General features: G+C 64.2%; 71 protein-coding genes (2 of these 71 running past the window's edge). 54 read left to right on the top strand and 17 right to left on the bottom strand.

What is annotated here, in order from left to right:
* The 6 genes from OH764_RS10525 to fhuB form a co-directional block, all read left to right on the top strand.
* On the top strand, window positions 1–238 hold the final stretch of the coding sequence (locus tag OH764_RS10525; protein WP_498846750.1) for a condensation domain-containing protein. Its footprint begins 3476 nt before the window's first position; the window shows 238 of its 3714 coding nt (coding positions 3477–3714); its start codon lies off the left edge, out of view; it ends in the stop codon at window positions 236–238.
* A gap of 91 nt (window positions 239–329) precedes the next feature.
* The gene (locus OH764_RS10520; protein WP_498846749.1) at window positions 330–17093 is read left to right on the top strand and encodes a non-ribosomal peptide synthetase; all 16764 of its coding nucleotides are present in this window, start codon (window positions 330–332) and stop codon (window positions 17091–17093) included.
* 65 nt (window positions 17094–17158) lie between these two features.
* The gene (locus tag OH764_RS10515) at window positions 17159–22855 is read left to right on the top strand and encodes an amino acid adenylation domain-containing protein (protein ID WP_498846748.1); all 5697 of its coding nucleotides are present in this window, start codon (window positions 17159–17161) and stop codon (window positions 22853–22855) included.
* A gap of 205 nt (window positions 22856–23060) precedes the next feature.
* Complete coding sequence (locus OH764_RS10510) at window positions 23061–25253, top strand: TonB-dependent siderophore receptor (protein ID WP_498846747.1); 2193 nt, start codon at window positions 23061–23063, stop codon at window positions 25251–25253.
* 46 nt (window positions 25254–25299) lie between these two features.
* On the top strand, window positions 25300–26259 hold the full coding sequence (locus OH764_RS10505; protein WP_498846746.1) for a TroA family protein: 960 nt from the start codon (window positions 25300–25302) through the stop codon (window positions 26257–26259).
* Window positions 26256–28247: an iron ABC transporter permease gene (fhuB, locus tag OH764_RS10500; RefSeq protein WP_498846745.1), complete on the top strand. Its 1992-nt coding sequence runs from the start codon at window positions 26256–26258 to the stop codon at window positions 28245–28247. Before OH764_RS10505 ends, fhuB begins: the two co-directional genes overlap by 4 nt.
* A gap of 117 nt (window positions 28248–28364) precedes the next feature.
* On the opposite strand, the gene OH764_RS10495 is transcribed toward fhuB, so the two are convergent.
* Complete coding sequence (locus OH764_RS10495) at window positions 28365–30458, bottom strand: TonB-dependent siderophore receptor (protein WP_498848803.1); 2094 nt, start codon at window positions 30456–30458, stop codon at window positions 28365–28367.
* A 342-nt stretch (window positions 30459–30800) separates the two neighbouring features.
* Here OH764_RS10495 and OH764_RS10490 point away from each other — a divergent pair, with 342 nt between their 5' ends.
* The 6 genes from OH764_RS10490 (at window position 30801) to OH764_RS10465 (ending at window position 37844) form a co-directional block, all read left to right on the top strand.
* On the top strand, window positions 30801–32081 hold the full coding sequence (locus tag OH764_RS10490) for an MFS transporter (RefSeq protein ID WP_498846744.1): 1281 nt from the start codon (window positions 30801–30803) through the stop codon (window positions 32079–32081).
* 120 nt (window positions 32082–32201) lie between these two features.
* Window positions 32202–32846, top strand: coding sequence for a pyridoxamine 5'-phosphate oxidase family protein (locus tag OH764_RS10485; protein WP_498846743.1), 645 nt, complete (start codon window positions 32202–32204; stop codon window positions 32844–32846).
* Between the two features lie 77 nt (window positions 32847–32923).
* Window positions 32924–33841 carry a LysR family transcriptional regulator gene (locus OH764_RS10480; RefSeq protein WP_498846742.1) on the top strand — a complete coding sequence of 306 codons (918 nt, stop codon included), beginning with the start codon at window positions 32924–32926 and terminating at the stop codon, window positions 33839–33841.
* 163 nt (window positions 33842–34004) lie between these two features.
* Entirely contained in the window at window positions 34005–35306 is a 1302-nt protein-coding gene (locus OH764_RS10475) for an MFS transporter (protein WP_498846741.1), read from the top strand.
* A 79-nt stretch (window positions 35307–35385) separates the two neighbouring features.
* Window positions 35386–36633: a metal-dependent hydrolase family protein gene (locus OH764_RS10470; protein ID WP_498846740.1), complete on the top strand. Its 1248-nt coding sequence runs from the start codon at window positions 35386–35388 to the stop codon at window positions 36631–36633.
* Between the two features lie 122 nt (window positions 36634–36755).
* Window positions 36756–37844 (top strand): asparaginase, encoded by a 1089-nt coding sequence (locus OH764_RS10465; RefSeq protein ID WP_498846739.1) that lies wholly within the window; start codon window positions 36756–36758, stop codon window positions 37842–37844.
* A gap of 39 nt (window positions 37845–37883) precedes the next feature.
* On the opposite strand, the gene OH764_RS10460 is transcribed toward OH764_RS10465, so the two are convergent.
* Complete coding sequence (locus tag OH764_RS10460) at window positions 37884–38858, bottom strand: chemotaxis protein CheV (protein ID WP_498846738.1); 975 nt, start codon at window positions 38856–38858, stop codon at window positions 37884–37886.
* Window positions 38859–39171: 313 nt separating this feature from the next.
* Here OH764_RS10460 and OH764_RS10455 point away from each other — a divergent pair, with 313 nt between their 5' ends.
* From OH764_RS10455 to OH764_RS10445, 3 genes are all read left to right on the top strand, one after another.
* Window positions 39172–39732: a DUF4142 domain-containing protein gene (locus OH764_RS10455; protein ID WP_498846737.1), complete on the top strand. Its 561-nt coding sequence runs from the start codon at window positions 39172–39174 to the stop codon at window positions 39730–39732.
* Window positions 39733–39798: 66 nt separating this feature from the next.
* The gene (locus OH764_RS10450) at window positions 39799–41523 is read left to right on the top strand and encodes a tetratricopeptide repeat protein (protein WP_498846736.1); all 1725 of its coding nucleotides are present in this window, start codon (window positions 39799–39801) and stop codon (window positions 41521–41523) included.
* Window positions 41524–41563: 40 nt separating this feature from the next.
* The gene (locus OH764_RS10445) at window positions 41564–42589 is read left to right on the top strand and encodes an aldo/keto reductase (protein WP_498846735.1); all 1026 of its coding nucleotides are present in this window, start codon (window positions 41564–41566) and stop codon (window positions 42587–42589) included.
* Window positions 42590–42724: 135 nt separating this feature from the next.
* Here OH764_RS10445 and OH764_RS10440 read toward each other — a convergent pair whose 3' ends face one another.
* Entirely contained in the window at window positions 42725–43468 is a 744-nt protein-coding gene (locus OH764_RS10440) for an SDR family oxidoreductase (RefSeq protein ID WP_498846734.1), read from the bottom strand.
* A gap of 115 nt (window positions 43469–43583) precedes the next feature.
* Here OH764_RS10440 and OH764_RS10435 point away from each other — a divergent pair, with 115 nt between their 5' ends.
* From OH764_RS10435 to rfbC, 15 genes are all read left to right on the top strand, one after another.
* A complete protein-coding gene (locus OH764_RS10435; RefSeq protein WP_498846733.1) occupies window positions 43584–44480 on the top strand; it encodes a LysR family transcriptional regulator in 897 nt (298 codons plus the stop codon).
* Window positions 44481–44557: 77 nt separating this feature from the next.
* Window positions 44558–44875, top strand: coding sequence for a single-stranded DNA-binding protein (locus OH764_RS10430; RefSeq protein ID WP_498846732.1), 318 nt, complete (start codon window positions 44558–44560; stop codon window positions 44873–44875).
* A 223-nt stretch (window positions 44876–45098) separates the two neighbouring features.
* Window positions 45099–51014 carry an excinuclease ABC subunit UvrA gene (uvrA, locus tag OH764_RS10425; protein WP_498848802.1) on the top strand — a complete coding sequence of 1972 codons (5916 nt, stop codon included), beginning with the start codon at window positions 45099–45101 and terminating at the stop codon, window positions 51012–51014.
* Between the two features lie 1056 nt (window positions 51015–52070).
* Entirely contained in the window at window positions 52071–54773 is a 2703-nt protein-coding gene (locus OH764_RS10420) for a TonB-dependent receptor plug domain-containing protein (RefSeq protein WP_498846731.1), read from the top strand.
* Window positions 54774–54885: 112 nt separating this feature from the next.
* Window positions 54886–55497 carry a MotA/TolQ/ExbB proton channel family protein gene (locus OH764_RS10415; RefSeq protein ID WP_020069917.1) on the top strand — a complete coding sequence of 204 codons (612 nt, stop codon included), beginning with the start codon at window positions 54886–54888 and terminating at the stop codon, window positions 55495–55497.
* Window positions 55498–55522: 25 nt separating this feature from the next.
* Window positions 55523–55942: an ExbD/TolR family protein gene (locus OH764_RS10410; RefSeq protein WP_006051605.1), complete on the top strand. Its 420-nt coding sequence runs from the start codon at window positions 55523–55525 to the stop codon at window positions 55940–55942.
* The gene (locus tag OH764_RS10405) at window positions 55939–56709 is read left to right on the top strand and encodes an energy transducer TonB (RefSeq protein ID WP_498846730.1); all 771 of its coding nucleotides are present in this window, start codon (window positions 55939–55941) and stop codon (window positions 56707–56709) included. The genes OH764_RS10410 and OH764_RS10405 overlap by 4 nt, the downstream gene beginning before the upstream one ends.
* Before the next feature lie 116 nt (window positions 56710–56825).
* Entirely contained in the window at window positions 56826–58745 is a 1920-nt protein-coding gene (locus OH764_RS10400) for an extracellular solute-binding protein (RefSeq protein ID WP_498846729.1), read from the top strand.
* Between the two features lie 17 nt (window positions 58746–58762).
* Window positions 58763–59815 carry a microcin C ABC transporter permease YejB gene (locus tag OH764_RS10395; RefSeq protein ID WP_498846728.1) on the top strand — a complete coding sequence of 351 codons (1053 nt, stop codon included), beginning with the start codon at window positions 58763–58765 and terminating at the stop codon, window positions 59813–59815.
* A complete protein-coding gene (locus OH764_RS10390) occupies window positions 59769–60884 on the top strand; it encodes an ABC transporter permease (RefSeq protein WP_498846727.1) in 1116 nt (371 codons plus the stop codon). The genes OH764_RS10395 and OH764_RS10390 overlap by 47 nt, the downstream gene beginning before the upstream one ends.
* Window positions 60881–62539 carry an ABC transporter ATP-binding protein gene (locus tag OH764_RS10385; RefSeq protein ID WP_498846726.1) on the top strand — a complete coding sequence of 553 codons (1659 nt, stop codon included), beginning with the start codon at window positions 60881–60883 and terminating at the stop codon, window positions 62537–62539. The genes OH764_RS10390 and OH764_RS10385 overlap by 4 nt, the downstream gene beginning before the upstream one ends.
* Window positions 62532–63968, top strand: a complete 1437-nt coding sequence (locus OH764_RS10380; protein WP_498846725.1) for a TldD/PmbA family protein — start codon at window positions 62532–62534, stop codon at window positions 63966–63968. Before OH764_RS10385 ends, OH764_RS10380 begins: the two co-directional genes overlap by 8 nt.
* Complete coding sequence (locus OH764_RS10375; protein ID WP_498846724.1) at window positions 63968–65329, top strand: metallopeptidase TldD-related protein; 1362 nt, start codon at window positions 63968–63970, stop codon at window positions 65327–65329. Before OH764_RS10380 ends, OH764_RS10375 begins: the two co-directional genes overlap by 1 nt.
* Before the next feature lie 710 nt (window positions 65330–66039).
* Complete coding sequence (locus OH764_RS10370) at window positions 66040–67035, top strand: GlxA family transcriptional regulator (RefSeq protein ID WP_027804932.1); 996 nt, start codon at window positions 66040–66042, stop codon at window positions 67033–67035.
* Window positions 67036–67137: 102 nt separating this feature from the next.
* Window positions 67138–67689, top strand: a complete 552-nt coding sequence (gene rfbC / locus OH764_RS10365) for a dTDP-4-dehydrorhamnose 3,5-epimerase family protein (RefSeq protein WP_498846723.1) — start codon at window positions 67138–67140, stop codon at window positions 67687–67689.
* A gap of 70 nt (window positions 67690–67759) precedes the next feature.
* Here the strand turns inward: rfbC and OH764_RS10360 are convergent, their stop codons facing one another.
* Complete coding sequence (locus OH764_RS10360) at window positions 67760–68650, bottom strand: EamA family transporter (RefSeq protein ID WP_498846722.1); 891 nt, start codon at window positions 68648–68650, stop codon at window positions 67760–67762.
* Between the two features lie 77 nt (window positions 68651–68727).
* Between OH764_RS10360 and OH764_RS10355 the strand changes: the two genes are divergently transcribed.
* Complete coding sequence (locus tag OH764_RS10355; RefSeq protein WP_498846721.1) at window positions 68728–69651, top strand: LysR family transcription regulator; 924 nt, start codon at window positions 68728–68730, stop codon at window positions 69649–69651.
* Window positions 69652–69852: 201 nt separating this feature from the next.
* Here the strand turns inward: OH764_RS10355 and OH764_RS10350 are convergent, their stop codons facing one another.
* Window positions 69853–70014 (bottom strand): DUF1328 domain-containing protein, encoded by a 162-nt coding sequence (locus tag OH764_RS10350; protein WP_006051149.1) that lies wholly within the window; start codon window positions 70012–70014, stop codon window positions 69853–69855.
* Window positions 70015–71129: 1115 nt separating this feature from the next.
* Here OH764_RS10350 and OH764_RS10345 point away from each other — a divergent pair.
* The 8 genes from OH764_RS10345 (at window position 71130) to OH764_RS10310 (ending at window position 85051) form a co-directional block, all read left to right on the top strand.
* Window positions 71130–74069: a sugar ABC transporter gene (locus tag OH764_RS10345; RefSeq protein ID WP_498846720.1), complete on the top strand. Its 2940-nt coding sequence runs from the start codon at window positions 71130–71132 to the stop codon at window positions 74067–74069.
* A gap of 37 nt (window positions 74070–74106) precedes the next feature.
* Window positions 74107–77985 (top strand): tetratricopeptide repeat protein, encoded by a 3879-nt coding sequence (locus tag OH764_RS10340; protein ID WP_498848801.1) that lies wholly within the window; start codon window positions 74107–74109, stop codon window positions 77983–77985.
* Between the two features lie 76 nt (window positions 77986–78061).
* The gene (locus OH764_RS10335; RefSeq protein ID WP_498846719.1) at window positions 78062–78613 is read left to right on the top strand and encodes a penicillin-binding protein activator LpoB; all 552 of its coding nucleotides are present in this window, start codon (window positions 78062–78064) and stop codon (window positions 78611–78613) included.
* Between the two features lie 59 nt (window positions 78614–78672).
* Window positions 78673–80076 carry a PelD GGDEF domain-containing protein gene (locus OH764_RS10330; protein WP_498846718.1) on the top strand — a complete coding sequence of 468 codons (1404 nt, stop codon included), beginning with the start codon at window positions 78673–78675 and terminating at the stop codon, window positions 80074–80076.
* Complete coding sequence (locus OH764_RS10325) at window positions 80069–81127, top strand: hypothetical protein (RefSeq protein WP_498846717.1); 1059 nt, start codon at window positions 80069–80071, stop codon at window positions 81125–81127. The genes OH764_RS10330 and OH764_RS10325 overlap by 8 nt, the downstream gene beginning before the upstream one ends.
* Window positions 81124–82761: a GT4 family glycosyltransferase PelF gene (pelF, locus tag OH764_RS10320; protein ID WP_498846716.1), complete on the top strand. Its 1638-nt coding sequence runs from the start codon at window positions 81124–81126 to the stop codon at window positions 82759–82761. The genes OH764_RS10325 and pelF overlap by 4 nt, the downstream gene beginning before the upstream one ends.
* A complete protein-coding gene (gene pelG, locus OH764_RS10315) occupies window positions 82761–84152 on the top strand; it encodes a pellicle/biofilm biosynthesis Wzx-like polysaccharide transporter PelG (RefSeq protein ID WP_498846715.1) in 1392 nt (463 codons plus the stop codon). Before pelF ends, pelG begins: the two co-directional genes overlap by 1 nt.
* A complete protein-coding gene (locus OH764_RS10310) occupies window positions 84149–85051 on the top strand; it encodes an endo alpha-1,4 polygalactosaminidase (protein WP_498846714.1) in 903 nt (300 codons plus the stop codon). Before pelG ends, OH764_RS10310 begins: the two co-directional genes overlap by 4 nt.
* A gap of 20 nt (window positions 85052–85071) precedes the next feature.
* Here the strand turns inward: OH764_RS10310 and OH764_RS10305 are convergent, their stop codons facing one another.
* Window positions 85072–85692: a LysE/ArgO family amino acid transporter gene (locus tag OH764_RS10305; RefSeq protein WP_498846713.1), complete on the bottom strand. Its 621-nt coding sequence runs from the start codon at window positions 85690–85692 to the stop codon at window positions 85072–85074.
* A 97-nt stretch (window positions 85693–85789) separates the two neighbouring features.
* Between OH764_RS10305 and OH764_RS10300 the strand changes: the two genes are divergently transcribed.
* Window positions 85790–86683 (top strand): LysR family transcriptional regulator ArgP, encoded by an 894-nt coding sequence (locus tag OH764_RS10300; RefSeq protein WP_498846712.1) that lies wholly within the window; start codon window positions 85790–85792, stop codon window positions 86681–86683.
* Between the two features lie 110 nt (window positions 86684–86793).
* Here OH764_RS10300 and OH764_RS10295 read toward each other — a convergent pair whose 3' ends face one another.
* Together OH764_RS10295 and OH764_RS10290 are read right to left on the bottom strand one after the other, a co-directional pair.
* Window positions 86794–88050, bottom strand: a complete 1257-nt coding sequence (locus OH764_RS10295) for an MFS transporter (protein WP_020069893.1) — start codon at window positions 88048–88050, stop codon at window positions 86794–86796.
* Complete coding sequence (locus OH764_RS10290) at window positions 88047–89030, bottom strand: PRC-barrel domain-containing protein (protein ID WP_498846711.1); 984 nt, start codon at window positions 89028–89030, stop codon at window positions 88047–88049. The genes OH764_RS10295 and OH764_RS10290 overlap by 4 nt, the downstream gene beginning before the upstream one ends.
* Before the next feature lie 465 nt (window positions 89031–89495).
* On the opposite strand from OH764_RS10290, the gene OH764_RS10285 reads away from it, so the two are divergent.
* From OH764_RS10285 to OH764_RS10275, 3 genes are all read left to right on the top strand, one after another.
* On the top strand, window positions 89496–90878 hold the full coding sequence (locus OH764_RS10285) for an NCS2 family permease (protein WP_498846710.1): 1383 nt from the start codon (window positions 89496–89498) through the stop codon (window positions 90876–90878).
* A 248-nt stretch (window positions 90879–91126) separates the two neighbouring features.
* A complete protein-coding gene (locus OH764_RS10280) occupies window positions 91127–91552 on the top strand; it encodes an ArsR/SmtB family transcription factor (RefSeq protein WP_498846709.1) in 426 nt (141 codons plus the stop codon).
* A 91-nt stretch (window positions 91553–91643) separates the two neighbouring features.
* Window positions 91644–92417: a DUF899 domain-containing protein gene (locus OH764_RS10275; protein ID WP_498846708.1), complete on the top strand. Its 774-nt coding sequence runs from the start codon at window positions 91644–91646 to the stop codon at window positions 92415–92417.
* Window positions 92418–92452: 35 nt separating this feature from the next.
* On the opposite strand, the gene OH764_RS10270 is transcribed toward OH764_RS10275, so the two are convergent.
* On the bottom strand, window positions 92453–92635 hold the full coding sequence (locus tag OH764_RS10270; RefSeq protein WP_027777354.1) for a hypothetical protein: 183 nt from the start codon (window positions 92633–92635) through the stop codon (window positions 92453–92455).
* A gap of 129 nt (window positions 92636–92764) precedes the next feature.
* Window positions 92765–93676: an NAD-dependent epimerase/dehydratase family protein gene (locus OH764_RS10265; RefSeq protein ID WP_110405226.1), complete on the bottom strand. Its 912-nt coding sequence runs from the start codon at window positions 93674–93676 to the stop codon at window positions 92765–92767.
* A 105-nt stretch (window positions 93677–93781) separates the two neighbouring features.
* Here OH764_RS10265 and OH764_RS10260 point away from each other — a divergent pair, with 105 nt between their 5' ends.
* The 8 genes from OH764_RS10260 (at window position 93782) to hutG (ending at window position 103422) form a co-directional block, all read left to right on the top strand.
* Window positions 93782–94714 (top strand): LysR substrate-binding domain-containing protein, encoded by a 933-nt coding sequence (locus OH764_RS10260; protein WP_498846707.1) that lies wholly within the window; start codon window positions 93782–93784, stop codon window positions 94712–94714.
* Between the two features lie 343 nt (window positions 94715–95057).
* Entirely contained in the window at window positions 95058–96581 is a 1524-nt protein-coding gene (gene hutH, locus OH764_RS10255; protein WP_498846706.1) for a histidine ammonia-lyase, read from the top strand.
* A gap of 103 nt (window positions 96582–96684) precedes the next feature.
* Window positions 96685–97380: a GntR family transcriptional regulator gene (gene hutC / locus OH764_RS10250; RefSeq protein WP_498846705.1), complete on the top strand. Its 696-nt coding sequence runs from the start codon at window positions 96685–96687 to the stop codon at window positions 97378–97380.
* 64 nt (window positions 97381–97444) lie between these two features.
* On the top strand, window positions 97445–99133 hold the full coding sequence (hutU, locus tag OH764_RS10245) for a urocanate hydratase (protein ID WP_214878916.1): 1689 nt from the start codon (window positions 97445–97447) through the stop codon (window positions 99131–99133).
* Between the two features lie 2 nt (window positions 99134–99135).
* Window positions 99136–99816 carry a HutD/Ves family protein gene (locus tag OH764_RS10240; RefSeq protein ID WP_498846704.1) on the top strand — a complete coding sequence of 227 codons (681 nt, stop codon included), beginning with the start codon at window positions 99136–99138 and terminating at the stop codon, window positions 99814–99816.
* 84 nt (window positions 99817–99900) lie between these two features.
* On the top strand, window positions 99901–101130 hold the full coding sequence (gene hutI / locus OH764_RS10235; protein WP_498846703.1) for an imidazolonepropionase: 1230 nt from the start codon (window positions 99901–99903) through the stop codon (window positions 101128–101130).
* A 15-nt stretch (window positions 101131–101145) separates the two neighbouring features.
* Window positions 101146–102543 (top strand): formimidoylglutamate deiminase, encoded by a 1398-nt coding sequence (locus OH764_RS10230; RefSeq protein WP_498846702.1) that lies wholly within the window; start codon window positions 101146–101148, stop codon window positions 102541–102543.
* A gap of 66 nt (window positions 102544–102609) precedes the next feature.
* Window positions 102610–103422 (top strand): N-formylglutamate amidohydrolase, encoded by an 813-nt coding sequence (hutG, locus tag OH764_RS10225; protein ID WP_498846701.1) that lies wholly within the window; start codon window positions 102610–102612, stop codon window positions 103420–103422.
* A gap of 324 nt (window positions 103423–103746) precedes the next feature.
* Here the strand turns inward: hutG and OH764_RS10220 are convergent, their stop codons facing one another.
* A complete protein-coding gene (locus tag OH764_RS10220) occupies window positions 103747–103887 on the bottom strand; it encodes a hypothetical protein (protein ID WP_164862233.1) in 141 nt (46 codons plus the stop codon).
* Between the two features lie 330 nt (window positions 103888–104217).
* On the opposite strand from OH764_RS10220, the gene OH764_RS10215 reads away from it, so the two are divergent.
* Both OH764_RS10215 and OH764_RS10210 read left to right on the top strand, forming a co-directional pair.
* Entirely contained in the window at window positions 104218–104883 is a 666-nt protein-coding gene (locus OH764_RS10215; RefSeq protein ID WP_498846700.1) for a hypothetical protein, read from the top strand.
* A gap of 31 nt (window positions 104884–104914) precedes the next feature.
* Window positions 104915–106834 (top strand): DUF3857 domain-containing transglutaminase family protein, encoded by a 1920-nt coding sequence (locus OH764_RS10210; RefSeq protein ID WP_498846699.1) that lies wholly within the window; start codon window positions 104915–104917, stop codon window positions 106832–106834.
* Between the two features lie 8 nt (window positions 106835–106842).
* Here OH764_RS10210 and OH764_RS10205 read toward each other — a convergent pair whose 3' ends face one another.
* The 5 genes from OH764_RS10205 to glgC form a co-directional block, all read right to left on the bottom strand.
* A complete protein-coding gene (locus OH764_RS10205; RefSeq protein ID WP_498846698.1) occupies window positions 106843–107994 on the bottom strand; it encodes a branched-chain amino acid ABC transporter substrate-binding protein in 1152 nt (383 codons plus the stop codon).
* Window positions 107995–108400: 406 nt separating this feature from the next.
* Window positions 108401–108862: a hypothetical protein gene (locus tag OH764_RS10200; RefSeq protein WP_020069875.1), complete on the bottom strand. Its 462-nt coding sequence runs from the start codon at window positions 108860–108862 to the stop codon at window positions 108401–108403.
* Between the two features lie 156 nt (window positions 108863–109018).
* The gene (gene pdxY, locus OH764_RS10195) at window positions 109019–109885 is read right to left on the bottom strand and encodes a pyridoxal kinase PdxY (protein WP_128585725.1); all 867 of its coding nucleotides are present in this window, start codon (window positions 109883–109885) and stop codon (window positions 109019–109021) included.
* A gap of 262 nt (window positions 109886–110147) precedes the next feature.
* The gene (glgA, locus tag OH764_RS10190) at window positions 110148–111608 is read right to left on the bottom strand and encodes a glycogen synthase (protein WP_498846697.1); all 1461 of its coding nucleotides are present in this window, start codon (window positions 111606–111608) and stop codon (window positions 110148–110150) included.
* Between the two features lie 103 nt (window positions 111609–111711).
* Window positions 111712–112977, bottom strand: a complete 1266-nt coding sequence (gene glgC, locus OH764_RS10185) for a glucose-1-phosphate adenylyltransferase (protein WP_498846696.1) — start codon at window positions 112975–112977, stop codon at window positions 111712–111714.
* A gap of 633 nt (window positions 112978–113610) precedes the next feature.
* Here glgC and OH764_RS10180 point away from each other — a divergent pair.
* A complete protein-coding gene (locus tag OH764_RS10180) occupies window positions 113611–114747 on the top strand; it encodes an alpha/beta fold hydrolase (protein WP_498846695.1) in 1137 nt (378 codons plus the stop codon).
* 100 nt (window positions 114748–114847) lie between these two features.
* On the opposite strand, the gene OH764_RS10175 is transcribed toward OH764_RS10180, so the two are convergent.
* Window positions 114848–115343, bottom strand: the end of a protein-coding gene (locus tag OH764_RS10175; protein ID WP_498846694.1) for an LLM class flavin-dependent oxidoreductase. The gene runs 500 nt beyond the window's last position; 496 of the gene's 996 nt are visible here — the last part of the coding sequence; its start codon lies off the right edge, out of view; it ends in the stop codon at window positions 114848–114850.

The raw sequence follows: 115343 nt of genomic DNA, 5'->3' as shown, positions 1-115343 counted from the left end.
CGCGCGGTTCGAAATCGCGCTCGACGTGTTTCGCGAGGGTGCGCGCGGACTGCGCTGCGTTTTCGCGTACGCCGCCGAGCTTTATGACGACGCCTTTATCGCGCAGCTCGCGCGGCACTACGTCGGTCTGCTCGAACAGATCGCCGACACGCCAGAGCGCGCGATCGGCGAATTCAATCTCGACGACGATGAAGCGGTCGACGGCATTGCGCCAGTCGCTGGGGCGTACTCGCTTTGAGTATGCGGCCGCCGTCCTGACATCGCATCGACGCATCGAGCCCGCGCTTGCCCGCGCGGGTGCAAGACACCTGGATCACACCACGGACACCATGCAAGCTATCTCTTTCGACACCGATTTTTTGCCCGCCCGCGTCGCGCGGTTTGCCATCGAACGGCCGGATGCCGTGGCGCTTGTCGACAGCACGGGACCGCTGGTCTGGCGTGATCTGTGGCAGTGGTCCGGCAGGCTCGCCGCTGCACTCGTCGCTGAAGGTGTGCGGCCCGGCGATTGCGTGGTGGTCGCTTTGCCGCGCTGCACGGCGTTCGTTGCAGCGATTGTCGCGGTGTGGCGGGTGCGCGCATGCTATGTGCCGCTCGACCCGGCGCTTCCGCAAGCGCGGCTGCGCTGGCAGGCCGAGGACTGCGGCGCGCGCGTGGTGATGACGGGCGCTGCGCTGGCAAGTGGGGCCTCGGATGCGGTGGTGGAAGCGGTCGCATCTGATGCAAGCAATGCAGTCCATGCGGCCAACGCAACCAACGCCGCAATCAGAACCGACGGCCTGAGCTGGCTGCCCGAGGGCGCGACGACGCTCGACCCGCATGCGTTCCGCGTTCCCGGCGACGCTGCGGCCAACGCGCTCGACACAACTAACGCATCAAGGAGCGAAACCTTTCACCACGCGATGTCTAGTGCATCGAGCCACGACAGCATCCTCATCTGGCCCGCGTACGTGATCTACACCTCGGGCTCGACCGGCCGGCCGAAGGGCGTCGTGCTCAGCCATGCGGCGCTTGCCGCCTATTTGCAGGGCGTCTCCGAACGGCTGCCCGAAGGTATTGCAAGCGCCGCATATCTGTCGACCACCGCCGCCGATCTTGGCCACACGTCGTTATTTGGCGCGCTGTGGCACGGCTGGACTCTGCATCTGATCGACGCCGACGTCGCCGCCGATCCGGACGCCTTTGCCGCTTACATGCACACGCATTCGATCGACCTGCTCAAGATCGTGCCGAGCCATCTCGACGCGCTGTTGCAAGCGCAATCGGCGGAATGGGTGCCGCCGCGCCGCTGTCTCGTGCTGGGCGGCGAGCCGGCGCCGACGCGTCTGGCCGAGCGGGTCGCGACGTTGCGGCCCGAATGCCAGTTGATCAACCACTACGGACCGACCGAGACCGCGGTCGGCGTACTCACGCGCGCGGGCGCGCAAAGTCGCGCAGGGACGCTGCCGCTCGGCAAGCCGCTTGCGCACGTGAAAGCTCGCATCGTGGATGCCGACGGTAACGCGGTGCCCAAAAGTGCAGCCGGTGAACTGTGCATCGGGGGCGCGAGCGTGGCGCACGGCTATCTGAACAGGCCGTCGCTGACGGCGGAACGCTTCGTACCCGATCCCGATGGCAACGGCGCGCGCCTCTACCGGACGGGCGATAGAAGCCGCCGCCTGCCGGACGGCGAATATGCGTTTCTCGGCCGGCTCGACGACCAGGTGAAGATCCGCGGTTTTCGCGTCGAGCCGGAAGAGGTCGCCGCACGCCTGCGCGATGAGCACGGCGTGCGCGACGCAGTGGTGATTGCCTACGCGGATAGCGACGACGTCGCGCCTCGCCTCGTCGCGTACCTGAGTGCCACAGAACCGCTCGACGTCGACGCGATCCGCGGCCGTCTCGCCGCGGAACTACCGGACTACATGGTGCCGTCGTCGCTTCAGGTGCTGGCCGCGTTGCCGCTGACCCCGAACGGCAAGATCGACCGTGCTGCGTTGCCGGTGCCACTGCACGAAAACACGTCGGGCACCACGCGTGTCGAGCCGCGCAATGACGCGGAACGCACGCTCATCGGAATCTGGAAGCTGGTGCTCAAGCGCGATGACATTGGCGTAACGGACAACTACTTCGAAATCGGCGGGGATTCGATTCTCAGCCTGCAGATCATTGCCAAGGCGCGCGGCGCGGGACTCAAGGTCACGCCGAAGCAGATGTTCGACCACCCGACGATCGAGGCCGCGGCGCGCGTCGCCGTCCCAATGACGGTGGCTTCCGAACATGGGAGCGCTGGACAGAGGGGCGCCGGGACGAAGCAGCGGGCAAGCGCAGGCTCGACTGAACGGGCAAGCACGACGACACACATCAAGACAGGCGAGTGGACCCGCGCCGACGACAGCACGAGTCAGGCAACGGCACATGCCGCCGCAACACCGCCGCACACCACGCAGCCCGCCGACGACGATCGCTGGTTCGCCGAAGCCGGTGTTTCGCGCGACGCCGTCGAGGCAGTCTATCCGGCCACGCCGATGCAGCAGGGTCTGTTATTTCACGGCATGCTCGATGGCGAGCCAGGCATGTACGTATCGCAATTGCGTCTCACGATCGACGGGTTGAAGATCGACACCTTGCGCGCGGCGTGGGACGCTGTCATCGCCCGCCACCCGGTTTTGCGCACGCGCTTCGTGTGGCCGGCCGGGGGCGAGCCGTTGCAGATAGTCGAGCGGCGCGTGCGCATGCCGTTGGAATTGCATCCACGTAATGCGCTAGTTGCGCCTGCTGCGATCGCCGCGCTCACTGCGGCGGCATCGACGCAAGAGCAGTACGACGCCTCATACGAAACCGCACGCCGGGCGATTGCCGCGCGCGGTTTCGAGCCGGACGTCGCGCCGCTGATGCGCGTCGATGTCTTCGAGCGCTCCGACGGCGCGCACGATCTGCTGTGGACTCACCATCACGCGTTGACCGACGGCTGGAGCACCGCGCAGGTGGTTAGCGAAGTCGCGCGCGCGTATGCGGCGCTCGACGCGGGCGGCGTCCCCGACACGTCGCCGGCGGCGCCTTACGCCGATTACGTCCACTGGCTGCGCCGCCAACCCGATGCGGCTCCGTTCTGGCGCGCACGGCTCGCGACCCGCGATGAACCGGCGCGCGTAGCCGATGCGCTCGGCGGTGCTTTGCAGGCGTCGTCTGAGAAGAGCGCCGATGGCGTAGCGGCACAAGCGCTGATCCGCGAGCTCGACGGCCCGTCTCACGCGCGGCTGACGCGCGCCGCGCGGCACGCACAAGTCACGCTGAATACGCTTGTCCAGGCAGCGTGGGCGCTCGCCCTCGCACGTTTCTCCGGGCGCACGCAAGTGACGTTCGGCATGACGGTGTCTGGCCGCCCGGTCGATCTGCCGAATGCGCAATCGATTGTCGGTCTGTTCATCAACAGCTTGCCGTTGTGGGTCGATGTGAAATCCGACGCGACGGTGCGCTCCTGGCTCGCCGCGCTGCAGCGGCAAAACGCGGAGTTGCGCGACGTCGAGCACACGCCGCTCGCGAGCTTGCAGCAGTGGGCGAACTCGAACGTCGATGCGCTGTTCGATAGCCTGATCGTCTTCGAAAATTATCCGCTCGACGACGCGCTCGACGCGCTTGGCGACGTGCCGCGCATACGCGCCGTCGACGCACACAACCGCAGTCATTTTCCGCTGATGCTCGTCGTCGCGCCGCGTCATGTGGGAGGCGGCGACGCGCTGAGACTGGAGTGGCACAGGCATGCCGACAGCGTGTCCGAGGATGGGGTTGCCCGCATCGCGGAGTATTTCGAGCGGATGCTGGGCTGCCTCGCGAACGCGCTCGTTGAAGGCGACGACCCGCACGCGCGGCTGCGCGATCTGCTAACCGACGACGCTCCATGCGCAACGCCGCCACGTCTGCCATCCACGTTCGCCTACGAGCCGGTGACGGCACGGATCGCTGCGCAGGCGCGTGCGCGGCCCGCCGCGGTCGCGCTGGTCGATGGCGACGAGCACGTGACGTATGCGCAACTCGATGTGTGGTCGCGCGCGATCGCGCATGAGTTGCGACGTCTCGGCGCGACAGCGGAAGTGCGCGTGGGCGTCGCAATGCAGCGCAGCGCAGCGCTGGTTGCGTCGCTGCTCGGCGTGCTGCGCGCGGGCGCCGCGTATGTGCCGCTCGATCCGTCATACCCGGCCGGGCGCCTCGCGCATATCGTCGACGACGCTCAGCTTCGGCTGATCGTGACCGATGCGTCGAGCCTCGCGCAGCATGCGTCGCTGTTCGGCTCGCGGCCCACCGTGGATGCGGTCGCGCTGCGCGATGCGGCGCCTGCCGATGCCACCAGCGATGACACGGGCGATACCGGCGCGTACCCGCATCCGCAACAGCTTGCCTACGTGATCTATACGTCGGGCTCGACTGGCGTACCGAAGGGCGTGGGCATCACGCATGAGAACGTCGCGCGTCTGTTCGATGCAACGCAGTCGCGCTTTGCATTCGACGCACAGGACGTGTGGACGCTGTTCCATTCCTACGCATTCGACTTTTCCGTGTGGGAGATTTTCGGGGCGCTCGTGCATGGCGCGCGGCTCGTGATCGTGCCGCACTGGAGCGCACGCGAACCCGCGGCATTTCATGCGCTTTTGCGCAAGGAACGGGTAACGGTGCTGAACCAGACGCCGTCGGCCTTCGTGCAACTGATCCAGGCCGATGACGGCAACTCGCTCGACTCGCTGCGCGCGGTGATTTTTGGCGGCGAGCGTCTCGAGCCGTCCTCGCTGGCGCGATGGGCGGAGGGCGCGCGGCGCAAAGGCACCTTGCCGGCGCTCGTGAACATGTACGGGATCACGGAAACGACCGTGCACGTGACGTACCGGACACTGGACGAAGCGGCGCTGCGCGACGGGCGCAGCGTGATCGGCGCGCCGCTCGATGACCTCACGCTGCACGTGCTCGACGCGGATCTGAACCGTGTGCCGGTGGGGGCGGTGGGCGAAGTATATGTGGGCGGCGCGGGCTTGGCGCGCGGCTATCTGGGACGTGCCGCGCTGAGCGCGCAACGCTTCGTGCCGGATCCGTATGGTGCGCCGGGTGCGCGTCTGTACCGCTCGGGCGACCTCGCGCGGCGGCTGCCTGATGGCGACCTCGAGTATCTGGGCCGTAACGACGATCAGGTGAAGCTACGCGGCTTCCGTATTGAACTGGGTGAGATCCAGACGGCGCTGCGGGCGCATCCGGAGGTGCGGGATGTGGCGGTGCTGGTGTCGGGAGGCGGCAATGACAACGACAACCGGCGTCTGATTGCCTATGTGGTGCCGCGCGGCGGACCCGATACAGGCGATGCGGGACGCTGGCAGACGTGGCTCGCCGCGCGTCTGCCGGCGCACATGGTGCCGTCGTCGTATGTGGAGCTTGAGCGCTTTCCGTTGACGCCGAATGGCAAGCTTGATCGCAGTGCATTGCCTGCGCCGGAGGCGGCCACTTCGAGCCGCGCGACTTATGTCGCACTGCGCGGCGAAACACAGACAAAGCTTGCCGCGATCTGGCAACAGGTACTCGGCATGGAGCGCATCGGCGCACACGACGATTTCTTCCTGCTTGGCGGCCATTCATTGCTGGCAGTGCGTGTCCTGTCGGCAGTGCGTAAAGAATTTGGCGACGCGCCCGGGCTGCGCGCAGTGTTCGAACATCCGCGTCTGGAAAACTTTGCGACGCTGCTAAGCGCCGCGCAATCCGCCGGAGCCCACGACGGCGCGCTGACGTCGGCGTCCGGCGTTGCGGCTGCTGCTGACGGTGATGCTGCTGCTGCGCTCTCCGTCACCGCCGCCGACATCGCCCGTCAAGTAGATGTCACCGCGCCAATGCCGCTTTCACCGTCGCAGCAAAGCTTGTGGTTCCTGTGGAAGCTCGATCCTCAGAGCGTGGCATATCACGTGAACGGTGCGCTCCGCTTCGACGGCCAGCTCGACGTCGATGCGCTGCGTGCAGCGTTCGTCTCGCTGGGCAAGCGGCATCCCGCACTGCGGATGCGTTTCGCCGAGATGGAGGGCGTTCCATGCCAGCGCATCGACGGTGCATGCCGCAGCGAGATCTGCTTGCTCGATTTGCCGAACACGCACACGCACAACAAGATCAACGACACCAGCGAGGAAGCGCTGGCCGCGTGTCTCGCCGCGCTCGTTCGCACGCCGTTCGATCTGAGCGCCGAGCCGCCGGTGCGCGCGACGCTTGTGCGCATGGCCGATGACTGTCACGTGCTGCATCTGGTGCTGCATCACATCGTCAGCGACGACTGGTCGCTCGGTCTCCTGTTCGCCGATTTCTCGCGCCTGTATCGCGACTACTGCGCAGCGGGTCCTGCTGGGTCCGTGACATCTGTCGCGTCTATCGCCGACGATGAGAACATCGCCGTCACATCGGCCGCCGCTTATCGCGAACTGATATCGGCGCGCGCGGCTCGACTGACGCCCGAGCGCGAGTTGCAACAACTCGAATGGTGGCGTGCAGCGCTCACGAACGACGGCGAGTCTCCCGCGACGCTTGCGCTGCCATACGATCGAACGCGCTCCGGCTCGCGCTGCGCGCCCGGCGCGCGTCATCGCGTGCGCGTGCCCGCCGGCACAGCGCATGCGTTGCGCGCGCTCGCAAGCGCACGTCGCGCGACGCTCTTCATGACGCTTCTCGCCGCAGTCGATGCGCTGCTTTACCGATACTCGGGCCAGTCCGACATTCGCCTCGGCGTGCCGCTCGCAGGCCGCGATCTGGCGGGAGCCGCGGACGTCGCCGGCTTCTTCGTCAACACTGTCGTGATTCGCACCGCGCCGCGTGGCGAAACGCGCGCGGCGCAACTCATCGACGATGTGCGTGAGCGGCTGCTCGGCGCTTACGCGAATCAGGACGTGCCGTTTGCGAGCGTCGTCAAGGCGGTGCAACCGGAGCGCGACCTGGCGCAGACACCGCTCTTTCAGGTGCTCGTCAATCAGCAACAGCGCCATGATCTCGCCGCATCGTTCGGCGAGGGACTGCGCGTGACGGTGCAGGAAGTCGACAACGGCGAGGCGCAATTCGATCTGATGCTCAATATCGCCGAGGCCGCCGACGGCGCGATCGACCTGACGTTCACGTACGCGACTGACGTCTTCGACGCGTCCACTATCGAACGGTTAGCGCGTAATTTCACGGGCTTGCTCGAACAGTGGAGCGCGGCGCCGGATGCACGGATTGCATCGTTCGAACTGCCTGAACTCGGTGACCAACCGCCGCCACGTCTGCCATCCACATTCACCTACGAGCCGGTGACGGCACGGATCGCTGCGCAGGCGCGTGCGCGGCCCGCCGCGGTCGCGCTGGTCGATGGCGACGAGCACGTGACGTATGCGCAACTCGATGTGTGGTCGCGCGCGATCGCGCATGAGTTGCGACGTCTCGGCGCGACAGCGGAAGTGCGCGTGGGCGTCGCAATGCAGCGCAGCGCAGCGCTGGTTGCGTCGCTGCTCGGCGTGCTGCGCGCGGGCGCCGCGTATGTGCCGCTCGATCCGTCATACCCGGCCGGGCGCCTCGCGCATATCGTCGACGACGCTCAGCTTCGGCTGATCGTGACCGATGCGTCGAGCCTCGCGCAGCATGCGTCGCTGTTCGGCTCGCGGCCCACCGTGGATGCGGTCGCGCTGCGCGATGCGGCGCCTGCCGATGCCACCAGCGATGACACGGGCGATACCGGCGCGTACCCGCATCCGCAACAGCTTGCCTACGTGATCTATACGTCGGGCTCGACTGGCGTACCGAAGGGCGTGGGCATCACGCATGAGAACGTCGCGCGTCTGTTCGATGCAACGCAGTCGCGCTTTGCATTCGACGCACAGGACGTGTGGACGCTGTTCCATTCCTACGCATTCGACTTTTCCGTGTGGGAGATTTTCGGGGCGCTCGTGCATGGCGCGCGGCTCGTGATCGTGCCGCACTGGAGCGCACGCGAACCCGCGGCGTTCCATGCGCTTTTGCGCAAGGAACAGGTGACGGTGCTGAACCAGACGCCGTCCGCCTTCGTGCAACTGATCCAGGCCGATGACGGCAACACGCTCGACTCGCTGCGCGCGGTGATTTTTGGCGGCGAGCGTCTTGAGCCGTCCTCGCTGGCGCGATGGGCGGAGGGCGCGCGGCGCAAAGGCACATTGCCGGCGCTCGTGAACATGTACGGGATCACGGAAACGACCGTGCACGTGACGCACCGGACACTGGACGAAGCGGCGCTGCGCGACGGGCGCAGCGTGATCGGCGCGCCGCTCGATGACCTCACGCTGCACGTGCTCGACGCGGATCTGAACCGCGTGCCGGTGGGGGCGGTGGGCGAACTGTATGTGGGCGGCGCGGGTCTTGCGCGCGGCTATCTGGGACGTGCCGCGCTGAGCGCGCAACGCTTCGTGCCGGATCCGTATGGTGCGCCGGGTGCGCGTCTGTACCGCTCGGGCGACCTCGCGCGGCGGCTGCCTGATGGCGACCTCGAGTATCTGGGCCGTAACGACGATCAGGTGAAGCTACGCGGCTTCCGTATTGAACTGGGTGAGATCCAGACGGCGCTGCGGGCGCATCCGGAGGTGCGGGATGTGGCGGTGCTGGTGTCGGGAGGCGGCAATGACAACGACAACCGGCGTCTGATTGCCTATGTGGTGCCGCGCGGCGGACCCGATACAGGCGATGCGGGACGCTGGCAGACGTGGCTCGCCGCGCGTCTGCCGGCGCACATGGTGCCGTCGTCGTATGTGGAGTTTGAGCGCTTTCCGTTGACGCCGAATGGCAAGCTCGATCGCCGTGCATTGCCTGCGCCGGAGACGGTGGCGAACGCGAAGCAGAGCGTCGCCGCATCGACGCCCGCCGAGGCCGCCTTGCTTGCCGTCTGGCGTGCCGTGTTGCGGCGCGACGATATCGGCGTGACCGACAATTTCTTCGTGACAGGCGGCGACTCGATCCTGAGCCTGCAAATCGTGGCAAAAGCGCGCGATGCCGGCATGCACGTGACACCGCGCATGGTTTTCGAAGCGCCGACCGTGCAACAGCTTGCGCGTGCGGCAGGACCTGTGCCGGCATCGGCATCCGCATCCGCATCCGCATCCGCATCCGCATCCGCATCGCTCGCGGGCGTCGAACTATCGGCTGGAAGCAGCGCGTCGGCGTCGTCCGATCTGTGGCGTGCGCTCGGCATCACGCCTGAGCACGTCGAGGACGTCTATCCGGCGACGCCGTTGCAAAGCGGTCTGCTTTATCACACGCTCGCGGAGTCGCAACAGGGCGCGTATCTCAACCAGATGCGCGCGACATTGGCGGGCACGCTCGACGTCGCCGCAATGCACGCAGCGTGGCAGGCCGCGCTCGAGCGTCATGCGATTTTGCGCACGGGTTTCGCTTGGCAGCACGGCGGCTCGGTGATGCAGATTGTCCATCGCAGCATCGCGTTGCCGTTCGAAACGCACGACTGGTCCGCCGCACCCGATTACGACGCGCGCCTGGCCGACTGGCGGGCACGCGATCTCGCCGATGGCATCGCGCCAGACCACGCGCCGCTCATGCGCATCGCGCTCTTCATTCGCGACGCGCGCACCGCAGACCTCGTGTGGACGCATCATCATCTTCTGCTCGACGGCTGGAGCGTTTCGCTGTTGTTCTCGGAGATCTTGCGCGACTATCGAATGCGCACGAGCGGCGCTGCCGCGACGTTCGAACAGGCGCCGCCGTATCGCGGGTACGTCGAGTGGATTCGTGAAGCGGCCGACGATCCTGCAACCGAGGCGTGGTGGCGCGCATGGGCCGCGCGCGCCGACGATCCGGCGACGCTTACCGCCAGTCTCAGCGAGCCACGCGCAGCAGAACCGGGTGCCCATGCGCGGCGCCGCGCGCTGGACGAAGCGCTCGTCGCGCGTTTGCATGCAACGGCGCGTCGCCACGAAATCACGCTCAATACGCTGATGCAAGGCGCGTGGGCGGTGCTGCTCGCGCGCTATGGACATCGGCGACAGGTTTCATACGGCACTACGTTGTCGGGACGGCCGGCGCATCTGCCGGGCGTCGAACGCATGTTGGGGCTTTTCATCAATACGCTGCCGGTGCAGGTCGACGTCGACGCAAGCGCGGACCTCGGCGCATGGCTGCACAAGCTGCAAGGCGAGCTGATGGAGCTGCGCCACTACGAGCACACGCCGCTCGCGCGCGTGCAGCAGTGGAGCGGACGTAGCGGCGACGCGCTGTTTGACAGCATAGTCGTGTTCGAGAACTATCCCGTCGATGCCGCGCGCGATGGCGACGCGAGCCTGAAAGTGGAGTCGATCGATTCTGTCGATCCGACGCATTACCCGCTCGCGCTGGCGATCATTCCCCGCGGAAAGACGCTTTCGCTCGAATGGGCGTGGAACGGCGAGCGGATCGATCGCGAGACCGTCGATCGAATTGCATTGCAGTACGAAGCAATTCTGACGCAGATGGCCGACGACGTCGCGCAACGCGTTGGATCGTTGACGCTGCCTGGGCGGTATGAAGCAGCGCCGTTGCAGCGTTATGCGTTCGAGTCGCTGGGGATGGCGCTCGCGGCGCAGGCGAAGCGCTCGCCGGATGCGGTTGCGCTGCGCTGCGAGGACGAATCGCTCAGCTATGCGGAACTGGACGCGTGGTCGGCGGCGCTGGCTGCGGAGCTCGTCGCGCGAGGCGTTGGCGCCGAGCGGCGCGTGGGGCTGTGCGTGGCGCGGGGCCCGGCGCTGATTGCGGCGCTGCTTGGGATCATCCGCTCGGGTGGGGCGTTCGTGCCGCTCGATCCTGGGTATCCACCGGCACGCCTTGCGCAGATGATCGACGACGCGGGCATCGTGGAAGTGGTGGCCGATAGCGCTAGCGCGAAGCAGGTGGCGGCGGTGCTGGCGGGGTGTGAGGTGGTTGAGGTGGGGGGCGCCGTCTTGGCCACTCAGCACGATGCCGCCTCAAGCGCGGAAACAGTGACAGCAGCAGCACCTCACTTCCTCGACGCCTCCCTTCATCCCGACCAGCTCGCCTACGTGCTCTATACATCGGGCTCGACCGGCCGGCCCAAGGGCGTGGGCGTGAGCCACGGCGCGCTGTGGACGCACCTGCAGGATTTCCTCGCGACCTACGGCATCGACGGCAAGGATACGGTGCTGCACTCGTCGACGATCAACTTCGACGTCGCGCTGCACGAGACGTTACCGGCGCTGCTGCGCGGCGCGACAGTGGAAATGCGCGGCGCGCAGCCGTGGGATCTGCAAAGCCTGAGCGAGCGGCTGGTGAAGCGGCGCGTGACGTTCGCGCGGATTCCCACCGCGCTGTGGCAGCAGTGGCAGCGTCATGCGCCGCCGCGCGCGCAGCTCGCGCTACGCCAGGTGACGGTGGGCGGCGAGGCGCTGCCGGGCGACGCGCTCGCGCGCTGGCGCGAGGGGCCGCTCGCGGATATCCGGCTGGACAACCTGTACGGTCCGACCGAGACGACGGTGGCAGCGCTGTACCGCCGCACCGGAGCCGACGACGCACGGCAGGTGACGGTGCCGATCGGGCATCCGTATCCGGGGCGTACGGCGCGGGTGTTCGACGCGTTCGGCGATGAAGCGCCGGTGGGCGGGCTCGGCGAGCTGTGCATCGGCGGACCGACGGTGGCGCGCGGCTACCCGGGAAGGGCGGCGCTGACGGCCGAGCGGTTCGTGCCGGACCCGTACGGGGAGCCGGGGGCGCGCCTCTATCGCAGCGGCGACCTGTGCCGGCTGCGCGCGGACGGCACGGTGGAGTTCCTCGGGCGGCTGGACCAGCAGGTGAAGCTGCGCGGGCAGCGCATCGAACTGGGCGAGATCGAGGCGGTGCTGCGCCAGTGCGAGGGCGTGCGCGAAGCCGCGGTGATCGTGGTGGGCGAGGCGCAGAAGCAGCGGCTCGCGGCGTACGTGGCGGGGCCGTCCGACGCAGCGGCCTTGCAGTCGCTCGACGCGCAGCGTCTGCAGCGCGAACTGGAGCAGAAGCTGCCCGGCTACATGGTGCCGTCGTCGATAACGGTGCTCGCACGGCTGCCGTGGATGCCCAACGGCAAGCTCGACCGGGCGTCGCTGCCCGCGCCGCAGGCGGGGGAGATCGAACGGGTGGCGCCGTCGAACGAGGTCGAAGCGGCGCTGCTGTCGATCTGGGCGGCCGTGCTCGGGCGCGATGATCTCGGCGTGACGGACAACTTCTTCGAAGCGGGTGGCGACTCGATCCAGAGCCTGCAGATCATCGCGCGGGCACGCGAGGCGGGCTGGCGGCTGACGCCGCGGCAGGTGTTCGAGCATCCGACGGTCGCGGGTCTCGCGCAACGCGCGCAGCGGCTGGACGCGGGCGCAGTAGAGGAGTTCGACGATGGCGCGGCGCTGCCGTTGACGCCGATCCAGCGGCTCTTCTTCGAGCGCTATCCGCAAGGGGAGTCGCACTGGAACCAGGCGGTGCTGCTGAAGGTGAAAGGGCGGCTGGTGCCGGCGGCGCTGGAGCGCGCGGTGGCGGCGCTGGAGGCGCGGCACGACGCGTTGCGGCTGCGATTCGTGAAGGAGGCGGGGGAGTGGAAGCAGGTGGCGGTGAAGGGCGCGGGGACGGCAAAGATGGCCGGGCAAATGTATGAAGCCTCTCAAGCATCGCGGACCCCACAACCATCACAGTCAGCCAGCACAACGGTAGTCCATCACGACCACCTCGCCTCGCTTGCCGGGCTGACAGCGGCCTGCGACCACATCCAGTCGAGCCTGAACATCGAACACGGCCCGATCTGGCGGGTGGGCCACTTCGAGACGCCCGACGAAACGCGCTTACTGATCGCGATCCATCACCTGGCGGTGGACGGCGTTTCCTGGCGCGTGCTCCTCGAAGAACTGCAAACCGCCTATGAACAGGCCGAACGCGACGAACCGATCACGCTGCCGGCGCCGTCGATGTCATGGCGCGCCTGGGTACGCGCGCTCGAACAATATTCGCACTCCGATGTAGTTCGGTCCGAAGCCAGTTGGTGGCAGAACGCGCTGAGTGTCCTGGATGAGGCTTCGGAACTTCCGTTACGTGCACCCGCAGGCACGCGCATCGCCGAGAGCGAAACCGTCGACTGGACACTCGACGCAAGCCGCACACGCGATCTGTTGCAAAACGCGTCGCGCGCCTATCGCACGCGCGTCGATGAGTTGCTGCTCGCCGCGCTTGCGCAGGCACTGGGCGCGTGGAGCGGCGCGACTGAAATTGCCGTCGAACTGGAAGGCCATGGCCGCGAGGACGTGATCGACGGTGTCGACCTGAGCCGCACCATCGGCTGGTTCACGACGCGCTTCCCGGTTGTGCTTCCAGGAGCCCCGGCAGCGCCTGGCGATGCGCTCATTGCGGTCAAGGAGCGCGTGCGCGCCGTGCCTCACAAGGGGCTGCACTGGGGGCTGCTCGACGCGAGCCGCGTGCGGCCACGTCCGGCGATCAGCTTCAACTACCTCGGGCGCTTCGATCAGTCGTTCGATCCGGCATCGCGCTTCACCTTCAGTTCCGATGCTGCAGGCAGCAGCCACGGACCCGGCGCGCGCGTCGATTACGCGCTCGACCTCAACGGCATCGTCACCGGCGACACGCTGCTGCTACGCTGGCGCTTCGACCCGGCGCGCATCGCGCGTGAAAGCGTCGAGTGCATTATCGCGACCTTCGATCAGCACGTCGACGCACTGATCGCGCACTGCGTCGCCGCGCCGCCGGGCGCAACAGCATCGGATTTCCCGTTGTCGGGCCTCGACCAGATGCAGTTGCGCGCGCTGCGCCTGCCGCTTGGCGGCGTCGCCGATATCTATCCGGCCACGCCGTTGCAGCAGGGCTTGCTCTATCACAGCGAGTTGCAGCAGGGCGAGGGCGTGTATGTGAACCAGTTGCTGCTGACGCTCGGCGGCCGCCTCGACGCCGCCGCCTTGCGCGCCGCCTGGCAGGACGTCATCGCCCGACATGACATGTTGCGCACACGCTTCGAGTGGCGTCATGGCGAAGCGGCGTTGCAGATCGTGCAGCGCGAAGCCGTGCTGCCGTTTGCGGTGCACGACTGGCGCGATGCACACGACTACGACGCGCGGCTCGCCGCGTGGCGCGCGGCGGACATCGCCGCGGGCATCGATGCGTCGCGCGCGCCGCTGATGCGTGTCAATGTTTTCCGGCGTCCGGATGGCCGCTTCGACCTCGTGCGCACGCATCACCATGTGCTGACTGACGGCTGGAGCGGCGCACGTTTGCTCGCCGAAGTATTCGACGACTACGAACGTGCGTTGGGCGTTTCCCCGCGCGACGGTGCGCGAGCCGCCGCGAGCATGCCGCCATCGTATCGGCGCTATGTCGAGTGGCTCGCTGTGCAACCCGATCCACGGGATTGGTGGAGCGAGCGGCTCCCCGCCGCCGACGATACCGGCACGCTCACAACCAGCCTTACCGCGCCGCTCGGCACAGATTCGAGCGAGGCGGCGAGCGTGTCACGCAAGCTCACGCTCGAACTGGACGCGCCGCTCGATGCGCGGGTGCGCCGCGCCGCGCAGCGGCATCGCGTGACGCTCAATACGTTGATGCAGGGCGCGTGGGCGGTGCTGCTCGCGCGGGCGAGCGGCAAGCGGACGGTGGCCTTCGGTGTCACGGTGTCGGGGCGGCCCGCCTCTCTGGTTGGGGCGGATGAAATGTTCGGACTGTTTATCAATAGCCTGCCCGTGTTTGCAGCGGTGCCCGGTGACTTGACGATACCGGCGTGGCTCGATGAATTGCAGACCTACAACATGCAAATGCGTGAGGTCGAGCATACGCCGCTATCGTCGCTGCAGCAGTGGGCGGGTCGCAGCGGCGACGCGTTGTTCGACAGCCTGATCGTGTTCGAGAACTATCCGGTTGCGGCCCGCGCGGCGTCCACGGCAACCGACGCGCTGCGTGTGGAGCGCGTGGATTCGTTCGAACGCACACACTATCCGCTCACGTTGACGATTCTGCCGACGACGCGCATCGAACTGCAATGGCAGTGGGACAGCCGACGGCTCACGCGTACTCAGGTCGAGCAGTTGCAACGGCAATATCTCGGGCTGCTTGATCAACTCGCTGACGACGGCGAACACGCGCCGCGCTTCGTCGGCGAACTTGCGGTGCGGCGAGGTGCGCCGCACGCCGAGCCGTTGCCGGAACCAGCGCCGCTCGCATGGCACGAACGCTTTGCGGCTGAGGCCTCGCGCATGCCGCATCGCGTCGCGATCCGACAAAACGGCGAGGCATTCGACTACGCAGCGCTCGCCCGTTGGTCCGCGACGATCGACGCGCGCTTGCATGCGAACGGCGTCGCGCGAGAGGAGTGCGTTGCCGTCTGCATGCGCCGCTCGCCGGCGCTGATTGCGAGCATGCTCGGCGTGTGGCGCAGCGGCGCGGCGTATGTGCCGCTCGACCCGTCGTTCCCGGCGGAGCGCCTCGCTGCCATGCTGGACGACGCGCGGATAACGAGGGTCATCGCAGACGAAGAGGGGCGCGCGCGGCTCGGCAGCGCGCTCGACGATCGTATCGTGGTGGATGGTGGGATTGGCGCAGAGGTCGGAGTCGTGCAGGCTGCCGGAGTCAATGAAGCCGCCACAGCTACCAACGCCGCGAGCGCTAGCGGAACTGCGAGTGTCCCTGAAGCCGTCGTCGTCCAGGCGGCCACAGTGCCGCCACGCGTATTGCCATGCACCGGCTCCGAACTCGCCTACGTGATCTACACGTCAGGTTCCACCGGGCGACCAAAGGGCGTTGCCGTTTCTCACGGCGCGCTGGCAAGGCTGCTCGCGAGTGTCGATATCGTCATGGGAATCGATGAGGATGACGTACTATTGTCAGTCACTACACCGTCGTTCGACATTTCGCTGCTGGAATTCTGCCTGCCGCTCATGAAAGGCGCTTGCGTCGAAATGGCCGACGCCGCCACCGTCGCGGACGGCGCTGCGCTCGCGCGTCTTATCGATGAAAGCGGTGCGAGCATCATGCAGGCAACGCCTAGCGGCTGGCGTCTGCTGATCGAATCGGGTTGGCGCGGTGCGTCGCGTGGACGACTCACCGGCATCGCCGGCGGCGAGCCGTTGCCCGCAGACCTGTCAGTTCAACTCGCGCAACGCGGCGTCGATTTGTGGAACCTCTACGGCCCGACCGAAACGACGATCTGGTCGACTTGCGCCCGGGTGCCTCAAGGAGGAGCGGTCACCATTGGTCGCGCGCTGCATGCGAACGCGCTGCGCATCGTCGACGCGAGCGGCCAGTTGACGCCGCAAGGCGGCGTCGGGGAGCTGTGCATCGGCGGCGACAATCTTGCGCGCGGTTATCTGGGCCGCGCCGGACTCACCGCCGAGCGCTTCGTGCCTGATCCGTACGGGCCGCCGGGCGCGCGGATGTACCGCACAGGCGACCTGTGCCGCGAGCGGTCTGACGGCAAGGTCGAATGCCTTGGCCGGATCGACCAGCAGGTCAAGCTGCGCGGTTATCGAATCGAACTGGGCGAAATCGAGGCGGCACTGCGCGGCTTCTACGGCGTGCTCGACGCTGCAGTCGCTCTCGTGCCGGGCACGGGTGACGCCGAAGCACGGCTCGTCGGCTATGTGGTCGGTCAAGCACCCGCGGTATCGGCAGGCTGGCGCCAGACGCTTGCCGCGCGCCTGCCGAGCTACATGGTCCCCGCGGCGCTCAACCAGATCGACAGGCTGCCTCGCACCGCGAACGGCAAGCTCGATCGCAACGCGCTCGCGCGGTTCGAGGTGTCGCCGCAAAGCGAGACGCAGTGGGCCGAGCCATCGGGCGAGATCGAAGTGCTGACGGCGCGGCTGTTTGGCGATGTGCTGGGGCTCGCGCGTGTCGGTGCTGACGACGATTTCTTCGCGCTCGGCGGCCACTCGCTCGCGGCGGTGCGATTGATCGCCCGACTGTCGGAACAGCTCGGACGCAAGGTTGCGCTCGCGGCGCTGTTCGACAGTCCTACACCGAGGCTGTTGGCTCGACTGCTTACGGACGTTGTGGATGGAAAGCCGCAGGTCGACGTGTCGTCGGGAAAGACCGGGAACGATGAGTTGCAGGCGCTCGATGGACTGTTCGATGCGCTGGATTGAGAAGCGAACACCATGCGCGGGCGCGACGCGCTCGCTCACCTATTCAGACTGACCAAACTGACGTTATGCAGACCACGACCCGCAACGAACCGGCCGCCGCGTCGGATTCTTCCACAGCTATCGGTGACGCGCCGAGCCACGCGCTCGCGATCGCACGCAAGTATGCGGCATTGTCGCCGGAGCGTCGGCGCCGCTTTCGCGAGAAGGCGAGCGAGCAGGGCATCGATCCCGCGCGTCTGCCGATCGTGCCGTTGTCGCGCGAGGCTGGCAACGCGCACGATGCAGACGGCGTACCTTCTTTGTCCGGCTCCGCGCTTTACCCCCTTGCGCCCGCGCAGGAGCGCCTATGGTTCTTGTGGAAACTCGATCCGCAGAACCCGGCGTACAACCTGTCGCGCACGCTCCGGTTGACGGGACGTCTCGACGTGCCAGCATTGCGCCGTGCATTCGATGCGCTCGTCGCACGTCATGGCGCACTGCGTACGCGCTTCGTGGAGACGCGCGGCGTGGTGGCGCAGCACATCGGTGACGCCGTGCACTATCTGTGGCGCGAGCACGCGCTCGAAGACGCCGCGCAACTGCGCGACACGCTGCGTGCCGCCGCGCGCGAACCATTCGACTTGGTGAAGGGGCCACTGCTGCGTGTCGATCTCATCGCGATCGGGGCAGAGCGTCACGCGCTCTCGATCGTCGTGCATCACATCGTGTCCGACGGCTGGTCGCAGTCATTGCTCGTTCGCGAACTCGCGGCGCTGTATCGCGCGGCGCTCATGGGCCGGGATGCGCCGCTGGCTCGCGCGCTGCCGCCCGTCGAAATTCATTTCGGCGACGTCGCTGCATGGCAGCGTGAATGGCAGGACGGCGCGCTCGTCGACGATCTAGCGTACTGGACGCAGCGCCTCATCACCGATCGCCCGGCGCTCGAATTACCATTAGACCGGCCGCGCGCTGCGGTGCGCGGCATCGAAGGCGGACGCGCGCGGCGCGACGTCGCCCCGGAGCTCGCCGGGCGCTTGCGCGAACTCGCGCGCGCGCAGCGCACGACGCTTTTCACTGTACTGCTTGGCGCGTATGCTGCCCTGCTGTACCGCTATGACGGGCAGCCGGGCGTACGGATCGGCGTGCCGTCGGCGGGACGGCAGCGCAGCGAGACAGAAGGGCTGATCGGCTTTTTCGTCAACACGCTCGTGATCGACGTCGACGTGGACGGCCGCATGCCGTTCGGCACGCTGCTCACTGGACTCCATGAGCGTGTGCTCGAAGCGCATGCGCACCAGGCGGTGCCGTTCGGCAGCATCCTCGACGCATTGCGAATCGAACGCGATCTCGGGCGCTCGCCGCTGTTTCAGGTGATGTTCAACCTCGAACAGGCCACGAGTAGCGCGTCCGTTGCGATGCCGGGACTCGTCGTGGAGCCGGAGGCAGGCGGCACGGACACGGCGCGTTTCGATCTTGTGTTGAACGTGGTGGACGACGGGCACGGCCTGCGCCTGATGTTCACCTATGCGGCGGATGTGTTCGATGCAAACACCGTCGATCGAATTGCATTGCAGTACGAAGCAATTCTGACGCAGATGGCCAACGACGTCGCGCAACGCGTTGGATCGTTGACGCTGCCTGGGCGGTATGAAGCAGCGCCGTTGCAGCGTTATGCGTTCGAATCGCTCGGGACGGCGCTCGCGGCGCAGGCGAAACGCTCGCCGGATGCGATTGCGCTGCGCTGCGAGGATGAGTCGCTCACCTATGCGGAACTGGTCGCGTGGTCGGCGGCGCTGGCTGCGGAGCTCGTCGCGCGAGGCGTTGGCGCCGAGCGGCGCGTGGGGCTGTGCGTGGCGCGCGGCCCGGCGCTGATTGCGGCGCTGCTTGGAATCATCCGCTCGGGTGGGGCGTTCGTGCCGCTCGATCCCGGGTATCCGCCGGCACGCCTTGCGCAGATGATCGACGACGCGGGCATCGTAGAGGTGGTGGCCGATAGCGCCAGCGCGAAGCAGGTGGCGGCGGTGCTGGCGGGGTGTGAGGTGGTTCAAGTGAGGACGACTCAGCACGATGCCGCCTTGAGCGCGGAAACAGCGACAGCAGTGTCACACTTCCTCGACACCCCCCTTCATCCCGACCAGCTTGCCTACGTGCTCTACACATCGGGCTCGACCGGCCGGCCCAAGGGCGTCGGCGTGAGCCACGGCGCGCTGTGGACGCACCTGCAGGACTTTCTCGCGACCTACGGCATCGACGGCAAGGATATCGTGCTGCATTCGTCGACGATCAACTTCGACGTCGCGCTGCACGAGACGCTGCCGGCGCTGCTGCGCGGCGCGACGGTGGAGATGCGCGGCGCGCAGCCGTGGGATCTGCAAAGCCTGAGCGAGCGGCTGGTGAAGCGGCGCGTGACGTTCGCGCGGATTCCCACCGCGCTGTGGCAGCAGTGGCAGCGTCATGCGCCGCCGCGCGCGCAGCTCGCGCTACGCCAGGTGACGGTGGGCGGCGAGGCGCTGCCGGGCGACGCGCTCGCGCGCTGGCGCGAGGGGCCGCTCGCGGATATCCGGCTGGACAACCTGTACGGTCCGACCGAGACGACGGTGGCAGCGCTGTACCGCCGCACCGGAGCCGACGACGCACGGCAGGTGACGGTGCCGATCGGGCATCCGTATCCGGGGCGTACGGCGCGGGTGTTCGACGCGTTCGGCGATGAAGCGCCGGTGGGCGGGCTCGGCGAGCTGTGCATCGGCGGACCGACGGTGGCGCGCGGCTACCCGGGAAGGGCGGCGCTGACGGCCGAGCGGTTCGTGCCGGACCCGTACGGGGAGCCGGGGGCGCGCCTCTATCGCAGCGGCGACCTGTGCCGGCTGCGCGCGGACGGCACGGTGGAGTTCCTCGGGCGGCTGGACCAGCAGGTGAAGCTGCGCGGGCAGCGCATCGAACTGGGCGAGATCGAGGCGGTGCTGCGCCAGTGCGAGGGCGTGCGCGAAGCCGCGGTGATCGTGGTGGGCGAGGCGCAGAAGCAGCGGCTCGCGGCGTACGTGGCGGGGCCGTCCGACGCAGCGGCCTTGCAGTCGCTCGACGCGCAGCGTCTGCAGCGCGAACTGGAGCAGAAGCTGCCCGGCTACATGGTGCCGTCGTCGATAACGGTGCTCGCACGGCTGCCGTGGATGCCCAACGGCAAGCTCGACCGGGCGTCGCTGCCCGCGCCGCAGGCGGGGGAGATCGAACGGGTGGCGCCGTCGAACGAGGTCGAAGCGGCGCTGCTGTCGATCTGGGCGGCCGTGCTCGGGCGCGATGATCTCGGCGTGACGGACAACTTCTTCGAAGCGGGTGGCGACTCGATCCAGAGCCTGCAGATCATCGCGCGGGCACGCGAGGCGGGCTGGCGGCTGACGCCGCGGCAGGTGTTCGAGCATCCGACGGTCGCGGGTCTCGCGCAACGCGCGCAGCGGCTGGACGCGGGCGCAGTAGAGGAGTTCGACGATGGCGCGGCGCTGCCGTTGACGCCGATCCAGCGGCTCTTCTTCGAGCGCTATCCGCAAGGGGAGTCGCACTGGAACCAGGCGGTGCTGCTGAAGGTGAAAGGGCGGCTGGTGCCGGCGGCGCTGGAGCGCGCGGTGGCGGCGCTGGAGGCGCGGCACGACGCGTTGCGGCTGCGATTCGTGAAGGAGGCGGGGGAGTGGAAGCAGGTGGCGGTGAAGGGCGCGGGGACGGCAAAGATGGCCGGGCAAATGTATGAAGCCTCTCAAGCATCGCGGACCCCACAACCATCACAGTCAGCCAGCACAACGGTAGTCCATCACGACCACCTCGCCTCGCTTGCCGGGCTGACAGCGGCCTGCGACCACATCCAGTCGAGCCTGAACATCGAACACGGCCCGATCTGGCGGGTGGGCCACTTCGAGACGCCCGACGAAACGCGCTTACTGATCGCGATCCATCACCTGGCGGTGGACGGCGTTTCCTGGCGCGTGCTCCTCGAAGAACTGCAAACCGCCTATGAACAGGCCGAACGCGACGAACCGATCACGCTGCCGGCGCCGTCGATGTCATGGCGCGCCTGGGTGCGCGCAATCAATCAGTATGCCGAATCATCGGAGCGCGTCAGTGAACTCGCGTGGTGGCAAACGTCACTCGACGCGCCGGCGTTGCGCGCCGGCCCGCTGTTCCCGCCGCTTTCTTCGCATCCCCAACCGCAAAAGATGCTGCTGAAAAAACTATCGCCCGACATGACCGCCGAGTTGCTGCGCGAAGCGCCGCGCGCCTACAAAATGCGTGTCGATGAAGTGCTGCTTGCCGCGCTCGCTCGGGCCATCGGCGATACCGTCGCGCGTGACGAAGTGCTGGTCGAACTGGAGGGCCACGGTCGCGAAGACGTGATTGAAGGCGCAGACCTCAGCCGAACGGTTGGGTGGTTCACCACTCAATACCCGCTCGCGTTACCGCGCGGCATGGACTCCGCTGACTCGCTGCTGCGCGTGCGCGAGCGCCTTGCCGCAGTACCGCTGCGCGGCCTCGGCTGGGGCCTGCTGGCCCGTTGCGCCGACGCAGCCAGCCAGTCCGCGCTGCGCGCGCTGCCATCACCGGAAATCGGCTTTAACTACCTGGGCCGCTTCGATCAAACGTTCGACGGCGAAAGCCGCTTCGGCTTCGCGCCTGAATCGTCGGGCGACGCCATCGCGCCGCATGCGCAGATTCCCGATCGCGCGCTCGATATCAATGGCTGGATTGCAGGCGACTCGCTGACGTTCAACTGGGGCTACGCGCCGCAGTTCCTGTCCGATGAGCTCGCGGAGGAACTCTTCGCGTCATTCGAGTCCGCTCTCGGCGAACTGCTGGCTCATTTGCGCACGGCCACGTCGCAGCCGCAGATGTCCGCTCCGCTGAGGGCAGTTCCGGAGTCGCTCGAGACGCTTGCAAGGCGCGACGCCGTCGCTGCAAGCTGGGCTGCGCGTGCGGTGTATGAAGCCAGTCTGCCGGTGCCGTCCGAGGACGCGCTCGCTGGCTGGTTCGCGCGGCGTCGGCCGCAAGACGCGAATGCGCGGGCGCGCGCCGTGTCATCGCCGGCCGTGCCGTTGAACGCGCTCGGTGCGCCGGCCACGCTGTTCTGTCTGCATCCTGGGTACGGCATGGTCGGCGAATATCGCACGCTTGCGCAAGCGCTCAATGGCCGCGTGACCCTGATCGCGATGCAGGCGCCGGCGCTGCGTGGCGAGCCATGGGAAGGCGACACCTTCGAAGCCCTCGCCGCGCACTACGCACAGCGCATCGAGGCGCTGCAGCCGCACGGCGACTACGCGTTGCTCGGATGGTCGTTCGGCGGGCGGCTTGCGATCGCCATTGCGGATCATTTCGAGCGGCGCGGCGCGCGCATGTCGTTCGTCGGTATCGTCGATACGGCGACGCATCGTGTAGACGGCGCGGCGCCCGTGGTCGACGAAGGCCTCCTCGCTGCGCCCCAACTGACGTTGCTCGACAGGGCGGAGCCGTCGCTGCTCGGCAAAGCGCTCGCCGTCGATGCCATGCACGCGGAGTTGATGTCCCGGCATGCGCTGCCGCGCGTCGGTTGCGATCTGCACGTGTGGCGCGCTCGGCGCGTCGCCGATCCGCGACGCCGGATGTCATGGGCGGACCGCACACGCGGTCGGCTGCACGAGTTCGACATCGACGCGACTCATTCCAGCATCGTCCACCATCCGCTTCTCGCGGCGCAGCTTGCGCAGTGGTTCGCACGGCCGCTTCCACGAAACGACCCGTCCGCATCCTTGCCCCGCGACTCCTGAACAGTCGGCGTTCTGCGGGGCACGCCGCGCCGCTGCAGGACTATCGACGAGCGCCGTCGTCGGTTGGCTGCGACTATTTATCGGCATTGAATGCGAACGATTATTGTTTACATTAACATCTTGTCTTGAGAGAATCGTCAGGCACCAGGAGCGGCGCGGGACGCCGCCTCTGACTCGGGGATAAAAGAATGGGGAAACAAGAAGAATGAACGTAGAGCAGGCAGGGAAAACCGGTTCGATACGGGAGCGCGGCTTGCCGCATCTGCGCCCAATATACGTCGCGTTGATGCTGGGCGTTGTCGGCTTCGGCGCGCATGCACAAGGGTCGCCGGCCGCGGCCTCGGGCACGGAAGCCTCGAAGGAATTGCCCGCGGTTCAGGTGCGCAGTTCTGCTGAAGATCCGCTCGGGCCAGGCGTCGGCTATGTGGCCAAACGTTCCATGACGGGGACCAAGACGGATTCCGCGTTGCTCACGAATCCGCAGAGCGTGTCGGTCGTGACGCGTCAGCAGATGGACGATCAGGGCGCGCAGACTGTCGATCAGGCGTTGCGCTACACACCGGGCGTGTATTCCCAGGACGGCACCGACATTCGTGCCGATCAGCTTTACGGCCGGGGTTTTGCGCTCGACTCGTATCTGGACGGCCTGCATCTATACCAGTCGCCGCGCTTCGCGACGCCGCGCATCGACACATATTTCATGGAGCGCATCGACGTGCTCCATGGTCCGGCCTCAGTGCTCTACGGGCAGGGCAGCCCGGGCGGTCTCGTCAACTACGTGAGCAAGTTGCCGACGGAGCAGCCGTATCACGAACTCATGATGCAGATCGGCAACCACAACAACTATCAGTTGGGTTTCGATTTTAGCGGTCCCGTCGACAGGAATGGCACCGTGCTTTACCGGCTGACGGGCGTAGCCCGCACCGCCGAAACGCAAGTCAGCGCGATCAAGGACCAGCGGCTTGCCATCGCGCCGTCGGTCACGATCCGCCCGAACCGCGACACCACGTTCACGCTGCAGGGCAGTTTCCAGCGCGATCCGAACGGTGGACTCTTCAATCCGGTTCCGGCAGGCGCGACATTGTTCAGTAATCCAAATGGTCAACTCGGACCGGACAAATACTTCGGCGATCCGGATCGCGACGGCATGCACCGCACCCAGTACTGGTTCGGTTATCAGTTCGACCATGCGATCAACGACAAGCTCAGCGTGTCGCAGAACCTGCGCTATCTGCACATCGACCAGCATTATTACCAGACGTCGGTGACGAGCGCGCTCGGAAGCAATCAGCGTACGGTGTCGATGTGGGGCAACGTCGATAACGAGCACTACACTCAGTTCGAGGTCGACACGCACGCGCAGGCCAAGGTGACGACGGGCGCCGTCCAGCACACGTTGCTGTTCGGTCTCGACTATCAGCGCTCGATGCTGGGCGACACAGAGGGTAATTCCGTCCTCGGCACGGTCGATCTGTACAACCCGAACTTCTCGTCGCTACCGACGCAGCAAGCAAATACGCGCCTCGACTATTCGTTGAGCACGGTCGGCGTCTATGCGCAGGACGAGGCGCGCTGGCGCAACTGGGTGCTGACGTTCGGCGTTCGTGAGGACTGGACAGGGGGCAACCAGCAGACCACGTTGCTTACCACCGGAACCGGCACGACCTACCACACGAACGATCACGCGTTCACGTGGCGTGCCGGTCTCGCGTACGAGTTCGAAAACGGCATTGCGCCGTACATCAGCTATTCGCGTTCGTTCCAGCCGGTGCTCGGCGCGACTTACTCGGGCGCGCCGTTCGCGCCGACCAAGGGCCGGCAGGTTGAAGCCGGCGTGCGTTATCAGCCGAAGTGGTTCGACGGCTACTTCTCGGTCGCCGCGTTCACTCTCACACAGGACAACGTGTCGGTAAGCGATCCGAATCATCTGGGCAGCGCGATACAGACCGGTCAGATCCGCTCGCGCGGCGTCGAACTGGAAGCGCACGCGAATGTCACCGCAGACGTGAAGGTGATCGCGTCGTACACGTACCTGAATCAGGAAGTGACGAACACCACGACGGCTAGCAGCCTGAACAAGCGCCCAACAATCGCGCCTCGAAACACCGCTTCGCTATGGGCGGATTACACGTTCCACCGCGGACCGCTGCGCAACTTCGGCCTCGGCTCGGGCGTGCGCTATATGAGCAGTTCGGCGGGCGACGCAGCCAACACGTTCACGGTGCCGGGGCGCGTACTCGTCGACCTGGGTGCGCACTACGACATCCAGAACTGGCGTCTGTCGCTCAATCTGAACAACGTGTTCGACCGCGAATACATCTCGTACTGCACGACCGCGTCGGTTTGCTACTGGGGCGCGAGCCGTACGGTGCTCGGAACGGCGCGCTACCAATGGTGATGGCTATGGCGAAGGGTGGCGCCGACGGCTCACTGCATGCGTTGTCATGACGGAACGTCTGCGCTTTAACGGCAGGCGGCGCCTCGCGCTCGCGGGTTTGGGCGCGGCGGCGCTCGCGGCATCGGGCGCTCCGTTCGCCCGCGGGGCGGCGGTGAGTTTGGCCGCGAGTTCGGACGCGCATGGGACTGCAGGTGCCGCTGTCGCTTCGAATCCGCGCGTCGTGGTGCTCGACTGGCCGCTGACTGAAGTCGTGCTCTCGCTCGGCGTAGTGCCGGCTGGCGTTTCGCGTCCCTCGTGGTATGCGAAGCTCGACGGCGTTCCGCCCTTGCCGTCTTCCGTCGTCGACACGGGCTTGCTGTATCAGCCCAATTTCGAGGTGCTGGAGTCGCTGAAACCGGAGCTTATCGTCATCACGCCATGGCATGCGCCGCTGCGTGCGTTGCTCGAACGGATTGCGCCGACGCTGACGGTGCAACTGTTCGGCCCTGGCATCGACGTCTATCCGGCGGTTCATGCCGCGACGCGAAAGCTAGCCGGCGCGCTAGGACGGGACGCCGAGGCCAATGCGCTGTTCGCACGCGCCGACGCCGCGCTTGCCGACGCGTCCGCGCGTCTTGCGGCCTTTCGCGCGACCGGACGCCCGCTCTATCTACTACGCCCAATCGACGACCGCCATATCGCCGTGTTCGGCAAGAACAGTCTGTTCGGCGGCGTGCTCGGCGCGCTCGGAATCGACAATGCGTGGCAGGGCATGGCCGATCCGCAGGGCATGACCGAAGCGGACCTCGGCGCGCTCGCGTCGCGCACCGATGCGCAAGTCGTCACGATCGGCGTGCCGCCCGGCGTCGCCGCGCAGCTTGCGCGAAGCCCGCTATGGGGCGCGTTGCCGTTCGTGAAGCAAAACCGCGTGCAGCACATTGGACCGTTGCCCGCGCTCGGCGGCGTCGTTGCGTCGATGCGTTTCGCCGATAGCCTCGCGAACGCGCTGCAAGGAGTCAACACATGAATCGCCCGACGGCGACCGTCGCCTTCGCCGCCCCTCGTGCCTGGCGGCTGCCCGCGTTGCTGCTGATGCTGGCCGCGTGGCTCGTCTATCACACGCTGTCGGCGCGGCTGCCGGTTGCGCAATGGCCAGGCGTCGTGCTGTCCGGCGCCGACGCAACGCTGCCGCAACTCGTCGTGCGTTATGGCTGGCTGCCGCGCGTCGCCATTGCGTTGATCGCCGGTGCGGCGTTGTCGCTCGCCGGTGTCGTGTTCCAGCAGGTATTGCGCAATCCGCTTGCTGAACCGCTCACGCTCGGCGTGTCGGCGGGTGCCTATCTCGCACTGACGATTGCCGCGGTCGTCGCGCCCGCGCTCGTCGCCGACATGCGTTTCACGGTTGCGCTGACCGGCGCCGCACTCGCGATGCTTGCAACCATGGCGATGACCTGGCGCAAGGGCTTCGCGGCCGTGTCGATCGTGCTGGCCGGAATGATCGTGAACCTGTATTGCGGTGCACTATCTGTGCTCCTAACTATTGTGTTCGAGCGTTCGCTCACATCGGTGTTCATCTGGGGCGGCGGCTCGCTCGTGCAGAACGGCTGGGCGGGCGTCGTGTGGCTACTGCCGCGCGTGCTCGCCTGCGGTGCGGCTGCGGCGCTACTGGTGCGGCCGCTCACGCTGTTTTCTCTCGACGACGGCAGCGCAAGCCAGCTTGGTATGTCGCTCGCATGGACGCGGCCCGTCGCGCTCGCCATCGCGGTGATCCTCAGCGCGTTCGTCGCGAGCGCGGTCGGCGTGATCGGCTTCATCGGGCTCGGCGGTCCGGTGCTCGCGCGACTGATGGGCGCGCGCCGGCTGCGCGACCAGTTGCTGTGGGCGCCGCTCGTCGGCGCGCTGTTGCTCGCAATCGCCGACCAGGCGGTGCAGAGCTTGCCAGGCGTGCTCGGCGAGTTGCTGCCGACCGGCGCTGCAGTGGCCCTCTGCGGCGGCCCGCTGCTGCTGTGGATGCTGCGCCGTCTGCATGTCGAGGCGCCGCGTCCGGCATCGGCGGAATCCGCAACCCCGCGCCGCGCGTTGCGCGTGCCCGTGCTGCTACTCGGCGGGCTGCTCGTTGCCGCGATTGTCATCTCGCTGTGCTTTTCGGTGACGCTGCACGGCTGGCAATGGATAGACGCGCAACGTTGGAGCGATGTCTGGTTCTGGCGCGTGCCGCGGCTGACCGCTTCGCTCGGGGCCGGCGTGATGGTCGCACTCGCGGGCACGATCCTGCAGCGCGTAACCGGCAACCCGATGGCGAGCCCCGACTTGCTCGGCGTCAGCGGCGGCGCGATGCTCGGCATGCTGGTGGCCGCGGTCGTCGCGACGGAGCCGTCGACGCCCGTGCTGCTCGCGGGGTCGGCGGCGGGTGCACTCGTTTGCCTGCTGATGATCGTCACGCTTGGGCGCCGCAGCGGTTTCGCGCCCGAGCACGTGTTACTCGCGGGCATCGCGATCAGCGCGTTCTCACAAGCAGTCATCATGCTCGCGACGGCGAGCGGCGGCGCTTATGCGAACCTGCTGCGTCCGCTGCAGTACGGTTCGACCTACCTCATCGTGCCCGCGACGGCCGTCGCCGTTGGCGTATGTACGGTTGCTGCGGTGCTCGTCTCGTATCTCGGCGCGCGTTGGCTGGAAATCCTGCCGCTCGGCGCCAACGTGGCGGACGCACTCGGCGTCGGCGCACAGCGCGCGCGGCTGCTGCTGCTCGCGGTCGCCGCGATCCTCACGGCGGGAGCAACGGTCGTGATCGGCCCGATGTCGTTCGTCGGCCTGATGGCGCCGCATCTCGCGCGGCTGCTCGGCTTTCCGCGCGCGCGTTCGCAGATGCTTGTCGCGGCGCTCATTGGCGGGTTGCTGATGGTGCTGTCGGACTGGCTCGGGCGCAACATGATCTTCCCGCAGCAGATGCCGGCGGGCGTGATTGCGACGCTTCTAGGCGGCCCTTATCTCATGTGGCTGTTGCGTCGTTGATGCATCGGTCCAGTTGGGCCGGTTGTGCTGAAAGCGGAGACGATGTCAGGGAGCCGATGGCTCCCTGACTTTTTGCGCGACGTCCGCGCGACCTCGCGAATCGCGTCGAATGCCGCTTTAGAACGAAAACGTCGTATTCAGCATCACGAGCCGCGACTCGCCGACGGCGATGATCAGATTGCTGTTGCTCGACGGATAGTAAGTTTTGTCGAACACGTTCTTCACGTTCAGTTGCACATGCGTGGGAATCTTGCCGATTTTCGTGTCGTACGCGGCAAACAGGTCGGCAACCACATAGCCGGGCAGCGTGAAGCTATTTGCCGTATCGCCCGGCCGCTTGCTTACGAGCCGTGCACCGCCGCCAAAGCGCCATTGTCCCGGCAGGTAGGGCAGCATCGTGTCGTAGACGGCGAAGAGACTGCCCGTATGACGCGCCGCATTCACAAGACGCGTGCCGTCGTCGCGGTCCGTCGCGTTCGTATAGGCATAGCTGCCGATCAAGCTTACGTGCTGCGTGAGCCGTCCGGCAACGTCCAGTTCGACACCGCGCGATCTCGCGCTGCCCACTGTCTCGGTCGTATCGCCGACGGTTACTGCAACGTTCTGCTTGTCGATCTGATAAACCGCGAGCGTACCGGTGATACCGTGCGAGTCGAATTTCAGGCCGGTTTCGAACACGCGTCCATGCTCCGGCGCGAGCGGCTCGTTCACTTGTGTGGCGACGTTCGGCACGAACGACTTGCTGAAGTTCGCATACGCGGAAAGCGCCGGTGTCAACCGGTACACGAGGCCGAATTGCGGCAGCCATACCTGTCCATGCGAGTCATCGGCGATCACGAACGGACGGCCCACGCCCGACAGTTGCTGCCAGTTCTCCCAGCGCACGCCGCCTACCGCGATCAGCCTGTCGGTCAGATGAACGGTGTCCTGCGTGACGACCGAGTAGGTGTGCACTTTCGACAAGCTATCGCTTTGCGCGGCGCTCGGCGTACCGCCCGCAGCGAGCGTTCCATAGACGGGCTCGTACAGATCGAAGCCGGACACTGCCTTGCCGCGAATCGTGTCGCCGCGAAAGCTGCGCTGCCGTTCGTACTCGCCGCCCACATATAGCTCGTGACGCATGCCCGCGAGATTCAGATTGCCGATCGCGCCCACGGTGGCGATCTCGTCGGAGTCGTTGCGCTGCAGATTCGCATCCGATGAGCGGCTCATGATACCGGTCGTGCTGTTGAACGCCGTCGCGCGCGTGATGTACTGGTCGTAGCGGTCGCGGCTCCATCCGTAAGTCGCGCGTACGCGCCATTCGTCCGAGAAGCGATGTTCAATCTTCGCCCGCAGCGTTTCCTGCTCGCCAGAGTTTTGCGCCCAGGGTTCTTCATAGCGCGTGTAGCGCAGCGCGTCGTCGAGATGGCCGTTGACGAGCACGGTGCCCCGGTCGAAGGGTGTCGTGTAATCGACGTACTGGTAGCTCACGTCGATCGATGTATTGGCGTCATGCCACGACAGCGACGGTGCGATCAGCGAATCGCGCTGACGCCCGAAGCTGCGCCAGTAGCGCGCCGTGTTGTACTCGCCGGTCAGGCGAAAGGCGAGCGTGCCGCCCGCGACCTGTCCCGGCTCGCCGATGGGCCCGGTCAGGTCGAAGCCCGTGCCGCTGCCGTGATGGCTCGTGTAGTTTGCCGAGACGGAGCCGTGGAAGGTGTCCTCCGGTTTGCGCGTGATCAGGTTGATCACGCCACCCGGTTCCTGAATACCGTAGAGCAGTGAGGCGGGGCCTTTGAGAACTTCAACACGGTCGATCGTCGCCAGATAGTTGTGCAAGAGAGGCGAGCGCATGCCGTCGACGAGGATCGAGCCGTCGTCGTTCGAGCCGAAGCCGCGTTTGATGAACGCGTCGCGCGTGCCGCCAAGCGTGTTGGTTTGCGTGATCCCGCTTACGTTACTCAGTACGTCGTCGAGTGTGCGCGCCTGCTGGTCCTGCATGACACTCGAACTCACTACCGCGACGGACTGCGGAATGTCGCTGATCTTCGTCGCGATGCCGCTCGCGGTTTCGCTCGTGCGCGGACGATAGCCGACGGTCGGGTCGGCGAGCGCGGTGCCTTGCACGGCGACCGCCGGCAATTCCGTCGAAGCGGAGGGCTGGGCGCTCGCGGCGTCGGAGGAAGCGGCGGCCATCGCAGCTGGCGCGGTCGCCATGTACATCATCATCGAAAGCGGCAAGCCGATGCCGGACCGGCGATAGCGGCCCGGTAGTGCAGAAGTTTTTACGAAGCGCATGGATGGTTCGGACGACGCGGCACGCCCGCACCAAAGCGGTCGGGAGTGTCCGGCGGCGTCAGTTTTTATTAATGATGCGAGAGAATAATGTAAATGAGAATTGTTATCAAATGAAAACATTGAAAATCTTAGGTAGGCGGCGGAGCGGTGAAGCGGCCGCATTGGCTCGGCCTCGTTTGCACTGCGCCGTTGACCGCCGCGTCAGCAGAGCCCGCATGCTTGCTCTAAACTAGCTGCCGCCCGCGCACAGCCCAATCAAACACCACGACCTCGATGCCTCCCGTTCCCGCCGATTCCAACGATCGCAAAGACTCCGCCGATACCTCGAGCGTCAGCCTGCCGAAGCAACCGGCGTTTCAACGCTTCTGGTGCACGCGGATTCTTTCGTCGCTGTCGTTCCAGATGCTCGCAGTCGCGATGGGCTGGCACATCTATGCGCTGACGCATAGCGCGTTCGCGCTCGGCCTAGTCGGTCTCGCGCAATTCCTGCCAATGTTCCTGCTCACGCTCGTGGTCGGCCATTTTGCGGACCGCTACGATCGTCGGCGCATCGCGGCGATTTGTCAGAGTCTCGAAAGCGTCGCCGCATTGCTGTTCGCGTGCGGCACCTTTGGCGGATGGATCAGCGCGCCGGTCATCTATGCGCTGGCCGCATGCGTAGGCGCGGCGCGAGCGTTCGAATCGCCGGCGGTCGCTTCGCTGCTGCCGGGCGTCGTGCCGCGCGCGCAGTTGCCGAAAGCGACGGCATGGGCCACTTCGGCGAACCAGACCGCGCAGATCGCCGGTCCCGCGCTCGGCGGTCTGCTTTACGGCATCGGGCCGGGCGCCGCTTATCTCGCATGCATGTTGTCGTTCGCTGCTGCCGCGACAGCCGTGTGGGGCATTCCGCTACGCGCGAAGCCGGCACGCCGCGCGCCTGTCACGCTCGAAGCGGTGTTCTCCGGCATCGCGTTCATTCGCAAGGAGCCGGTCATATTGGGCGCGCTGTCGCTCGATCTGTTCGCGGTGCTGTTCGGCGGCGCAACCGCGTTGCTGCCGGTGTTCGCGCGGGACTTCCTGCATACGGGGCCGCTCGGGCTTGGCCTGTTGCGCTCGGGCACGGCCATCGGCGCGCTCGCCGGGACCATCTGGCTTGCACATTTCCCGCTGCGCAACCGGCCCGGCGCGGCCATGTTCGGCGGCGTGGTTGTGTTCGGCATCGCCACGCTGGTGTTCGGCCTGTCGCATCAGTTCATCGTTTCGCTGCTTGCGTTGATGGTGCTCGGCGCGGCTGACACCATCAGCGTGGTCGTGCGTCTGTCGCTCGTGCAGCTTCGCACGCCGGATGAAATGCTCGGACGCGTGAGCGCCGTCAACTCGCTTTTCATTGGGACGTCGAATCAATTGGGCGAATTCGAGTCTGGCGTGACGGCCGGCTGGTGGGGCGCACGAACGGCCGTACTGGTAGGCGGCATCGCAACCATCACGGTCGCCTTGCTGTGGATGAAGCTCTTCCCCGAACTGAGGAACACGCGTTCGCTCGAACGCGAAGAAGAACTGGTGCCGAGCACCTGAGCGGCGCGCTATTCTCAATTGATGGAAACCGGGTTCTCGATCTGGCCGGGTTCTCCAGAAAGGCTTTAACGGTTAAGGTTGACGTGTTACTTGCGGAACGACCCGCGAAGGAGCCGCTTCATGACACGCCTCGACTCGCAACCGATCAGTTATCCGAGCGACATTGCTTTCACGCCCACCGTCAAGGCATTGCAAAGCCGCAACGGATCGCGCGACGCGTATGCCCGGATGGAAGAAGAGCACGGCTGGCAAACCCGGCTGACGCCTGACGTCGCGCGTTTCATCGAGCAGCAGACCAGCGTGTTCTTCGCGACTGCAAGCGCAGAAGGGCAACCTTATATCCAGCATCGCGGCGGCCCAGCGGGTTTCCTGCACGTGCTCGACGACCACACCATTGCGTTCGCCGACTTCGCCGGAAATCGTCAGTACATTACGTCCGGCAATCTGACCGACAACCCGAAAGTGCATCTCTTTCTCGTCGACTATGCGCATCGCCGGCGCATCAAGATATGGGGCGAAGCGCGTGTGATCGACGACGACCCCGCGCTGCTCGCGAAGCTCATGCCGCAGGGTTACAAGGCACGCGGGGAACGGGTCATTGTGATGAGCGTGCATGCGTGGGACGTCAATTGCCCTAAGCATATTCCGCAGCGTTTCGAGGCTGCGGACGTCGCCGCGGCGTTGCAGGAGCGTGACGAGCGGATCAAGGAACTCGAAGCCCAAGTAGCGGAACTCAAGCGCCTTTCAGCTGCTTCCGGCGCTTGAAGGACGGTGCCCGACGGTGATCTGAGCCTGAGCCGCACCCGCTATCATGGTGCGATCGCGACTCGGCCTCTTTCATCATGCGCATTGCTCCTTTACCACCGCTCCAATGCCTGGTCGCGTTCGAATCGGCTGTGCGGCATGCAAGCTTCACCAAGGCCGCCGCGGAGTTGCATCTGACGCAAAGCGCGGTCAGCCGGCAAATCCAGCAACTCGAGGAATTCCTCGGCCGGTCGCTGTTCGTTCGTGAGCATCGCGCGTTGCGTCTGACCATCGCCGGCGAAGGTTACGCAAAGCGCGTGCAATGGCTGCTCACGAACTGTTCCGAAGCGACGCTCGACGTCATGAAGCGTTATGGCGACCAGGAACTGACGATCGCGTGTTCATCGGGCGTCGCCGTGTTGTGGTTGACGCCGCGGCTCGGTGCGTTTCGTGCCGCTTACCCGAACGTGAAAATCAGAATGATCGTGCGCGACGGACTCGCGTCGATGTCGCCCGCCGAATTCGATGTGGGTCTCTACTACATCCGCCAGCATGCCGAGCCGCATTACACCGCCCGCCGCATTTTCGACGAGGAGGTGTACCCGGTTTGTTCGCCCGCCTATCTCGCAGGCCGCGTGCTCGAGCCCGCCGATCTTGCTCAGGAAACGCTCCTGATTCAGGAAGACGGTCAGCGCCAATGGATGTCGTGGCCGGAATGGTTTCGCATCAACGGCGTGCAAATGCCCGTTGCGCCGCAGGTAGTCATGGTGAATCACTATCCGCAACTCGTACAAATGGCGATTCTCGGTCAGGGCGTCGTGCTCGGATGGCGGCACATGATCGACCGATGTCTCGAAGAAGGGCTGCTGGTGCGCGCCACCCACGCATCCGCAAGTCACGGCGGCGGCTACTACGTGGTGTCGCCGAACGATCGCTCACAGAACCAGGCCGCGCGCGTGTTCACGCGGTGGCTCTTCGAGCAGGCTGAAGCGCAGACGGGCAGGGCGGCGGCCTGAACGGGTTCGCATGCGCTGCACGCATGCGTGCATGCGAATCTTTCGTTTCGAAAACAATTCAGGTCTCTCTACGATCGGCGTTATGCATGCAAAAGCGCCGCGATGACGGCGTGGCGCGTTGCCGACACTTTGCCTGACAGGCAGCCAGATGAGGAAAGAGACCATGCAAGGAACGCTTTCATCCAACGTCCCGCTCTCCGTGGACACGCTCGCGCGTCAGCGGCGGCACGCCATTGTCGCGACCGTGCTTGGCAACGGGCTCGAATGGTTCGACTTCACCGTCTACAGCTTCTTCGCGGTCATTATCGCGAAGCTGTTCTTTCCGACCGGCAATGACCTGACCTCGCTTCTGCTTGCCGTCGCCACGTTCGGTGTGGGCTTTTTCATGCGTCCGGTGGGCGGCATCGTGCTGGGTGTGTATGCGGACAAGGTCGGGCGCAAGGCCGCGCTGTCGCTGACCATTCTGCTGATGGCGGGCGGCACGGCGCTCATTGGCATTGCGCCGACCTATCAGCAGATCGGCCTGTGGGCGCCGGTGCTGATCGTGATCGCGCGATTGCTGCAAGGGTTTTCGGCGGGCGGCGAGATGGGGAGCGCGACGGCGTTTCTCACCGAGTACGCGCCCGCTAACAAGCGCGCGTACTACTCGAGCTGGATTCAGTCGAGCATCGGCTTTGCGGTGTTGTTGGGCGCAGCGGTCGGCACGTTCGTGACCAGCAGTCTGAGCACCGAAGCGCTTCATTCGTGGGGCTGGAGAATGCCGTTCCTGATCGGCATGCTGATTGGACCTGTCGGCTATTTCATTCGCAGCCGCATGGACGAAACGCCTGCCTTCAGCGCAGTGGCCGACGAAGCGAAAGACGATTCGCCGCTCGCCGAAGTGTTCCGCCGCTTCCCGCGAGAAACCTTCGCGAGCTTTTCGATGGTGATTCTGTGGACCGTTTGCACCTACGTTCTGCTGTTCTACATGCCGACGTACTCGGTCCGCACGTTGCATCTGCCGCAATCCACCGGATTTCTCGCGGGCATGTTCGGCGGCTCGATGATCATGTGTTTTGCTCCGGTGGTGGGCAAACTCGCCGACCGCTACGGGCGCCGCCGCTTCCTGTCTGGGGCCGCCGTGCTGATTCTCGTGCTGGCCTGGCCGATGTTCGCCTACATCAACCGGGCGCCGGGCCTCGCTTCGCTGATGGTCTTTCAGGGCGTGTTCGGTCTGCTGATCGCTGCATACACCGGACCCATTCTCGCGGCGTTCTCCGAACTGTTTCCAACCAAGGTGCTCTCCACGGGACTGTCGGTCGCCTACAACTTCGCTGTGACGATCTTCGGCGGCTTCGCACCGTTCTTCATTACGTGGCTGATTGCGTCGACAGGCAGCAACATGGCACCCGCGTTCTACGTGATGATCGCCGCCGCGATCAGCCTGACGGGCACGTCATTCGTGCGCGATCCGCAGCGGCACTGAATCGGGCAGCGCGTGCGGTGCGCTTCCGGCCGCACGGATTCTCATCAAGTCATCAAGTCAGCAAGTCAGGACAATTCCCATGAGCATCACGGTAATCAATGGCGGCAACGTACTCGATCTCAAGCAGGGCATTCTGCTCGAACACCATCATGTCGTGATCGAGAACGGCCATATCGTCGAAGTCACCGATCGTCCCGTCGATCTGCCGAACGCACGCGTGATCGACGCGCGTGGCAAGACGGTGATGCCAGGTCTGATCGATTGTCACGTACATGTGCTCGCTTCGCGTGCGAACCTCGGTACGAACGCGACGCAGCCCAACATCCTCACGGCGATTCGCGCGCTGCCGATCCTGAAGGCGATGCTCGGCCGCGGCTTCACGACCGTGCGCGATGCGGGCGGCGCGGATTGGGGTTTGACGCAGGCGCTCGAAAACGGCCTGGTTCCGGGGCCGCGCATTTTCCCGTCGGGAAAGGCGCTTTCGCAGACGGGCGGCCACGGCGATTTCCGTCCGCGCGGCGATATGCTGGAGCCGTGCTCGTGCTGTTTTCGCGCCGGCGCAATTGCGCGCGTGGTGGACGGCGTGGATGCCGTGCGTCTCGCCGTCCGCGAAGAAATCCAGAAGGGCGCGACGCAGATCAAGATCATGGCATCGGGCGGTGTGGCATCGCCAACCGATCCGATCGGCAACACGCAGTATTCCGAAGACGAAATCCGCGCGATCGTCGCCGAAGCGCAAGCTGCGAACACCTATGTGATGGCGCATGCGTACACCGGCCGCGCGATTTCGCGCGCGATTCGCTGCGGCGTGCGCACTATCGAGCACGGCAATCTGGTCGACGAAGCCGCCGCGAAACTCATGCGCGAACATGGCGCGTTCGTCGTGCCGACGCTCGTCACCTACGACGCGCTTGCGAAGCACGGCGCCGACTACGGGTTGCCGCCCGATTCGATCGCGAAGGTCGAAACCGTGCGGCAAGCTGGACGCGATTCGCTGCAGATCTACGCGAACGCAGGTGTGCCCATGGGTTTCGGCTCCGACCTGCTCGGCGAAATGCACGCGTTCCAGAGCGACGAACTGCGCATTCGCGCAGAAGTGCTCGGCAATCTCGAAGCGCTGCGCTCGGCAACCACGATCGCAGCGGAGATCGTTGCGCAAGAAGGCAAGCTCGGCGCAATCGAAGCGGGCGCGGTGGCGGATGTGCTGGTGGTCGACGGCAACCCGCTCGACGATATCGGCACGCTGACCGGGCAGGGCGAGCGGCTCGCGTATGTGTTGCAGCGCGGCGAAGTCGTGAGCGAGCGCGGGGCGGTCGTCTCGCGCTGAGGCAGCGTGCCATGCCGGCCTGATCGCGTGCAATTGATGCCCGTGCGCTCGTTACGTAGAATCGTGGCGCACAACGCTTGATTGCCAGCGCAACGATTTGCGCGATCACGAGGAGAACGGGCATGACTTTGCACACGGACGGGCCGATTGCGGCGACCGTCTATCGCGGCGACTCGGTAGAGAACACGCACCGCGCGCATGTTGCGGTCGTCGATTCGAATGGCCGCCTGCTGTATTCGTTCGGCGACCCGTCGCGCATGACGTTGGCTCGCTCCGCCGCCAAGCCCGCGCAAGCGTTGGCGGTACTTGAAACGGGCGCGCTCGAGCGCTTCGGTTTCGACGATGCGGACCTCGCGCTGATGTGCGCCTCGCATAGCAGCGAGCCGCGTCATATCGAACGTGCGCGGCAGATGCTCGTCAAAGCGCAGGCGAGCGAAACCGATCTGCGCTGCGGCGGTCATCCGCCGCTGTCCGATGCGGTATATGTCGACTGGATCAAGCGCGATTTCAAACCGGGCGCCGTGTGCAGCAATTGTTCGGGCAAGCATGCGGGCATGCTGGCCGGCGCGCGTTCGATCGGCGCGGCGTTGAGCGGTTACGAACAGCCGGAGCATCCGTTGCAGATCCGCGTGAAGCACACGGTGGCCGACGTCTGCGACTTGCCGGACGACGGCGTGCAATGGGCCACTGACGGTTGCAATCTGCCCACGCCGGCCTTTCCGCTCGATCGTCTCGCACGTCTCTTTGCGAAGCTGGCCGCGGCGCAGGACGAGGTCTCGTCGTCCGGGGCAGCGCCCACCGCGCGGACAGCGGCGCTTGCGCGCATCTATCGCGCGATGACGGCTTATCCGGAACTGGTGGGGGGCGAGGGCCGCTTCTGCACGATATTGATGAACGCGTTTGGCGGCGCGCTCGTGGGCAAGCTCGGTGCAGACGGCAGTTACGGGATCGGCGTGCGCGCATCGAGTCAGACTGCCGCGCACACGTCGAAAGCGGGCGCACAAGGTGCACTCGGCATCGCCGTAAAAATCGAGGATGGCAATGTCGGCATGCTGTACGCGGTGGTTGCCGAACTGCTGGCGCAACTCGACATCGGGACCGCCGAACAGCGCTCGAAGCTCGACTCTTTCCATGCGCCCAGGATGCTCAACACCATGGGCGTCGCAACTGGCCGGCGGGTCTTCTCGGTTGCGCTTGAAGCGTCCCGATAGGACGAGTGCCGGGCAACGCCCGGCGCTCACGCGATTTCGTCAGGCCGCGGCTTCTGCCGTAGACATCAGCGCACTACGTATCGCGCTTGCGAGTTCACCGGCCTGAAACTTCGCGACATAGCCGTTCGCGCCGGCGTTCTTCACATGCGCCTCGTTGGCCGCGCCGGTCAACGACGAATGGATGATCACCGGAATGTCGCGGGTGCGCTCGTCGGCCTTGATCTGGCGAGTCAGCATGAAGCCGTCCATCTCGGGCATTTCGAGGTCGGTGAGAACGAGCGCTATGCTGTCCTTGACGCGCGCGCCGTTGCTCTGTGCTTCGTCGGCGACTTGTTGCAAGGTCTGCCACGCCTCTTCGCCCGTCTTGGTCATCACGTATTCGGCGCCAATCGCGGTCAATGCCTGCTCGATCAGCTTGCGGGCGAAGCCGGAGTCGTCCGCGGCAAGAATCTTCGCGCCCGGGCGAATGCCGAGTGCATCGCCCACTGACGTCGGGTCCACGCTCGGGTGCTGCGAGGGGAACACGTCACGCAACACCTGCTCGACGTCGATCACCTGCGCGAGCCGCGAATCGCCCGTATTGCCGTCGATCCGCGCAATGCTCGTCACCAGGTTGCCGCCCGCCGCGCCTTCTGCGGAGAGCACCTGATTCCACTCGAGTCGCACGATGTCGTCCACTTCCTCGACCGCGAACGCCTGAGTGGAGCGCGCAAATTCGGTGACGAGCAGGATATTCAGACCGCGCGTGGGCTCGCAGCCCATGAGCCGCGGCAAGTCGATTACGGGAATGATCTGCCCGCGAATGTCGACGGCCCCCATCACGAACGGCGACGAGCCGGCGATCGGCGTGACCGGCGGCATTGTCGAAATTTCGCGGACCTTGAACACGTTGATGCCGTAAAGCTCATGCGCGTCACTGCCGGGGACGGAGCCCAGCCGATACAGCAGAAGTTCGAATTTATTGGAACTCGTCAGGTTGCTGCGTTCGTCGTGCGCGCGGTTATCTGCTGCCATCGAATCTCTCCAGGATTGCGGTGCGTGGCGCGCTCGCGTGGATTGATGCCGTCGCGCCTCTTACTTTTTGTTATCGGCGCGCTTGTCGAAAAATTCAGCGGTTTGCCGGATTTCTGCTGGCAATCCCTAGGTGAGTCACCGATCTCATTCACGAGACCGCGTCATTCGTGTGAAGGTTACCTGCCGTTACACAAGCCACAGCGTCGTATCACACCTCGCCGGGGCGCGCTTCTAGAATCTCCCGCGATGGACGGCGGTGCCGCGCGGCGCCCCGTGCCTTGTTGCCGTTTCGCTTTCAATCCAAGGAGAACGTATGATCCGCTTGCCTCTCGCCACTATCGTCAGCGCCACTATGGCGAGCCTGCTGGCCGTCGCCACGGCGGCCAGCGCCCAGACGGCGCCGGCAGCCGCCGCGCCGGACGCGGGCCGTCTGCATGCTGCCGACCAGACGTTCATTGCCGACGGCACTAAGGCCGTCGCCACCCAGCGCGATGCCGCGCGCATCGCCAACTCGCGTTCCACGGACCGCGACGTCAAGGCATTCGCCGAGCGCGTCTCGACCGATAACGCTAAGATCTCGGACGCGCTCCGCGCGGCGAGCCCGCGCGGCGTCGACGTGCCGAAGAACGACCCTGACACTGCCGTGCTCGCGAGCATCAACAATCTGCGTGGCGCCGAGTTCGACAAGGCTTATATCGAGCAGGTCGCGCTCGCCGGCGAGCAGAAGGCATTGTCGGCGTTCCAGGCAGAGATCGCTTCGGGCCGCGATCCGCAGTTGAAGGATGCGGCGAAAAAGGCGCTGCCGACCATTCAGGAGCATTACGCGATGGCGCAGGAACTGGCCAAACGCAAGCATCTGACGGCGGCGCAATAAAGCACTGCACGCGTGCCGCCTCGCTGGAGGAAAGCGGCGCGGCGCGCGTTTTTCCGGATTCATCGCATGAAGAAGCCTGCCAATCTGGCGCAACAGTTGGACCATATGCTTAGGCAAGCGGTCGCGCTTCAACAGAACGGCGCGTTGGCCGAGGCGCAGGAACTTTATCGCGAGATTCTCGAACTCAAGCCTCGACATTTCGACGCGCTGCAACTGCTGGGCGCATTGGCGTTGCAGAGCGGCCGCATCGAAGAGGGCGTCGATCTGCTCGCGAGGGCGTTCGCGGTCAACCCGAAACAGGCCGCGGTTCATTCCAACCTGGCGTATGCGTTGAACGCGCTGCATCGTTTCGATCAGGCGTTGGCCAGTGCGAACCGCGCGCTCGCCTTACAGCCGCAGTTTCCCGACGCGCTCAATAATCGCGGCAACGCGCAGGCGGGCCTCGATCGTCCGCTCGACGCGCTCGCGAGCTTCGACCGGGCGATCGCGCTCGCCCCCGATTTCGCGCAGGCCTGGAACAACCGCGCGTGCGTGCTGCGCGATCTGGGCCGTCCCGCCGACGCATTGGCCAGCTGCGACCGCGCGCTCGCGCTGCAACCGGGTTACGCCGAAGCATGGAGCAATCGCGGCAATGCGCTCTCCGATATGAACGAGCCGCATGAAGCCGAGCGCAGTTATCAGCGCGCGCTCGAACTGGCGCCGGGCTTCGTCGATGCATGGAATAACCTCGGTCTTACGCAGATCGATCAGGGGCAACATGAGCAGGCGCTTGCCAGCTATCAGCGCGCGCTTGCGCTCAATCCCGAAGCCGCCGAGACCCACTGGAACGAAGCGCTGTGTCTGCTGCAATTGGGGCAGCTCGAAGCGGGGTGGCGGAAGTATGAATGGCGCTGGGAGCGCAGCCGCATCAAGGCGAGCCGGCGCGTCATCGAGCAACCGCTTTGGCTCGGCGACTTTTCGCTCGACGGCAAGACCATTCTGTTGCACGCCGAGCAGGGGCTTGGCGACACGCTGCAGTTCTGCCGCTATGCGGCAATGGTGTCGAAGCTCGGCGCGAAGGTCATACTCGAAGTGCAGCCTGAGTTGCGGCGGCTGATGTCCACGCTCGACGGCGCAGATCAGATCGTCGAAGCGGGCGAACCGCTGCCGCCGTTCGATTGCCACTGTCCGCTGTTGAGCTTGCCGCTCGCGCTCGGCACGTCGCCCGGCAGCATTCCATCGTCCACGCCTTATCTTTCTGCAGAGCCCGATGCGGCGCGCGCATGGCGCGAGCGTATCGAGGCCGACGCACGAGGCCGCCTCAAGGTCGGCCTGGTGTGGGCCGGCGGGAACCGCCCGCACGTGGCGGAGCTTCGCAAGAACGACGCGCGCCGTTCGCTCACGTTCGCGCGCTTCGCGCCGCTTCTCGATGTGCCCAACGTGCAGTTCTTCAGCCTGCAAAAAGGACCGGCAGCGCAACAATTGACTGCCGGCGAATGCGCCGCGCATGTCGTGGACCACACCGGCGAACTGCACGATTTCGCCGACACCGCGGCCCTCGTCGCGAACCTGGATCTGGTGATTTCCGTCGACACATCCACCGCGCACCTCGCCGGCGCACTGAACAGGCCGGTGTGGATTCTCAACCGCTTCGACACCTGCTGGCGCTGGATGCTGGAGCGCAGCGACACCCCTTGGTATCCGCGCGCAAGGCTCTTCAGACAACCGTCGCTGGGCGATTGGGACAGCGTGATGGAAACCGTGCGCGCAGCGCTCGCCGACCACGCGCTCGCGTGGACCGGCGTAGACTGAACGTCCGTTTAAATGACGGCTATGCCACGGAGATTCATCAATGGAATACAGACATCTGGGTGCGTCCGGTTTCAAGGTGCCGGTGCTGAGTTTTGGCACGGGCACGTTCGGCGGCAAGGGTGATTTTTTTCAGGCGTGGGGCTCGACCGACGTCGATGAAGCACGGCGTCTGATCGACATTTGCCTCGATGCGGGCGTGACGATGTTCGACACCGCCGACATCTATTCGCGCGGCGCTTCGGAGTCGGTGCTCGGCGAAGCGCTGAAGGGCAAGCGCGATAAGGCGATCATCTCGACGAAGGCGACCTTCCGTTTCGACGATGGTCCGAACAACGTCGGCTCATCGCGCTTTCATCTGATTCAGGCAGTGGACGCAGCGCTCAAGCGCTTGCAAACCGATTACATCGATCTTTTCCAACTGCACGGTTTCGACGGCAGAACGCCGGTCACGGAAGTGCTGTCCACATTGGACGACCTGGTGCGCGCAGGCAAGATCCGCTACACGGGTGTGTCGAACTTCTCCGGCTGGCATCTGATGAAGTCGCTGGACACGGCGGACCGCTACGGCTACCCGCGTTATGTCGCGAACCAGACTTACTACTCGCTCGTGGGGCGCGATTACGAGTGGGAACTGATGCCGCTCGGCGTCGATCAAGGCGTGGGCGCCGTGGTGTGGAGCCCGCTCGGCTGGGGACGTCTGACCGGCAAGATCAAGCGCGGCCAGCCGTTGCCGGACACGAGCCGTTTGCACAAGACCGCCGACATGGGACCGCCGGTGCCGGACGAGTATTTGTACCGCGTGCTCGACGCGATTGACGAGATCGCCGAGGAAACCGGCAAGACCGTGCCGCAGATCGCGCTGAACTGGCTGTTGCAGCGTCCGACGGTGTCGACGGTGCTGATCGGCGCCCGCAATGAAGAGCAGTTGCGGCAGAACCTGGGCGCGGTCGGCTGGAACCTGACGCCGGAGCAGGTCGCAAGGCTCGATGCGGCCAGTGCCGTGCGGCCGGCTTATCCGTACTGGCATCAGGAAGGATTCGCCGAGCGCAATCCCAAAGCGGTTTAGGCGGGCGGTTCGCAGCGAGTTCTGACGCGTGAGCCCGGCGGCTCGTCACGAGTGCCCGGACTCACGCGCGCTGCAAATCCGCTCAGACCACTGCGTTGAGCCGCTTCAGGTTGCTGGAGCGGAGCCCGACACGCCTCAAGCCAATCCGCCGTTTGCCCGCAGCACTTGCCCGTTGACCCACCCGGCTGCCGGGCTCGCTAGAAACGCCACCACCGACGCAATATCTTCCGGTTGCCCGAGGCGCTCCAGCGGCGGCATTTTTGCAAAGTGTTGAATCTGCTCGTCGGTCTTGCCGTCGAAGAACAGCGCCGTCGCGACCGGGCCCGGCGCCACCGCGTTCACCGTGATGTTGCGCCCGCGCAGTTCCTTCGCGAACACGTGCGTGAACGTTTCCACCGCGGCTTTGGTCGCGCTGTAGATCGCGTAGCCAGGCATGTTCAGCGCGACGGTCGTGCTCGAAAAGTTGATGATGCGTCCACCGTCGTTCATGCGGCCCGCCGCTTCGCGCAACGTATTGAAGGTGCCTCGCACGTTGATGTCGAATGTGCGGTCGTACAACTCGTCGCTCGTGTCGGCGAGCGGCGTCGGCTTGATCACGCCGGCGTTGTTGATCAGCACGTCCACTTTGCCCAGTTGCTGCTCGGCGGTTTCGAACATACGTCGCACGTCGGCAGCCTTCGACACATCGGCCTTCACCGCCACCGCCCGCCCACCCGCGCCGTTGAGTTCGGCGACGAGCGCGTCGGCCTCGCCGGAACTGGACGCATAGTTGACGACGACCGCAAAACCGTCGGTCGAAAGGCGTCGCGCAATGGCGGCGCCGATGCCGCGCGATGCGCCGGTAACGATAGCGACTTGTGCGTTTCTGATTGTGTCCATGGTGCGTTTCCTTTTCGGTATTGAGTTGGTGGGTGAATGATGGACGCTTTGCGCTTCGAGATAATCGGGTTAGACTCGCCATCATCATTCGATCTTCTTTAACAATAGCGCTCATATGGACCGTTTCGAAGAAATGCGTGTGTTCGTGCGGGTCGCCGAGCGGCAAAGCTTCACCCGTGCGTCCGACGACTTGCAGATACCGCGCGCCACGGTCACGAACCTCATCAAACGTATGGAGGAGCGGCTCGGCGCGCGGCTGCTGGAGCGCACCACGCGAACGGTTCGCCTGACGCCCGACGGGCAGGCGTATTACGGACGCTGCGTGCGGTTGATCGCCGATATGGAAGAGGCGGAGGGCTCGTTCTCGAACCTGGCGCCGAAAGGCCTGTTACGCGTGAATCTGCAAGGCACGCTTGCGCGGCACTTCGTCGTGCCGACGCTGCCGGCGTTCCTTGCACGCTACCCTGATATCGAACTGACAATCGGCGAAGACGACCGCCTGGTCGACCTGGTGCGCGAGGGTATCGACTGCGTGCTGCGGGCCGGCACGCTGCAGGATTCGTCGATGGTCGCGCGGCGTGTCGCGCATCTGCAGCAAGTGACGGTGGCGAGCCCGGCCTATCTGGAGAAGTATGGCGAGCCCGCCGATCCGTCGGTGCTCGAATCGCACCGCGCGGTCAACTATGTGTCTAGCGCAACGGGCAAGCCGGTGCCGCTCGAATTCGACATCGAAGGCCGCATTACGCCGATGCTGTTGCCCGGCACGGTGTCCGTGACGGGCGTCGAGCTCTATACGGGTTCGGCGGTGGCCGGGCTCGGCATTGTTCAGGTGCCGCGCTATCGCGTGTCGGATGAACTGGCGAGCGGGCGTCTTAAGATCATTCTCGCGAATTTTCCGCCGCCGCCGATGCCGGTGTCCGTGCTGTATCCGCAGAATCGGCAACTGTCGTCGCGGGTCCGCGTGTTTGCGACGTGGCTGCGCGATATCTTCGAGGCGGCGGGCACGGCGTAAGCGCCGCCGTGTAAGGTCTCGTGGGATGATGTGCGCCGCACATCGGGTGCGGAACCTGCAATCAATGGAGCAGCAAGATGATCGATGGACTGGTGAGCGGGCGCCTGTATGGCGAGGCGCAGCTTCGCACGGGGCAAAACGGTACGCGCTTCGTGACCTGCAAGGTGCGCGCGGTCACCAATGACGGCGACACGATTTTCGTCAACGTGATTGCGTTCGATAGCGGCGTGCAAACCGCGCTGCTTGCGTTGAGCGACGCGGACAGCGTCGCACTGAGCGGGGCACTCACGCCCAAGGTGTGGACCGACAAGAACGGCCTGGTCAAACCGGCCGTCGACATGGTCGCTCACAAGCTCCTGACAGCTTACGAAGGGCGCAAGGACGGCGACGCCTGACACCGCGCACGGCATGGCGCCCGCCAGCCGTGTGGCGGCGCGTTATGACACGACGTGTGCCAACCGCGGCCGGTGCGCGTCGTGGAAAACTGTATAAATATACAGTATAGTGTTCAACTGCAAGCGGGGCGCGGCTTCAGCGCCTTAGCGCTCGTTTGCACTGAACTTGCGCGGTCGCGAGGCGTCCGTGAGAGGTGGCCCACTCATTCAGACGGTCGAAAAATTGTCATCCAACGGCATCATCAAGATTCGCGGCGCGCGCCAGCACAACCTCAAAAACGTCGATCTCGACGTGAAAACCGGCGAAATGACGGTCGTTACCGGTCCGTCCGGGTCCGGCAAGTCGAGCCTCGTGTTCGACACGCTTTACGCGGAAGGGCAGCGGCGCTACGTCGAAACGTTTAGCGCGTACGCGCGGCAGTTCCTTGATCGCATGGACCGGCCGCAAGTCGACCGGGTCGACGGCGTGCCGCCCGCCATTGCGATCGACCAGACCAATCCGGTGCGTAGTTCGCGCTCCACCGTCGGCACCATGACGGAGCTCAACGACCACCTGAAGCTGCTGTACGCGCGCGCGGCCGAACTGTTCGACCGCAAGACGGCGCATCAGGTGCGTCACGACACGCCTGAAACGATTTACGCCGAACTGCTCGAACGCACGGAAAAGGACGATCCGCGGTTAGTCGTCACATTCCCGGTCGAGTTGCCGGAGTCGGCGTCCGAGCAGGAAGTGGAGCAATGGCTGTCGGCAAGCGGCTACACGCGCGTGCAGGCTCAGCGCGAGGTCGAGTCGCCTACCGGCAGGCGCAAATTGCTGGACGTCGTCGCGGACCGTTTCCGCCTGCGCCAGGCGGACAAGCAGCGCGTTGTCGAGGCGATCGAGGCGTCGCTCAAGCGCGGCGGCGGGCGCGTGAATATCTACGTGCTGCCGCCGGCTTCCGAGGTCCAGCAGGCACCTGAGGCACAGCAAGCCGAGCCGAAAATCTGGCGTTTCTCCACGGGGTTGCACAGCCCGGAGAGCGATCTGCGCTACGCCGATCCGCAACCGGCGCTGTTCTCGTTCAACTCGGCCTACGGCGCGTGCGAGGTCTGCCGCGGGTTCGGCCGCGTGATCGGCGTCGACCTGGGTCTCGTGATTCCCGACGCGCGCAAGACGCTGCGCGACGGCGCGATCAAGCCCATGCAAACGCCGGCGTGGAAGGAGTGTCAGGACGATCTGATGCGCTACGCGGCGAAGGCGGACATTCGCCGCGGCACGCCGTGGGGCGAACTCACGGACGCCGAGCGCGACTGGGTGATCAACGGCTCGCCTGACTGGAACGGCAAGTGGCAAAGCCATTGGTACGGCGTCAAACGCTTCTTCGAATATCTCGAATCGAAAGCGTACAAGATGCATATCCGCGTGCTGCTGTCGAAGTACCGCAGCTACACGCCCTGCGAAACCTGCGGCGGCGCGCGCCTGAAAACGGAATCGCTGCTGTGGCGCCTCGGCAGCAAGAAGAACGCCGACGACGTGCTGACGCCCGCGCAGCGCTTCATGCCGCGCGGCGTCGAATGGAACCGCGCTCAGCTCGAAGCGTTGCCCGGCCTCACTGTGCACGACCTGATGCTGATGCCGATCGAGCGCATCCGCCGCTTCTTCGACGAAATCAGTTTGCCGAGCGCTTTGCTCGACGACGCGCTCAAGCTGCTGCTCGCCGAAGTGCGCACGCGCCTCAAATACCTATGCGACGTCGGGCTCGGCTACCTGACGCTCGACCGCCAGAGCCGCACGCTGTCGGGCGGCGAAGTGCAGCGGATCAATCTCACAACGGCGCTCGGCACGTCCCTCACTAAAACGCTGTTCGTGCTCGACGAGCCGAGCATCGGCCTGCATCCGCGAGATCTGAACCGTATCGTCGAAGCCATGCATCGTCTGCGGGACGCGGGCAATACGCTGGTGGTGGTCGAGCATGATCCGTCGGTCATGCTGGCAGCGGATCGCCTGATCGACATGGGGCCGGGGCCAGGCGAGCGGGGCGGCTCGATCATTTACGACGGTGTGCCCGAGGCCATCCGCTCGTCGGGCACGCTCACCGGCGAATATCTCGGCGGCCGCCGGCACGTGGCGGACGCGGCGCACTGGTCGCAGCGCCCGGTCGACGCGAGCACGCCTCGCATCGTGCTCGAAGGCGCGACCGAACATAATTTGCGCGACGTGACGGTGGAGATTCCGCTGCAACGGCTCGTCTGCGTAACCGGCGTGTCGGGCTCCGGCAAATCCACGCTGCTGCAAGACGTGTTGTATCCGGCCATGGCGCGGCACTTCGGTCTCGCCACCGAGTCGCCCGGCGCATTTCGCAGCCTGACCGGCGCGGACCAGGTCACCGACGTCGTGTTCGTCGACCAGTCGCCGATCGGCAAAACTGCGCGCTCCAATCCTGCGAGCTACGTCGGCGCGTTCGACGAGATCCGCAAGCTGTTCGCAAAGGCGCCGCTCGCGCAACAGCGCGGCTATGGCCCGGGCATGTTCAGCTTCAATTCCGGCGACGGGCGCTGCCCGACGTGCGGTGGTTCGGGCTTCGAACATATCGAAATGCAGTTCTTGAGCGACGTGTATTTGCGCTGTCCGGACTGCGACGGCCGCCGTTATCGCGCCGAACTGCTCGAAGTGAAGATCGAGCGCGGCGAACCCGCGCGTGCGTTGAGCATCGCAGACGTGCTCGAACTGACCGTCAGCGAAGCCGCCGCCTATTTCTCGAAGGACGCCGAAGTATTGCGCGTGCTGCAGCCTATCGTCGACGTGGGGCTCGAATACGTGAAGCTCGGCCAGCCGGTGCCCACGTTGTCGGGCGGCGAAGCGCAGCGGCTCAAACTCGCGGGCTTTCTCGCTGAATCCGCGCAGGCGCGCACCGCGCGCGGCGCGAAGCAGGCAGTCGCCAAACGCCTTTTCATGTTCGACGAGCCGACCACCGGCCTGCATTTCGACGATATCGCCAAGCTGATGCAGGCGTTCGGCAAGCTGCTGGCAAGCGGCCATTCGCTGATCGTGATCGAGCACAATCTCGACGTGATTCGCGCGGCAGACTGGATCATTGACCTCGGTCCCGAAGGCGGCGACGGCGGTGGCCGCGTGCTGTGCGCCGGCACGCCGGAAGACGTCGAGGGCTGCCCCGAATCGCATACCGGCGAAGCGCTGTTGCACTACGACCGCGCAATGAGCGCGGCTGCGGAGCCTGCCGAGGAGGTTTCGCAAGGCATTCCGTTGCAGAAGGCGCTGAGCGCGGCGCGCGCACGCCGCGCAATCGAAGGTGAGGACGTCGTGCGCATCGTCAACGCGCGCGAGCACAATCTGAAAGCGCTGGACGTCGACATCCCGCATGGCAAGTTCAATGTCATCACCGGTGTGTCGGGTTCAGGCAAGTCGACGCTCGCGTTCGACATTCTTTTCCACGAAGGGCAACGCCGCTATCTCGAATCGCTCAATGCGTACGCGCGTTCCATCGTGCAGCCCGCCGGCCGGCCTGAGGTCGACGCGGTATACGGCATCCCGCCGACGGTCGCGATCGAACAGCGTCTGTCGCGCGGCGGCCGCAAGAGTACAGTGGCGACCACGTCCGAGGTGTGGCATTTCCTGCGCCTGCTGTATGTGAAGCTCGGTTTGCAGCATTGCATTCATGACGGCACGCCGGTTACGTCGCAAAGCGTCGAGTCCATCGCCGCGCAATTGCTGCGTGACCATAAGGGACAGCACGTCGGCTTCCTCGCTCCGCTCGTGGTGAACCGCAAGGGCGTGTACACCGATCTCGCGAAGTGGGCAAAAGCACGCGGCAATACGCATCTGCGGGTGGACGGCGAATTCGTGCCGGTGGACCCGTGGCCGAAGCTCGACCGCTTCCGTGAGCACACTATCGAACTGCCGGTTGCCGACCTGATCGTGTCCGCGGACAACGAAGCGGAACTGCGGCACGCGCTCGATCAGACGCTGGAAGTCGGCAAGGGTGTGATGCATCTGCTCGCGCCGCTCGATGGTCTGCATGACGCAATAAACGGCGGGCAGCCCACCGCGAAGCTCGGCGCGGTCAAGGTGCTCTCCACCAAGCGGGCGTGTCCGGTTTGCGGCACGAGCTATCCCGAGCTCGATCCGCGCATGTTCTCGTATAACAGTAAGCACGGCTGGTGCACGACCTGTGTGGGCACGGGGCTCGCGCTCACGCGCGAGCAACGCGCCGCGTACGACGACACGATCGTCGTAGACGACAATCGTGGCCGCGAACAGAGTTTGCCGTCGGAAGAGCAGGAACCCGAAGGTCTCGTCGACGAACCGTGTCCGGATTGCGTGGGCACGCGTTTGAATCCCACCGCGCGCGCCGTCACGTTCGACGCTCAAGCCATTACCGACGTCGCGCAATGGACGGTGTCGGACACGCGCGCATGGATCGACGGGTTGCACATGACAGGCCGCGACGCTGAGATTGCGCGCGACGTGGTCAGCGAGATCGGCAGCCGTTTGCAGTTTCTCGAAGAGGTGGGGCTCGGTTATCTGAGCCTCGACCGGGCTGCGCCGAGCCTGTCGGGCGGCGAGGCGCAGCGCATTCGCCTCGCCGCGCAACTGGGCAGCAACCTGCAAGGCGTCTGCTATGTGCTGGACGAGCCGACCATCGGCCTGCATCCGCGTGACAATCAGATCCTGCTGAACGCATTGCGCAAGCTTGGCGACAAAGGCAATACGCTGGTGGTCGTCGAGCACGACGAAGACACGATCCGGCGGGCCGATCACATCATCGACATCGGGCCGGGCGCCGGTAAGCGTGGCGGCACGCTGATCGCGCAGGGCAGCGTGGCGGATCTGTCCGCGCAGCCTGAATCGCTGACGGGGCAGTTTCTCGCAACGCCCATCGTGCATCCGCTGCAGCCGCGTCGCAAAGTCGTCGCGCCAGGCAAGCGCGCGGCGGCGGTGCCCGAGAACTGGCTGACCGTGCACGGCGGCAAACTGCACAATCTGCGCAATGTCACCGTGGGCATTCCGCTGTCGCGGCTCGTCGCGGTGACGGGCGTCAGCGGCTCGGGCAAGTCTACGCTCGCGCGTGACGTGCTCATGGCGAATCTGCTCGACGCAGTTGGGCGCTCGGTGTTGTCGTCGCCGGCTACGCGTCGGGCGCGAGCGGCGGCAGAAGAAAAGCCCGCCGCGAACCGTCGTTCGAGCGTGCTCGCGCGCACCGCGCCACGTGCCCCGCTGAACGTCACGCATGCGTGGCAGGGCTGCGATTCGATTACGGGTTGGGAAAGCATCGACCGCGTGCTGGAAGTCGATCAGACGCCAATCGGCAAGACGCCGCGCTCGTGTCCCGCGACGTACATCGGCGTGTGGGACGCAATTCGCAAGCTGTTTGCCGGCACGCTCGAAGCCCGCGCGCGCGGCTACACGGCATCGCGCTTCTCGTTCAACACAGGCGAGGGCCGCTGCCCGGCTTGTGAAGGACAAGGCGTGCGCACCATCGGCATGAGCTTCCTGCCGGACGTAAAGGTGCCGTGCGATGTCTGCCATGGGCAGCGCTTCAACCCTGAAACGCTCGCGGTGACGTGGCGGGGCAAGAATATCGGCGACGTGCTCACCATGGAAATCGACGAGGCTGTCGAGTTCTTTGCACCCATCTCGAACATTGCCCATCCTTTGCAGTTGATGAAAGACGTGGGGCTCGGTTACCTCACGCTCGGTCAGCCATCGCCTACCTTGTCGGGCGGCGAGGCGCAGCGCATCAAACTCGTCACTGAGTTGAGCAAGGTGCGCGACGACATTACGCGGCGCGGGCAAAAACCACCGCATACGTTGTATGTGCTCGACGAGCCGACGGTAGGGCTGCATATGGCCGACGTCGCCAAGTTGATTCGCGTGCTGCATCGTCTCGCTGACGGCGGCCATAGCGTCGTGGTGATCGAGCATGACCTCGATGTGATCGCCGAGGCAGACTGGATCATCGACCTCGGTCCCGAAGGCGGTGTGGGTGGCGGGACAGTCGTCGCTGCTACGGACCCCGAAGGAATCGTGCAGGTTCGCGCGAGCCACACCGGCGCAGCGTTGAAGCCTGTGCTCGACCGTACTGCACATGGCGGCGCTCGCGCAGCGCAAGTCGAAGCGGGCGAAGGCACCAACGGGTAGCAGAAACTTCGAATCGCGCAGCAACGAAGAGAGGGCCCGCATTGCCGATCAGGCGATGCGGGCCCTTTCCATTCCACCAGGCATGTTTAGTTCGAGACAACGTTTTGTTTAGTGCAATGTCACATCGTCGTATGTCGCAAGCCGGGTTGGCACACGAGCAAATTCGAAAAACTTTAGAACGTCCTGTCTAAAGACCGGGTAGTGCCAGATTGAAACAATGTCATCAAAAAAAGTTTGACGACCGATTTTGATTTGTTATTGTCCCTGTCCATTGAGTGTTTCATAACGCTTGGTGCGTTGGCGGGACACGCGCACCGGGCTCGTCCTTACGCTTTTCCAGCCTGATTGAAAGTCACGCGTCCGTAATTCGGCCGCCGCTTCCGCTCGCGTTGGAAATTCCTAATCGCTTGTCATGACCGGCTCCAGGGTTGGTCCGGCTTCGCGACATAGCAGTCGGACGAGCAATGAGCGCCGTGCGAAACAATATTTGCTTATATCAAACAAATTTTGACTACGTGATTCTGACTTGCTATGTTTCTGCCACCGTATGACACGGACCGCTACTCGAGCTCAGCCTTGCGCGAGTAAGCGGTTTTGTAGCAACAGTGTTCCCCAGTCAGTGAATCTTTCAACTCACTGACAGATCAGCTGGGCAGAAGCAAGCTCGCACCGGAAGTGCCCTCGGCAGAACGCTGGCGGGTTGATGAAAAGTTAGGCATCCAAATTGTTCGTGGCGTAGTGAATGTGCCGAGCCGCGCCGAATGTGGCGCGCCGCGAAAGCGGACAGGCTCACTTCGACATGAACATTGCACGAATAGAAAAGCTTTCATTTCTGTTAGTAAATTAGTAGTCCAATTCAATCGATTGAATTGGATTCGTATCGCCTTTCGCAAAGTGATTGGATTAAACGCAATTTAATCGTTTTGGACTTATTTGCACTAATGCTGGGCATATTCGGTAGAGCGTGGTGCGCCGTCGTCGTAAAAGGGCAGGGAAGTTCATAAGGCTTTTCTTTGCACAACAGGTGTGGTCTTACTGACAAGTGAGAAGGGGAAAATGAAACAAAGGGCATTGGCGTTGGCCATTAAAAGGATGCTTTGGGCAGAACTCGCCTTGTCGGCGGCTATGGCCGCACCGGCGTTTGCACAAAGCCAGCCGGCGACGACCGGCAATACCGCGGCCACTACGACGTCGGAAGCCACTCCGACAGCGACGGACTCGGGCAACGTAACGAAGATGCAGCGCGTGGAAGTCACCGGCTCGCTGATCCGCACGTCGGATAAGGTCGGCAATACCGAGGTGCAAACCATCACGCCGAAGGAAATCGAGCAGAGCGGTTACACAACCGTGGCAGATTTCCTGCGCGGCACCTCTGCCAATTCGGGCAGCAGTTGGGGCCAAACGACCATGAACAGCTCGGCGCAGGGCGGCAGCGGCATCGCGTTGCGCGGCTTGAGCGAGAAGTACACGCTGGTTCTGGTCGACGGCCAGCGCGTCGCCAATTACGGCAAGGCGGTGAACTTCACCGACACGTTCTTCGACGTGAACTCCATCCCGCTCAATATGGTGGATCACATCGACATCGTGAAGACGGGTGCGGTGTCGGTGTACGGCTCGGACGCGATTGCCGGCGTGGTCAACATCATCACGAAGAAGAACTTCCAGGGCTTGCAGTTCGACGGCCAACTGGGCAAGGCTCAGCATCCGGGCGACGCGCAGGGCAACTTCGGCGTGCTCGGCGGCTTCGGCGATCTGAATTCGGACCGCTTCAACGTAACGGCTGCGGCGAGCTATTACCGTGACACCGGTTCCTCGCTCGCCGATCGTTCGATGACGGCCAACCAGGACTTCAGCCAGTTCCCCGGCGGCCTCGCTGGCCCGCTAGGGCCGAATCAGCAGTCGTACTGGACCGCGCCTGACGGCACCAAGACGGCGCTCAGCCCATGCCCGCCCGGCAGCGTGTCGGCGGACGGCGGCGCCGAGTGTAAATCGAATCCCGCGAGCACGACCTCGCTGGTTCCTTCTACAACGCGGTTGAACGCGAAGGTGCGCGGCACCTTCAAGATCAATGACGACGTGCAGGCGTACGCGGACTTATGGGTGAGCCGCAACGAAACCGTGCAGAACGAGGGCCCCGCGGCACTTTCAAGCATAACCAACGCCTACAATCCGGCCACCGGATCCGCGCTGCCGCTGTCGCGCACCGTTCCTGGGACCAATCCGTACAACCCGTTCGGCGCACCGGCGCAGATCAACTACACGTTCCCCAACACCGTTTCAGCGGACACGGTGTCCACCTTCTGGCGCGCGATGACCGGGGTGAAGGGCTCGTTCACCACGCAGAAGTTCGGCGACTGGGACTGGTCTGCGGACTATGGTCATTCGCAAAGCACCGTGGACACGACCTACAAAAACATGTTGAACGTGGCGGGTGTCGAGAACATTCTGCAGAACGGCGTGTACGACTTCTCGAATCCGTCCGCGACGCCCAACGGGCTGAACGGCGTGTTCCAGAATGACTACGAGCAGGCGATCTCGAAGCTCGACAGCGTGACGGCGAAAACCTCGACCGGCAATCTGTTCAATCTGCCGGGCGGCCCGGTCGGCGTCGGCTTCGGTACGGAATTCCGCCACGAAAGTTCGCTGATCAATTCGCGCACGTACACTGTGCAGGGCATCACCGCGCCGGCCAACGTGCAGACGGTCGACGGCGAGCGCAACGTGGCCGCTGTCTACTACCAGGTTGACATTCCGATCATCCGCAATCTGACGTTCACGCAGGCGGGCCGTTACGATCACTACAGCGACTTTGGCGGCGCGTTCTCGCCGAGCTTTGCGCTGCGCTTCCAGCCGGTGCAGGCGCTCACGACATTTGCGTCGTATAGCCGCGGTTTCCGCGCGCCGACGCTCGTCGAAAACTCGCAGGCAACCTACCTTGCGCACCAGAACCTGGTTGATCCGAACGATCCGAGCGGTTCGTCGACCAAGCGCTTTACGACTGAACAGGTCAATGGCAATCCGAACCTGCAGCCCGAGCATACGAAGAACTACAACATCGGCTTCCAGCTCTCGCCGGATTCGTCGACCGATATCGGCGCGGCGTTCTACAAGATTCACATCGACGGCGTGATCGGCACCAACGATCCGAATGCGGTGATGAACGCGAACGACCCGTCGACGGTGATTCGCAATGCGGATGGCACGGTTGCCTACATCAAGGAACAGTTCGTCAATCTGGGCTCGCTCGACACCGACGGCTTCGACATGAACTTCCGCAAGTCGGTCGGCACGAAGTACGGCACGTTCACGCTCGCCGGCGACTGGGCCTATGTGTGGCACTTCAAGCTGAACAGCCCCGGCGCACCGACGCAGGACTTCGCGGGTAACAACCTTGCGCTGCTGCAACCGTTCGGCGCGAGCAACCCGCGCTGGAAGGGCAACACGAGGCTGAGCTGGGACTATCGCAAGCTCACGACCACACTCACGTGGCAGTACACGGGCCCTTACACGAATGCGGTGGCGTCCGAATTCGGCGACGGCGGCACGTTATCGGTGGCGTCGTACAGCCAGTTCAACCTCGTGGCCACGTATCGCGGCTTCAAGCACTGGACCATCTACGGCGGCATCAACAACATCTTCGATCGCAAACCGCCGTTCGACGTCGAGTGGCAGGCCACGCCGGATATCACCGGCTACGACCAGTCGCTTTACACCAACATCGGCCGCTTCTTCCAGGTCGGCGCGACGTACCGCTTTTAAGTCCTCGATGTCTGTTTTTGAAAAGCAGTCTGTTTAGTCGGTCGGCTGCTTCGGCTCCCGTCTTCGGGACCGAAGCAGCCCAACTTTGTTAGAGACGCAACTGGAGTTCCCCGTGCTCAATACCCTTATCAACTATTCAGTTCAATCGATGGGCCTGATTCCCGTTCTGGCCTTCATCTTCCTGCTGGGCATCTCGATCATCGTCGAGCGCTTCATGTTCTTCTCGCGAGCGGTCAAGGCGGGCAAGACGCTCGAACATGATCTGAAGATGGTCGAGCCGGCCAATCTGTCCGACGCACAGAAAGTCGCCGAGCACTACAAAGCAACCGTGCAGGGCGAACTGGTCAAAAGTGCGCTGAAGGTGCAAGGCAAACCCGAAGCGGTGGTGGAGCGCGAACTGGAGGAAACCATCATGTTCCAGATGCCGCGACTCGACCGCAATCTATGGATTCTCGACACGGCGGTGACGCTCGGGCCGCTGCTCGGCCTGCTCGGCACGATCATCGGCATGGTCGAGTCGTTCAACGTGCTCGGCACGAGCGGCACCGCAAATCCGAATGGCGTGACGGGCGGGATCGGCCACGCGCTCACGGCTACGGCGTGTGGCCTCACGATCGCCATTATCTGCGTGATCTTCCTGAACTACTTCAACAAGCGTATCCGGATGACGGTCAACCAGTTCGATCTGATCAAGTCGCTGCTCGTGTCGCGGTTCGCCGCCTGACCATCCGCTTCCAAGGAGAAGGATCATGCGTAACCATCGCAGCCATTACCTGGGCGCGGAAGAGAAAGCGCGCATCGAGATCATTCCGATGATCGACATCATGATGTTCCTGCTCGTGTTCTTCATGCTTGCCACGCTGAAAATGATTCAGGGCGCGGGCATCAAGCTCGATCTGCCGCAATCGAGCACGGCGGAGCAGTTGCAGCAGACGGTCAAGGTGTCGATCGGCGTCACGAAGACCGACGAGATTTATCTCGACGCGAAGCCGGTCACACCCACGGAGTTGACCGCGCATCTGCAAGGGCTCGTGCATGATTCGAAGAAGGTCGACGTGGCGATCGCGGGCGACGAAGGCACGAGCTACAAGAACATCGTCAAGGTGATGGACCTGGTGCGCGCGGCGGGCATCAGCTCGGTTGCACTCGCCACCAATCCGACGACATGAGCTCTCCGGTACTCGACATGAAAGACCCGCAAAGCCGCCTGAGCGGCGCGCTCTGGGCGTCGTCCAATCCGGCGCATCATGGCCGCATGTCCATGAAGACTGCGCTCGCTGCCGCGCTCGTCGTCGAACTGCTGATCGTCGCGGGGCTCTCGCAGGTGAGCTTCAAGCAGGAGCCGCCCGCGCCGCGCAAGATCATGGAAGTGACGATGGCGCCGCCGCCACCGCCGCCGCCCGAGGTGAAAAAGCTCGAGCCGCCGCCCGCGCCGACGCCGGTAAAACCGCCGCCTAAACAGCAGCAACCCAAGCCGCAGCCGACGCCGAAGCCGCCCCCGGCGATGCCGTCGGCGACGCCCAAACCCGCGAACATCGCGCCCGCCGCGAATCCGAGCGCGAATGCGCCCGCGCTCGCCACGGCGAACGCGACGCCGGGTCCAGCCACGGCGCCTGCGGCTCCGCCTGCACCGGTGGCGCCGCCCGCGTTGCACGGCGTGGTCGACGGACGCGGTCACTGCCAGGCCGTGCAGCCGCAGATTCCGCGCCGCGCGTTGCAAGAGGGACTGTCGGCGACGGTGATCGCCCATCTGTCGATCAGTCCCGACGGCAGCGTCAGCGACGTAAAAATCGTGCGCGTGACACCGCCGACCTCGGTCTTCAACGACGCGGTCATCACTGCGGCCAGGTCGTACCGTTGCGAGAAGAACGCCGAGCCGTACGTAGGCGAGGTTGCGTTCTCGTTCAAGACTGCACCGAGCGACGACGACCAGTAAGGCAGTAGCCGCAGTGGAGAAGGGAGCGCGGGCGATGGCGGGAGCCATCCTCGCGCGATTCGACGTACCGCGCGCCGGCTCGCGGCCGGCGCGCGACCTTTTAGCGTTTGGAAGAAATGAGACCTGAGAAGTTTCGCTGGCCGCGCGCGTTGCGCATGCTCGCATATCTGCCGCGGCCGGGCTCTTGCGTGGGCTCGTCGTGGGCGCGCGCGGTCGTCGTCGGCCTTGGTCTCGGTCTCTGCCTCGGTCTCACATTGGGCATGACATCCGCGCTCGCGAGGCCATCGATATCGCAATACGACGAGCCCCGATATCCGGCGAACTTCACGCACTTCGACTACGCCGATCCCACCGCGCCCGCGGACGGCACGCTCAGCTTTCAGAACTACAACGAGTTGCAGACCTACGATTCGATGAATCCGTTCCTCGTGCGTGGCGCACCCGCACCGGACGTGCTGCACCTGATGTTCGACACGCTCATGCAGCGAAGCTGGGACGAGCTGGCGTCGGAGTATCCGTTGATTGCGGACGACGTGGAAGTCGCGCCCGATCTGTCGTCGGCCACGTTTCACATCAATCCGGCCGCGCGGTTCTCGAACGGCGATCCGATTACCGCAGCCGACGTCAAATATTCGTTCGACACGTTGACGAGCCCACAGGCGTCGCCGATGTTTAATGCGCAATTCGCGGTGATCAGGCGTGCGGTCGTGGTCGACCGGGCCACCGTGCGCTTTGAATTCAGGCATGCCGAGCGCGGCGCGCCGCTGATTGCGGGCGACCTGCCGGTGTTCTCGCCGAAATGGGGGATGCGCGCCGACGGCACGCGAGCGCCGTTCGACCAGGTCGCGAACGAGGTGCCGGTTTCGAGCGGCCCGTATCTCGTCGAATCGCGCAAGAACGACAAGGAGATCACATACAGGCGCAATCCGACGTATTGGGCGGCGGACCTGCCGTCGAGGCGCGGCATGTACCGCTTTGCCCACATCACGTTCAAGCTGTATCGCGACCACTACACGCAACTCGAAGCCTTCAAGGCCGGCGACGCCGATGCGATCGTCGAATACAGCGCGACGCAATGGGCGCGCAAGTACGTCGGCAAGAACTTCGACAATGGTGTGTTGAAGAAAGGCAATTTCGCGGATGGCCCCGCGCAGATGCAAGGCATGCTGATCAATCTGCGCAAGCCGATGTTCCGGGACGTGCGGGTGCGCCATGCGTTGACCATGGCGTTCGATTACGACTGGATGAACCGGATGATGTTCTACGGCCAGTACCGGCGCACCGGCAGCTATTTCGCTGCGAGTCCGTTTGGTGCCAGCGGCATGCCGGGCGCGAAGGAACTCGCGCTGCTCGAACCGTACCGCGCAAGTCTGCCGCCGGCAGTGTTCGGCCCGATGGTGAAGCCGCCGGACACGCTGCCGCCGAACTCGCTGCGCGGCAATCTGCGCGTGGCGCGCGATCTGCTCGCGCAAGCCGGCTGGCACTATCGCGACGGCGCGTTGCGCGACGTCAACGGCACGCCGATGAAGATCGAGATCATCGACGATCAGCCCGGCATGGACCGGCTGATCCTTCCGTATATGCAGGCGCTGGCGAACCTCGGAATAGAGGCGCATCTGCGGCAGATCGACAGTGCGTTGTATCAGAAGCGGATCGACAACTTCGAATTCGACATGACCACGTATATCTACCCACCGGTCACCATTCCGGGTGTGGAACTCGCACGCCGCTTCGGCAGCGCGGCGGCCTCGCAGGTGGGCTCGGAGAATTACCCGGGGATTCGCTCGCCCGCAGTCGACTCGCTGATCCATGCCGCGCTCGCCGCGACCACGCTCGACGATCTGCAGGCGGCAACCCGCGCACTCGACCGCGTGCTGATCAACTCCTATTACCTCGTGCCCGAGTATTACGCGCCGGGCGCGCGCATCGGCTACAAGACTACGCTCGGTTTTCCGGAGATCGTGCCGGCGTCGTACCAGTACGAAGACTGGGTTATCGACTACTGGTTCGCCAGACGGCCGGCCGCGTCACATTGAGTTCATCGGAAAACGCCATGCTTGCGTACATTTTCAGACGATTGCTGTTGATGGTGCCGACCTTGCTCGGTGTCGTCACGCTGACTTTCATCGTCACGCAGTTCGTGCCGGGTGGGCCAGTCGAACAGGTGATGACGCAACTCCGCCACGGCGCTGGCCGTGGCGGAGACGCGGGGGCGGGCGGCGGCGGTTATCACGGCAGCCAGGGTGTCGATCCGCAGCAGATCGAGCAGATCAAGAAGCAGTTCGGCTTCGACAAGCCGCCGCTCGAGCGCTATGTGCTGATGCTCGAACACTACGCGAGCTTCGACCTCGGGCAGTCCTACTATCAGCACGCAAGAGTATGGGACGTGATCCGCTCGAAGCTTCCGGTGTCGATCACGCTCGGGCTCTGGACGGTGCTGCTCACCTATCTGGTTTCTGTGCCGCTCGGTATCGCGAAGGCGGTGCGCAACGGCTCGCGCTTCGACACCGTGACGAGCGTGCTCGTGCTCGCGGGCTACGCGATTCCCGGCTTCGTGCTGGGCGTTCTGCTGCTGATGCTGTTCGGCGGCGGCACCTTCTGGCAGGTATTCCCGATGCGCGGTCTCACGTCGGACAACTTCGGTGAGCTGAGCACGTTCGGCAAGCTGCTCGATTATCTATGGCACATCGTGCTGCCGGTCACGGCTTCGGTGGTCGGCAATTTTGCGGTCGTCACGATCCTCACCAAGAACACGTTTCTCGAAGAGATCGGCCGTCAGTATGTGCTGACCGCGCGTGCAAAGGGCGCGACCCAGCGCGACGTGTTGTGGAAACACGTGCTGCGCAACGCGGCGATTCCGCTGCTGACCGGATTGCCGGCGGCGTTCGTCGGCGCGTTCCTGAACGGCAATCTGCTGATCGAGACATTGTTTTCACTCGACGGCATGGGCCAGCTCTCGTACGACTCCGTGATTCGCCGCGATTACCCCGTCGTGCTGGGTTCGCTTTTTCTCTTCACGTTGATTGCCCTTATAACCAAACTCATTGCTGACGTCTGCTATGTCCTCGTCGACCCGCGCATCCAGTTCAACCGGCTTGACCGATGACGCGTCCGCCGCGCCACGCGGCTTAGTGCCGTCTCCGTGGCGGCGCACGTGGCTGCGCTTCCGGCAGCAGCGTCTGGGCTACTGGAGCCTCATGATCCTCGCGTCGCTGTTCATTCTCAGCCTGCTCGGCGAAGTGCTGTCGAATGACCGGCCGCTCGTCGTCCGCTATGACGGGCATTACTATTTCCCGATCGTAAAAGACTATCCGGAGACGCTTTTCGGCGGCGATTTTCCGGCGCGCGCGAATTACCTCGATCCGTATATTCGCTCGCGGCTGGAGGCGAACGGCAACTTCGCGGTCTATCCGCCGAACCACTTTCACTACGATACGATCGACTATTTCGCCGCGCATCCGTATCCGGCGCCGCCCACGTCGTCGAACTGGCTCGGCACCGATCAATACGGGCGGGACGTGCTCGCGCGGCTTCTTTACGGCTTCAGGCTGTCGGTGTCGATGGCGCTCGCGCTCACGGTCTCCGGCGTGCTGATCGGGGTAGCGGCGGGCGCGGTGCAGGGCTTTTACGGTGGGCGCACCGACCTGATCGGCCAGCGCCTGATCGAAATATGGAGCTCGATGCCGGACCTGTATCTGCTCATCATCTTCGCGTCGATCTTCGAGCCGACGCTGTGGCTGCTGTTCATTCTTCTGTCGATGTTCGGCTGGCTCGTGCTGTCCGACTACGTTCGCGCGGAGTTCCTGCGCAACCGTTCGCTCGACTATGTAAAAGCCGCACGCACGATGGGCCTGTCGAACGGGCAGATCATCTGGCGTCATGTGTTGCCGAACAGTCTTACTCCGGTTATCACGTTCCTGCCTTTCCGGATGAGCGCCGCGATCCTGTCGCTGACCAGCCTCGATTTTCTCGGGCTCGGTGTGCCGCCGCCGACGCCGAGCCTCGGCGAATTATTGCAGGAGGGCAAGAACAATCTGGACGCCTGGTGGATTTCGGTGTCGGCGTTCGCCGCGCTCGTGGTCACGTTGCTGCTGCTGACTTTTATTGGCGACGCGCTGCGCAATGCGCTCGACACGCGTTCGCGTGGTTCAGCATTCGGGGGAGCGCCGCGATGAGCGTCACGTCGAACGACCGGCCGCTGCTGGAAATCGAGCGCTTTTCAGCGCGTTTCGGCGACAAGCTCGCGGTGCGCGACCTTAGCCTTTCCATCGCGTGTGGCGAGCGCGTTGCGCTCGTCGGCGAATCGGGCTCGGGCAAGAGCGTCACCGCGTTGTCCATTCTGCGGCTCGTCGACCACGCGCATTTGAGCGGTCGCATTCTGCTCGACGGTGAAGACCTGTTGCGCAAGACCGAACAGAAAATGCGCGGGCTGCGCGGCGCGGACGTGGCCATGGTGTTTCAGGAACCCATGACCGCGCTCAATCCGCTTTTCACGATCGGCAAGCAGATAGCGGAAAGCGTGCGCTTGCACGAGGGCTTGCGGCCGAATGCGGCGCGCTCGCGCGGCATCGAGTTGCTCAGGCGCACGGGCATTCCAGAGCCGGAGCGCCGCATCGACAGTTTTCCGCATCAGCTGTCAGGCGGCCAGCGCCAGCGCGCGATGATCGCGATGGCGCTCGCGTGCCGACCTCGCCTGCTACTCGCCGACGAGCCCACTACTGCGCTCGACGTGACCGTGCGCCAGCAGATCGTCGACCTGTTGATCGAACTCCAGGAACAGGAAGCCGTCGAGCGCGGCATGGCCGTGTTGCTGATCACGCACGACCTGAATCTCGTGAGGCGTTTCGCGCAGCGCGTCGCGGTGATGGAGAAGGGCGTGCTAGTGGAAACGAATACGACGCAGGCGTTGTTCGACGATCCGCGGCATCCGTACACGCAGCGCTTGCTCGACAGCGAGCCGCGCCGCTCCATAGCGCCGCTCGAAAAAGGCGCGCGCCGTCTGCTCGAAGTGCAGGGGCTTTCCGTCGACTACAGCACGCCCGCCAAAGGTTGGCGGTCGCTGTTCGGCCGCTCCACGTTTCGCGCGGTGCATGACGTCGATTTGAGCGTGCGGCGCGGCGAAACCCTCGGCATTGCAGGCGAATCGGGATCGGGCAAATCGACGCTCGCGGCAACGGTGCTCGGTTTGAACAGGGCTGCTGCGGGTCATGTGCATATCGACGACATGCCGTTGTCGGTGCTGAAGACGGCTGCTTCGCGGCGGGCGTTGTACTCGCGCATGCAGGTGGTGTTCCAGGACCCGTTCGGCTCGCTGTCGCCGCGCATGACGGTGGAGCAGATCGTCGGTGAAGGTCTTGCCGTGCATCGGCTTGAGATCGACGCCAAGGCGAGGCGCGCACGCGTTGCCAGTCTGCTGGAGGAAGTGGGGCTGCCCGCCGATGCGATGCCCCGTTATCCGCACGAGTTTTCCGGCGGGCAGCGTCAAAGGATTGCGATTGCGCGGGCGCTTGCGGTGGAACCGGAACTGCTGGTGCTCGATGAACCGACGAGCGCGCTCGACGTGTCGATCCAGCAGCAGGTGCTCGCTCTGCTGGTACATTTACAGAAAACGCGCAAGCTAAGCTACCTTCTTATCACGCACGATCTCGCTGTGATGCGGGCCATGGCGCACCGTGTGATCGTCATGAAGTCGGGGCGGGTCGTCGAGGCTGGTGATACGCTCGAAATTTTGCATGCGCCGTCGCATCCCTATACACGATCGCTTCTGGCCTCGTCGCTGCTGATGGCGCGGCCGGATTCCGCGCAAACTCCAAGGAGTGTGAATGATTGACGAACGCTGGGCGCAGGCCGCCCGGTCGCTTAAGAGCCGCGCGGAGTTCTGGTCGCTGCGCATCGTCGACGAACAGATCGACGATCACGAGGTTCGCAACGACATCGCGCAACCGCTGCGCACGGTGCGCGATCGCGGCGCGATGCTCATCGCGTGGGTCGGCGCGGGAGCCGGCTACGCGGCGACGGCGAATCTCTCGGCGGCGGGCTTGCAGCAGGCGCTCGACCTCGCCACCGCACGCGCCGAGGCGAGCGCTGCATTGTCGCTGATCGATCATGGCGAAGTGGCGCGTCCGTCGGCGAGTGGCGAGTACGTGTCGCCGAATGCGCAGCACACGCTGCCGGGCCGCGCCGAATGGATCGACCGGCTCGGCGCCGAGTGCGCGGCGGCGAAGCTGGATTCGCGCATCGTCGAGCGAGTGGCCGCGATGCAGATCATTCACACCGATCAGCTCTACATGACCGGCGACGGCGTGCGGATCGATCAACGGTTCCGCTTCGTGATGCCGCAGCTGAGCGTGGCCGCGCATGCGAACGGCGACACCCAGGTGCGCACACTCGGCGGCAACTACGGCACGCTCGGGCAGGGCGGCATGGACGTGCTGGCGCGCTTCGGTTTCGACGGCTGCGGCCCGCGCGTCGCCGCCGAGGCGCTGCAATTGCTGGCCGCGCCGAACTGCCCGTCGGGCAAGCGCGACCTTCTGCTAATGCCCGATCAGATGATGCTGCAGATTCACGAGTCGATCGGCCATCCGCTGGAACTGGACCGGATTCTCGGCGATGAGCGCAATTTCGCCGGCTGGAGCTTCGTGAAGCCCGACATGTTCGGCTCTTACCGTTATGGCTCTGAACTGCTGAACGTGACTTTCGATCCGGAGTTGCGCGAAGAAGCCGCAGCCTACGCATTCGACGACGATGGCTCCAAAGCGAACAAGGAATATCTGATTCGCGACGGCGTGCTGGAGCGACCGCTCGGCGGCGCGCTCTCGCAGCAACGCGCGGGCATGCCGGGCGTGGCGAATTCGCGTGCGTCGAACTGGAACAGGCCGCCCATCGACCGCATGGCGAACCTGAATATCGAGCCGGGCGACAGTTCGCTCGACGAGATGATCGGCAACATCGAACACGGCATTCTGATGCGCACCAACACGTCCTGGTCGATTGACGATCATCGCAACAAATTTCAGTTCGGCTGCGAATTCGGTCAACTGATCGAGAACGGCAAGCTCACGCAGATCGTCAAGCAGCCGAACTATCGCGGCATTTCCGCGAATTTCTGGCGCAGCTTGAGCGCGGTCGGCAACGCCGACACGCGCGAAGTGTATGGCACGTCGATGTGCGGCAAGGGAGAGCCGGCGCAGATCATTCGCGTGGGGCACGCGTCGCCCGCTTGTGTATTCAGCAATGTCGACGTATTCGGAGGCGCGTGATGAGCGACTTCATGTCACCGCGCGCCGCGCATGCCGTGAACTGGCAGCAGCACTTCACGTCGCTCGCCGATGCGATCGAGCATCTCCAGCAACGCGGCGAAACGACGCTCAGTTCGTTTGCCGGCGAGCAGTCCGACTTCGTTCGCTTCAATGCGGGCAAAGTGCGGCAAAGCGGCACCGTCTCGCAAGGCAAGCTGACCTTGCGTCTGATCGACGGCGCGCGTCAGGCGTATTCAACGTTGACGGTGTGCGGCGAGCTGGAGCGGGACATCGACGAAGTGCGCGCCGCGCTGGCCACGTTGCGCGAGGGTCTGCGCGATGCCGCCGACGATCCGCACTTGCTGTTCGATACATCCGCATGGCAGCGCACCACGCGGCGTTCGGGCAGATTGCCTGATTCGCAAGGACTGTTGCGCGTCGTCGCCGAATGCGCGCGTGGCCTCGATTTCGTGGGGTTTTACGCGGGCGGCACCATCGTGCGTGGCTTCGCGTCGACGCGTGGCAGCCGCGGCTGGTACGAAGTCGACAACTTCAATTTCAGCTGGTCGCTCTATGACCCGAGCGGCCGGGCGATCAAAACCACATATGCCGGCGACGACTGGAGCGATGCGGTCTTCGCCGGCAAAGTGGAGCAGGCTGCGACGCGTCTCGCGGTGCTCGCTCGCCCGCCTCGTGCGCTCGCGCCTGGACGCTATCGCGCATGGCTCGCTCCGGCCGCACTTGCGGAGCTATTGGGTGTGACGGCGTGGCGCGGTTTTTCGGCGCGCGCGCAGGCCAGTTCGCGCAGCGAGTTGTACAAGCTGCACGTGGGCGAGATCGCGCTGGATCGTCGTGTCACTCTTCGCGAAAACCTCGGCCTTGGCATCACACCGGGCTTTAACGACGACGGCTACTTGCGCGACAGTGTTGCGCTGATCACAGCGGGCCGCAGTGCCGGGCAACTGACCAATGCACGCAGCGCAAGGGAATACGGCTTGACGCCCAACGGCGCGCTCGCCGAAGAGGCGCCAGCGGCGCTTGCCATGCAGCCTGGGGAACTGATGGACGAAGACGTGCTTGCGCAACTGGGCACCGGGCTTTACATCGGCAATTTGTGGTACGTGAACTTTTCGGACCGGATGAATTGCCGACTGACCGGCATGACGCGCTTCGCGACCTTCTGGGTGGAGAACGGACAGATCGCCGCGCCGCTCGAAGCCATGCGGTTCGACGACAGCCTCTATCGCCTTCTTGGCAGCGAACTCGAACATATCGGCGCTCATGCCGAAATGCTTCTGGGCGACGGGACGTGGGGCGAGCGGGCGACGGGCGGCATGCAGTTGCCGGGCATCCTCGCCAAGTCGTTCGAGCTGACCCTATAAGCACTGCGGCGCGGGTCGCCGTTCGAGGCGAGTCGCGCGCCAGCTTCCCCGCGTACGCGAACGGGAAGCTTCATACGCTCCCAATCTTCTGAAGAATTAGCATTTCGCGCAAGTAGCAGCTCCGCAACGGCGCTGATTAATCTGACGAATAAGCCGATCATGTTTCAGAAATGAAACATTTTTTGCGATTTTAAAAGGCTCGCATAAACGGATAATCGCGGGATTAGAATCGTTACGGGCTAATTACCATGGCTGACAAGGCACATTTCGAATGTGCGAATAACAAATCCAATTAAAAGGGCCATTGCGGTGCGCCGGTGTGTTCAGCTTTGAAACGTTTTGATACGTTTCCAATGCCGGACGTGCTGCCGAGCGGATGCACCGGGCATTCCGAGGGCAAAAGCGAGGCAGGGCGGGGTCCCGCTCTGCCGCGGCTGCAGGGCTCGGCGGCGACGCGCGGTAGGTTTTTCCGCTCCGGATTCACGCGTCGGCTAATTATTACTTGCATCAAATGAGAATAATTTTCGTCAGACGTTAAATGCCTGGCTAATTCCGTTGTTTTCAAATTTACTAACGGGATTCATTCGGCTAACATCGCTGATAATGCGTGAAGCGGCGTTCACCGATGTTGAATAGCGATTATCAGTTGATCCATATCGTCGGAGTAACGCGCGTCCTCGTCCAACCACGTAGACATTTTGAGGAAGACCATGTCCCACATCCACGTCGATTCCGCGAGGGTTACCTGGTTACACACGCCCGCTGTCAATGTGCGCACAGCGGCGCGGCGAATTGGTGTGCTGTTGTTCGACGGCTTCTGGTTGCTTGGCCCCGGTACGGTCGTCGAAATGTTCCAGACCGCGAACGAACTTTCCGGTACGCGCCCAGGCGAAGAGCCGCCGTATGAAGTGCAGTTCCTGTCGCTCGACGGCGGCAGCGTGCCGAGTTCGTCGGCCGCGCGCATCTGGACCGATCGTATCGACACGCGCTATGGAACCGGCTTCGACGTCCTTTTCATTGCCGGCGGTCACGGCGCGCATGAGGCGGCCCGCGACCAGCGCCTGCTCGGCTGGCTGCGGTCTGTGCAGGCACGCACTCGTGCGATCGAAACCATCGGCGAAGGGCGGCTCGTGCTGGAGGCGGCCAATCCGGGCGATCCGGAAGCGCTGCAAATCGGCCGCTATGGCCGCGGCGGGGCGGACGCTATCCTTAGCGCGTCCAACGATCGCAATGACTGCGCCCGCAGCGCGCTGATGTTCATCAAGCGCGATCTAGGCGCGGAACTGGCGCGTAGCGTCGCCGAACGCGTGATGCCTGGCATGGCTGCGACATGGGTTCCGCTGCCCGCCGAGGGCGGCACGCTGAGCGTGGCAGAAAAAATCCGCGCGGCCGCGCGCTGGATGGAAGCGAACTGCGACCGTCCTGTGTCGGTTGCCGACGCAGCCCAGGTCGCCGCCATGAGTGAGCGCAATTTCCTGCGTCGTTTCAAGCATGAGATGCATGTCACGCCGTCCGACTACCTGTTGCAGGTGCGTCTGCGCATTGCTTGTAACTTCCTCACTGAAACCGAACTGCCGGTCGACAAGATCGCGCGGCGCAGCGGCACCGGCAACGGCGACCGCCTTGCGAAGATCTTCCGGAAGCGCATGGCGCTGTCGCCAACCGAATATCGCGCCCGCAGCCGGCTTGCCTCCTCGGAGCTCTGACAGTAGATCGCGTCTGTAGGGCAGGCGCGTCTCAAGGCCGCCGCGCGGACGCGCGGCGGTATCCTCGTTCTTTGTCGAGCAGTTTCTTACGGGCACAGTGGCATGGGCAACCAGGTGTTGGCGACGGCACTGCCGGAAGTGAAACTGATCGAGCCCGAAGTGTTTGGCGACCCATTCGGTTTCTGCTATGAGAGCTTCGCCGCGGACGAGTTTACCGCCGACGTCGCACGCGGTTTCGACTTCGTGCAAGACCGGCATCTGCGCGCGGTGCATAGGGTGCTGCGCGGACTGCACTATCAAGTCCAGCGTCCGCAAGGCCGGCTCATGCAGGTCGTGGCAGGCGAAATTTTCGATGTTGCCGTGGACGTGCGGCTCAATTCGCCGAACTTCGGCAAGTGGTGCGGCACGCACCTGAGCGCGGAAAACCATCGGCAGATCTGGGTGCCCCCGGGCTTCGCGCATGGCTTCGTCGTGCTTTCCGACGTCGCCGAGTGCCTGTGGAAAACGACCGAGTACTGGTTTCCCGAACTGGAGCGCTGCATCTTGTGGAGCGATCCGGACATCGGCATTGAATGGCCGATCGATTTCGAGCCGATTGTCGGCGCGAAGGACGCTGCCGGGCGGCGTCTATACGAAGCCGAGAACATGGCTTAGCGCGCATGCGCGGTCACAGTTGGGTTGTCGCTACTGCACAGCGCGCTCATAGGCTCACAATGCGCCGTTGCTACCTCGCGGCCACCACCGCGCCGACACTCGCGGCCACCACGAACAAAGTGCCCGCGACCTGCAGAATACCCATCGGCTGATGCAATACGACAAAGCCTGCCACCGCGCCGATGGCTGGCTCTGCACTCATCAGGATACCGAACGAACCTGCGGGCATATGACGCAACGCCACCATTTCCAGCGCATAGGGCAGTAGAGGAACGAGTATCGCAAGGCCGGCGGTCACCGCGAGTTGGCCTGCGGCCACGTGTATGCCGCTTTGTGCAAGACCGAAAGGCGTGGCCACGAGCGCCGCTGCGATCAGCGAGACCGACAGGCCTTCAAGACCGGCGAACAGCTTGCCGGTCTTTTTCATCAACACGATGTAGCTGCCCCAGCCGCAAGCGGCGGCAAGCGCAAGGAATACGCCGAGCGGTTCACCCACCCAGCCGCCGCGATCGCGCGAAAGCAGCACGACGCCCGCAATCGCCAGCGCGGGCCATAGAAGCGCGCGTGCACGGCGCACGGCCAGGGTTGCCACCGTCAGCGGCCCGAGAAAGTCGATCGCCACCGCGAGGCCGAGTGGAATACGTTGAAGCGCCGCGAAAAAACACAACGTCATGCCGGCCATCGCAGCGCCGAGCGCGCCTGCGGCGAACCAGTGCGCGCGCGAGTAGCTGCGAACGCGCGGGCGCACCAGCACGGCGAGCACGAGGGCGGCCCAGCAGAGCCGCAGCCAGGTGGTGCTGAGCGAGCCGTAGACCGACATGGTCGGTTCGGAAAGCGCGGCGCCGAACTGGACGCTCGACATGGAGAGCACGCACAGCAAAGCTGCACCGGCTGCGGCGCGCGCAGGTTTAACGTCGGCCGGCTCGGGGGCGGCTGCACACTTGATTGTCATGTCCTGCATGGTTTTTTGGCGTCGCTGTGGGAATGTTCACGCTATCTTATCGGCTCCCGCGCTACTAAGATAAGTTGATATTTCTTATGCCGACTTCAACAATCGTGATGACCCGTGACCTCGACAGCAGTCTGCTTCGCACATTTGTCACCGTCGCGGAGACGGGTGCGGTGGGCGTGGCCGCAATCCGACTTGCACGCACCCAGGCGGCGGTGAGCATGCAGTTACGCCGTCTCGAAGAAGACCTTGGTCAGCGGCTGCTTGACCGTTCGCCACGCGGCGTGCAACTGACCGAAGCCGGTCATCTGCTGCTGCCATACGCGCACGCGATTCTCGGCGCGGGTGCCGATGCGCGGCGCGCGCTGAGCGCGGGGCAGGTGTCGGGCACGGTACGGCTCGGCATGCTCGAAGACATCGCCGTCGGTCGTTTGCCGCGTGCGTTGCGGCGTTTTTCGATTGCCTATCCGCGCGTCGCGCTCGAAATCGTCGTGGACAGCAGCGCCGCTTTATCCAGGCGGCTCGTAGACGGCGGCCTCGATGTGGTCGTTGCAGATCCCGCGTTGGTGAACGGCACGCCTTTGCTCACATGGACTCAACCGTTGTTCTGGGTCGGTGCGCGCGGCTATTCGCGCGATGCCGAAGCGCTCTTACCGCTGGTCGCTTTCGGCGACACATGTCTGTGGCAAAAGAATGTGTTGACGGCGCTGCGCCGCGCCGGCATCGGCTGGCGCATCGTGTGTACGAGCACCAGCTTGCCGGCGGTGCAGTCGGCGGTCGAAGCGGGGCTCGGCGTGTCGGTATTGCTCGAAGGCAATATTCGTTCGGAGTCCATGAGAATTCTCGGTTGTGCCGATGGCTTGCCCGATGCGCCCGCTGCGGATTTCGGCCTGTTCACACGCGAGATCGCGGGCGCGCAGGACGCAGCGGTGCAGACGTTGCAAGGTTTTCTATGCGAGGAGTTGCATCTGGGCATGCGGGAGAACGACTCGCGCGTGCTGTCGGCGGAATGAAGCAGATATCAACGAGGGAATGCTGGAGGCGCGTTGGACGCGCTGGAAACTGGGGCACACGTACAGCGCGATGCGCGTGCTGCGTTGCGGAGAAGCCCGGCGTGAGCGGCAACTATTGCAATACACCGTGGCAGGTATTGCAACAGGTTGTTCGCACGCGCCGGGGCGGGTATTCCTCCGCTTATACAGCCGATGCGGTGATCAGCGCCGCATCACGCCCATCAGCAAGGTGACGAGGAAAATCACCACGAAGATGAAGAACAGCACCTTGGCGATCTCCGTCGCGCCGGCGGCGATGCCGCCAAAGCCGAATACCGCGGCGATGATAGCGATGACGAAGAAGATTGCAGCGTATCGAAGCATGAGGCCTCCCACCGATGAATACTGGATTGAAGTAGAACGGCGGCTCGCTCGGGTCCAGGTCCCTGAACGAGCGATCTGCCGGCGAGCGATGTTGAGCAATGGCTGTGCCTGCGCCGCGAACTGTCAGCGGCGACCCTGCCGTTGTTTCACTGAAACGACACGCTAAGCGCCGCGGAGCGGCCTCATGCCGTGAAAAACGGATATCGACCGACGATAACGTTTGCGCGAGTCAATAAGCTCGCTGCCGCATCGACCGGCGCCTGAGTTAATTTGCGCCGCATCACAAAAGCGGCGTGTCAAATGAAAAAAAGTTAATCAGCATTTAATATGGTTGGAGGAGCGTGGATGTCATGGCTCCAAAATAGCGAGATCTCGTGGGGCTGCCCTCGAGTTGCTGAACAAAATCTGCCCCGAACGTGACCGCATTAACGCCAACTTGCCACCGCGAAATCAGCGTTATCTACCCGTCGCGAAATGGCACAAATCGGGTTTTAGCGATTTCCACGGGAAGTCCATCGAACGGTTTCCAGCAAAAACGATTTACCCCAGATCACTTCCCCAAACGCCCGACGGCGGAATCCCGGCGGCCCTTCTCTCGCACCGGATTGCGCATGAAATAGCCATCTGCGGCGGCGTGTCCGCTGGCAGCCTCGCTGACACGACACTGGCGCCCCGAGACCTATCTTGCTCGCTTAAGCCGGCTCGAAGGATCCCGCTGAAAACGATTAAATCATTCCCGGATTGTTAATTGTTGTCAGGCCGAATCATTTTGGACACCACGGGTGGTGAAGAGGTGAAACGTTTGCGCCGTCATATAGGATTGAGTAGCACAGTAGTTCCTTGATGTTCAGGGCGTTTTTGGCGATTGTTGGTAAAAAACCCGTGCGCCAGAATACTCGTGCAATTTGAAAAAACAGCTATTAGAATGCGCAGCCTGGACGCGGGGCGGCTATTAATGCCAGAGAGGCTGTGGCGATGTTTCATTACGCCGTTGTAAAGGTCGGTGCAGCGCGCGTCGAAAGAGGGGCGGTCAATCGAGTGGGCTGCGGTAATGCCCAAAAAAAGCCGCGTTCAATGCGGGCCGGTAAAAGAGCATAAACCGAAGAAGAAATCACATGCCATTGGGGATTCAAACGATCGGGGGTGCGCGCCGGGCGCTTCGCAACGGGCCGGGCGGCGAGACGACGTCGGCGCGTCACGAGCGGGGACGCGCTCAGCCGCGCCTCATGCGTGTGTCCGGGTGCGCTCTCCTTGCGGCGCTCGCGATCGTCTACGGCAGCGCGAGCGCTCAGTCGACGTCATCGCAATCCCGATCCGCGACGTTACCCGCGGCACCGCTGGCTCAGGCAGAAGCGCGCACTGCGCAAGCGGGTCCCTCTACGTCAGTCAATCTCGCGTTTTTCGACGGCGCCAATGTGCCGGTCGACTTGTTGCAAGCGTTCGATGCCGTCGTCGTCGATCCGTCGCGCGGTTTCGATCCGGCGGCGAACCCGTTGCGGCATACGGTATGGCTCGCACGCACCAATGGGAATGCCGTTGTCAACTCGCCCAGTGCATTCGTCGCGAGCGTGATCGAGCCGCTGTGGCAGCGCGGTTTTCACGGGTTCCTGCTCGACACGCCGCAAGCGCTTGCATCGATCGACGCGATTCGCGCGGCGCATCCCGACGCGCGAATCGTGATCGGCGGCGATGACGCGCTTACGCTCGCCACGCTGCATGCCAAAGCGCTGTATGCGGTGGTGGGCCCGTCGCTCGTGAGCGGCCCGAGCGCGAGCGGTGCCGGACAGATCGTCGTTTCCGCAGACGACCGTGCCGTCCGCGTCGCCGCGGCGCAAGCGTTCATGCGGCGGACGGGCGTGCCCGTCGTGTCAATCGAATACTGCGGCGCCGATGACCGCGCGTGCGTGCGCAGGACGGCGGCCCAGGTGGTGGCGACGGGCGTCACGCCCTATGTGACCGACTTGGCGCGCGACGTGGTCGGCATCGGCGCAATCGAAGTGCTGCCGCGCAAGGTGCTGGTCGTGCAGGACACGGGCGAAGATTTGCTGCTCGACGAAACCCCCGGCGTGCGCGACCTGGCAATGCCGCTGAACTATCTCGGCTATGACGTCGAGTACGCGAACGTCAACGACACGCTTCCCGATGACATCTCGCCCGATCGCTACGCGGGCGTCGTTGCGTGGCTGCAGGGCAGCGGCACGCAGGACAGTGCCGTGTGGCGCAGATGGGTCGATGCGCGCATCGCCGCGCGCGTTCCCGTTGCGTTTCTTGGACAGTTCGGTTTCGACGCGGCCGAGGACGAAGGACGCGCGCTCGATCTGCAGGCAGTGCCGGGTCCCTTCAGCGACAAGGTAGACGTCGTCTCGCGCGATCCGATGATCGGCTTCGAGATCGATCCCAAGCTCGGCCCGCGCGATCTGACGGGCGTTCAGGTCGGCGCAGCCAGCCGGCCGCTGTTGCGGGTAAAGAGCGGTCAGGCGACGCTGGACCCGGTGGCGATCACGCCATGGGGCGGCTTCGCGATGAGCCCGTACACGGTCGTGTCGCTCAACGGCATCGACCAGGAGCGCTGGGCGATTCAACCGATTTCGTTCCTCACGGCCGCATTGCGTCTGCAACAGATGCCGTCGCCTAGCGTGACTACCGAAAACGGGCGGCGCCTTTTCATGTCGCACGTCGACGGTGACGGTTTCGCGTCGCGCGCGGAATTCCCCGGTGCGGACTATTCGGGCGAAGCGCTGTATCAGCAGATTTTTACCCGCTACAAGGTGCCGATGACGCTGTCCGTCATCGAGGGTGAGGTGGGTCCCACCGGGCTTTACCCGAAGATCTCGCCGCGCCTCGAAGAGATTGCTCGCAAGATGTTCGCGCTGCCGTATGTCGCAATCGGCACGCATACTTACTCGCATCCTTTCGACTGGGGCAGCGTGGACGCGAAGACGGGCGAACGTGTGGACCGCGGCGGCGGCGATACTGCGTTCTCGCTGAACATTCCGAACTACACGTTCGACATCGACCGGGAGGTAACCGGCTCGATCGATTACATCAACACGCGCCTTGCGCCTCCCGGCAAGAAGACGACCATTCTGCAATGGCCCGGCAACTGCAAGCCGCCCGCGGTGGTGGTGCGCAAGGTCTATGCGGCGGGCGTCGCGAACGTGAACGGCGGCGACACCGTCATTACGAAGAGCGCGAGCAGCTGGACCAACATCGCGCCGATCGGCGTCGACAAGGGGCCGGGTGCGTATCAGGTGTACGCGCCGAATCAGGACGAGAACGTCTACACGAACGACTGGCTGGGTCCGTTCTACGGTTTCACGCGCGTGCTCGAAACCTTCGACATGACGGACAAGCCGTTGCGTTTCAAGCCGATCGACCTGTACTACCACATGTACAGCGGCACCAAGGTCGCTTCGCTGCGCGCGCTCGACCAGATTTTCACGGCGGTGCTCAAGCAAGCCGTACTGCCCGTGCAGATGACCGATTACACGCAGAAGGTGCTCGACTGGCGTTCGTTCGCTGTCGCACGCGCGGTGCGCGGCGACGTCGACGCGGATGCAGGTGCAGGTGCCAACGGCGGCAAGCGCGCGGACGGCGACTGGATCGTGCGCGGCAACGGAGACGTGCGCGAGTTGCACTGGCCGCTGTCGACGGCGCCGGATCTGCACGCATCGGCCGGCGTCACCGGCTATTCGGCCGGCCCCGACGGCACTTATATCCACATCGCAGACGGCGCCGCTCGCGTGTCGTTCAACGGTGCCGATGCTCGCGATAGCTCGGCGGGAGCGCTTTCGAAAGCAGGCGCATTGCCCTACATCGCCGAAGCGAACGGCTTCGTTCGCAACTTCAGGCGCGGCGCAAACGGCATGTCGTTTGAATTCGGGGGCTACTACCAGCCGTTCGTCAGGCTTGCCCACGCGGGCAGTTGCAGTGTGAATGTCGCCGGACGTCCCGTCGCCGTGCACCGCGACGCCGCAGGCTTGCGTTTCGACACCCCGGCCTCCGCCGGTCTGGAGGTGAACTATCAGCCCGTCGAGATTTCCTGTGAGCGCTAAACGTCCCCGTATCGCACCGACCTGGCTCGTCTGTCTGATGGCGGGCGTCGTACTGCTGACGATATACGGCGTGTCGCCGCGCGGCGGCTTGCGCCAGCGCGTGGCGTCGGTCGGGGCGCCCAGCGACCTGAGCGTCGCGTATCTGGAAGCATGGTCGAAGGTGCGGCCGGATAACGAGGAGTTTCTCTCGTTGCTCGGCGCGCAGTATTCGTATCTGGGACGCACCGCCGACACCGAGCGGATCGCCGCACGCATGGATGCGCTCGGCACCGACGACATGCATCGCACCGCGACGATGCTGCGTCTTTCGGTGGCGGAGCAGCGCACCTTTGCGATTCCCGAAGACGATCCGCGCCGCGCCCGCGAACTGAGCGATCTGCGCGTGCATTTGCAGGAAGCGGCAAAGCTGCAGTGGGCGCCGAAGGACCTCGAATGGCTCGCACAACGCGCGGCTGCCGTCGGCCTGCCCGATCTCGCGGTGCAACTTTACGCGCGGCTCTCGGCTAACGATCCCGATGGCCGCAACAAGTGGGACACGCAGATCACGCGCTACGCGCTGCAAGTGGGCGACTATCGCGCGGCCGCGGATGCCTGGTTCCGTCAGCAGGCTGCGGCTCGCACGCGCGACGAACAGCGCCGTTGCTTCGTGGCGGGCCTGCGCGCGTTGCAGTCGGGCAATCTGCTCGACGACGCGCTTGCCGCGGCGGATGCACATGGCAGCGCGCTCGCCGACGATCCGGCGACGCTCGTCGTGCTGCTGAATCTCGCGCGTGCCGCGAACCGGCCGCAAGCGGTCGATCGCTACGCGAAGATGCTGGCGCGCTATACGTCGAACGAATTGCGTGAGATGCCGCCGCAAGGGCTGCCTTCGCCCCGCGCGCAATACGCGTATATGGACGGACCTGTCGCGCGGCCCGGCGGCTTCGTGCTCGCGAGTCTGCGCGAGGCGATGCACGGCGAGGCGCAAAACCGGGGCACCGTGCGCGTCGTTCGCATTGCGACTGCAGCGACCCCGGCAAGCCGAGCAACACCGGCAACCCAGACTAACCCGGACCCCGGCATCGCAAACACCGTATTCCAGGCGTTCGTCGAATCCGGCGACCTGCCCAACGCGCAGAAAATCGCCGCGCAGCAGGTGCAGCGCGATCCGCGCTCCACAGTGTGGGTCAAGCGACTTGCTGAAGTGGCGGAATGGAATCGCGACCCTTCGCTCGCGCTGAAGTCGTGGCTCGAATATGCACAGGTGTCAAACGATCCCGTTGGCTGGCAAAACGTGCTGCGTATCGCACCAATGCTCAACGACGACGAAGCGTATCTCGTCGCGCTGGTCCACCAGGCGCGCGCGAAGCCCGGCGACATGAAACTCGTCGACAGCGTCACCGCCACCTATGAACGTCTTGGCCGGCCCGACGACGGTCTGGCGTTCCTGCGTTCGCTGCCGCGCGGCGCGAATGCCGATGCGATCGATCAACGTATAGGCGCGCTTGCCGAGCGGGCAGGGCACGACGAAGAGGCGCTCGCCACCTACCGCGCGGTGCAGGCCCGTCATCCGAACGACGCAACGGCCGCGCTGCGCACGGCGAGTGTGCTGTACCGCAAGGGCGACTATCGCGCCTCGCTCGCCGCGTTGTCCGCCGCGCGAGCAGGCGCAAAAGACGGTGACGAAGTTTTCTGGCGCAACTACGCCGAACTGGCGCGACTGCAGCAGCGCGACGACGACGCTAACGAGGCGTATCGCCACCTGCTCGCGAACGGCATGGCGACGCGGGAAGACCTCGGCGAAATGACGGATTTCTACGACCCGTATCCGATCGACGCAGGCCGCATTGCCGAGTTGCGCTTTCATCGCGAGCACACGGCGCGTGCGTTGCGCGACGCGATCTACTACTACCTCGACGCGCAGGCATTGGACCGGATCGCGACGCTTCTCGCGAATCTCACACCGGACGAGCGCAAGACCGCCGACGCATCGCCTGCATTGCTGGGCGTACGCGCCGAATACTATCGCCTGATGGGTGAGCCGCAAAACGCGCTCGCCGATCTGAAGCGGGCGGTGGACCTGCCCGGCGCGGGCTCCGACGTGAGCGCCGCGTATCTATGGACCCTCGTCGACTACGGCAGCGACGCGGATCTGCGCGCCGCGCTCAAGCGCTGGCGCGGCAATGCCGTTCAAAGCTCGGCGTTGTGGGGTCCGTTCGCCGCCGCCGAAATGCGGCTGAACCGGCCCGTCGCCGCGCTCGACTATCTGCGCCGGCAGGCGGGCATGATGTCGCGCGATCCGCTGTGGCTCCTCACCTATGCCGACGCACAGGAACAGTCGGGGCACGCGGGGCAGGCCTGGACCATCCGCAAGAAGGTGTGGCTGCAACTGCAGGACGAACAGGCGAAGCTCGCGAAACTCCACGGCGCGCAGCGCGCTTCGATGCGTGGCCGCGCCGCGCAGGACGCCGAAACGGCCGCCGATCTGCGCGGCCGGCGTGTGACGTTATCGACGGAGTTTGCAACGGGTGACGTCTCCGCCGCATTGCTCGACGACCTCATGTCCACGCACGCGAGGCCAGCCGACATCGCGCAACTGCGCCGCACCCTGATCGGCAACGCGAAGGGTTTGCCCGGCGGTGCGCCGATGCAAGGCGCCGATCTGCCGCAAAACCCGCAGGTGCGCGGCGCGGTTGCGAAGGACGTCGCGGTTGCATGGGCGCTGTCGCACGAAAGCAATCCGCTTGCGAAGCGCTGGCTCGCGCAGCAGTATGCCGAACGCCTGTCGCGTCCCGCCGACGCGCGGCTCACGATTGCGCTCGCCGAGAACAACGTGGGCGAGATGGAGCGGCTGCTCGACCTGGAGCGCTCGCGCTTGCCGGTCTACGACCGCATCGACGCGACCATCGCCGTCGATCATCCTGATCGCGCGCAGCAGCTCGCATTCGACGCCCTTGGCGGCGCGCCAGAAGACACCGAACTTCACACGCGGGTCACGGAGACGACGCTCGACTGGCCGCAATCGATCGACGCGAATGTCACCAACTACGTCGAGCATCCGCTCGATTACGTCGAGGCAACGCTTGCCGGCAGCCGCAAGATCGCCGAGCGTTATCTCGTTGGCGTAACTGCGGTCCAGCATTTTCAGCATTCGACCGACATCACCCAACTTGTCAACGTGCCCTCGGTGGACCGATGGCTCAACATCTACGGCGAGCGGCGCACGCGCGACACGTCGTTCACGATCACGGGCGGCAGGCGTGTTGCGTCCGCCTCGTTCTACACGCTCGATCTGGCGGGAGAGGTGGGCCGCAACTCGGCCCTGACGCTCGGGCTCCGCGCGGGCCGCAATCAGGTTGCGGACGAAACCCAAACGCTGCTGGTCGGCGGCATGAAAGACAACGTGATCGGCGATTTCACATATCGCATGACGCAGCACATCACGCTCACAGGCAGCGTGGAGGCGGACCGTTTCTACAGCCAGGCGCGCACCTATATGGGCAGCGGCGTGCTGTCGACGGGCGAGGTGAGTTACCGGATTCCCACGCAGTACCCGGACTACACGCTGCGCGCGGTCATCACGCATGGCGGCTATGGCGCAAGCGGCCAGGCGGATGGCCTGATCTCGCGTCTGTTGCCGGTCGCGCTGCAACCGGCCACGCCGCGCGACTTCATGCCCGACACCTATACGCAGTACGGCTTCTTCTTCGGCGCGGGCAACGATCTGCTCGAACAGTACACGCACCGCTGGCGGCCTTTCTTCGACGTCGGCCTGCTGCACGATTCGATACAGGGCTGGGGGCCGCAAATGAGCGTGGGTATCGCAGGCACCGTGTTCGGCGGCGATCATGTCGCGGTGTTCCTGCAACATCAGCGCGTGTCGAAGATCGGCACGCCTGTCACGGTGCTGGGCGCGCGTTACAGCTGGTACTACTGATTACCGATTCTGTTCGACTGACAACGCGGGCGTATCGCGCCTGCGACGAATAACGACGTTACTGAGGAGTGGTTCGATGAACAACATGAAAAGATGGTCCGGCCTCATCAAATGGTCCGCGGCGGTGACGGCCACGGCACTCGTGCTCGGCGCGTGCGGTTCCATCCGCCAAACGGGCTCGCCGGCGCTGGGCGCCAAGGACTCGGTTGCGGTCGTGTCGATGGCGAACTTCACCGAAACACCGGCGGCGGGCAGCAGCGCGGCTGCGATCGCGGCCAACACGCTGCGCGCGAACGGCCTGACGGATGTGCGGATCGCTCCCGCCGATGCATCGGCGAACGCGATGTTCGATACCGCGCAGCGCGATCTCGGCGAGAAAAAACTCGCATGGGCGCGTGAGCAGCATGTGAAATACGTGCTGACCGGCGCAGTGGAAGAGTGGCGCTACAAGGTGGGCGTGGACGGCGAGCCGGTAGCGGGCGTCACCTTCGAACTGATCGACGTCGCATCGGGTCAGGTGGTCTGGAGCGCCACGGGTTCGAAGAGCGGCTGGACGCGCTCGAGCCTTGCAAGCGTCGCTTCGTCGTTGATCGGCAGTCTGTTGTCGCCGCTGCGCTCGCGTGGTTGATCCACGCGCTGCGCAGGCACGCTGTCATTCGTATCTCGAGATGTCATGAGGAGTCGGCCGTGAATACCGTCACCGCGCAATCCGCCGCCAGTGCGGCGAAGCCGCGCCATTCGAATCCGCTCGGCAACCTGAGCGCGTTGCGGCGCATCGTTGCGCCCGCGGTGGCTCGGCCGTTTTCAATTGTCGAGACGATCGTGTTCGTTGCGGCGGCCGGCGCGTTGAGCTGGGCGCTCGACCGCAACGACCCGTTCCTGCTGCATACTGGTTTTCCGTGGCTATGGTTCGCGCCGCTGATCGTCGCGTTGCGCTACGGCACGCTGCTCGGCTTGCTCGCCTGCGCGATGCTGATCGGCGCATGGCAGGTGCTGATGCGCGGCAGCACCGACGCATGGCCGACGCTGTTCTTCACCGGCGGCCTGTTGCAGACCATCGTTGCAGGGCACTTCGGCGATACGTGGGGCAACCGGGCGCAACGCGCGAACGCGTTGAACGACTATCTGAACGACCGGCTCGTCGCAATTACGAACAGCCATTACCTGATGCGCCTGTCGCACGAGCGGCTCGAAAAAGATCTTTTGTCGAAGCCGACCACGCTGCGCGATTCGATTACCGAACTGCGCCGTCTGTCGGTCGCGCACGGGCTCGATAGTGCGAAGGACGTGCCGTCGCACGATCTGCCGGGCGCGCACGCGCTGCTCGAATTCGTCGCGCAGGCATGTCAGATCGAAGTGGCCGCGCTGTACCCCGTGCACGGCGGCAAGCTCGGGCGTGAAGCACTCGCCCGGATCGGCGATGCGTTCGATCTCGACCCGCGCGACGAACTTGTCGCGCGGGCGCTCGAAACGCAAGCCGTCGCGCATCTGAAGAGCGGCGAGCATTCTTTCACGAACACGGGCCTTCTCGTGTGTGCGCCGATGATCTCGGCGGACGGGCGGCTCATCGCCGTGCTGACGGTCAAGCGCATGCCGTTCCTGTCGCTGAACTTCGACAACCTGCAATTACTGCTGGTGCTGCTCGGCTATTACGCCGACGGCGTCGAACACTCGCAGCAGGTACGCACGATCCTCGATGCATTGCCCGACTGCCCATACGAATTCGCGCTCGACGTGAGCCGCCTCACGCGCCTCGAACACGCGGCGGGCATTACTTCGTCGCTCGTCGCGCTGGTGTTCCCGCACGACGACGAGGGCGACTCGTTCTTCGAGCATGTGATGCGTCGCCGCCGTGCTCTCGATCTGATGTGGCCGGTCAAGGCCGAGGGGCAGTCGGTACTGATCAATCTGATGCCGGCAACCGATGCGACCGGCGTGGACGGCTATCTCGCGCGTATCGAAGCGAGCCTGCGCGCGCAGTTCAATCTCGATCTCGAAGGCGCGCGCATCGGCGTGCATACGCTGCATCTCGGCGGCGAGCCGGGTCCGGCGTTGAAGCGTCTTCTCGTGCGCAGTGGCGTCGATGTCTGAAACCGTGCGCCCTCACTCCATAGGCCGCGCGTCGCGCGTACTTCGCGCTTTCGTCGGTCTCGCCGCTTTCGCCGGCATCGTGCTCGTCGTGCTGGTGCAATGTGCTTTGGTCTGGCGCGTCGCGAACGGGCAAATGGCGTTCGACCCGCTGCTGCCCGTCGTCGCGATCAATCTGATCGGCGGTGCATTGCAGGCGCTCCTGTTTCGCGCGCTGTTACCGCAGCACTATCGCGAGCCGCGCGGCTGGAGCTTGTTGCTGCTGTGGCTCGGATGCGCATTCGTGCCGCTGTTCGGCGGCCTCGTCGTGCTTGTGAGTTGTGCGTGGGCCGCCTGCTATCCGCGTTCACACAGCGGCGAGGAGCTGGACGATGTGCCGGCGCCCGAATTCGTCACGCACCTGATGTCGCGCGTATCGCATGGCGGCGGCGCGCGCTTGCAGGCGCGCATCGTCAATACGCAGGTGAATGCGTCGGATCGCCTGTCGGCGCTCGTCGCTATCCAGAGCATGCCGACCCGCACCACGGGCACGCTGCTGCGCGAACTGCTTGCGGACCCGGTTGAAGACGTGCGCCTGATTGCTTACGGCACGCTGGACCAGGCGGAAAACGAAGTGACGCAGCGCATTTTCCAGACCGGGCAAAGCCTCGAGATGGCCAGCACCGACGATCAGCGTCACGCGATCAATCGTCAGCTTGCGGAGTTGTACTTCGAGCTGATCTATCAGAACCTGGTGCAAGGCGCCGTCTACCGGCACACGCTCGAACAAGCCGATCGCCACGCACGCGCGGCGCTCGCGATCGACGACGGCGACGCCGCGCTGTGGATGATTCGCGGCCGCCTCGCTCTGGCGAACGACGCCGCAGACGAAGCGGCCGACTACATGGCGCGTGCCCAGGCGCTGGGCTTCCCACGCGAGCGTCTGGTGCCGTGGCTTGCCGAAGTCGAATTCCTGCGCGGGGATTTTGCGCGCGTATCCGAACTGTTGGCGTCGCTCGGCAATGCCGCGACGCTGCCGATGCTCAAACCTGTTGCGCGTTACTGGTCAACATGAAACCCTCACTGCTGCGCCGCGCCGCGGACGCCGATGTCTGCCTGCTGCTCGAAGGCACGTTCCCCTATGTGCGCGGCGGCGTATCGAGCTGGGTCAACGGCATGATCCGCTCGTATCCGGAGCTGCGCTTTTCGATCGTGTTCGTCGGCAGCCGCGAAGAAGACTACGAAGGCGCGGCGTATGCGCTGCCGGATAACGTCGCCCATTTCGAAGTCCACTATCTTTACGAAGCGGCTCATGCCGATAAAGACGCGTCGCGTGAAATTCCCGGCGACGCGCAGGCATTCGCGCGCTCGGCCGCATTGCACGACGCATGGCGCAACCGCGGCAGTTCCGACACAGCGTCGGACCCTGGCGCGCTGATGGCTGACATGGTGCAAATGATCGGCGACAACGGACCGCTGAACGAGGAGCAGTTCCTGTCGAGCCGCGCCGCATGGGACTTCATCGTCGACCAGTACGATCGGTATTGCACGGACCCGTCATTTACCGACTACTTCTGGACCGTGCGCATCATGCACAAACCGTTGTGGCAGCTTGCGCGCGTCGCGGAGCAGGTGCCGCCGGCGAAGGTGTACCACACGGTTTCGACGGGCTATGCGGGTTTTCTCGGCGCGCTGCTGCATTACCGTAGCGGTCGGCCGCTGCTGGTGTCGGAACACGGCATCTATACGAAAGAGCGCAAGATCGATCTGCTGCAGAGCCAGTGGATACGCGACAACCGCGGCGCATTCGAGCGCGACATCTCGAAGATCAGTTACTTCCGCGAACTGTGGGTGCGTTTTTTCGAAGCGCTCGGCAAGCTCGCCTACGACGCCGCCGACGACATCGTCGCGCTGTACGAGACCAATCGGCAACGGCAGATTGCAGACGGCGCACTCGCTTCGCGCACGCGCAACATTCCGAACGGCGTGGACGTCGACGCACTGGCGCCGCTCGTCGAACAACGCGTCGCACGGCCGCGCAACGTAGTCGCGCTGATTGGCCGCGTGGTGCCGATCAAGGACATCAAGACCTTTATTCGCGCGCTTTTTGTCGCGTCGCGAACCATGCCGGATATCGAAGGCTGGATCGTCGGACCGGAGGAGGAAGATGCGGCCTACGCGCTCGAGTGCCGCGCGCTGGTGCAAAGTCTCGGGCTCGCAAAGAACGTGAAATTCCTCGGGTTCCAGCGCATCGACGAAATCCTGCCGCGAGTGGACGTCATCGCGCTGACGTCGATCAGCGAGGCGTTGCCGCTCGTGGTGCTGGAAGGCTTTGCAGCGGGCGTGCCTTCCATCACGACGGATGTTGGCTCGTGCCGTCAACTGATCGACGGTTACGGTGACGAAGACCGCGCGCTGGGCTCGGCCGGCAGCGTCGTGCCCATTGCGAATCCGGCAGCGTTCGCGCAGGCCGTGCTCGATCTGCTCGGCGACGAACCGCGCTGGCTCGCGGCGCAGCAGGCGGGCCTTGCGCGGGTGCGGCGTTTTTACACGAAGAAGCAGATGATCGATCAATACGGCGTGCTGTATGAACGGCTGACGGCCGCGCCGACACGTGACGGTCGCGAGAGAGGCAACGCGGCCGCTGCGCACGGCGGCTGCCCGATGCATCACGGCAACGCGCAAACCCAACCGCAAGAGGTGCGCTGATGGCCGGCATCGGTTTCGAGCTCCGCAAGATACTCAAGCACCAGACGCTTTTCGGCGTCGCGCGCGCCTATGCGTACGCGGGGCTGATCAGCTCCGGGCCGCTCATTCTGTCGATCTTCGGTATCCTGATCATTGGTGTGCTGAGCCTCGCGTTCGTGATTCCAAAGTACGCGATCGTGCAGTTCCAGGTGTCGGTGACTTACCTCGTCGCGTGCAGCCTGATTCTGACCGGGCCGCTGCAACTGTCGTTCACGCGCTTTATCTCCGACCGCCTGTTCGAAAAGCGCGACGACCTCGTGCTGTCGAACTATAACGGCGTCGTGCTGATTTCAACGGCAGCCTCGGGCGTGCTCGGCGTGATCGCGGTCGCATTCGGCTTTCGCGGCGAGTCGCTGATCTACCGGCTGCTGATGGTGGCGGGGTTCGTGGTCGTCAGCAATATCTGGATCGCGGTGATTTTCCTGTCGAGCGTCAAGCAGTATCGGCAAATCCTCTATGTGTTTGCGCTCGGCTACGGCTGCACCGTTGCGTTCGCGTTGATGCTCAACCATCATGGACTGCCGGGGCTGCTAGGCGGCTTCGTGGCGGGTCATGTCGTGCTGCTCGCCGGGCTGTCCGGGCTGATCTACCGCAACTACCGCAGCGAACGCTTCATCTCGTTCGAGGTGCTGCAAAAACGCTTTGCGTATCCGAGTCTTGCGCTCGTCGGACTGCTGTTCAACCTTGGCGTGTGGATCGACAAATTCATGTTCTGGTACGCGCCCGACACCGGCGCGCGCGTGATCGGACCGCTGCACGCGTCGGTGATCTACGATATTCCCGTATTCATTGCATACGTGTGCGTGATGCCCGGCATGGCAACCTTTCTCGTGCGGATCGAAGCGGATTTCGTCGAGTACTACGACCGCTTCTATGACGCAGTGCGCAGCGGCGCCACGCTGCGGCATATCAACGACATGCGCGATATGATGGTCGGCAGCGTGCGGGCAGGGCTGTACGAGATCGTGAAGGTCCAGACGGTCGTGCTGCTGTTGATCCTCGCGTTCGGGCACCTCGTGCTGGAAGCATTGGGAATTTCAACGCTGTATTTGCCGCTGCTCATCGTAGATGTGATCTCGGCAAGTTTGCAAGTGCTGCTGCTCGGCTTGCTCAACGTGTTCTTTTATCTCGACGCACGCCGTGCCGTGCTCAAACTCACGGCGGCGTTCGTCGTGCTGAACGCACTGTTCACGGGCATCACTCTCTGGCTCGGGCCGGATCTATACGGCTATGGATTCGCGCTCGCGCTGCTGCTCGTCGTGATGGCAGCCGTGACGCTGCTCGACCGAAAGTTCGCGTCGCTCGAGTACGAGACTTACATGTTGCGCAACCAGGCGGGGATTCGCGGATGAGTATCGGAAAACGTCAGCGCCACGACATGTATGCGTTTTATCGGCGCGTAGTATGCGCGGCGCGTCTGGTGCTGGTGGGCTTGCTGTCTTCGATTGCACATGAACGCGCGTGGGCCGACGCGGGAGCGGGGCCCTCGATTGCGCTCTTTTATGGCACGCAGCCGCCGGTTAGCCAGTTGCGCAACTTCGACGTCGCGGTGGTCGAACCCGACAGCGGATTCGAGCCACTGAAGCACAAGAATCCGGACACCGCGTGGTTCGCTTATGTGAGCGTAGGAGAGGTGGAGCCGCAGCGTCCGTATTACGCTGCCATTCCGAAGGCCTGGCAACTGGGCGACAACACGGTGTGGGGCGCGAAGGTGATCGATCAGGACGCGGCGGACTGGCCCGCGTTCTACGTGGAGCATGTGATCGCTCCGCTGTGGAAGAAAGGCTATCGCGGCTTTTTCCTCGACACTCTGGATTCATACCAGATCGTCGCAAAAACGGACGCGGCGAGAGCGCGGCAGGAGCGTGGTCTCGTTGCCGTGGTCCGCGCGATCAAGGCGCGCTATCCGCGTGCGCGGCTGATTTTCAATCGCGGGTTCGAGATATTGCCGCAGGTTCACTCGCTGATCTATGCGGTCGCATTCGAATCGCTGTACCGAGGCTGGGACCAAGCAGGGAAGCGCTACACCGAGATCACGCAGGCCGATCGCGACTGGCTGCTCGCGCAGGCGAAAACGATTCGCGAGCAATACCGGCTGCCGGTGCTCGCAATCGACTACTGCGCGCCGGCCGACAGCGTCTGCGCCGTCGACACCGTCAACAGGATCAGCGCTGCGGGCCTTGTTCCATACGTCACGGACGGCGGCCTGCAGACGGTCGGCGTGGGGCCGGCTCGCGCGGGGAGGCAGTGAGCGGTCGAAGGTAGTCCGCTTCAACGCAACTGCGTGACGGCCAGCAACAACACCATGCTGCCGATCGCGCCATCCAGCACACGCCATGCGCTTGCCCGGCGAAACAGCGGCGCAAGGGCTCGCGCGCCGTAGCCCAGCGCTATAAACCAGACGCAGCTCACCGTCATCGCACCGACGGCGAACGCGACGCGTGCGCCGTCCGGTTCGCGTGCCCCCGCAGTACCCACCAGTAGAAAAGTGTCGAGATAAACGTGCGGGTTGAGCCACGTGAAGGCGAGCGTCATAAGCACGATGGGCATCGCGCGTTGCGCGGGTTGTGCGCCTCGGTTCGCGTCGGCGTCCATCACCGCATGCCCGGGCCGCATTGCGCGGCGCAATGCATTGATGCCGAACCACGCGAGATAGGCGAGGCCAACGTACAGCATGACATGCACGAACACCGGATAACGCTCGATCAGCACCGACGCGCCGCCGACACCCGCGCAAATCAGAATGCAGTCCGATACCGCGCAAAGCGCGACGATCTTGCCCACGTGCGAACGCATGATGCCTTGCCTCAGTACGAAGGCGTTTTGCGCGCCGATGGTCACGATCAGCGACGCACATAACGCAGCGCCGTGGGAAAAAGACAGCCAGTTCATAGCGGATCCAGTAGACGGGAGAAGCGAATATGGCTAGTCTGCGGTTCTGTGCTTCATAAGAGAAGCTAATTTCGCTAACGCCGATTAAGGAACGCTAATGCTCGACTATGCGTTGCTCGACGCGCTCGCGGCCGTCGTGCGTCATGGTTCGTTCGACCGCGCAGCGAGTGAACTCAACGTCACGCCTTCGGCGGTATCGCAGCGGGTGAAACTGCTCGAGGAGCGAGTGGGCAGTGTGCTCGTCAAGCGCGGTCAGCCGTGTGTGGCGACAACTTCTGGCGCGTTGCTGTGCCGCCATACCGAACGCGTGCAACTGCTCGAAGCGGAATTGACCGGCCGCGTGCCGGCACTGCCGGGCGGTCTGGTCGAAGCATGGCCGACGCTGCGCGTGGCGGTGAACGACGACAGCGTCGGCACCTGGTTCATCGACGCAGTTGCGCCGTTTTGCGCCGAACGTCAAATGCTGCTCGACTTGGTGATCGACGATCAGGATCACACCGCGCAGCGGATTCGCGACGGCAGCGTGCAGGGCGCGGTGACCACTCAGGCAGAGCCGGTGCAAGGGTGCCGCTCGACGCGTCTTGGGCGCATGCGGTATCTCGCGGTCTGCTCGCCGGCGTTTCTCGCGCGTCATTTCGCGGACGGCGTCACGCGCGACAGTTTGCGGCGCACGCCGTGCGTGGATTTCAATCCGAAGGACCAGTTGCAAAAACGCTTCATGCGCCGCATCACGCGAGCGGAGGTCGATCCGCCGTTGCACTGGATTCCGCACGTCGCCGGCTTTCTGCGCGCGTGCGTGACGGGTCTCGGCTGGGGCATGTGTCCCGAGCGCATGATTGCGTCACATCTGGCGAGCGGCGAACTCGTGGATATGGCGCCAGGCAAGCATATCGACGTCGATCTCTACTGGCAGAGCTGGCGTCTGTCGATTGGCTGGCTGGACGACTTCAGCGCGGTATTGCGCAAGCGCGCGGCTGAGTTTCTGGATTGAGCGGCCTCGCCGCCACGGCCCGGCATGCGCCGGGCGGCGCACAGGCCGATTGGATCGGGAGTCCGGTTCTGCCTGCGGTGCAACAGCGCCGCGGGCAGAACCATCACGACTCACCTGACTGCCGACCCACCGCCGTCTGCCACCGGCGCGCTGTCTTCTGCCGCTGCCGCATCGCGCGTCTCCGGCATCGCCGCCCACACCAGCAAGACCGCCAGCGCACCTGCGGCGGCCAGTCCGAAAAACGCGACCGCATTGCCGAAATGATCGGCGATGAATCCGGCCGCGGTCGTACTCAGCGTCGCGCCGATGCCCGCGGCTAGCCCGAACAAGCCGATGCACAGGTTGTAGCGGCCCTTGCCGCCGGCCACATCGGCGGCGATCAGCGGCAGCATCACACCGAACACGGCCGCGCTCAAACCGTCGAGCATCTGCACGGGCACGAGCAGATAAGGGCTGCTGATTCCGGCGAACAGCAGCGCGCGGATCGGCAACGCCGAAAAGCCCAGCAGCAGGATAGGCCGGCGTCCCCAACGCTCGGCGGATCGGCCGACCCACGGGGACATCATCGCGACGATCGCCTGCGGCACGATGATGCACGCGGCGATCACGAGCTGCACGTTGTCGCCCATGCCGGCTGTCACTTCGCCGGCGGCGAGATTGAGCATCGCTGCATTGGACAGATGGAACAACACAATGCATGCGGCGAACAGCAGCATGCGCCGGTCGCGCAGCAACTCGCGCAGGCTTTCGCGGCGCTCGGTCTCTTGCGGCGTCGGCGCCGCTTTCGGCAACTGGATCGTGTCGGTGCGCTGGATCATCGCCAGTGCGAACAGCGCGGGCACGGCGAGCCCCGCAGTCAGCCAGAACACCGCGCGCGGCGAATAATATTCGCCGAATACGCCCATCAGCCCGGCCGCAACCGCGCTGCCGATCGACGCCCAGCGCGCATTGCGCCCGAGCCGGTCGCCGAGATTCGCACGTCCGACGAGCGCAAAGGAAATCGCGGCCAGTGCCGGCGTCAGCATGCAGCTGGCGAAGCCGTGAAAGACCTCGGCGGCGATCACCGGCAGCACAGTCGGACTCGTTGCCAGCAACACCGCGCTCAGGATGATCGCGAAGATTGCCCAGGCGGCCGCGCCCTTCTTGTTGCGCAACGCGTCGACCGCGGCGCCGCCCGGCACCTGACTCACCATTGCACTGATCGTGCCGACCGACAACGCCATGCCGATCTCGCCCTGCGTCCACTTGTGCGACGCGAGATAAGACGCGATGAACGGTCCAAAACCCGTCTGCACATTGGCGACGAAGAAGTTCAGCCAATCGAGCGCGCGCAGGCTTCGCGCCGTAACCAGAGTGCGGCCTGTCATCGGACCGCCCGTGCGTTGGAAGCGGCCGTGGCTGTCGGCCCGGACGCAGGCGCGGCAGCGGCAGCGGGCGCTGGCTGGGCCGGCGGCGCGGGCGGCGCGGGCGATACCGCGCGAATCGGCTTGTCGTTCGCGTAGGGTGGCGTCGCGTTGATCTGCGCATCGCTCAAATCGATTTGCGGATGCAGTTCCTTGTCTTTCGCGACGAAGCGCAGCGCCGACCAGTTCGCGGCAATCGTGCGCCGCTCCGTGCTCACCATGCCGTTGACGTCCAGCACGACTGCCTGCGGCTGCGCATTGGCGTCGATCAGCACGTCGATCACGCGGCCCACTTTCGCGCCGTTCGAGCGCTCGACCGTCGCATCGATCACCGGTAACTGCATCGCCGCGTTCGCCTTCGCCGGATTTACCGGAGTCGCCGACGGAATCAGCGTGATCGGCGCGGCTTTCGCGGTCGGCGTGAAGCGGAATGCGTTCCACGCGAAATTGACCTTGCGATCGCCGACCCCGAGGAAACCTTGCAGATTCACCACGACTTCGCGCGGCTTGCCGCTCGCGTCCGCGATCATGTCGATCGCTCGCCCGACCACTTTGCCGTCCGGTTTCTGCACCTCGCTGTCGAGCAGCGTATGCGCGTCGTTGCGCTCGATCGTGCGCAGCACGATCAGCGGCGGGGGCGGCGGCGGGGGAGGCGGCGCAGCGACGACGGGCGGCGGCGGCTCGACTTTGTGCGGCTTGACGACCGGCTTCTTCGGCTTCTTCGGCTGCTCGGGTTCGGCGGCTTCGGTCTCGACCGGCTCGGGCGCGGAAGCGGCCACCGGCGCGCTTGCGGCTTCGACCGGCATGACCGTGGCTTCGACGATCGGCGCCTGCTGCGTTCCCCACAGCAGACTGCTGCAGCCGGACAGTGCAAGAAGCGCCAGCAGCGCGAACGCCGCGAGGATCGTATGACGCCAGGCAGGAAGCGAGAAGCCGCCACTCATCAGGAAAAACTCCATGGACCGGTGCGGCTGTAGAGCGCCGCGATTGAACAGTACGGCCCAGAGTTTAACCCGCGACGTCGAGCGGTCCGCTTTTGAGGGCCATGTGAGGGGCATGCCGCAAGCACGGTTCATGCCGCGCCGCACACGACCGCCACGCGCGACGGGCATCTCGGAACATCCATCAAGCTCTCAAAACGCTTTCACATGCCGATCAGAAAGCGCAATAAGCCGTAGGTGTTAACGCGCGGATCGCACATGCGCTTTGCCGTCGCTTGGACGATATAACTGCCGCGACATGCCCAGCATGCCATTCATGCGATGGGCGATATATTTGGGTTGCCCTACATTTCGAGACACAAACGGGACACGAAGCGCCCGGCGCAAATTAAACCAACGCAAAGAGACGAACCTGATGACGGCCACTTCGACGGCCGTTTCAGCATGCTGATAAAGGAGGCACTCATCATGATGGAACCCCACGCCCAGCCGCTTTCCGAAGCCGGCGCCGAATCATTCGACACCAGGGGCTTTCTCGACCGCTACTTCGAAATTTCCTCGCGCGGCAGCTCGCAGCGCCAGGAAATCGTCGCGGGCATCACGACCTTCCTCGCGATGGTCTATTCCGTGTTCGTCGTGCCGGGCATGTTCGGTAAAGCGGGCTTCGACACGAGCGCGGTATTCGTCGCCGTGTGTCTCACGACCGCGTTCGGCTCATTGCTGATGGGGGTGTGGGCACGCCTGCCGATCGCGATCGGCTGCGCGATTTCGCTGACCGCTTTCACGGCGTTCGGTCTCGTGCTCGGCAAGGGCTTGCATCCGACAGTCGCACTCGGCGCGGTATTCCTGATGGGTGTCGTGTTCACCGCGATCTCGGTGACGGGCGTGCGTTCGTGGATTCTGCGCAATCTGCCCACGGGCATCGCGCACGGCACCGGCATCGGCATCGGGCTGTTCCTGTTGCTGATCGCCGCCAACGACGTCGGGCTCGTCGTGAAGAATCCGGGCGCCGGTTTGCCGGTCTCACTCGGCAATATCACCGCACTGCCTGCACTGATGTCGGTCGCGGGGCTCGCCGCGATCTTCGGGCTCGTGCGCCGCCGTGTGCCCGGCTCGATTCTGATCGTGATCATTGGCATTTCGGCAATTGCGCTGCTCGTCGATCCGGCCGTGTCGTTTCATGGCGTATTCGCGGTGCCGTCGTTGAGCGCGCCAGGGCACGAGTCGTTGATCGGTGCGATGGACATCAAGGGCGCGCTGTCGATGGCAGTGTTGCCCAGCGTGCTCGCTCTGGTGATGACCGCCGTGTTCGACGCTACCGGAACGATTCGCGCGGTCGCCGGCCAGGCGGGCCAGCTCGATGAAAACGGCCGCATCATCAACGGTGGCCGCGCGCTCACGGCCGACTCGGTCAGCTCGATTTTCTCTGGCCTGCTCGGCGGCGCGCCAGCCGCGGCATACATCGAATCGACGGTCGGCGTGGCGGCCGGTGCGAAAACCGGCATGGCGGCAGCGGTGGTCGGCCTGCTGTTTCTCGGTGTGATGTTCTTCTCGCCGCTCGCGAGCCTCGTGCCGTCGTACGCGACAGCGCCCGCGTTGATGTATGTCGGGCTGCTGATGCTGTCCAATGTCAGCAAGCTGCATATGGACGACATGGTCGACGCGATGTCGGGTCTCATGTGCGCGGTATTTATCGTGCTGACCGCGAATATCGTGACCGGCATCATGCTCGGTTTCGCAACACTCGTGATCGGCCGCGTGGTGAGTGGCGAATACCGCAAGCTGAACGTGGGCACGGTGGCGATTGCGATTGTGCTGGTCGGGTTCTATCTCGGCGGATGGGCGATCTGATTCGCTCAGGACGTCGCGGCGCAGCCGCGGCACGCTGAGTCATTTGCTGTAACGCGAGCACGGCGGAGTATCCCGGCGTGCCGGTCTGGACCGTAGTCGGTTGTTCTCCCTGACGCAGCACGTCGCAATGTTCAATCGGCGCGTGCCGCGTTTCTTTTTGCTCTGTGCGGGCGCCGGTTTTCTGCGTGCTCCGGAGAAACTGCGTACCTGTTCTTGACATTCGCGAGTTCGTTTCTAAACTTAACCTCATGGTTAAGTTTAATGAAGCACTGCTCGATCGCACCTTTGCGGCGTTGTCGGACCCTACGCGGCGTGCGTTGCTTGCGCGTTTGTCCGAAACCGAGCTGACGGTGAGCGAGCTTGCCGAACCGTTCGCCATGTCCTTGCCGGCGGTGATGAAGCACCTCGACGTTCTCGCGGGGGCCGGCCTCATCACACGTAGCAAGAACGGCCGCACGGTCGCGTGCCGACTTAGTGCCGGACCGATGGAAGAAGCCATGGCGTGGCTCAGCCGCTACGAGCGCTTCTGGGTGAAATCGCTCGATCGTCTGGCCGCTTTCGTCGAAGAAGACGAAGCGCCGCGCGCGTCAAAGCCAGGCCGCCGTGTCGCTGCACTGTCTACACCCGGGCCGCGCAAATCTTCGCCGTCACGAGGGAAACGGCGCGGCTCGTGACGCGCAGACCAGTCCGCCGTGCGCGAGTCGTCGATGAGTTGCACGTGCCGCGTATTTACATGCCGTGTACGTCATTGGGAAGGAGGCGCAGATGGAATCGATGCAATCACCAAAGCAATCGCAGCAAGACCCGCAGCACCGGGTCGGCTCGCGGGAGGAATGGCTGGAGGCGAGCAGGGCGCTGCTGGCGGAAGAAAAAGCACACATGCGCGCCGGTGACGAACTCGCCCGCAAGCGCCGCGAACTACCGTGGGTGAAGGTGGATAAAACGTATGTGTTCGATACGCCGCAGGGACGCAAGACACTTGCCGATCTCTTCGACGGGCGCAGTCAGTTGATCGTTTATCACTTCATGCTTGGCCCGGATTGGGAGGAGGGTTGCGTTGGCTGTTCGTTCCTGTCGGATCACATGACCGGGATCGTCACGCATCTGGAACATCACGATGTGTCGTACGTGACCATCTCGCATGCGCCGATCGCCAGGATCGAAGCGTTTAGAAAACGCATGGGCTGGACGTTCCCGTGGGTGTCGTCCGACGGAAGCGATTTCAATTTCGACTATCACGTGTCGTTCACGCCCGAACAACTGGCGAGCAAGAAGGCCTTCTATAACTTCGTCGAGCAGGACGTCGGCATCGACGAACTACACGGCCATAGCGTCTTCTATAAAGACGCGAACGGCGACGTTTATCACACGTATTCCTGCTATGGCCGCGGCGACGAGCGGTTCATCAACACATACGCGCATCTGGACGTCACGCCGAAAGGGCGCAATGAAAAGAGCAGTCTTATCGATTGGGTCAAGCACCACGACCGCTATGAAGAGAAAGTGACGAACGGCGGCGGTTGTGCGGCTTGCGGTTAGTGAATCTGCGAGAGGAGGAATGGAGCGCCGCGTGGCTACAGTGCCATGTCGAACCCAGGCTTGAGAAACAGTTCGATCGCCATCACGGCGAGACCCATTAAAGCTGCTGACAGCGTCAACGTGCCGTATTCGTCGTAGCGTGCATCGTAAAGGCACGCCACGACGAACAGGATCGCCAGCAGGTTGGTCAGCCAGTCGAAATTCAACGCCAAAGTCATCGATCAAATCCGGGCTCGTGTGGGGCTCGAGCATCGAGCCGCGCGGGTCAGATGAGCAGGATTCTATCGAGCCGAGCTTACGGATTCGCAACGCCGGCGCTTACACAAATTACGACGAAAACCGAGGACCTACGCCGCCGGGCCGGACATCATGTCGTGCTCGATCCAGTCGATCACCGACGTGCGTTTGGGCTGCCAGCCCAACAGCTTGCGTGCGCGCTCGCCGCGTACGCGGCTATTCGAGCCGAGCCCGTACGAAGCCATTTCGTAGCCCCATTCCTTTTGCGCTTCTTCGAGCGGCCAGTCTTGTGGCTCGCCGAGCTTCATCGCGCGCGCGATGGCCGCGCTCATTTCGCGGAACGACGCTTCGCCGCTTTCGACGAAGTAGAACGTGCCGGCCGGGCTTTTCTCCAGCGCGAGACGATAAAGCTCGGCGACGTCGTCGATATGGACGTTCGACCACGTGTTGCCGCCGCTGCCCACGTGTCGCACGACGCCGCTCTTTTGAGCCTGTCGCACGAGCCGCGGCAACTGCACGCTCGCACTGCCCGCTACCGCACCGTGGCCGTAAATCAGCGTGTTGCACAGCACGGCCGAGCGGATGTTCTGTTGCGCGGCTTCGAGGACCCGGCGGTCGATCGCGACGCGCGCGGCCTTGTCGGCGGTCGGCTCCGGCAGCGCATCTTCGTGATAGATGCGCGCTTCAGCCGCTTCGCCGCCCGATGCGTCGCCGACGATACTCGAACCGCTCGTGTGCAGGAACGGCTTGCCCGAGCCCGAGAGTCCTTCGATCAGCGCGCTCACCGCGCCTTCGTGATCGCTGCTGGCGGCGTTGATGACAGCGTCGGCAGCTTGCGCCTCGGCAATGAGCAACGCGCGGTCGTCGAGCGTGCCGATAACCGGCTCGATGCCGAGCCGTTTCAGTTCGTCGCTATGTTCGGGCTTGCGAATCAGACCGCGCACCTGATGACCGGCGCGCACGAGATGCGCCGCAATGGAACCGCCGATAAAACCGCCCGCGCCTGTAATGAATATCTTCAAGACCTTCTCCTGAGTGGAAATCTGATGACAGGCAAGCAGTATCCGCCGTCTTCATTCTCGCAAAAAGCGTGTTAGTCTCAAATCAATCTTGACTGTGAATCAACAATGAAAACATCCACCGACGAGTTGCTGGTGTTCGTCAGCGTGATCGATAGCGGCTCGATCACGGCGGCTGCGGAAAAGCTCGGGCAGACCGTGTCGGGCGTGAGCCGCGCCCTCACTCGCCTCGAAAAGAAGCTGGACACGGCGTTGGTGAGGCGCACGACACGCCGTTTGCAATTGACCGAAGAGGGCGAAAGCTTTCTGCAGCGCGCCCGCGCGATTCTCGACGCGATGGAAGAAGCCGAGGAGTCCGTCACGCGCAAGCGCCTCAGGCCTTCGGGGCGCTTGCGCGTCGACGCGGCGTCGCCGTTTATGCTTCACTGCATTGCGCCGCATATGAAGGCATTTTCCGAGCTGTATCCCGAGATCCGCCTGGAGTTGACCAGCAACGAGCGGATCGTCGATCTGCTGGAACAGAAGGTGGATATCGCCATCCGGATCGGCGCGTTGCAGGACTCCACGCTGCATGCTCGCGCACTCGGCAGCAGCAAACTGCGCGTCGTCGCGAGTCCCGCGTATCTGGCCGAGCACGGCGAGCCCAGATCGGTCGATGCCCTGGGCGGGCATCGGCTGATCGGATTCACGGCGCCGGAGCATCTGAACCGCTGGCCATTGCGGGAGCGGAGCACAGGCAAGGGGAAGGGGAACCGCAACGGCAACCGCAACGCCAACGCAGAGCCGTTCAGAATCGAGCCGTCGATCACCGCATCGAGCGGCGAGACCTTACGGCAACTCGCGCTGTCGGGCTGGGGCATCGCGTGCCTCGCTGAATTCATGATAGCCGCCGATGTCCGCGACGCCCGCCTGGTGCCGATTCTCGGCAATGTGCTACTCGACGAGCGCCAGCCAGTCAGCGCGGTGTATTACCAGAGCGCGTCGCTCGCGGGGCGTGTGCAATGTTTCCTGGATTTCATGGCGGCACGCGTGCAGTTGTAGCGCTGCATCCAGAACCCCAAGTTGTCGGTGGAAGCCCGCAGCTCGCATGAGCCGGCGGGCTTCGTTGCGTTATGGGGTGATTTTCTCAAGCCGCTCATCGATGCCCGCCAGGGTTTTTGTCCACATGGCGGCCGCGATTTTGGACGTGTATATACAAGTTGGTCGGTGTTGACGGCAGTACCCTGGATCCGCGCTGGCGGCGGGCGCCGTCTGAGGAACGCCTTGCAATGCGGTGCAGACGCCCTTAGTGGAAAGCCCTGGTCCCGAAAGCATTAAAAACAAGTTGTATATACAAGACGGCGCGGCTAGACTTCTCTCAAATTGTATAGACAGGACGACAACCATGATCACTCTGAAGCCCGGCCACCTCACTCTCCCGCAACTGCGCCAGATCGCGCGGGAACATGTGCCGCTGCGACTCGATCCCGCAAGCCACGCGGCTATCGACGCATGTGCGAAAGCGGTAGCGGACATCGCCGCGAAGGGCGAACCCGCGTATGGCATCAACACGGGCTTTGGGCGTCTCGCCAGCACGCATATCCCGCATGACCAGCTCGAACTGCTGCAACGCAATCTCGTGTTGTCGCACGCGGTCGGGGTAGGCGAGCCGATGTCGCGCCCCGTCGTGCGTCTGTTGATTGCGTTGAAGTTGTCGAGCCTCGGGCGCGGCCATTCCGGCATCCGCCGCGAAGTCATGGAAGCGTTGATCACGCTATACAACGCCGACGTGTTGCCGGTGATTCCGGTGAAGGGTTCGGTGGGCGCATCCGGCGATCTCGCGCCGCTCGCGCATATGTCGGCAGTTCTGCTCGGCGTAGGCGAGGTCTTCGCGAAAGGCGAACGCCTGCCCGCCACCGAAGGTCTCTCGCTCGTCGGTCTGAAGCCGCTCACGTTGCAAGCGAAGGAAGGCCTCGCGCTGCTGAACGGCACGCAGGCGTCGACTGCGCTCGCGCTCTACAACATGTTCGCGATCGAGGACCTGTATCGCACCGCGCTGGTGGCGGGCGCGTTGTCGGTCGATGCGGCGGCCGGCTCGGTCAAGCCGTTCGACGCGCGCATTCACGAATTGCGCGGTCATCAAGGCCAGATCGACGCGGCATCGGCATATCGCTCACTGCTGCAAGGCTCGGGCATCAACGTGTCGCACGCCGATTGCGACAAGGTGCAAGACCCGTACAGCCTGCGCTGCCAGCCGCAAGTCATGGGTGCGTGTCTCGACCAGATGCGTCACGCCGCCGACGTGCTGCTGCTCGAAGCCAACGCCGTGTCCGACAATCCGCTGATTTTCCCGGACACCGGCGAAGTGCTCTCTGGCGGCAACTTCCACGCGGAGCCGGTTGCATTCGCCGCGGACAATCTCGCGCTCGCCGCCGCGGAAATCGGCGCATTGGCCGAACGCCGCATCGCGTTGCTGATCGACGCGACGCTGTCGGGCCTGCCGCCGTTCCTCGTGCGCGATGGCGGCGTGAACTCCGGCTTCATGATCGCCCACGTGACGGCTGCCGCGCTGGCATCGGAAAACAAGACACTCGCGCATCCGGCTTCGGTCGATTCGCTGCCCACCTCCGCGAACCAGGAAGATCACGTTTCGATGGCCACGTTCGCTGCGCGCAAGCTCGGCGACATCGCCGAAAACACGGCCAATATTCTGTCGATCGAATTGCTCGCCGCCGCGCAAGGTGTGGACCTGCGCGCGCCGCACAAGACGAGCCCGAGTTTGCAGAAAGTGATGGACGCTGTGCGCAAGGACGTCGCGCATTACGAACTGGATCACTACTTCGCGCCGGACATCGCGGCCGTTACGCGTCTCGTGCAGAACGGCACGATCGCGAAGCTGAGCCCGTTTTCCTTCGTGTCCGAACAGTAAGCGAATGCGTCTGGGGTGACGCGCAATGAGGCGCCGCTCAGCATCCCTGAGCGGCACTCAGCGCCCCTAGGCGCCCCGACCGGACCATGAGACACAGCAGCCAATGAACGCACCCGCATATCAGGGCATCAAGGACTTCATCCTCGCGCGCATTCACACGGGCGAATGGGGAGAAGGCGACCAGGTGCCCTCCGAAAACGAGCTTGCACGCGAATTCAACGTCGCTCGCATGACGGTGAACCGCGCGCTGCGCGAGTTGACCTCGGAGCAGGTGCTGACGCGTGTGCAAGGCTCGGGCACGTTCGTGGCCCGTCCCAAGTACGAATCGACGCTGGTGGCGATCCGCAGTATCTCCGACGAAATCGTCGCGCGTGGTCATCGTTATCAGGCGAAGGTGCTGCACATTGGCGCGAGCATCGCCGATACGGCGCTCGCCGAAGAAATGCAGGTGAGCGCGGGTAGTCCGATATTTTATTCGCGCGTGCTTCATTTCGAAAACGACGAACCGGTGCAGCTTGAAGAGCGCTGGGTCAATCCGGCTGTCGCACCCGAATACGCGTTGCAGGATTTTACGAACACCACGCCGAACCAGTACCTCGTGCGCGTCGCGCCGTTGCAGCGCGTCGAATATCGCATCGAGGCATTGGCGGCGGACGGCGATACCCGCGAGCTGTTGACCATGGACGAACTGGAGCCTTGCCTCGTGCTGCATCGGCGAACCTGGTCGCAAAGCCAGGTCGCTTCGATCGCGAATCTGTGGCACCCGGGCAGCCGTTACCGTTTCACCGGACATTTCTGATTTTCGCTTTCCCTGATTCTTCCCTGACATATCCCGATCATCTTCAGGCATTCCGAGGGCCACCATGAACAACCCGAAACACATCGACCCGCGTCTCGACCCCACCCGCACGATCCGTGCGCCGCGCGGTGCTGAGAAGACCTGCAAGACCTGGATCGCGGAAGCCGCGTACCGGATGATCCAGAATAATCTGGACCCGGAAGTAGCCGAGCATCCTCACGCACTCGTGGTGTATGGCGGCATCGGCCGTGCGGCGCGCAACTGGGATTGCTTCGACCAGATCCTCACTTCGCTCAAGGACCTGAACGAAGACGAAACGCTGCTGATTCAATCGGGCAAGCCGGTCGGCGTTTTCCGCACGCATGCAGACGCGCCGCGCGTGCTGCTCGCGAACTCGAATCTGGTCCCGCACTGGGCGACATGGGAGCATTTCCACGAACTCGATCGCAAGGGCCTGATGATGTACGGCCAGATGACGGCGGGCAGCTGGATCTACATCGGTAGCCAGGGCATCGTGCAGGGTACGTACGAAACGTTCTTCTCGGTGGCCAACCAGCATTTCAACGGCGATCCGGCGGGCCGCTGGATCCTGACTGGCGGTCTGGGCGGCATGGGCGGCGCGCAGCCGCTCGCCGCGACGATGGCCGGCTTCTCGATGATCGCAGTGGAATGCGACGAGACGCGCATCGACTTCCGTCTGAAGACGCGTTACGTGGACAAGAAAGCGAAGACACTCGACGAAGCACTCGCCATGCTCGAAGAAGCGAAGCAGGCGGGCAAGGCAGTGTCTATCGGTTTGCTCGGCAACGCCGCCGACGTGTTCGCAGAGTGCGTGACGCGCGGCATCACACCGGACTGCGTGACCGATCAGACGAGCGCGCACGATCCCATTCACGGCTACCTTCCTCAAGGCTGGAAGGTCGAAGACTGGCGCGAGCGTCAGAAGACCGCCCCGGATTCGATCGTCGTGCCGGCGAAAGAGTCTATGGCCAAGCAGGTGCAAGCCATGCTGACGCTGCAGGAACGCGGTGCCGCCACGCTCGATTACGGCAACAACATTCGTCAGATGGCGCTCGAAATGGGCGTGAAAAACGCCTTCGATTTTCCGGGCTTCGTGCCGGCGTACATCCGTCCGCTCTTCTGCGAAGGCAAGGGACCGTTCCGCTGGGTCGCACTGTCGGGCGATCCGGAGGACATCTACAAGACGGACGCGAAGGTCAAGGAGCTCATTCCCGACGATCCGCATCTGCATAACTGGCTCGACATGGCGCGCGAGCGCATCGCGTTCCAGGGTTTGCCGGCGCGTATCTGCTGGGTCGGCGTGAAGGATCGTTACCGTCTCGGCCAGGCATTCAACGAGATGGTGAAGAACGGCGAACTGAAGGCGCCGATCGTGATTGGCCGCGATCACCTCGATACCGGTTCGGTGGCGAGCCCGAATCGCGAAACCGAGTCGATGAAAGACGGCTCGGACGCAGTCAGCGACTGGCCGTTGCTCAACGCGTTGCTGAATACGGCAGGCGGCGCGTCGTGGGTGTCGCTCCATCATGGCGGCGGTGTCGGCATGGGCTTCAGCCAGCATTCGGGCGTCGTGATCGTTGCGGACGGCACGGACGCCGCGAAAGAGCGCCTAGGCCGCGTGTTGTTCAACGACCCGGCGACGGGCGTGATGCGTCACGCGGACGCAGGCTATGAACTCGCGCAGCAAACCGCGCGCGAAGCGGGCCTCAATCTGCCGATGCTGGGCCGCTGAGCATGACGTTTGCGGGCAGCACAGGCGCTGTGGAGAGCGGCTCGGCGCGCGCCGTTACATTGATTCGTGGCGCCGAGCTCGTAGCCGTACCGTGGAAAAACGGCGGCGGGCTCACACGCGAAGTCGCGGCGTTTCCTGCGGATGCGGGGCTCGACACGTTCGTGTGGCGCGTGAGTGTGGCGGATGTCGCGCAAGCGGGGCCGTTCTCGCGATTCGCGGGCATCGATCGCACGCTCGTGTTGTTGTCCGGCGCGGGCATGTTGCTCGATGAAGCCCAGCCGGACCACATGGTGAAGACTCACGCGTTGACACGACCGCTGGATATTGCGCGCTTCAGTGGTGAGACGGCGATCGACGCGCGGCTTGTCGACGGTGCGACGCGCGACTTCAATCTGATGGTGCGTCGCGACTCGGCGCGGGGCGAGCTGGCAGTGTGGCGCGCGGCCCCGCACGAGACGCAGCCCGAACGGAGTTTGTACGCCGACGTCGTGCTGCTTTACTGCGCGAACGGGCCGCTTGCCGTCACATTGGGCAATGCACACGATGATGCAAACCGAAATGCGCACCCGCAGTGGCTGCAAACTGGCGACGCGTTGCGCATCGACACGCCGAGTGCGTTGCGATGCAACCTGGAAGGCACGGGCGCGCTGCTCGCCATCAGCATCCGCTACACGCAACGATGACCATGGTTCGCGCGTGCGTGACGTCGCACGGTAGCGCATGCGCGGAGACCTCCTTACACACGCAACGAGCTGCAAGAGCGCGCGATGAAGCAAACAGTCTGGCATCAACTGAACTTGTGCCCTCGGGGCGATTTCGAACATACGTTGCCCGATGCCGCGATCGCGGTTGAGAACGGCAAGATCGTGTGGCTCGGCGCGGCCGCCGGTCTGCCCGCGGAGTATGCGGGGTGGCCTCGCGAAAATCTGCATGGCGCATGGGTGACGCCGGGGCTCGTCGATTGCCACACGCATCTCGTGTACGGCGGGCAGCGTGCCGATGAATTCGCGCAGCGCCTCGCGGGTGTCAGCTATGAAGAGATCGCACGGCAGGGCGGCGGCATCGTGTCCACGGTGCGCGCAACGCGTGCCGCGACCGAAGAAGAGTTGTTCCGGCAATCGGCCGCGCGACTCGAACCGTTACTGGCCGAAGGCGTGACGGCGGTCGAAATCAAATCCGGTTACGGACTGGATCTGGACAGCGAGCGCAAGATGTTACGCGTCGCGCGCGAGTTGGGCGAACGCTATCCGGTGACGGTCTACACCACGTTCCTCGGCGCGCACGCATTGCCGCCCGAATTCGCGGGCCGCGCCGACGCGTATATCGACGAAGTCTGCAACACCATGCTGCCCGCGCTCGCAGACGAAGGTCTGGTCGACGCGGTCGATGTGTTTTGCGAGCGCATAGGCTTTTCTCTCGAACAGAGCGAGCGCGTGTTCAATGCCGCCGCGCGCTACGCGCTGCCGGTGAAAATGCACGCGGAACAATTGTCCAACGGCGGCGGCACGGCGCTCGCGGCACGCCATCGGGCGCTGTCCGCAGACCACCTGGAGTTTCTCGACGAAGCCGGCGTCGCGGCAATGAAAGAAGCCGGCACGGTGGCCGTGTTGCTGCCGGGCGCGTATTACTTCATTCGCGAGACGCAACTGCCGCCGCTCGATTTGCTGCGGCGTTACGAGGTGCCGATTGCAATTTCCACTGACAGCAATCCCGGCACTTCACCCACCACCTCGTTGCTGCTGATGATGAACATGGCGAGCACGCTGTTCCGCATGACCGTGCCCGAAGTACTGAAGGGCGTGACGTCGCATGCGGCGCGCGCGCTCGGCAAGGCGGACCGGCACGGCTCGCTGGAAGTGGGCCGCGCCGCTGACTTCGCGGTATGGTCGGTCGATTCGCTCGCGGAATTGGCTTACTGGATAGGGCGTCCGTTGTGCGCGCGGGTCGTGCGTGCGGGCGAGACCGTTTATCGTCCTTCGACGCGCGCCGCGAACTGAGGCTGGACCTGAGAGATGACACAAGCAAAACAATCGCTATTCGCGGACCACGCGTACCTGCCGGGCGGCTGGCGCCGCGACGTACTGCTGGAATGGGACGTCGACGGGACGCTGACGACGGTCGAGCCTGACACACGCGACGTGCCTGCGTCCGTGACCAGAGCGGCGGGCCCGATAATGCCTGGCATGCCGAATCTTCATTCGCATGCGTTCCAGCGCGCAATGGCCGGCCTGACCGAATATCGTGGCTCATCGGCTACAGGCGCCACCGACAACTTCTGGAGCTGGCGCGATCTGATGTATCGCTTTGCCGCGCGTATCTCACCCGAGGGACTGGCCAGCGTCGCACAATGGCTCTACATCGAAATGCTGAAGGCGGGCTACACGTCGGTGTGCGAGTTCCATTACGTGCATCACACGCCGGACGGCGGCCGGTACGGCAACCCGGCGGAACTCGCGCAACGCGTGGTGGATGCAGCATCGGCGAGCGGCATCGGCATGACGATGTTGCCGGTGCTGTATCAATACAGCGGCTTTGGCGCGCGCCCGCCTCGTGACGACCAGCGGCGCTTCATCAATACGCCCGATAGCCTGCTCGAACTGCTCGGCGCATTGCGCGCCGCGCGGCCAGAAAATGCAACGCTGCGCTACGGTGTGGCGCCGCACTCGTTGCGCGCCGTCTCCGAGCAATCGTTGCGCGAACTGCTCGGCGGGCTGGACGGCAGTGCGCCGGTTCACATCCATATCGCCGAACAGACTGCCGAAGTCGACGCGTGCGTGGAAACAGAAGGTGCGCGTCCGGTCCAATGGCTGCTGGAGCGTTTCGACGTCGACAGCCGGTGGTGCCTCGTGCACGCCACGCATGTCGATGCCAACGAGACGCTTGCGCTTGCGAAGAGCGGCGCGGTGGCCGGTTTGTGCCTGACCACCGAAGCGAACCTCGGCGACGGCCTTTTCCCCGCGCAGGAATATCTCGACGCGAAAGGGCGCATCGGCGTCGGCTCGGACAGTCATATCGGCGTGGACTGGCGCGCGGAATTGCGTCTGCTCGAATACGGGCAGCGTTTGACGCGCCGGCAGCGCAACGTGCTCGCGTCAGCGCAAACGCCGTATGTGGCGGACCGTCTTTTCGACGCGGCGCTCGAAGGCGGCGCGCAGGCAACGGGCCGCGCGACAGGCGCATTGCAAGTGGGTCATCGCGCGGACTGGCTGGTACTCGACCCGAATCATGCGAGCATTGCCGAGCATGCGCCGAACGCCTGGCTCTCGGGCGTTGTATTCTGCGAGCACGGCGAGACGCCCATCCGCGATGTGTATGCAGGCGGCGACAAGGTAGTCGACAATCGCCGCCATCGCGACGAAGAGGGCGCTTACGCGCGCTATCGCGTGGCGCTCGCCGACCTGCTGAAATGACGTAAAGCAGCGCATCGTGCATTGCGTGCCTGCGTCACTGCAAAGATCCTGCGAAAGAGAACTGACATGACTGCTTCGAATACTCCGCCGGTTTTCACGCTGCATCGAGGAAGCCTGCCGTTGCTGATCTCGATCCCGCATGTAGGCACCGAAATCCCCGCCGACATTGCCGCGACGATGACGCCCGTAGCGTTTCGCACCGACGATTGCGACTGGCATCTCGACCGGCTCTATGCGTTCGCGAAACGCATGGGCGCGTCGATTCTCATGCCCACCTACGCGCGCTATGTGATCGACCTGAACCGTCCGCCCGACGGCGCCAACCTCTATCCGGGCCAGGACACAACGGGTTTATTGCCCGTCGATACCTTCGACAAGGAGCCGTTGTACCTGGAAGGCCATCTGCCGGACGAGGCGGAAGTGGCCCGCCGTCGCGACGCTTACTGGGTGCCGTATCACGACGCCCTGGCGGGCGAACTTGCCGCGCTCAAAGCTCGCCATGGCAAGGCACTGCTATGGGAGGCGCATTCGATCCGCTCACATGTGCCGCGCTTCTTTGACGGACGCTTGCCGGATTTCAATTTCGGCACCTCGAACGGCGCAAGCGCGGTGGCGGGTTTGGGCGAGGAACTGGCGGCTGTCGTCGAGCGACACGGCGACTATTCGGCTGTCGCTAACGGGCGCTTCAAGGGCGGCTACATCACGCGGCATTACGGCCAGCCTTCGCAAGGGGTGCACGCGGTGCAGCTGGAGTTGTCCCAGATCACCTATATGCAGGAACAGCCGCCGTACGCGTACGACGAAGCGCTTGCGGCGAAGGTCGAGCCGCTGCTCGAGCAACTGGTCGCAACCGCATCGGAGCGCGTCAAGGCCTGTTGATCGCGGGCTCTCAGCCGCAGCCCTGTTTTTTCCGTACTCATCCATCATTTCCACGCGGTTCGCGGAGTTGCGCTTAAGTCTCGCGCAGCTTCCCCGCGTCGGCCCAGAGCGCGAAGGTGTAACAGCGTGTGTCCGCGATTGCGCGCGGCGCCTTTCGCGCACAACGTATGGCGTTATGGCGTCCGCGTCTGACGAATCACTGTGCGCCGCGCGAATCCGTCGATAAAAAAAGCCCCGCAAGTAGCGGGGCTTTGCGATGCGCGCGACGCGTGCGGTGCATGGCGTTCGCGGCGGCCGTCGTGTCCCTCGATGTGAGGGCAACGATTAGCGGCAGTGGCGTTCCCAGTGGTGATGCACGTGCACCTTATGGCACACCTGGTGGTGGTGATGCTCATAAGCTTGCGCGGGAGCGATTGCGCTGAGAGCAGCGGCGGCTGCGGCAATGGCCAGAACAATTTTCTTCATTACAAAACCCTTAATCAATGTTGGGAACTCGCGGTGCAGCACGACCTATGCCGCACGGTTTGCAAGCATGCCACATCGGCGCGCGCGGAGCAGGAACGTCGTCCCGATGCAACGTGTCGAACAGCGCGGCGAACAGCGAGCGAAGGGCGCGGCGAAGGCAAAGCGACTATGTGCATTGACATTGAGCGACGCGAGCCGGGCCGATGCATGGCTCCGTGTGCGATCGCGTGCGCCGCTTGCCAGTGAGGCCGTGCAACGGCTACCCTTTCAAAACGATGACGCTCGCAACGGCGTCGTCTTTACATCGGGCAAAAGATGGAAGACCCAGCGATGGAAGATTCCGACGAATTGCTGCTCCCGGTCTGGCGCGCGAATCTCGTGCTGTTGACGCGCGCGGTCGGCGCGGCCAGTCGTCTCGCACGCATGATGACTTTCTCCGCGAGCTACCTGAAGTTGATGTTGTCCGGACAGCGCGAATTCAGCGAGGAGTTCGTGCGTGGTATAGAAGCGGTGACGGGTCTGCCGAATGGCTGGATGAACACGCCGCACACCGAAGCCGAGATCCCGCCCAACGCGCGCGAGGCGATCGACAATGAGCAGCCCCTCGCGCGATTTCGCGGCACCGCGCATCCCGTGCGGAAGAAGACCGTGCTGCGGCCGCCTGAACCGATTTTTGGCCAGGCGTCGCCTGCCAGACGCATCGAAGACGAAAGCATCGACGCCGAAGCGCATCGACGCCAGGCGTATTTTCGCAAGGTCCGTGAACTCGCGGTGCAAGAGGTTCGGCGTTTCGAGCGGCACATCGTGCATGCGCCGGTTGAACTCGCGTCGTTGCGATCGAAAGTGGAAGACGTGATCGCCGCCGCCGATGCGGACGATCCGATCCAGGCCGATCTTGCCGGGCGGCTCGAGCAGATCGAGAAGCATCGACATCTGCTGCTCAGGCATGTCGAGAGATTGCAGGCATTGCTCGGGCAACTCGGTGAAGGCGATTGATGGTTGATCGGCGGCGCGGGGAACATTGTTCATGATGCGCTACCGGGCGTGCCCGCAGATCGCCGCCGCGCTCGCCTTGTGCGCGGCGGCCGCCACTGCTTTTGCTGCGGACACGCGATCGGACCCATCCGGCGACGACCGTGCGCCTTACACGACTGAGCGCGACGTTCATCTCTTCACGATCCAGAAAGACGGTTCGATCGAGGAACACGACGACAGCGTGCTGCGCGCGAACACGTCGAGCGGCGTCGACGACATCGCGCAACGCTATGTGTGGTTCAACAAGGACATCGAGCAGGTGCAACTGCTCGCGGCCGAGACGATCGACGCCGACGGCGCGACGCACGCGGTGGGTCCAGAAGCGATCCGCGATATCCAGGAGCCGCGCTCGGCGGGCGCGCCGAGCTTTCAGGACGGCGTGTTGCGCACGGTGATTTTTCCCGGCGTCGAGCCCGGTTCGCGCGTGCATCTCACGTTTCGCAAGACGCGCGCAAAGCCGTTGCAGGCGGGCACCTTCGCCTACCTCGTTGAGCCGACGAGCGAACCCGTCGAGGAACAGCGCCTGATCTTCGATCTTCCCGCCGATCTGCCGCTCTACGCCGACGCGCGTGGCTATACCGCGTTGCCGCCGGTCACGGCGAACGGCCGCACACGCTACGAATTCGACTACCGGCACGGACCGTATGCGAGGCTCGAAGCGGGCGCGGTCGGCTACGCGAATTGGGGCGATCGTCTGATGGTGTCGACGGTGCCCGACTTCGCGAGCTTCGCCGCACGTTACCGGGGCCCCGCGGCCGACGCCACTTTCAACGATCCGGCCATCGTGCAGCTTGCGCAGTCGCTCGCCGCGCGTGCCGCCGATCCGCGCGAGAAGGCGCGCATCCTTTACGACTGGGTACGCATGAATATCCGCTACGTCGCGCTCTTTCTGGGCGAGACGGCGGCGATTCCGCACAAGGCGGCTGACATTCTGCGCAACCGTTATGGCGACTGCAAGGATCACGTCGCGCTTTACAGCGCGTTGCTGGCCGCCGTCGGCATTCGCAGCGAAGCCGTCCTGCTCAATCTCGGGCCGTACTACAGCTTGCCGGACGTGCCGGGCTATGGCGCGAGCGCGATCAATCATGCGATCGTCTGGATTCCTGATCTTTCGCTGTATGCCGACACGACGGCGGGCGGCGTGGGCTTCGGTTATCTGCCGGCGGCGGTGATGGACAGGCCGGTGCTGCTGGTCGGCGAAGGCGTGCTGTCGCGCACGCCGGCCACCCAGGCGCGCGAGCGGCAAGCGCGCGTGCAGATCGACGTCGACGAAAACGGCACTGCCGACTACGCGTACCGGGTCGAAGACGCGGGCTTTACCGCGGAGATTGAACGCAATGTCTTTCGACGCGCTTCGCGTCAGCGCACGCAACAGATTGCCGCCAACCGTCTATTGCAAACCGGCCTGCATGGCACCGCGCAGTTACGTACCGGCGAAGTTGCGGTAACCGACGGGCCGTTCGCGACGTGGATGCAAGGCAAGGTCGAGCATTTCGTGTGGAACGACGGCACCACGGCGATGCCGACGCTCACGAGCTTCTCAGGCGGCATGGGCTCGCAGGTGCAGGCGTGGCTCGCGGAGCCGGTGCGCACGCAGCCGTGGGCATGCATTGGCGGAGACTTTGACGAGACACTGGAAATTACACTGCCGCGCTTCGCCAACGTGACCGACACGCCCGCCGACACCGACGTGCAGAACCGGTTTCTGACTTTCTCGTCGCGCTATGTGTTCGACCGCGGGGCACGCGTGCTGCAGATCAGGCGGCAACTGCACGCCGCCTTCGGACACCAGATGTGCTCCCCCACAGAGTTTGCCCAGATCAAAGACGATCTCGTGCGGATCGAGCGCGACCTTGACGCGCAAATCGTCGTCAAGGCCGCGAAGCTTGCGGGGGCCGCGAGCGCGAAGTAGCGCCGCGCTCAGGAGCCGCTCTTGGTCACGATCGGAACCCACGCGCCGTTCTTGACCTGATAGAGCGTCGACGCGCCGCTTTTCAGCGCGCCGGTGTTGTCGAACGAGATCTTGCCGGTCACGCCTTCGAAGTCGATCGCCTTGAGAACCGGCCGGTAATCGGCGGGCGAGGTCGATTTGGCCTGCTGCATGGCCTTGATCGCGGCCCACGCTCCGTCGTAGCCGAACGGCGCATACGACAGGATTTCGCCGCCAAAGCGCTTCTTGAACTTCGCCGAGAAGTCTTTGCCGCCCGGCAGTTGCGCGAGCGGACGGCCGTATTCCCAGGCCATCACGCCTTCGGCTGCGTCGCCGGCAAGCTTGATGAACTCGGGATCCTCCACGCCGCCGCCGCCCACCAGTTGCGCCGTCACGCCGAGTTGCTTCATGCGCCTCGCGAAGCCCGCGGCCTGCGTGTCGAGTCCGCCGAAGAAAATCAGGTCCGCGTTCGCCGCCTTGATCTTCGTGATCTGCGTGCTGAAGTCGACCGCGTGATTGTCGGTGTATTCGCGCGCGACGATGTTGCCGCCATGTGCCTTGACGGCCTTCTCGAACTCGTCGGCTTCGCCCTGGCCGAATGCGGTGCGGTCGTCGATGATCGCAATGCGTTTCGCCTTCGACACCTCGACCGCGTAGACGCCTGCGTTGCCGGCATTTTGCGCGTCCGTTGAAATCACCATGAAGGTGTTTGCAAAGCCACGGCCAGTGATGATCGGGTTTGTCGCGGCGGGGTCGATGACCGGAATCCCGGCCTGCTCATAAACCTGCGAGGCGGGAATCGTCGTGCCCGAGTTGAAGTGGCCGACCACCACCGAAACGCCCGCATCCACGAGCTTCTGCGCGACCTGCACGCCGATGCGCGGGTCCGCCTGGTCGTCCTGCGAGACGATCTGGAACTGCGCGACCTTGTCGCCGATCTTGATCTTCTGCGCGTTGGCTTCCTCGATAGCGAGCCGGACTCCGTTCTCCAGATCCTTGCCGTAGCCGGCGTTGGCCCCGGTCATCGGCGCGGCGAAACCGATCTTCACCGGCTGGTCGTCGGCGAAACTGGCGAGCGGCGCGGCTGCGATCATGGCGCCAACGAACAGAGCAAGCGGTTTGAGCGTGTTGTTAAAACTCATGGTCTCTCCTTACTTCGACAGTTCCAGGTTATGAAAGCGGCAAGGCTATGATGTGTGTCCGGCTTGCAACGAGAGACTAAAGACGATGGCTCTCGATACACAATGCTGGAATACGCGCACTCGGGTTTGCACGCCGGTCATGTGGCGCGAATATAGAAAGCCAATATGCCGCCGTCTTGGCAGTTCGCTGCGCTTTGGATGAGAATTTCGGCATAGGCCGCGCGCGTGCGGGCGGGCCGCGTGACGGGCGGCAGGGCGGGGATGCGGATTACCGCACATGCTTAAGAGACGTAGGGGAGACGTTTAACGCATGTGCGGCCTGATGCCGCGTATGAGCGGCATGCAACGGCGGTGAGCAAAGAACAACGCTATGCAACGCTTGTTGCGTCGAGCGGTGCGCCCGGCTCTAGCGCTCGCCTTGCTGGCGCAGCACTTCTTCGCGCAGACGCAGCAGGGGCGCCTTGGTTTCGTCGTCAGCCCATGTGTCCAGATCGTCGATCGCGCGCTGGCAGCCGTCGAGCACGAGGTCGAGATCCACTGGCACGCCGTTGTTCAGCGCGAACTCGATGGTCTCGGCGAACTGCTCGCACTCGTCTTCGCCATAGGAGATGTCGAGGTTGTCGGCGATCACTTCGGCGATGTTGCTGCGCGCCTTGTCGTCGGGCGTCACCATGTCGATGATGCCGCGCGCCACTGCTGGCGAGTAGTAGAGCGCGATGTCGAGCCACTGCGTGGGATCGAAGTCGGCCTGGTCGAACTGGTTCTCGAAGAACTCGATGGCTTCCTGTTCGTGCACCTCGTCCGCGTCGACGCTGATACACAACTGCTCAAAATACTCTTCCCGCTCGCTGCGGATATAACCGTCCATCGATGCCTCGTCTGCTGAATGCCGGTGCCTGAAAAAGTTGCTGCGCGCGTGAGGCATTGCTTCGCGCACGCGGCACGCATTATAGGACGACCGGCCGGCCGCCAAGGTTCCGTGCGGCGCAAAGCATCGCGTTGCCGCCTGCGGCATGCGCAGCGCCTATGCGGTCTCCGCCACCCATGCGTCGAACCACTCGCGGGGTTGGGCGATTTCGTTTTGCGCGGCCACCAGTTCGAGCTCGTAGCGCCCGGCTTGCCAGGTCAGCTTGACGACGGCGTTGACCGCCGCGAGCGTGTGTTCGAACGCCGCGCGAATCGTATCGCCCAGCAGCGTGCGGGCGACGAACACCGCGCTCGTCAGATCGCCGACGCCAACCGGTTGCCGCGCGAACGGATAGAGCGGGCGCTGGCCCATCCAGGCCTCGCGTTCGGTTACTACCAGCATGTTGAACCGGTCGGCGGGACTGTTGCGGTCGAGCAGATGTTTGACCAGCACGAGCTTCGGCCCGCGCGCGATGATCTCGCGGCACGCGGTGACGGCTTCTTCGAGCGTCTCGATCTCGCGGCCCACGAGCCGCTGCAACTCCGTATGGTTCGGCGCCATGGCGTCGGCCATCTCAGGCATGGTGTTCACGAGAAATTCCTGGATGCCCGGCTCGACCTTGCAGCCGCTCGCAGCGCCCATCACCGGATCGCAGAAGTACCACGCGCGCGGATTCGCGGCCTTTACGGCCTTGACGATTTCCAGTACCGATTGCGCCTGTTCCGGCGTGCCAAGGTAGCCCGAGAGCACGGCGTCGCAGCGCGGCAGCATGCCGATTGCGCCGATGCCTTCGGCGAGCTCTTCCATCTGCGCGGCATTGATCGCCGTGCCGGTCCAATGGCCGTACTGCGTGTGGTTGGAGAACTGCACGGTGTTCAGCGGCCACACGTTTACGCCAAGCCTACGCATCGGGAATACGGCGGCGCTGTTGCCCGCGTGCCCGAAAACGACATGTGACTGAATGCTCAGAACGTTCTTCGTCATGGTATGGCTCGCGCAGTCGTTCGTGCGCGATCGGTGAAAACGGGAGGGATGCGCGGCGACGGTGCCTCGGCATGAGCCGAATGCCGCGCGCGCAGGACTGCTTCAGACGCTGCAAGAATAATGCACGGTCTGCATCGTCAGGAAACAATACATGAGTTTGACGCGGGGCAGTTGATCCGTCCCCGTGCTGTTGCGCCGAACCATCACCAAAGATGCGCGGCGCCGCGCTGTTTGCGGCCCGGCAATTCCGGCAGGCACCGCCTCAGCAAAGCTCGCGATACAGCGCGAGGTAACGGTCCGCGGAAGCGCCCCAGCCGAAGTCCTGGCGCATCGCGCGCCGCTGTGCCGCTTTCCATTCGGTGCGCCGGCCATAGAGCGCGAACGCCCGGCGAATCGCGGCGGTGAGCCCGCGCGGCTGAAAGTGCTCGAAGACGAAACCGGTGGCGAGATCTTCGGCGAGATTTTCGAGCGATGCGTCCACCACGGTGTCCGCCAGACCGCCGACGCAATGCACGAGCGGCAGCGAACCGTAGGCGAGCGCGTAAAGTTGCGTCAGCCCGCAGGGCTCGAAGCGCGATGGCACGGCGACCACGTCGCTGCCCGCGATGATCGTATGTGCAAGCTTCTCGTCGAAGCCAAGCTCCACCGCGACCGAATCGGGGTGCGTCTGCGCAACGCGTTTCAGGCCGTTCTCGAGCGCCGGGTCGCCGGTCCCGAATACGACCAGCTGGCCGCCGCGTTTGACGATTTCGGGCACGGTTTCGAGCAGCAGGTCGAGGCCTTTTTGCTCGGTGAGGCGGCTCACTACGCCGAACAGCAGCGCGTCCGATTTCTGCGCGAGACCGAAGCGTTTTTGCAACGCCTCCTTGCATGCCAGTTTCCCGGCGAGTCGCGTGGAGGTGTAGCGATTTTCGAGGAGCGCGTCGCTCGCCGGGTTCCACACCGTATAGTCGACGCCGTTCAGAATGCCGGACAGGTCGTGCGAGCGGTTGCGTAAAAGAGCGTCGAGTCCGCCGCCTTGAGCCAGCGTCTGAATTTCGCGGGCGTACGTGGGGCTCACGGTCGTGATGCGGTCGCTGTAGTAAAGGCCCGCCTTGAGAAACGACAGCTGTCCATAGAATTCGACGCCGTACATGCTGAAAAAGTCGTCGGGCAGGCCGAGCTGGCCGAACTGGTGCGCTGGGAAAACGCCTTGGTACGCGAGGTTGTGCACCGTAAAGACGCTGCGCGCGAGCGCCCGGCCATGCTGCCTTTCGGCGGCTTTCAGATAGGCGGCGGCGAGTCCCGCATGCCAGTCGTGCGCGTGGACGATCTGCGGCGACCAGGCCGGATCCAGCTGTTGCGCGAGTTGCGCGGCGACCCAGCCGAGCAGTGCGAAACGCTGTGCGTTGTCGCCGTATGGCACGTGCTCGTCGTTCAGATAAGGGTTGCCGGGCCGGTCATATAGCGTGGCCGCGCGGATCGTGTAGACGATCAGTCCGTTCGACGGCAGCGTGCCCTGTTCGAGCGTGACGCCCGGCGCACCGAAACGGCTGCCGAGTTGGGCGACCGGGCGCACGTCGTGCAAGCCGGCAACCACCGACGGGAAGCCGGGCAGCAGCACGCGGACGTCGGCGCCGCGCTCGACCAGCGCGGACGGCAACGCGCCCGCGACGTCGGCGAGACCGCCTGTTTTCAGGAGGGGATACAGCTCGCTTGCGACGTGCAGGGCGCGAATCGTCATAGGCTAAATTAGGTCCCTTGATGGATGGTCGGGGAATGCTCGCGATATTGGCCGCGCGCCGCGCCGGGTGAAGCGACGGCAACTAGCACGCAGCCGGTCGGACTCAGGTCGCTTCCTGCCGCAGCGATTCGGGCGTGACGAGCACGACGCCGTCGTCTGTGCGATAGAAACGCTCGGCGTCGGCCACCGGATCTTCGCCGATCACCGTGCCGTCCGGGATCGTGCAGCCGCGGTCCACCACCACTTTCTGCAAGCGGCAACTCGCGCCGACCGTGACCTGCGGCAACAAGACTGCCTCATTGATGTTACAGAACGAACTCACTTTCACGTTCGACGACAACACCGATCGCGAAATCTGCGAACCCGAGATCACACAGCCGCCGCATGCGAGCAGGTTATTGCCGGACCCTTGCAGACCCTTCAGATCCCGCACGAACTTGGCGGGCGGCAGCTGTTCCTGATACGTCCAGATCGGCCAACTGCGGTCGTAGAGGTCGAGCGTCGGAATCGTAGAGGCGAGATCGAGGTTGGCGGCCCAATAGGCGTCGATGGTGCCGACGTCGCGCCAGTACGGCTCCACGTTCGGGTCAGACGATACGCACGACATGCCGAACGGATGCGCGATCGCCGTGCCTTGCGTGACGACGCGCGGCAAGATGTCCTTGCCGAAGTCGTGATCGGTGTCGACGGTCGAGATGTTTTCCTCCAGCAGCGAGTACAGGTAGTCCGCGTTGAACACGTAAATGCCCATGCTCGCCAATGCGGTGTCCGGGCGGCCGGGTATTGCGGGCGGGTCGGCGGGTTTTTCCACGAAGCCGACCACGCGGCGGTTTTCGTCGACGGCCATGACGCCGAAGGCCACCGCGTCCATGCGCGGCACCTCGATGCAGCCCACCGTGCAATCCGCGCCGCTATCGGCGTGATCCGCGATCATGCGCGTGTAGTCCATCTTGTAGATGTGGTCGCCCGCCAGCACGACCACGTACTTGGGGCGGATGGAGCGGATGATGTCCAGGTTCTGGAACACGGCGTCGGCGGTGCCGCGGTACCAGTGCGCGCCTTCCACGCGTTGCTGCGCGGGCCACAGGTCGATGAATTCGCCGAACTCGCCGCGCAGAAAGCTCCAGCCGCGCTGCAGGTGGCGCAATAGCGAGTGGGCCTTGTACTGTGTGACGACGGCGATACGCCGGATACCTGAGTTCAGACAGTTCGACAGTGCGAAGTCGATGATCCTGTACTTACCGCCGAAATGCACGGCGGGTTTGACGCGTTTGTTGGTGAGCGGTCCGAGCCGCGTGCCTCGACCGCCGGCGAGGACGATGGCGAGGGTAGTGCGTTGAAGGTCGTTCAGCCGTGCCGGAGTATCCATGTCCGTCTCCTTTGTCGACCGGACTTGGCGCTTTAGCGCTTAGTCCGGTCCCATGCAGTTTTATCGCGGTCGACCGGACTTGGCGCTTTAGCGCTTAGTCCGGTCCCATGCAGTTTTATCGCGGTCGATCGGAGTTGGCGCTTTAGCGCTTGGTCCGGTCCCATGCGCTTTCCTCGCGATGGACCGAACTTCGCGCTTCGGCGTACTCCGGTCACATGCCCGTCCTCTTTACGGCGCGATGCAATCCGTTACTTGCTACTTGTTACTGTTCCCCGCTGATGCCGGTCGCCCGGCTCTGCATATCCTGTCCCACTGCTGGGTCGCTGCACTGGCGAGCCCGTCCCGTAGTTCTAGCACCGATTCGTCTCGCGCGGGCGACGTTTGTCGTGCGCGAGGCGCCGCGCGCCCAACTGCGAACGATCGACCGTTGAGCGCCCGCGCTCCGTACGCCAAGCCACATTGCCTGCGAGGTTCGCCGCGCAATATGCGTGCCACTGGGCGGCGCGCTGCCGCGCGGCTGGCGGTGTGCGCGCCGCTGCACCGCTGCCGGAGCCGTCGTAGAATCGTCGGCGGCCGGTGGGCAAGCCTTTGGTGCTTGCTGCGGCCCATGAACGTAAAACCAACCCTGCAAAAATGTCGATGACCTTTCGCCGCCTTTCCCCGCTTGCCGCATTGAGCGCCGCCACGTTCTGCATTGCACCGGGCGCAGTACGCGCTGCTTCCGACGCATCCCCGAACAATGCGTCGACGGCCCCGTCCGTTATGTCGCAACCCGCACCGGCCAGCGTCGCGAGCGAGTCCGCTCAGCCGCTCGGCAATGACGGCCCGGCCTACGGGCCCGAGTTGGAAGGCTTCGACTATCCCGCGCCGGTCCAGCAATACGAATTCACTTCGCAAGGCGTTGCGTTGCACATGGCGTATATGGACGTCAAACCGGCGCACGCGAACGGCCGCACAGCAGTGCTTATGCACGGCAAGAATTTTTGCGCGGCGACGTGGGCCACGACGATTCATCGTCTGAGCGACGCCGGCTATCGCGTGATCGCGCCGGACCAGATCGGCTTCTGCAAGTCGAGCAAGCCCGAGCATTACCAATACAGTTTTCAGCAACTGGCGCGCAACACGCATGCGCTGCTCGAATCGCTGGGCGTGAAGGACGCGACCTTCATTGGTCATTCGACCGGCGGCATGCTTGCAGTGCGCTACGCGCTCATGTATCCGCAACAGACGCAGCAACTGGTGCTTGCCAATCCGATCGGTCTCGAAGACTGGAAGGCGAAGGGTGTGCCGTCACTGTCGGTGGACCAGTGGTACCAGCGCGAGTTGAAGACGACCGCCGACGGCATTCGCCGCTACGAACAGTCGACCTATTACGCAGGCCAATGGCGCGCGGACTACGAGCCGTGGGTGCAGATGCTTGCGGGCATGTACCGGGGACAGGGTAAACAGATCGTCGCGTGGAATTCGGCGTTGTTGTACGACATGATCTACACGCAGCCTGTTGTCTATGAACTCGGCCAGTTGCAGATGCCAACGCTGCTGCTGATCGGCCAGAAGGACGTTTCGGCCGTTGGCAAGGACGCGGCGTCACCCGAGGTGCGCGCGAAGATCGGCCACTATCCCGAGTTGGGTAAAGCTGCGGCCAAAGCCATTCCGCATGCGACGCTGGTTGAATTCGCCGACCTGGGCCATGCACCGCAGATGCAGGACCCTCAGGCTTTTCATAAGGCGCTGCTCGACGGAATGGCGGCGTTAAAGGTGAACCGTTGAGCTGATAAAGGTTGAAGCGGACCCAACGGGTCACAATAAGAGTATGAGAAAGAAAAAGCGCGGTCGCGTATGCGCCGCCCTTTGTTCATCCAGTTGCGGTTTACTTTCCGCCGGCCAGTTCCTCACGAATTTCCGCGCCGATCTCGAACGACCGCAGCCGCGCCTTGTGATCGTAGATTTGCGCGGTGAGCATCAGTTCGTCGGCGCCGGTTTGATCGATGATCGACTTCAGCCCCTCGCGCACCGCATCGCGATCGCCGATCGCCGTGCATGCGAGTGAATGCGCAACCGAGTTCAATTCCATCTCCGAAGCCGCGAGCCGCTCCACCGGCGGCTGCAATTGCCCTGGCGTGCCGCGCCGCAAATTGATGAACTGCTGCTGAAGCGACGTGAAAAGTCGCTGCGCTTCGTCGTTGGTGTCCGCTGCGAAGAGGTTCACGCCGACCATCGCGTAGGGCTTGTCGAGCGTTTCCGATGGCCGGAACTGCGAGCGATAAACCTGCAGCGCTGTCAGCAGGTAATCCGGCGCGAAGTGCGACGCGAACGCAAAAGGCAAGCCGAGCGCTGCGGCAAGTTGCGCGCTGTAGAGCGACGAC

Origin of the sequence: Burkholderia sp. M6-3, from assembly GCF_050858985.1 — a bacterium.
GTDB lineage: Bacteria > Pseudomonadota > Gammaproteobacteria > Burkholderiales > Burkholderiaceae > Paraburkholderia > Paraburkholderia caledonica.
Note: the sequence above shows the minus strand (reverse complement) of the source record. Positions and strands in the feature narration are given on the sequence as shown.

What these genes read in the sequence shown, in the direction of transcription:
- OH764_RS10520 (WP_498846749.1), top strand. Translation starts at nt 330, where the DNA reads ATGCAAGCTATCTCTTTCGACACCGATTTTTTGCCCGCCCGCGTCGCG.
- OH764_RS10515 (WP_498846748.1), top strand. Translation starts at nt 17,159, where the DNA reads ATGCAGACCACGACCCGCAACGAACCGGCCGCCGCGTCGGATTCTTCC.
- OH764_RS10510 (WP_498846747.1), top strand. Translation starts at nt 23,061, where the DNA reads ATGAACGTAGAGCAGGCAGGGAAAACCGGTTCGATACGGGAGCGCGGC.
- OH764_RS10505 (WP_498846746.1), top strand. Translation starts at nt 25,300, where the DNA reads ATGACGGAACGTCTGCGCTTTAACGGCAGGCGGCGCCTCGCGCTCGCG.
- fhuB (WP_498846745.1), top strand. Translation starts at nt 26,256, where the DNA reads ATGAATCGCCCGACGGCGACCGTCGCCTTCGCCGCCCCTCGTGCCTGG.
- OH764_RS10495 (WP_498848803.1), bottom strand. Translation starts at nt 30,458, where the DNA reads ATGATGATGTACATGGCGACCGCGCCAGCTGCGATGGCCGCCGCTTCC.
- OH764_RS10490 (WP_498846744.1), top strand. Translation starts at nt 30,801, where the DNA reads ATGCCTCCCGTTCCCGCCGATTCCAACGATCGCAAAGACTCCGCCGAT.
- OH764_RS10485 (WP_498846743.1), top strand. Translation starts at nt 32,202, where the DNA reads ATGACACGCCTCGACTCGCAACCGATCAGTTATCCGAGCGACATTGCT.
- OH764_RS10480 (WP_498846742.1), top strand. Translation starts at nt 32,924, where the DNA reads ATGCGCATTGCTCCTTTACCACCGCTCCAATGCCTGGTCGCGTTCGAA.
- OH764_RS10475 (WP_498846741.1), top strand. Translation starts at nt 34,005, where the DNA reads ATGCAAGGAACGCTTTCATCCAACGTCCCGCTCTCCGTGGACACGCTC.
- OH764_RS10470 (WP_498846740.1), top strand. Translation starts at nt 35,386, where the DNA reads ATGAGCATCACGGTAATCAATGGCGGCAACGTACTCGATCTCAAGCAG.
- OH764_RS10465 (WP_498846739.1), top strand. Translation starts at nt 36,756, where the DNA reads ATGACTTTGCACACGGACGGGCCGATTGCGGCGACCGTCTATCGCGGC.
- OH764_RS10460 (WP_498846738.1), bottom strand. Translation starts at nt 38,858, where the DNA reads ATGGCAGCAGATAACCGCGCGCACGACGAACGCAGCAACCTGACGAGT.
- OH764_RS10455 (WP_498846737.1), top strand. Translation starts at nt 39,172, where the DNA reads ATGATCCGCTTGCCTCTCGCCACTATCGTCAGCGCCACTATGGCGAGC.
- OH764_RS10450 (WP_498846736.1), top strand. Translation starts at nt 39,799, where the DNA reads ATGAAGAAGCCTGCCAATCTGGCGCAACAGTTGGACCATATGCTTAGG.
- OH764_RS10445 (WP_498846735.1), top strand. Translation starts at nt 41,564, where the DNA reads ATGGAATACAGACATCTGGGTGCGTCCGGTTTCAAGGTGCCGGTGCTG.
- OH764_RS10440 (WP_498846734.1), bottom strand. Translation starts at nt 43,468, where the DNA reads ATGGACACAATCAGAAACGCACAAGTCGCTATCGTTACCGGCGCATCG.
- OH764_RS10435 (WP_498846733.1), top strand. Translation starts at nt 43,584, where the DNA reads ATGGACCGTTTCGAAGAAATGCGTGTGTTCGTGCGGGTCGCCGAGCGG.
- OH764_RS10430 (WP_498846732.1), top strand. Translation starts at nt 44,558, where the DNA reads ATGATCGATGGACTGGTGAGCGGGCGCCTGTATGGCGAGGCGCAGCTT.
- OH764_RS10420 (WP_498846731.1), top strand. Translation starts at nt 52,071, where the DNA reads ATGAAACAAAGGGCATTGGCGTTGGCCATTAAAAGGATGCTTTGGGCA.
- OH764_RS10410 (WP_006051605.1), top strand. Translation starts at nt 55,523, where the DNA reads ATGCGTAACCATCGCAGCCATTACCTGGGCGCGGAAGAGAAAGCGCGC.
- OH764_RS10405 (WP_498846730.1), top strand. Translation starts at nt 55,939, where the DNA reads ATGAGCTCTCCGGTACTCGACATGAAAGACCCGCAAAGCCGCCTGAGC.
- OH764_RS10400 (WP_498846729.1), top strand. Translation starts at nt 56,826, where the DNA reads ATGAGACCTGAGAAGTTTCGCTGGCCGCGCGCGTTGCGCATGCTCGCA.
- OH764_RS10395 (WP_498846728.1), top strand. Translation starts at nt 58,763, where the DNA reads ATGCTTGCGTACATTTTCAGACGATTGCTGTTGATGGTGCCGACCTTG.
- OH764_RS10390 (WP_498846727.1), top strand. Translation starts at nt 59,769, where the DNA reads ATGTCCTCGTCGACCCGCGCATCCAGTTCAACCGGCTTGACCGATGAC.
- OH764_RS10385 (WP_498846726.1), top strand. Translation starts at nt 60,881, where the DNA reads ATGAGCGTCACGTCGAACGACCGGCCGCTGCTGGAAATCGAGCGCTTT.
- OH764_RS10380 (WP_498846725.1), top strand. Translation starts at nt 62,532, where the DNA reads ATGATTGACGAACGCTGGGCGCAGGCCGCCCGGTCGCTTAAGAGCCGC.
- OH764_RS10375 (WP_498846724.1), top strand. Translation starts at nt 63,968, where the DNA reads ATGAGCGACTTCATGTCACCGCGCGCCGCGCATGCCGTGAACTGGCAG.
- OH764_RS10370 (WP_027804932.1), top strand. Translation starts at nt 66,040, where the DNA reads ATGTCCCACATCCACGTCGATTCCGCGAGGGTTACCTGGTTACACACG.
- rfbC (WP_498846723.1), top strand. Translation starts at nt 67,138, where the DNA reads ATGGGCAACCAGGTGTTGGCGACGGCACTGCCGGAAGTGAAACTGATC.
- OH764_RS10360 (WP_498846722.1), bottom strand. Translation starts at nt 68,650, where the DNA reads ATGCAGGACATGACAATCAAGTGTGCAGCCGCCCCCGAGCCGGCCGAC.
- OH764_RS10355 (WP_498846721.1), top strand. Translation starts at nt 68,728, where the DNA reads ATGCCGACTTCAACAATCGTGATGACCCGTGACCTCGACAGCAGTCTG.
- OH764_RS10350 (WP_006051149.1), bottom strand. Translation starts at nt 70,014, where the DNA reads ATGCTTCGATACGCTGCAATCTTCTTCGTCATCGCTATCATCGCCGCG.
- OH764_RS10345 (WP_498846720.1), top strand. Translation starts at nt 71,130, where the DNA reads ATGCCATTGGGGATTCAAACGATCGGGGGTGCGCGCCGGGCGCTTCGC.
- OH764_RS10340 (WP_498848801.1), top strand. Translation starts at nt 74,107, where the DNA reads ATGGCGGGCGTCGTACTGCTGACGATATACGGCGTGTCGCCGCGCGGC.
- OH764_RS10335 (WP_498846719.1), top strand. Translation starts at nt 78,062, where the DNA reads ATGAACAACATGAAAAGATGGTCCGGCCTCATCAAATGGTCCGCGGCG.
- OH764_RS10325 (WP_498846717.1), top strand. Translation starts at nt 80,069, where the DNA reads ATGTCTGAAACCGTGCGCCCTCACTCCATAGGCCGCGCGTCGCGCGTA.
- pelF (WP_498846716.1), top strand. Translation starts at nt 81,124, where the DNA reads ATGAAACCCTCACTGCTGCGCCGCGCCGCGGACGCCGATGTCTGCCTG.
- pelG (WP_498846715.1), top strand. Translation starts at nt 82,761, where the DNA reads ATGGCCGGCATCGGTTTCGAGCTCCGCAAGATACTCAAGCACCAGACG.
- OH764_RS10310 (WP_498846714.1), top strand. Translation starts at nt 84,149, where the DNA reads ATGAGTATCGGAAAACGTCAGCGCCACGACATGTATGCGTTTTATCGG.
- OH764_RS10305 (WP_498846713.1), bottom strand. Translation starts at nt 85,692, where the DNA reads ATGAACTGGCTGTCTTTTTCCCACGGCGCTGCGTTATGTGCGTCGCTG.
- OH764_RS10300 (WP_498846712.1), top strand. Translation starts at nt 85,790, where the DNA reads ATGCTCGACTATGCGTTGCTCGACGCGCTCGCGGCCGTCGTGCGTCAT.
- OH764_RS10295 (WP_020069893.1), bottom strand. Translation starts at nt 88,050, where the DNA reads ATGACAGGCCGCACTCTGGTTACGGCGCGAAGCCTGCGCGCGCTCGAT.
- OH764_RS10290 (WP_498846711.1), bottom strand. Translation starts at nt 89,030, where the DNA reads ATGAGTGGCGGCTTCTCGCTTCCTGCCTGGCGTCATACGATCCTCGCG.
- OH764_RS10285 (WP_498846710.1), top strand. Translation starts at nt 89,496, where the DNA reads ATGATGGAACCCCACGCCCAGCCGCTTTCCGAAGCCGGCGCCGAATCA.
- OH764_RS10280 (WP_498846709.1), top strand. Translation starts at nt 91,127, where the DNA reads ATGGTTAAGTTTAATGAAGCACTGCTCGATCGCACCTTTGCGGCGTTG.
- OH764_RS10275 (WP_498846708.1), top strand. Translation starts at nt 91,644, where the DNA reads ATGGAATCGATGCAATCACCAAAGCAATCGCAGCAAGACCCGCAGCAC.
- OH764_RS10270 (WP_027777354.1), bottom strand. Translation starts at nt 92,635, where the DNA reads ATGACTTTGGCGTTGAATTTCGACTGGCTGACCAACCTGCTGGCGATC.
- OH764_RS10260 (WP_498846707.1), top strand. Translation starts at nt 93,782, where the DNA reads ATGAAAACATCCACCGACGAGTTGCTGGTGTTCGTCAGCGTGATCGAT.
- hutH (WP_498846706.1), top strand. Translation starts at nt 95,058, where the DNA reads ATGATCACTCTGAAGCCCGGCCACCTCACTCTCCCGCAACTGCGCCAG.
- hutC (WP_498846705.1), top strand. Translation starts at nt 96,685, where the DNA reads ATGAACGCACCCGCATATCAGGGCATCAAGGACTTCATCCTCGCGCGC.
- hutU (WP_214878916.1), top strand. Translation starts at nt 97,445, where the DNA reads ATGAACAACCCGAAACACATCGACCCGCGTCTCGACCCCACCCGCACG.
- OH764_RS10240 (WP_498846704.1), top strand. Translation starts at nt 99,136, where the DNA reads ATGACGTTTGCGGGCAGCACAGGCGCTGTGGAGAGCGGCTCGGCGCGC.
- hutI (WP_498846703.1), top strand. Translation starts at nt 99,901, where the DNA reads ATGAAGCAAACAGTCTGGCATCAACTGAACTTGTGCCCTCGGGGCGAT.
- OH764_RS10230 (WP_498846702.1), top strand. Translation starts at nt 101,146, where the DNA reads ATGACACAAGCAAAACAATCGCTATTCGCGGACCACGCGTACCTGCCG.
- hutG (WP_498846701.1), top strand. Translation starts at nt 102,610, where the DNA reads ATGACTGCTTCGAATACTCCGCCGGTTTTCACGCTGCATCGAGGAAGC.
- OH764_RS10220 (WP_164862233.1), bottom strand. Translation starts at nt 103,887, where the DNA reads ATGAAGAAAATTGTTCTGGCCATTGCCGCAGCCGCCGCTGCTCTCAGC.
- OH764_RS10215 (WP_498846700.1), top strand. Translation starts at nt 104,218, where the DNA reads ATGGAAGATTCCGACGAATTGCTGCTCCCGGTCTGGCGCGCGAATCTC.
- OH764_RS10210 (WP_498846699.1), top strand. Translation starts at nt 104,915, where the DNA reads ATGATGCGCTACCGGGCGTGCCCGCAGATCGCCGCCGCGCTCGCCTTG.
- OH764_RS10205 (WP_498846698.1), bottom strand. Translation starts at nt 107,994, where the DNA reads ATGAGTTTTAACAACACGCTCAAACCGCTTGCTCTGTTCGTTGGCGCC.
- OH764_RS10200 (WP_020069875.1), bottom strand. Translation starts at nt 108,862, where the DNA reads ATGGACGGTTATATCCGCAGCGAGCGGGAAGAGTATTTTGAGCAGTTG.
- pdxY (WP_128585725.1), bottom strand. Translation starts at nt 109,885, where the DNA reads ATGACGAAGAACGTTCTGAGCATTCAGTCACATGTCGTTTTCGGGCAC.
- glgA (WP_498846697.1), bottom strand. Translation starts at nt 111,608, where the DNA reads ATGACGATTCGCGCCCTGCACGTCGCAAGCGAGCTGTATCCCCTCCTG.
- glgC (WP_498846696.1), bottom strand. Translation starts at nt 112,977, where the DNA reads ATGGATACTCCGGCACGGCTGAACGACCTTCAACGCACTACCCTCGCC.
- OH764_RS10180 (WP_498846695.1), top strand. Translation starts at nt 113,611, where the DNA reads ATGTCGATGACCTTTCGCCGCCTTTCCCCGCTTGCCGCATTGAGCGCC.